The following is a 115,343-nucleotide window of genomic DNA, read 5'->3' as shown; positions in this document are numbered from 1 at the left end:
TTGTACTCATTAACATACACCCCATTTAATAGTCAGCTTTATTTAACTTTTTTGATATAAACGTCGCCGAAAGGTTGAGAACCAAAATGATAACAATTAATACGATTCCAACGGCAGCGGCAAGTTCAATATCTCCGGACTCTTGTGTAACCAAATATGAATGCACCGTTAACGTTCTTGCCGATGAGAAAATACTTTCTGGCATCGCAGCTACCGTTCCAGCAGTTAAAAATATCGCAGCCGATTCACCAACAATCCTTCCGATTGAGAGAATAATTCCAGATAATATCCCCGGCATCGCACTTGGTAAAATCACTTTATATAAAGTTTGCAGCTTCGTTGTTCCCAAAGCTAGAGACCCTTCCCGATACGAATGAGGAACCGTTTTTAAAGCCTCCTCTGTTGTACGGATGATGACAGGCAGTACGATAATAGTTAATGTTAATGAAGCAGCAATAATCGACATGCCTAACTTTAATGTGGTTACAAAGAATACGGCTCCGAATAATCCATAAATAATCGAAGGTATCCCTGTTAAGCTCTCTGTAGCAAAACGAATCATTTTTACTAATCGGCCCTGCTTAGCATACTCTTGCAAATATACAGCAGCCAAAATCCCAATTGGTGTTGCTATTAATAACGAAATAGCGATTGTGTATATGGTTGTAACAATCATCGGCCAAATCCCGCCATCTCCTGCCGGTGAATAATCGCCAAAGATAAAATCGAAGTTTATTAAACGATATCCTTTATAAAAAATATATCCAACAATCGTTACGAGGACGGCAACTGTTAAGAAAGCTGAAAACCACAGAAGTCCGCGCAACAAGTTATCCTTAAACTTTCTCAACTTAATTACCACCTTTCGAACTGATTTTTGCTAATACAAAGTTTAATAACAAGATAAAGGAGAATAAAACAATACCTGTTGCAAACAGCATTTCTTGATGCGTTCCGAACGCATATCCCATTTCTAATGCGATATTTGTAGTTAATGGACGAACACTGTCTGTTAAACTAGTAGGAATGATGAGACTGTTTCCCGCTACCAATATAACAGCCATCGTTTCTCCAATTGCTCTCCCTAAACCTAGTACAATTGCTGCCATAATTCCTGATTTAGCTGCGGGTACCACTACTTTAAAAATAGTTCCGATTTGAGATGCTCCGAGTGCCAATGACCCTTCACGATACGTTTTCGGAACAGCACGAATAGCTGTTTCAGCTACAGTCACAATCGTTGGCAGCATCATAATGGCTAAAACGAGAATGATAGCTAATAAACTTTGCCCTTTCGCTAAGCCTAAATTATTTTGTAAGAAAGGGACGATGATAGCAAGGCCGAATACACCATATAAAACAGATGGAATACCTGCCAGCAGCTGCACGGCCGGTGAAATGATTTTTGCTATGCTTTTTGGTGCAATTTCTGCTAAGAAAATGGCTGTAAACAGCCCGATAGGAACTCCGATAATTAATGCACCAAATGTGGCGAATATGGATGCAACAATCATTGGAAAGATCCCAAATTTATCTTCACTTGGCACCCAATCCACTCCAAAAACAAAGTCAATAAAGCTATATCCCTCTGCTACAAATGGATGTGAGCCTTTATAAAATACAAATCCAACGATTAACAATAAACTGAGTACTGAAAGAAGTGCACAAAACAGAAAAATTCTTGCTGATAACTTCTCGAGCATATACTTCCTTTTATTTGATTTTCCGATTTCTAACGTTTGTTTTTCAGTAAGTGGGCTTGGCATGCTTCATTCCTCCAAGATTGCTTTTACACATGATGGTTATTTCCAACGTGCGTTAACTAGTACATCCATGAATGTTCATTATTTTATTGGTATAGCTCCTGTTTCTGACACAATAGCTTGCCCCTCTTGACTCAAAATATAGTCAATAAATTGTTGTCCACCATCCGTTAAATTCTCTTTCTTATAGACAAACAAGAACGGTCGTGACAAGCTGTATTTTTGCTGCAGAACATTTTCCGCTGTAGCCTCTACTCCATTAATCTTTACAGTGGAAATAGAGTCATCAATATATTCAAATGAAATAAAGCCTACTGCATGCTTATTCGTCGCAACAGTTGTTTTTATATTACCGTTACCGCTCGCAACTATGGAACTTCTTACTAATTCCCCTGAAGTGTACCCTACGATTTCTTGAAATGCATCACGTGAACCTGAGCCATCTTCACGGGAAACAACCACAATTTCCATGTCATCTCCTCCAAGCTCCTTCCAGTTCGTAACCTCTCCGGTAAAAATTTGCTTCACTTGCTCCATAGTAAGATTTTTCACTTTATTGCTTGGGTGAGTGACCACCACGATTCCATCATAAGCAATGACTACTTCATTCAAACCATTAGCCTTTTCTTCTTCTTTTAAATCACGCGAAGACATCCCAATCTCTGATACACCACTTGTTGCGTTTGTTATGCCAGCAGAAGAACCTATTTGATTTACTTCTATATTCACTTTATTTTTTTCTTCATATTTAACTGCTAGTTTTTCAGCTAAAGGCCCTACAGATGTGGATCCTGAAATAGATAGGGTACCTTTACTATCATTGGACGATTCTGTTTCACTATCATTACTAATACCACATGCTGATAATACAGCAGCTAAGGATAGTACCAATAATCCTATCGTCGCTTCTCTTATAAACCTCATTTCTATACCTCCAAGATAATCTATTGGCCACTTCTCTTTGTCGTATTTTTTCTACCCTAAGAATAAACACACGATGTTAATGCTCTATGGATTCTTTGTAAAGGTTTTGTAAATTCTATTAATCGCGGGTTAAAACACAGTAAACATATAGTGAAATTATGTAAAGATATGGTAAAGATATTAGATTCTATAGCTAAATTTAAAAAAACTTAAACAGGTTAACTAATACAAGTAGTAGTTAACCTGTTTAAGTTTTTTAATCGTCTTAATGAATAAGGAAGAAACAAAACCTTACTCCATATGTGTTTACCGGCTTTTTTTGTCTGGGGAGCTTAACAGTGAATATATAGGAAATCCCCCCTTCAACAACTAATTACTAAACAAAGTACTCTCTTAGATATGTTGAACGATGGCCATTTCACTAAAGACGAATGGCGAACTCAAAATGAAATGATACGTTATGAATACCTAGCATTAAACGATTAGTTGATTGAAGCAAGTATAGGAAAAAAGAAACACAGGAACTTGCTGTTATGGTCGATACATTCAGACCGCTGTATTCGTGAAAAAGGCACATGAGTTAGTATGAGCAGCTGGCTATCAAAATAAATTCAATAATAGTTTAATTACTGTCACAATAATTAAACTACAAAACAAAAAGTCTTAATCCCTATAATTTGGAGGAATTAAGACTTTTATTTCATTATATACATAAGCAATAGTCTCTTAGACCATTTCTGATAGCTTTTCATTCGCCTGATCAACATATAATTCTTTGACCTTAACATGTGACGGCAGCAGCGGATGATTGCGTATGATGTTGACAGTTTTTTGTACGCTATCCGTTAAAGTTTCGCCTCCATGTAGCCATGAACTTACCGTACCCTCAGGAAATTCCGGCATGCAATTTTTAAAAAGATAATCTAATGTTTGAATCTTGTCCTGCAATTCTTTGTTTTTATATATTTTGTTCAGTATATCCTCAGTATTCTTTTGATCATCGTTTGTGGAGACCACAACGATTTCATCAACATTATCCTGGTACACAGCAATAATGATGTCCCTCATCAAATCGTCGAATGGGTATGAAACGACTGGCTGATATGTTTGTAAGATGATCATGTTTTCCGGATTGACATTGGTTTCTTCTTTAATGAATCGTTCTAATTTCTGCTCGGTTCCAATCACAAATAGTACTTTTTTCTCTTCATCTCTAGACATCCAATTCACCCCATAATTTTTCTGAATTTTGCTCTAAATACGTTTCCTGACTCTTTCTTATATGAAAAATGCGCGAGTCCGAATAGATCCTTTTGTTTTTAACCTAATTTGCTTTGCAGGTCACTGGAAAGCTTAAAGACCATTACTCGTTCTCCAGTTTGTGTACTAAGATCGGTGTGAAAACCTACTACTTCTTCCCCTGTTATCGTTAAGATAATTTCTTTTAAACCATCCAGACCAGATTCCACTAAACTGTTGCGATGTTCTTTTACCGATAACAATCCTTCCTTATCCAGACATACTGTATATTCAGCAGCAGTTAGTATACCGCGGAGTGTTACAATCACCATATCCCGTAAGATATCCGATTTAACAGATACGGAGCCTCGTCCAAGATAGGTTTTCTCCCAATGTGTTAAAGCTTTGCTTATTTCAGCTTCAATTGTTCCTTTTGTTTTTTCCATACCGATCCCTTTTCCTTTTTTCAAAGTTACATTCATAGATGACCAAATATTACCTATAATATTCTAAAAAACAATCTTTTCCACCCATGTGACGACTTTCTTTCAGAAAGCTTTATACCATTGCTGCAAAAGCGCCGGAAAGGAAAGCAGCCTCACACAAGGATATATATAAACCGGGAAAGAGGTTAAGACCAACTCTCCCAGTATCCTTCTGGATCAATGGACGCAAGCCGAATCCATCCATTTTTCACTTTTTGATGAAAGTCATGATTGTGGTCCAGCATCCGTTTCACATAGCCCCTCGGTGCTTGGATGACCACCAGCAAACGCAGTGGCTCATGATATGCCTCGTCATCCGATTTCATAACAGACTGCCAAGGAAGTCCGGATAATAAGTCACTGGCATTCCCCTGCATGACCCCAAGACCGGCTGTCACAGTTTGGGTTGTTTTATTCCCGCTTCCATAATAATGAGGGGCAACAGTAGATGCATAATATTGCAGGTTAATCCATTGAGTTACCGTTGCCGGCCCGGAAATAATGCTGGCGAGAATATCACCGTTTTTATCCTTCTTCCAGTTATAATTGTGGAGGAAAGTTCTTCCTTCCAGATTACAGCCTTGCGTCAGCCCGCGTTCCCCAATGATAAATGCAGCGTTACGTGCCAAGCCCCATTCCGGACGGACCTCACTCCAATCTTCTGAAAGGCGCTGCGCCTCAGCCTTCGGATCCTTAAGATAGGTTCCGATATTTGGTAACTGCGAAATCCGCTCGGCATTGGCTTCCTCACTCACCTTTGGCAACTCGGCTTGAACACGTTTAAACGCTTCCTTCGCTTTAGCTGATAGTCCCGGAACATAAAGCCAACGTAATTCATCAAGTGTGGTAATATGCTCGGCGGCTGTAAAAACAGTATCTTCTGGAATGATAATTCCCTCTGTTTCAAGACTCTTCCTTACGTCCGGAAGATTACACAGGGCTGCTAGCACCCGTGCATTGAATCCGCTTGATGCTCCTCCGCATGCACCGCAGTCGAGTGCGGAACGATATGGATTGTTCGTGCTATGACTTCCATGTCCGCAAATAACCACTAGTGGTGCAAATTGATCGGTGAGCCCCATCGTTTTTAGTGCTTGCCGTACATAGTGTACTTGTTCTTTCATGGAAAATCCAATTGGCAAATCTGTTTCCGATTGTTGCGTATAGTCAAGTGTAAGTTCCGTGGCTGGTTTATGCAGCCATGTTTCGAGTAATTTACTTAATGTCCGGCCTGCACTCCGAGGCATAAAGCTGCGGGCCAACGTTTGCAGGCTGAGCCAAGGACCGCTAATTTCCGGAAGCACCATGCTGGAAACCAAATTATGTTTCATCGTTTTAAATGTATAACCGAGTGAGTTGACTGCCTGAGTCCGTTGTTCAAAGGATTCAAGCTCTGTTGCAAACTCTTGTACTTTGTATTGCGGTTTAAACATGACCGGCAAAGAGTTATGCGTGTGGTTACTGCCAAGCTCGCAAGTTTCAATCGGCAATCCAAAAAAGCCTGCTGTTCCAAAGGTCTCAAAATCTCCTGCTTTTTCAAGTTTGCGGCGAAAAGGCTCTGAACGCACATCAATACAAAATACAAATTGAGCGAGTGCCGGCTTTACATTTTCTGCCGCTGCAGCAGGCTGTTGGGATGTAATCATCGTCTTCAATTGGTCTTCATATGTTTTTTCCCATGCTTCAAGCAAAAGCCGATTGCGCAGAACCTTATCAAAACGATACGCAAGGGCCAAACGTGCCTTTATTTCTGTAGAGGATAACTGTGACCAAGCATTGATTGGCAGGTTCCCCCATTCCGCCCAAGCTGCAATTAATGGTTCTAGATTTACTTTCTCATTTCTTTGTTCAGGCAAAGGAAGATAGGGTTTAACTAAAGCCCATTCCATCGAAATTCTTACAGCTAAATAGTCAAGCAGCAGTGAAGTTTCTTCGGCTGATTGCTGTGAGCGCCAAAGCATCATTCCCCCCCAGCCCGGCAAAGCAAGGAAATGCGCTTCTAAATAGTCTTGGATTTCTGAGAAAGGAATTTCCAGTAGAATCAAGACTTCCTTTAAAGCAGCTTCTGCTTCTACCGGCAACTCACTTAGTTGTTTACGTACCTTACGGCTAAGTGCCGAGTCATGCTGGGCTAGTTTCCGCCACGCATGATAGAAACCTTCTTCCCGATTAGGCATCGACCAGACAGCCTGGGACTTATCCAAAAACAATTTACACCACTTGATCATATGGCGGTTTAACTCGTGTGCTGTATTCACCCTTCCCAGTTGTTCCAAGCGCTGGCTATAGGTTTTGACCGAATGTTTTTCTGTCATGCGGGATGTAAAACGGCTTAGTTTTCTTGCCATGCTTTTTAACTCAGGTGATTCCAACGTACTTGAACATGGTTGGTTCTGTAAAAGTGCGGCCCGGCAAAACTGCTCTACAACCTCACACGGCAACTCCAAAGACTGTGAGTTTAGCCAATGCTGCAATTCCTTTTCTAAAAAATCCTGATGAATCTCCCCTCGATCCCGTGCAGACTGAAATACGGAATCATTGGGGTAGATATCTACATCACAAGTATCTTTGAGCCAGCGTGCCGTTTTTTCAAACGCTTGTCTCTCCAAGCCTACCCAGGGGTTTCGTGCTGCAAATGTGTTAATAGGCCCGAGCGGTACAATGACACTGCTGGCCGATTTCACCAAGTCATTAAGATCAAAATCGAGGGTATCAGGAATACTTTCCCAATGTAATGTTTTTTCTAATGGTATATTCATCGTAAATGACCTCCTCTAAAGAATGATTGTGTCAAATGCTTAGGGTGACTTTCGACCAAATCATTTTGGGGCTCACCTAATCGTACAAGCCAAAGATAAATGAGAGCATAGGCACTTGATGAACGATGACGAGCCAGCCATACACCTGCAGCACTTCCGGCCAATAAGATAATCAGCAGCAAAACGGCTGCTGGTGCCGGTGTTTGAATTCCTTTCGGGATTGTATCTTGTAACACACTATAAAACGCATCATGTACCAAACTGTATACAATAGCCGCTCCTGCAAGCAAAGAAAATCCTGCTATGCGCCCGATACGTCCGGATCCAAAAGCTACGAGCTGGGCCCAGGCAAATGAAACGGACCATCCTAAAGTAAGAGCGCTTATCAATTGATAACCCTCTCCAGGAGCAGACATCCAAAGACCAATTGCCACCAGGAGGCCTAAAATCCCGCCAGTAATTGTCCATACTAATGGTGTTGACTGGTTCTTCCTAGAGGTTGACTCCTCGTGGTGATGAAGCACAGAGCCAGCCTGTAAGAAAAGGGTTGATTTGAATAGACCATGTAAGACAGCGTGGATAATGGCTGCCAAATAAGCACCTAATGCACATTGGATTAACATGAACCCCATCTGCGCAATCGTAGAACCGACCAGCTGCCGTTTATAATCAACGTGAACCAGCATAATTCCCGTCCCAATCATGACTGAAACACTGGACAATAGAAGCAAAATAATTTGGGCTATATCTCCGCTAAAAAGCGGTGAAAATCGAGTCAAGATAATTCCTCCTGCATTCACTAATCCTGCATGCATGACCGCGGAGACAGGCGTTGGAGCAACTACCGAATCTAATAGCCAACGTTGGAAAGGCCATTGTGCTGCCGGAATTACGACAGCCAAGATTAGCAGCAGATTAATACACGTCTTTTCCCATGAATCAAGCTGTGCAAGACTGCTTTCGGTGAGAACGAGCGACAGCTGCCAATGCCCCGTAGCTTGGGTAATCCAGATGATAGCTCCCAACAGGATAAGCCAGCCTAGTGCAAACAGACGTCCGGATTGCTTAGCAGCGTTTCTAGCAACATTCCACTCTTTTTTTAATCTTATAAGCAAAGTCAGTCCTAGGAGTGTAACCCCCCAGCAAACTAGCAGCAGGCGGAGGTCATTACTTAGCCAGACACCTGAATCAGCAGTAGTAGTAATCGTCAGCAGAGCAAAATATTTTCGATAAGAACGATCACCGAGTAAGTAACGAACAGAATAGCGCTGCACGATAAAACCGATTGTAAGGACAAACAAAGCTAGCAGCCATGATAAGGAATCAAGCCGCCAAGGGCCATAAATCATGGTCTCATGGTTTGTAACAAGGGCCAGCAGAGCAGCGACCGGGGGCAGCAATGTGACACCGACGTGAAGCCGAACAAAAGACAGCGGAACCCTTGGGTGTAACAGGAATAGCCCGCTAAGCACCGATATGGCAAGCAATCCAAAAAATATTTCTGGCAGAGAACTTAACATTTCACTTCCCCCCATCGATGTATGGAAGAAACCATCATTCTAAAAATATGACTTTGACCGATTCCCTTCATTACGCTACATTCCTTTCTGTTTTATCTTTTTAAAAAAAAAAACCGACAATTTTTTAAGCATAATGGTTACATCCATTAAACTTTGAAAATTGTCGGTTTACTTTTAACGGGCCCATTCAGGCCTTTTAATAGTCTACCTAATTATATAATTTTCTTTCTTCCAATAAGGAAGAACAATTACGGTTATTCTCTTTGTTATAGATTTGCTTTTTCATATAGTCAATAGAATGTTATTAACCTCATGCTAAAGTAATCTATTTATTTAGAGAAATCAATTAAACAATTAATTTATGGTATATATATTACTATTTATTAAACATTCTGTCAAGTTAGAATTTAGTCCAAGTTTACTTATGGTGGATTTCCAGGAACGAGAACCTCATTTCCATTCAATCCCAGAACTGCGAGGATTCCTTTTAATTCAAAAAAATGGCCCTAAACATGAAGAAAGGGCACAAATCTTACTACAGAATTGCGCCCTATAATGGAATAACTAAGATGCTTATATTAGCTGGCATAGTTCTATAAGAACAGTAAAAATTTAAATCTGAAGAGCTTTTTGTAATGATTTTTTCATTGCTTCTACAAAGTTCTGACGTGTCTCTTCAGATAATTCTAATAAGGAAAGATAGGGATTTAAATCTTCTAATTCGACTAATAAAAGCTCCCCTTGTTCGCTTCGACAGGCATCAACTCGTTGAATCCCCCAGTTAAGATTATTCCAGTCGATGAAACGTTTAGCAAAAGCTAAATCTTCTTCCGTAGATACATACTCTTTCAATTCCCATCTTTTATCTTTATCTGGTGCATAAAGAGCATACTGAAATTCTTTGTCGATAAAATAAAATGAGACTTCATATTCAAAATTGATAAATGGTTGTACCAATGGATTTCTCGTTTCCGAATTAACTTTTTCACTCAATTCATCTTTTGTAACAAATTCCATTCCGATAGAGTCTGCTCCATCTTTCGGCTTTACGATATACGTGTCTACACTAGGAAGTTTATTTAGGGAATCAAGGTTATCAATCGTTGGAATAACAGGAAAATGAGCATTTGTTAGTTCAATTAAATATTCTTTTCCGTTCATATCAGCCTTTCCATTAAACGAATTATATGTGTTTAAATGTTTAGAAACAATTCGGTTGCGGAATGCTTCATATTTGTCTTTAAAATTTGCGACTGGACCTGCATTTCGGAAAACAATTAAATCAGCATTATCTTCAAATGCTTCAATATCTTCAGGATGACAGATGACCAAATTAAAGGCTTCTCTAAGTTTAGAAGTTAGAAATAAATCCTCTTCATAATAGTTTCTTCCTTTTGCTTCATAATATAAATCTGTTACAAATAGTAGTGTCTTCATTACGCCTTCACCTGCTTTTCTTAAACTTTTATTGTAAAACATCCTAAAAAATAAAAAATCCCGTCTCAGTAAGAGACGAGATTGAAACTCGCGGTACCACTCTTGTTTAATAAAATGTTTGAATAACACTTTACTACCCTTTACAAACGTACAATCATACGTTGTCCCTTATAACGGAGGAAACCGATAAAGCTTACTAAACATTCGGCTTTACTTCTCGAAAATGATTTTCGGTTATTATCTGAACACTGGTTTTCAGCAAAACACCAGCTCTCTTTGGAACAGAAACAATAACGTACTCTTTCTCTTCATAGAATTTAAATCCAATTGGATTAATTAGACATTATTATATATTAATCAGAAAATAAAACAAATGGATATTTAAGGAAGTCTATTGAATTTCTTTATACAATTATTTGCTTCAACACTTTAATATCCAATTCCCTTTAAAAGTGTTGCTCCACAAACTGGCCCTATTGTTGAACAGCACTTTTAAACTAACCTGTTCCATTCGTTTAAAATAGACCCTACCGGATGCCTAACCAATTTATGATGCCTCTCACAGAATATGTTGTCTCTGTAAGACCCGCGAGAAAAAAATTCAAATATACTAAGACATATAGCTACTTACAAACATATGCCCGATTTGAAATTTGATACCTTAACTTCAGAGATGTTACTGCGTTTCGTTGATAAAATTGAAGTAACTGAAACTAAAGATGTTAAGATTTACTATAAATTCACATAGGTTGAAGGGTTTTAATCCCCTCAACCATTTTTTAAAACTATCTGTGAAACAACTTCCACATGCGCCGTCTGCGGAAACATATCCACAGGCTGCATATATTCCACTTTGTACAGCTTGCTTAATTCATGTATGTCCTTCGCTAAGGTTGATGGATTACAGGATACATAGACAATTTTCTTCGGTTTGACTTTTAAAATCGTGTTCAGTAAGTTTTGGTCGCAGCCTGTTCTCGGCGGGTCGACGACTAAAACATCCGGCTTCCAACCTTCTTTAATCCAGCGCGGCATCACATTTTCCGCTTTGCCAACTTCATAACGAACGTTGTTTCGGTTATGACGTTTCGCATTTTTCTTAGCATCATCAATCGATTCTTTGATAACATCCATGCCGCGTACTTCTTTTGCTTCTTGAGATAGCCACAGTCCAATTGTTCCCACTCCACAATACGCATCGATCACTTTTTCTTCGCCTGTCAATGCGGCTGCTTTTTTGACTTCATCATAGAGCTTCACAGTTTGAATTGGGTTCAGTTGGAAGAACGTTCGTGCTGATAGTTCATAGGATAAATCGCCAAGTATTTCATTGATGACTTTTTCACCAGCTAAGTGGATCGTTTTATCTCCAAAAATGAGCGATGTTTTCTTATTGTTAATGTTTTGAACAATGGATTTCACTTCAGGAAGTTGGTCACGAATTTGTTTAATCAGCTTGTCTTTTTGCGGAATGTCTTCTGTTCCCGTTACAAGGACAACTTGGACCTCTCCTGTTTCAAAACCTACGCGAGTGATAACCGTTCTAATGACCCCTTTATTCTTTCGTTCGTTATAAATAGGGATGTTTAGGTTTTTTAAAATTTTCTTAACAGTACGCGTTACTTTATTTGTTGCTGAATGCTGCACGAGACAATTTGGAATGTCGATTAAAGAATGTGAGTTTACTCCATACAAGCCGGCAATGAGCTTGCCTTCTTTTAATCCAACTTGATATTGGCTTTTGTTGCGATAGTTCCACGGGTCTTCCATGCCAATTGTATCTTTAATATTTAAAGCAGAAATCGAATTTTTCGTATATCGTTCCATCGCCTGAACGACGATGTCACGTTTTTCAACGAGCTGTTGGCTATAGCTTAAATGTTGCAGCTGGCAGCCGCCGCACTCCGCATAAATCGGACATGGTGCTTGAATGCGATGTGGTGATGATTTACGAATCGTTTTAATTTTTGCTTCAGAGAATTTAGGTTGAACTTGCGTTGCAACCGCAACTATTTCTTCTCCTGGTAACGCACCTGGAACAAAGACGACTTTCTTTTTAAAATAACCGACTCCTTCTCCGTTAATGCCGAGTCGTTTGATTGTTAAGGGAAACGTTTGATTCACTTCTAATTGATCGTTTGTCATTTCTTTTCACTCCGTTTTTCCATGCTTCAAAAGCATATGCGTCTCTTTGACAGTTTGCAACGTATTATATCATGTTTTTATCTAGAATAGAAAAACAGAGCCCAAATGAGGGCTCCACTTTATTATTAATACAACATCCGATTCGGCAATTGCTGCTCAATCATTAAATCATCCAGACTTTTGAATACATACCCTTGTTTTTTCAAATCCGTTAAAATAGAATCAAGTGCATCAGCATTATCTTTTGAAACAGTATGGATAAGTAAGATGGCTCCTGGATGAATTTGTTTCATTACTTCACCGTGAGCATAAGCCGCTCCTTTTTGTTCATTAACAACCCAATCTTTATAAGCAAGCGACCAAAATATATGATAATAGCCTTCTTCTTTAGCTACTTTCATCGTTCTTTCACTAAACACTCCACGCGGCGGACGCAAATAATTCATTGTTTGCTGACCTGTTAACTCTGCTGTTTTTTCTTTGACTTGACGTAATTCTAATCGAATCTGTTCATCTGTCATAGCCGTCATATCCGGATGTGTCCATGAATGGTTTCCCACGATATGTCCTTCTTTTACCATTCTTTTCACAAGTTCGGGTACTGTTTTTAAATAATGACCCGTTACAAAAAAGGTAGCTGGTACGTTTTGTTTTTTAAGTACATCTAAAATTTGGCCTGTGTATCCATTTTCATAACCATTATCAAACGTTAAATAAATCTCTTTTTTCGAGGTATCCCCTAAATAAACCGCCTCATATTTTGGCAGCATTTCGTCAAATTTTTGGCCTGCTTCAGCTGGCTTTCCGTTGCTTCCTTTCTTCATTCCCCAATTATATGATTCGGCAAAAGCCGGAGTTGCTAATGCCCATAATACACTCCAAATGGTCAATAAACAGATTAGTTTCTTCATTTTTATTTAATCCCCCAAAATGCTTTTCTCTTATTGTTTGGCGTAAAAGCATTTATATGTAAGGAGAAGGAATTGGCAGGATTCCAATAAAAAACCACCCTTCCAATATAGAAGAAGGATGGTCCCAATCTATGTTGATTTATCGTTTAAACAATGATTCTAATGCTTTCCAAACAATAATGACAGCGAAAAGCAAGACAACAACAATGCCAATCACAGCCAAAATAGGTTCAAGCCCAGCAAAAATTGTACCAGCGACAGGAAGAAGGATAAAAGCAAAACCGGCTAATAGAGCAAAGAAGTATAACCAATAATTATTTTGCATACCATTCCCTCCTTTCTGCTACTATTATATGCTCGCCATTTTTAAATATTTGGACATTTTGGAAATAATTTTTTCTCTTGAGCATATATTTTTGCTAAAAGGAGGCGCTTTCATGGCTGAATGGTGGATCATTTCGATGGGGTTTATTTTTTGTCTCGGCTTAGTAGGCGGCGGCTTTGTCTATGTCCTCAAAAAAGCATTGAATTCGAAAGATGCCACAACCATTGATCCTTTGCCAAGTGAAGAAAATGAAAGCTAAGAAAAGAGCAAGGTTTCTGGAGCTAGATATCAAGACATATCTGAAGTTTTACACCTTCAATCATCTTATAAAAAACGGGTGCTCTCTCTATTGGAGAGGCACCCGCTTCTTTCTTATTTAAATACTGTTTCTTTAAACTTAGCTAATTTTTCTAATGATGTTTGTTGAACGTCTTTGTGTAAGCTGTTTCCGTGTGAGTCCATTGTAACAACCGCCGTGAAACCTTCAACACTTAAGTGCCACATTGCTTCAGGGATACCGAACTCTGTAAAGTTCACACCGTCAACAGATTTGATACAATCTGCATAGTATTGAGCCGCTCCACCGATTGCGTTTAAGTAAACGCCGCCGTGCTCTTCAAGCGCTGCCAATGTTTTTGGTCCCATTCCGCCTTTACCGATAACAGCACGGATTCCGAACCTCTTCATGATATCCCCTTGGTATGGTTCTTCACGAATACTTGTTGTTGGACCAGCTGCTTTTACATGCCATTTACCTTCGTCATCTTTCAGCATAACTGGACCACAGTGATAGATAATTTGACCATCTAAATCGATTGGTGAATCATTTTCAGATAAGTGCTTGTGGATTGCATCACGGCCTGTGTACATTCTACCGTTAATATGAACAACGTCACCGACTTTAAGTTCACGGATTTTCTCTTCTGTAATTGGTGCTTCTAGAACAACCTCACGAGGTCCTTCTACAGCTGCTTCAGATGCTGCTGCTGTTTCTTGCTCTGCTTGCTTATCTTCAAGTGCGAAGTCGATTTTTTCGCCTTCTTGATATAACCATTCGTTAATTTCGCCTGTTTCAGGGTTTACTTTCACACCTAAGCGACGGAATGCCCAACAGTTGTACGCAACAGAAACGAAGAAACTAGCTGGAAGACGGTGCATAACACCAACTTTACAACCTAATAATGTTGTTTCACCGCCAAAGCCCATTGTTCCGATGCCTAATTCATTTGCATGCTCCATTACGTATTCTTCTAATTTACGAAGATCTTCGTTTGGATTTACATCATCATTGCTGCGGAAAAGTTGCGCTTTTGCTAAATCGTATCCTGAAGAGCGATCTCCACCAATTCCAACACCGATGAATCCAGCACTACATCCTTGCCCTTGTGCTTGGTATACAGAGTGCATGATACATTTACGAATACCGTCTAGGTCACGACCTGCTTTACCTAGTCCTTCAAGCTCACATGGAAGGCTGTATTGAATATTTTTATTTTCACAACCGCCACCTTTAAGAATTAGGCGCGCATCGATATAATCTTTATCCCATTGTTCAAATTTGATAACCGGAAGACCTTCTCCTAAGTTATCACCGCTATTTTCCCCTGTTAAAGAGTCAACTGCATTTGGACGAAGCTTTCCTGCTTTTGTCGCAAGAACTAACGCATTGCGAACCGCTTCTGCAATTTCAAGTTGATTTACGCCAACTGGTGTTTTAATTTTGAATGTTGGCAGTCCTGTATCTTGACAGATTGGAGATACATTATCATCCGCCATTGTAATGTTATTTGTAATCGTTGCCAAACTCATTGCTGAACGTGTACCAGCATTTTCGCGTGCTTTTGCACCTTTAATTGCACGACGCACGTCTTTTGGTAAATTTGTAGATGTTTCTACAATTAGACTGTACATACTTTCTTGAAATTTAAACATATCCATCTTGCAGTCCCCCTCAATCCCCTATATTTAATTGCGATGTCTATGTTTCTCTGGACGTAGACATCACTAAATGAATTTAATACCTGTTTCATTATACATCTATCCCTATATTTCGAAAAGACAGACTTTTTATTTCATTAGAAAACTTGTCTCTGGCATGCTTATAGAAAAAGACATAGCGACCCTTATACAACAGTTTTAGACATTGCCATTACGTCAAAACCAATCGCCTTCAACCAATTTATCCCAATGTTATATTCCAAAATAAAACCTTGTTTTTTTAAAAAACAAGGTTTTATTGAATATTCAACGAAAAGGACTCATACTATCGTACAAATCCTACTCTTATCCGCGGCTCTTGAATTGTTCGACTTTCTCCTCTAATTCGTCAATCATATTAATTAAACGATCAATATCTTCTAACTCTGTATGTTCAGGTTCAATGCTATCTAGAACCTCCATAAATATCGTTAAACGTTCCTTCAAATACTTAACTTAATCATCTTTACTGTGAATGGTTTTTCCCATGAAAACATTCTCCTTCCGTCTTCGTCTATTTATCGTATCGAATCTATATATAAAGTGCAATTGAAATCTCGCCCGAAGCGTCCCATTATTGACATTAATTATTCGGTTTGTTCATAATGGGTTAGTGCATTAATACGTAAGGAGCCTTAGACTATGACAATGAAAGAAACGATACTAACACCAATCACTCCCGAGCATGATCCTTGGGAAGCCTATATGGATATTGAGCAATACGGAAAAATGACGCTAACCAACGTCGAGTTTACGACAACAACCCTTTGTAATATGCGTTGTGAGCATTGTGCTGTAGGCTATACATTACAGCCAAAAGACCCTGATGCCCTTCCATTAGAGCTACTGATTCAGCGCCTCGATGAGATTACAACATTACGTTCCCTTAGCATTACCGGCGGCGAGCCGATGCTATCTAAAAAATCCGTAAAAAATTATGTGTTGCCTTTATTGAAATATGCACATAGTCGTGGGGTACGCACACAAATCAATTCTAACTTAACCCTTGATTTAGAACGTTATGAAGACATTATTCCTTATTTAGATGTTCTACATATTTCCCACAATTGGGGGACGATTGATGAATTTATCGACACAGGTTTCGCAATGATGGATCGAAAACCAACACGTGAGCAACGTAAAAAATTATTCGATCAAATGATTACGAATTCCCGTGCTTTATCGAATGCTGGAGTACTGGTTTCTGCTGAAACAATGTTAAATAAACGAACCTTACCCTATTTAGATCATATTCATAAGCAAGTTGTGGAAGAAATGGGCTGTAAACGCCATGAAGTGCATCCTATGTATCCCAGCGATTTTGCTTCAGCATTAGAAACGCTTCCTTTAAATCAAATGCGTGAAGCTATTCATCACTTACTAGATATTCGAGATGAAAATGTATGGATGCTATTTGGGACCCTTCCTTTTTATCCATGCAGCAATAATAAAGAAGATTTAGAGCTGCTAAAACGTTTGTACAATTCGAAAAAAGTAACCGTCCGAAATGACCCAGACGGACGCTCCCGCTTAAATATAAATATTTTCACGGGCGAAGTAATTGTCACTGATTTTGGTGATGCACCGTCGCTTGGGAACATTGTCGATCAACCACTTACCAAATCCTATGAAACGTGGATGAACTCTAAGCTGGCCGCTCAACTCAACTGCCACTGTCCAGCTGTAAAGTGTCTCGGACCAAATGTGTTAGTGAAAAATGCTTATTATCCGAAAACAGACTTTCAAAGTTGTACGTCTCGTATTTAAGAAATATGTGAAAAATCAACTGTACCCTAATAATAAAGCCTTGTAAAAAACTCGCCGATTGCTGGCGAGTTTTTTATTTGAATGAATTCTGTCTTACCTCGGTTGTTGTGAAGCTGTAAAACTAAATGAGAGATGATCTTGAATAGGGATCCATGCTCCAATCCCTTGCGAAGTCACATTTTTAATCGTTAAAGTACGCTTGCTGCCTTTTAAATGTAAATACACTTCACCATATGTGACTTTCCCTTTTTCATTTACAGCGGAAGCATATCCGTATAAATAACCGAGTCGTTTAGCTGGAATATTATATACGTGATCTTTTTTCGTTCCTGCTCCGATAATTGTCTCGAAAGCAAGTGGTAGTTTCGTTTTCTCTGTTGCTTTTAACAGCATCATTTTTTGTACATCTTCCGCTTTAGGAATCTTTGCTGTTAATCCACCATGTACGGTTTTTTGTGCTTCTTGAACATAGTGAATGCTGTACGGGAGATTACCTCCGCGATTATCATAATAATTCGTATTCACCTTTTGATATTCCCAGTTAGGTGCTGTCTCAGTTGATTGATAATTTAATGCCCAATGCCCAAGATAAATCGTGGCACGATAGCCAAAGGCAAGAGGAGCTTTAGCAATAGTTGATTCATTTAACATACGAATCAATTCAGGGTTCTCAATGGGTACACCTGAAGAATCAAGTAATTGCTGAGCTAATTCACTAGGTTGTAAACGTGGTAAGTCTTGAGTTGGATTCGGATACGTATTTTCCTTCGTAATATTTAAAACAGCTGGAGGAATAGAAGTTTTCATAGAAGCTGCCTTTTTGACATCTGTTTTTTGCACAGCTCCTCCGATATCCGCTCCAATGAATGAACACATTAAAATGGCCAAAATCATTACTAATCTTCTCATGGTGTCGCGCTCCTTTTAAAGAGAATAAGTCAATTGTCTATAGATTTTGTTCGTAGACCGTATTCTATACACAAGGCCGCTTCTCCAAACTTTTCCTTTCCTGCATAAGAAAAGAACACAGCGCTGGAAGCTAGACACCCAAACTGTTTAGAAACTTATATTTTTTAACTTTTTAGCTTTGTTCTATAGTAAATAAAAGCCAATTCCCATAATGACGTAAGCTGCCATTAACGTTAATCCTTCAAACCAGTTTGTTTCACCATCATTTGAAATCATAATCATTAAAAATACCGCTGTTACCATCGAAATCAGCTCAGGCCAGGTGAACACAAGCGGCATATATGTCGGGAAAAACAAAGATAGCAAAACTAAAACAGGAGCGACGAACATAGCGATTTGCAGCGTAGATCCAACTGCAATTTCTACAGCAATATCCATTTTATTTTTATAAGCCATAATAATCGCTGAAGCATGTTCAGCAGCATTTCCGACAATCGCTACAATGATGACCCCAATAAACAGCTCTGTCCAACCAAATGTCTCCCCTACTTCACTAAACGTATGAACAAGGTTTTCTGAGACGTAAGCAACCGCAACAGTCGCAGCTGCCAGCACGCCCATAGCTGTCTTTTTCCCCCATTCAGGCTCTTCTTCCTCATGCGCTCCCATGGCTGCACCTTTTTCTGTCGGCTGATACACACCCCGATGTGTCACTAACTTAAAAAATAAAGCCGCTAAATAGAGCATAATTAAAATAATCGATATACCAACACTTAATGACATCGTTTCTACATCACTCATATTTTGACTAAACACTTCTGGAATAACAAACGCCACAATAACGGCAAAAATCAACAATCCTGCGTTATGTCTGGCATCATATACATTAAACGTCTGCCTTTTGTATCGCGTACCGCCCACAAAAAACGATAATCCGGCTACTAATAATAGGTTTCCTAAAACAGAACCGGTTAAAGAAGCTAACACGATACCGACCAAGCCTGCTTTTAATGAAAAAATCGAAATAATAAGTTCAACGGCGTTTCCAAAAGTAGCATTCAATAACCCGCCAATTCGCGGTCCCATTACGATAGCTAGACTCTCCGTTGCGCGCCCCATAAAGCTAGCTAAAGCGACAATCGTTAAACAATACACAACAAACATAACAACGCTTGGCCAGTGCAGTAATGATCCAATTACAGAAAGCGGAACACCCACTAACACAAGAACCATAAAGATTTTATTTGCCATTTTATCAAGCCACCTACTTTCTCATCAAAATGAACAGATTCTTTTTCAATGTATTACTCCACCAATCACTCTATGTTTCACTAATATCCCCATTTTCTTTCAAGATATAAGTGACAGTAGATTACAAATCATTCAATTTTATTCCATATAAGTATAGCTAGTTAACTAATTATATTTTTTACTAAATTAGAATTATTATAGTTTACTTTTTCGGGAAGTATGATATTATATAAATAATCAAACATAGACAAAAAGCCGATATTCATTGCTGCCATTGAATAAACAATGGCAGCTTTCATCTTTTTTTAACGGAATGCAGATGATTATCTTTCTCACTTAAATATCCTCTAATTGAGAAAAACTATCATCATAATTAAGAAATCGGAGGGAAGACAATGACTACAGATACAAAGCAATTGCGACAGCCTGCTACACTAGAATCACATGGGCTTGAAAAAATAAAACCGCATCTTGAACTGATTGCCGCTCTACTTAGTGGTGTTTTAATCTTAGTTGGATGGCTGCTGGATAAGAACGGACTTGGAACAAGTGCTGTTATCATCTATTTAATGGCTTTTATAATCGGTGGATTTGCCAAAGCAAAAGAAGGCATTGAAGATACGATTGAAGATAAAGAATTGAACGTTGAAATGTTAATGATTTTTGCTGCAATTGGTTCAGCGATTATCGGCTATTGGACAGAAGGTGCCATCTTAATTTTTATCTTTGCATTAAGCGGTGCACTTGAAACATACACAATGAACAAAAGTCATAAAGAAATTTCTGCGTTAATGGATTTGCAGCCAGAAGAAGCGTTACGCGTAACAAATGGCTATTCTGAAACTGTTGCTGTCTCTCAACTTGTTGTAGGTGACCTTATTTTAGTCAAACCAGGTGAACGAGTTCCATCTGATGGAACCATTACAGATGGACGTACAAATATCGATCAAGCAGCGATTACGGGGGAATCTGTTCCTGTTACAAAATCGGTTGGAGATGAAGTGTTCGCTGGAACAGTCAACTTACGTGGAACGATTACTATTGAAATTACAAAACCTAGCAATGAAACATTATTCCAAAAAATTATCACTTTAGTACAATCTGCTCAAAGTGAGAAATCTCCTTCTCAGCTCTTCATTGAGCGTTTTGAAGGAACTTATGTAAAAGTAGTATTAGCCGTGGTAGCACTAATGATGTTTGTCCCTCACTTTGCACTCGGCTGGAGTTGGACGGAAACTTTTTATCGTGCCATGATCTTACTTGTTGTCGCTTCACCATGTGCTCTAGTGGCTTCAATTATGCCTGCAACACTATCGGCCATTTCCAATGGTGCTCGACATGGTATTTTATTTAAAGGTGGCGTTCACCTTGAAAACTTGGGCAATTTACAAGCAATTGCCTTAGATAAAACAGGTACATTAACAAAAGGAAAACCGGAAGTAACTGATGTCGTGATTCGCGAAAACTTACAAGAAGAAGATTTTCTCCTTCGTGTCGCTTCTATCGAGAATTATTCAAACCATCCGCTTGCAACAGCCATTGTACGTTATGCAAAGTCTCGTATTACTAAAGAATTAGTGAAACCAACTGATATGGAAGATATATCTGGAAATGGTGTTCAAGCGTACTTTGGAAACGAATTTTGGCAAGTGGGCCGCGCAAGCTTTGTTGGTCGTGATGAAGCTGAGCAGTTCCAAAACGGAATCGCCCTTTCCCTTGCAAACGAAGGAAAAACAATTGTCTTCGCCAAAGATGAACATGGAATTGCCGGGATTATCACTTTAAAGGATGTCGTTCGTGAAGAAACGGTGAAAGCGATTGAAGCATTAAAGAAAGAAGGCATATACACAGTCATGCTAACAGGAGACGGTGAAAAAACAGCAAGAGCAATCGCAATTGAAAGTCATATTGATGCTTATATTGCTGAATGTCTTCCAGAAACAAAGGTTGATGAAATTAAAAAATTAAAAGAACAATTTGGCACAGTCGCTATGGTTGGAGACGGTATCAATGATGCTCCTGCTCTCGCAACAGCTTCTGTTGGGATTGCAATGGGAGAAGGTACAGATGTAGCCCTTGAAACAGCCGATGTTGTGTTGATGAAAAACAACCTGCCGCGAATTGCGGAAGCCGTAAAATTATCCAAGAAAATGAATCGAATTATTAAACAGAATGTAATTTTCTCAATTGTTGTGATCATGCTTTTAATCTCTTCTAACTTCCTTCAATTTTTAGATTTACCATACGGTGTAATTGGTCATGAAGGAAGCACAATTTTAGTTATTTTAAATAGCTTGAGGTTATTAAGAAGCTAAGAACAAAAGCGTAAGCATGTAAAATCCGCCACGACATAGATACTAAAATAAAGAGGGCCCCTTTACGAAGAAGGAGCCCTCTTTTATTAATGGTAACCGTTCTTTCCATTCGCTGAGCCTGATGTTTTATGCTTTGAACGCTTTTTCCCTTTTTGTTTTGTGTTGCCATCTTTTTTTGCGCTATTGCTCATAATCAAGTGCCTCCCTTTATAAAGATGTGTACAGATAAAGTATTTGACAAAAACCAAAGTCTCATGTTAGGCAAATTACGCGCAATCTGGCTTTTTTTTCTCACTGACTGAAGCATTTATTTCTCCACCAATAATAATGATAATTCCACTTAAATAAAACCAAATCATTAACACGATAATCCCGCCAAGACTTCCGTACGTTGTCGAATAATGCCCAAATTTCTCTACATAAAAGGAAAATGCCAAGGACATAAAAACCCAGCCTACTGTAGCAAATATCGCTCCAGGAAGTACACTTAAACACTTTAATTTCTTATTAGGAGCAATCCAATATAGCATAAAGAAAACAAAAAAAAGAACAACAGAGCTAATCAACCATCGTAGCGTATTCCAAACGTTAATAAATTCTTCTGAAAAACCAAACTTTGCGAATAAAAAGAAAACAATTTGTTTTCCAAACAGCGGAAGTAATAAAGCGGCAAGAAAAACAAAAACCATCGCTAATGTGAGAATAATCGACATTCCCCGGGCAATAAAAAAAGAACGGTTTTCTGTTACGTCGTATGCTCGATTAAAAGCACGAATGATGGCATTAAGTCCATTAGATGCTGACCAAAGAGTAACAAAAATCCCAAATGAAAGTAACTTCCCATTCCCTTTCATCATCTTATTTAAGTTTTCTTCAATTAACTCCATGGACTTCTCTGGAGCAAAAGTATGCACCGTTCGTAAAATTTCCTCTTCAGAGTATGGTAAATACGTGACTAACGTAAACAAAACAATAAGAAGTGGAAATAGTGATAGCAAGAAGAAGTAAGAAAGTTGAGCAGCAAGACCAGATACATCATCAGCTTTTATTTTTTCTAGAAGTGTTTTAAAGAAGCTCCATCTCAGCATCACTCTTTTTACCACCATGCCACCACCTCGATTGTCTACTTTACCTGTTGTTCGCTTAGTCCTGCCTTTTTCTTTTCAGCAACGAAAGCCTCTTTCGTTTCTTCAATCATTTGTGAGACTTCTGATGGAATATGACTCAATTCTTCTACAGTATCTACAAGAAGCGCAACCTCATCCGACACTTTCGTTACGGTTGTCCTCATTTGTGTTGTAGCTTCTCGTACTTGATCAATGACACGGTCTGGATTTTTTGCCAGATAGTTAATACGTTCGCACCATTGCTTCGTACTTGCTTTTACACTATGTCTCGTTGATTTATCAAGAAGGCTTAAACAGCCTCCAACAACGGCACCTATCACTACAGCTTGAACAAATTTACTCTTCGGTTCTTCTTTCCTATAGTGTCTGCTTTCCCTACTCATCTATACCCCTCCTTGTCGTATATTAAATCATCTGATATTCCAAGTATATCCAATAATTTAGTTGTTTGTATATTTTTTATTTCTTTCTAAAATAGTTGTGATTAGAACGTACTGTTTCCATTGACTTCTATTCGTAATCATGAAAAGATGGACATAATTGAAAAAGAACGAGAGGATGGTAAACATGGATTTAACAAAAAATAGCCCAGAAGCAGTAGAATTTATGGTAGAAGCAATTAAAGAAAAGCTAAGAATGATGAATATTGGTGCGATTAAATCTGATTCATTTAATGCCTCTATGTACGAAGAGTTACATGAATTATACGAAATGGTTATGCGTAAAACAAATTTCAGCCCAAGCGAAATGGAAGCCATTGCTGAAGAATTAGGCCGATTACGTAATGTGTAACAATAAAACAAAGGGACGGATTAATAAGCTCCGTCCCTTCTTCTTATTGTTCAGTTAAAATAATCGGACCGTTTTTAGTAATCGCTAATGTATGTTCATACTGTGCTGAATATTTTCCATCAGCCGTTGAAGCAGTCCAACCATTCGCATCTCTCACCGCTTCGTAAGTACCAACATTCACCATCGGTTCAATTGTAAAGACCATCCCTTCCTTCAAGCGCAGCCCTTTATGGGGTAATCCATAATGCGGCACTTGTGGATCTTCATGAATCACATTACCGATACCATGACCGATAAAGTCACGTACAACCGAAAAACCTTCCGCTTCCACATAAGACTGAATCGCATGACCAATATCTCCAATTCGATTGCCTGCAACCGCAACCTCAATCGCACGATATAGAGATTCTTTTGTTACAGCTAATAAATGTTCCGTTTCTTTAGACACTTTACCGACTGGATAAGTCCATGCTGAATCAGAAAGCGCCCCATTATAATTCACTACCATATCAATCGTCACAATATCCCCACTTTTCAGCGGTGTTTTCCGAGGGAAACCATGACAAATTTCTTCATTGATGCTCGCACATGTTGCATATTTATATCCTTTATATCCTTTTTGCTCTGGTTTTGCTCCATGCTGTTTTAAATAAGCTTCTACAAATTCTTCAATTTCCCAAGTTGTCACACCCGGTTGAATAAGCTTCGCAATTTCCCTGTGGCAAGCAGCTAAAATTTTCCCTGACTCATACATAGCCTGTATTTCACGTTCAGATTTTAATACGATCAACGATGACACTTCCTTTTTAAAGTAGGCTGTATTAAATACTATTGACTTTGAGCTTATTTTAACAATGCTGAAATGCACTAGAAACCAATAGCTCCATATAACCAAGCCTTAAATTATGCTACTCTCTTTATCTTACTGTAAATGTATTCATATGAAAACAATGAGGATACATTTTCTCATAACAAGAAAAAGGAATAAAAAAATCTGTCACTTTGGACAGATTTTTTATTCATCTACGTTTGTTCTTGGCACAATTAAAATTTCAACACGTCGGTTTTTAGCACGGCCTTCCGCCGCTTTGTTAGACGCAACAGGCTTAAATTCACCAAAACCTTTTGCGCTAAACCACTCTGGATCTAATTTATCGTTCTCTAATAAAATTTTCATAAAGTTAACCGCACGCATAACACTCAAATCCCAGTTCGAATCAAATTGATTTGTTTTAATTGGGAGATTATCCGTATGTCCACTAATAACAATACTCCGTGGTGGGTTCATCACAAGAAGCTTCGAAATATCTTTTGCAATCTGCTGATTCTCTTTCCCTACATCAGCAGCCCCTGATTCAAATAAAACATTATCACGAATTGTAACAAGTAAGCCTTCATCTGTAAGCGAAGTGTCTAACTTATCGTTCAACTCTTTATTTTCAATATATGTATTAACTTTACCTTGAATGTGTGAAAGCTCTTCTCGCTCCGTCTTTCCGCTTCCGCCTTGTTTTAAGGACTCTGCATTGTCCATCTGTGTTGTACTAGGAAAATCCATTACCCCCGATCCGCCTGTAAACACTTGATTAAAGTAATTAGACATCGAATTGAACTTCTTGGAGTCAATGGAACTGGAAGCAAAGAGAACAATAAAAAGAGCAAGCAAAAGCGTTAAAATATCCGCATAAGGCACTAACCAAGATTCATCGATATGCTCTTCATGATTTCTTTTCTTTTTCTTCCTAGCCATCTTGCTTCACTTCGCCTTCCAGCCACTTCTTCCGATCGTCAGCAGGTAAATATGAAGTTAGCTTCTGCTCAATTGTTCTTGGAGCTTCCCCTTCAATAATAGATAAAATTCCTTCAATCATCATTTCTTTAACTCTTACTTCTTGTTGAGACTTACGTTTTAACTTATTCGCAAATGGATGCCAAAGCACATATCCGGTGTAAATCCCTAGCATAGTTGCGATAAAGGCTGCCGAAATGGCATGTCCCAATGCATCAATATCGGACATACTTCCTAAAGCAGCAACTAAACCTAATACAGCACCTAGTACCCCAAGCGTTGGCGCATATGTCCCGGCTTGAGTAAAGATTGCCGCACCACCGCGATGTCTCTCTTCCATCGCTTCGATTTCTTCCGTCAAGATATCACGTATGTAATCCGCACTTTGTCCTTCAACAGCAAGATTTAAACCATTTTTCAAAAACTGATTGTCTATTTGATCTGCGATACTTTCAAGTGCTAACAAACCTTCTTTTCTAGCAATAACCGCCCACTCAGAAAAGGTTTTAATTAACTCCTCTGGTTTTGTTAACTGTTGTTCTGTAAATAAAATTTTAAATAGTTTTGGAACTTTCTTTAATTCAGACATAGGAAATGCTGTTACAACTGCTGCAACAGTCCCAACCATAATAATCATAATAGCTGCTGGATTAATTAATGCTGAAAAAGCAACCCCTTTAAAGAACATTCCCAAGGCTATTGCAATAACACCAAGCAAAACCCCTATTAATGATGCTTTATCCATAATACTCACCCATTCATTTAAAATCTTCTAGTATCTATTTCTTATATCGGAAGGTTGAGTAAAAAAATGAATATATTTTTGTTTTTTCCATACTTCGATTTCTAAAAACTCGTTCATTTATCGAACTCTGACACAAATAAGTCAAACATCCACAGCACCATATACGTAAGCCGTATATCAAACTTTATGATCGGACACTACTGATTTTTTTAGCGCTACCCACTTAATAAGCGGAGAAATCAAAAAAAGAATAAACAAAATTCTAAACAGATGAAAACTCGTTACCGTTGAAACATCGATATGAACCGATAAGGCCGTCACAGACATTTCTGCCACTCCGCCTGGAGCAAGGCTTAAAAATAGCTCATTTACAGGTATAGAAACATAATGGCCTAGAAAGACAGCCATTCCATAGCAAAAAGCAATTAATAGAACGTTACTTACAAAAATAATACCGAACATTTTCTTAAACAACTGTGGATTATCTACTTTTAACGTATATCCTAAGTGTGCTCCAATCATTAATTGCGATAGATTCAACCAAAAGCTAGGCACTTCCGGAGCACCAGGACCAACCAAATTGAACAAAGTAGCCGCCAATAAAGGACCTAATAGATGCGGAAGAGGAAAATGAATTTTCTTACCAAGACTAATAAACACAATAAGAACAAGCAATAATAATAGGGCAAACTTCCAATCATATTAAAGTAAAAAGAACTGCTCATGCGTAATAGGGCTAACCGCAACCGCATCATCAGACAATACATGTGTAACAAGCCACGGCACAATCGAAATGACGAGAATCACTCGAAGTGTTTGCATAAAGGCAACAACTGTTTCATCTACACCTTTTAATTCTTCACTTAATATGACCATTTGAGATAACCCGCCTGGAAAACTTCCTAACAATGACGTACCTGGACGAATGTTCATCCACTTTGCAATCAATAGCCCTGTTAGTACAGTAAATACGGTAATGACCGCCGTTGACAAAAGCATAATCGGTAAATGATGAAGCATCTCTGCCAACGCTTCTTTTGTAAAAGCACTTCCTAGTTGAACACCTAAAATAATTAACCCGAGGCTTCTTAAATTTTTTGACCAATAAAAATAATGGCCGAACTTCAACTTAGCAATTAAAATAACGAAAAGCGGACCTAGCATCCACGGTAAATACACACCTAAACGTTCGAAAAAATAACCTCCTATAAAAGCGAGAAGAGCCACAATAATCGTCTTTATCGTTTGATTTTCTCGTATACTCTCATTTATCTTCTTCACTACGATACCTTCTTTTTCACCATTTATTTCTCTATTCTAGCACAAAATATGAAATGAATATTTTTCTTAATTCATAACAAACATAGTTGTTTATGAAAAAGGTTTAAATTACCAGCTAGAAAAACCCCCACAAAATCCTATCTTTAGGTAGAATAATATTTCGGGGGTCAAAACTCTTAGAGGGGTGACTATATTGTTTAAAAACACAGAAATTGGCATTGATTTAGGAACAGCCAACACATTAGTTTATAGTAAAAATAAAGGGATTATCTTTAATGAACCATCTGTTGTGGCTATTGATTTAAATACGAATCAAGTGTTAGCCGTTGGATTGGATGCAAAAGAAATGATTGGAAAAACTCCAGACCATATTAGAACAGTCCGTCCATTGAAAGATGGGGTCATTGCAGATTTTGATATTACTGCACAGATGCTTAAACATATTATGAAGAAAGCTACGAATTCTGTAAAAGTAGCTATGCGTAAGCCTAACGTTGTCGTGTGTACACCGTTCGGTGCAACAACGGTTGAAAAAAAGGCTATTCAAGATGCAGTAAGCAGCTGCGGAGCCAAGCGTGTTCATCTTATTGAAGAACCAGTAGCCGCGGCCATCGGAGCGGATTTACCGGTAGAAGAACCAATTGCTAATGTCATTGTAGATATTGGAGGAGGAACAACTGAAGTAGCCATTATTTCATATGGCGGCATCGTTTCTTGTCACTCTATTCGAGTTGGCGGCGATCAATTAGACGAAGATATTATACAATACGTACGTAAAACCTATAATTTGTTAATTGGTGAACAAACAGCTGAACAAATAAAAATGGAGATTGGCTATGCACCAATTGATCATTCACCTGTCTCTTTAGATGTTCGCGGGCGTGACCTTGTCACAGGTCTTCCAAAAACGATGACCATTCAGTCTGGAGAAATTCAAGAAGCTATGACAGAATCCTTACTACGTATTTTAGAATCTATTCGTGCGACATTAGAAGAATCACCGCCTGAGTTAAGTGGAGATATCGTCGACCAAGGTGTCATACTGACTGGTGGAGGCGCACTCCTTAACGGGCTGCAAGAATGGTTGTCCCAAAGAATTATCGTCCCTGTTCACCTTACTGCTCAGCCGCTTGAAGCTGTTGTCATTGGTACAGGCCGCTCTCTTGATGTTATTAATCAATTGCAAAAAAAGATTAACTAATGAAAGGTTGCCCATACATGTTTGGGCAGCCTTTTTATATTGACCTTGCCCTTTCCTTCCTTTAAGGTTAAATTTAACACTTCTACTACCTTGCACATTTTCTAATGCAGGAGGGATCTTATAATGACATGGTTCACTTTTGGAAGACAGCTTATCCAAAAACTCAAGGTTGATCGTGTAACCGGACTCGCTGCTGAACAAGCCTATTATTATTTACTCTCTCTCTTTCCGATGCTTATTTTATTACTTTCTATTTTGCCTTATTTATCTATCAATCCCCAAGCTGCTTTAACATTTCTGCATGATTTTGTTCCTTCAGAAACGAATCAACTCATCGAAGAAACGATTATTACTATTTTAAGTGAACGTAATGGCCGTCTGCTAACAATCGGTATTATCGGCACCATCTGGTCTGCTTCAAATGGGATGAATGCTTTTATTCATTCGATGAATATTGCTTTTGAGGTACAAGAAACAAGGAGTTTTATCATGACTCGTTTGCTTTCTATTATTTTAACATTTGGAATCATATTAGCTTTTATTGTAGCCCTTGCTTTGCCTGTATTTGGTCAGGTTCTCCTTGATTTCGTCAATCAATTATTTCCAATTTCGGATTATGGCCAAAGACTTTTCCATCTGTTACGCTGGGTCATTGCCGTTGTTGTAATCTCGATTGTACTAGCTTTTTTATATCAAATTGCTCCAAGTAAGCCTCTTCCATTGCAGCATGTTTGGATTGGAGCTGTTACGGCCGCACTTCTTTGGCTTCTCATTTCATTTGGCTTTTCCTTTTATGTAAACAATTTTGGAAACTACTCTGCTACATACGGGAGTTTAGGCGGGGTCATCATCTTAATGCTTTGGTTATTTTTAACCGGATTAGCGCTCATTATCGGTGGAGAAATCAACGCTATTTTACAACGAAATCATACAGCACCACATTCTAAAACAACAAGGCATTTCTTTTTTTAAGAAGGCTATGTTAATGAATAGTGTTGGTTTATATGTTATTTAACAAAACACGAGGAGAAAGAGGATGCCCTGTAGACATCCTCTTTCTCCTTATGTTTATGCTTTTTTTATGTATTCCTCATACGGCTCATCATAAGCGAGCCAAGCACCGAATCTGCGTTTAATATACCTTTCCGCTTCTTGAAAAGTGGTAAACGTTTGACTTTGTTGTTTATGATTGATTTCTAAGCCCCACTCATTCTGTTCATTCGGTTTAAGAAAAAGGAGTTGTTTATCCTTTGTCGTATATAAGGAACCTGTTTGAGATTCTTTTAGATTGATTTGATTATTGTGTGCATCACGCTTAATCGGCTCTGAATAAAACGTTTGCTCAATAAATTGTTTAAAAGCTTGTTCTGTTAAATTGCAGCCTGCAGCTTTTTGATGGCCGCCTCCTTCATATTTACCTGCTACTGAAGAGACATCAATATCATCATGAATTGTACGTAGACTTAATCGTTTACTGCCGACCATTGCAATCGCAATATAATCCAAGTGATTATATTCTTTCGATAACTCATTTCCTAATTCGGAATGATAGGATTCAGCGTGAACAACACCTGCCACATGAGGTCCAACCGCTACTTGATATACTTCACGTTTCTTTCTCTTTATGTATCGATCGACCCGACTTTCTTCTACTTTTAATAAAGTCTCCTCTACTTCATCAAAATCAAAAGAATCAGCATTAGCTAGCTTATTCGTAATTTTTCCCTCAAACTCTTCGATAGAAAACATAAAAAAAAGATCATTTAGCCGTTTCGCTGTGAGATTCTGATTAGCTTCCCACTCCCACGTGTCATATTGACGAACTAATTCAACAAACTCCTCTACGTTTTGTGAACGAGAAAGCCAATTTTGTTGAACTGCGTATTCATAGAACAGAGAAGTAGCGGACGCTAACTTTCCATCTTCCCGTTCAACTGTCACATTCGCCCAAGGATGTGCATTTAAATGTAGAGCTGTTTTATGATGATCAATTAATGTAGCACTACCACCATTCGCAACGAACTGTGAGATTCTTTGTTCATTCTCTTCATTGACAGAAAGATCGGTTACTAGCAACCTTTGTTCTTTATCTGCTTGCTCCAAAAACGCTTCAACTTGGTAATTCAATCGACCAATTGAATTATAACTCACCTGCACATCTTCCCCAAAGGCAAGCTTAGCAACAATACCGCAGCCGACACCATCTAAATCATTATGTGTAAAGAGATGGTACACATAAACCCCTCCTCAAAATCCATATATATTACTTTTCCCCGAAAGAAAGGAATTATTGCTTCATTACGTATGTATTTTAACATGTTATTAGATTGCTGTAATACTTTGAATGACGGTACTTTCATTAAATCAAACTAATCCATACCAAATAAAAGAGGCTGTCCCCAGTTTATGGAACAACCTCTCCTAACCCTATGTTATCCGATTAATTTACCCAAGTTAGCCATTTCAATAGCCGAAATAGCAGAATCATATCCTTTGTTTCCAGCTTTTGTACCAGCACGCTCAATTGCTTGTTCAATATTTTCCGTTGTAACTACGCCAAAAATAACAGGAACTCCTGTATCTAACGTCACTCTCGCCATTCCTTTTGCTGATTCATTACATACATAATCGTAATGAGTTGTTGCACCGCGGATTACTGTTCCAAGCCCAATGATGGCATCATATTTTCCTGTTTCAACAAGCTTCTTTGCGATTAAAGGAATTTCAAAAGCTCCCGGTACCCAAGCTACATCGATGTCTGCTTCTTCTACACCGTGACGCTTCAAGCCGTCAAGCGCTCCGTCCAATAACTTACTCACAATAAATTCATTAAATCTTCCAACTACTATACCAATTTTTAATCCTGTTCCAATTAACTGTGCTTCAAAATGTTGTCCCATTTTCGTTCCCCCTAATATAATTCAGTATGATTTAGTTCACTTCAGCTGTTACACGTGAAGCTTGTTGTTTACGATAACGAATTAAATCTGCAATCGTGATAAATTTTAATTGAAATTCTTCTGCAACTTTGACTAAGTCAGGCACTCGTGCCATCGTACCGTCCTCTTTCATAATTTCACAAATCACTCCAGCTGGAGCTGCTCCACATAATTTAGCTAAGTCGACCGCAGCCTCTGTATGGCCTGCTCTTTGCAGCACACCGCCCGCCTTTGCTACAATTGGAAAAGTATGACCAGGGCGTTTAAAATCCTCGGCTACAGCCTCATCATCTAGAAGAGCATTTACTGTAATCGAACGATCAAAAGCACTAATGCCAGTTGAATTACTTCTATGATCAACACTTACTGTAAAAGCCGTACCATGTGGATCGGTATTTACCTCAACCATCGGATGTAAATTTAACTTTTGTGCGCGTTCTTCAGTAATCGCTGTGCAAACAAGACCTCTTCCATATGTAGCCATGAAATTAATCGCTTCCGGGGTTGCTTTTTCCGCTAGAACAATAAAATCCCCTTCGTTTTCACGATTTTCATCATCCACCACAATAATTGGTTTTCCTGCTTTTAAATCTGCTAATGCCTCTTCAATCGTATTAAACACTCTACTCACCTCTTAGTAAAATCCATTTTCAGCTAAAAAACTTTTGGTTAATGATTGTTTTGGTTTATTTGTCTGTAGGTGCTGCACGATATATTTACCAATCATATCATTTTCGATATTAACAATATCCCCTACACCTTTCTGTCCGATAATCGTGTCTTGAAACGTTAACGGAATTAATGAAACTGTTAATAGGTTGCCCTGAATATCAAAAATAGTTAAGCTCGTTCCATCAATAGCTACAGAACCTCTTGGGATACAATATTGACTCAAGCCTTCTTGAAGCTCGATTGTGAAGTACACGGCATTTTCTTTCGGTTGTTTTTTAATAATCGTCCCTGTCCCATCAATATGTCCTGAAACAAAATGACCACCGAATCTGCCTTGTGCACTCATTGCTCTTTCTAAATTGATAGGAGAACCAGGTTTTAATAATTGGATAGACGATGCTTTTACCGTTTCTGGCATTACATCAACAGTAAATGTATTAGTTGTAAAAGAAGTAACGGTTAAACAAACACCATTTACTGCAATACTGTCTCCAAGATGAACATCTTCCACAATTTTCTCTGAAGAAATCGTTATCTCCATGCTCTGCTTGCCTTTCTTTAACGATTGAACAACACCGATGTCTTCAATAATTCCAGTAAACATGTCTTCACCTCTTTTGCCGAAAAATAAAAACCCCATAGAGATACCTACAGGGTTTGCGGGAGTATATGGTGAAAAAAATGTATACTTAAATAAACCTTTAACTTCGAGTTCTCAAAATTTAAAGGATACACTCATACATTTTAAAAAATTCCACACGTCCTTCTCCCATCCAGACTTTACTGTCGGCTTTGGAATCTCACCAAATCCTGCCTTAAAAAGGCTCGCGGGCTTAGAATTGCTTCATCACCGCCGGTTGGGATTTACACCCGACCCCGAAGGACAAACTATTTATAACTTACAGTTAGTTTATCACGATAAAGTTATATTGTAAATTACTTACTCTCAATCTCATAACTGCTAAAAGCGGAAGAAGAATAAATTCGCCTTCCGCTTGTATGGTTCACTTATTTTGCATCTACAATCTGTCCAGCATAAAACTCTTTTTTTTGTAGAGAAAGCTCCAGTTCACGAGCAATCTTCTTTAATTCACGCTCTTCTCGTTCCGTAACAATTGACATCACTGTTCCATCTGCGCCCGCGCGGCCTGTTCGACCAGAGCGATGTACATACTGATCTATGCTATTTGCTAAATCAACATGAATGACCGTCGTTAATCCTTTAATATCTAAACCGCGGGCCGCTACATCTGTCGCTAAAAGCAGTGGATGTTTGCCTGATTTCAATTTACGTAAAGCTTTTTCACGATCTACTTTGTTAGATTCTCCATGAAGCAGCCCCACTTCAACCTCTTTATATTTTAGCTTTTCTCCAATAACATTGAGCTCTCCGATATCATTGATAAAGGCTAGCCCTTTCATACCCTCTAAGCGAGAAATTTTCTCTAAAATTTTGAACTTATCACGTTTTTCTACAACAAAGTACATGTGATCTACTTTCGATTGCATTTTCTCACTTTTATCGACTTTAATCGTAACAGGCTCATTCATAAAGGCACGGGCTGCTTGTTCTATTTCTTGTGGTAATGTTGCCGAAAACATCATCACTTGGCGATCTTTTAACGTTGTCTTCACAATATTACGGATTGTTGTAAGATGCTCTGGAACAAGCAATTGATCTCCTTCGTCTAACACGATCGTTTTCACTTCATGCATTTTTAACTTCTTTTGAGTAATAAGTTCCTGTATACGTCCTGGTGTCCCAGCAATAATTTGAGGGCGTTTTTTTAGTTTTTCTAATTGACGCTTCACATTTGCGCCTCCAATAAATGCCGCACCATTAATACTGCTGCCTTGTGACCAAATACGAACCTCTTCATTAATCTGCATCACAAGCTCACGAGAGGAAGCCAGAATAAGAGCTTGTGGGGATGATTGATCAGGGTCTATTTTTTCAAGTAACGGAAGTAAATAAGCAAGTGTCTTTCCTGTTCCCGTTGGTGATTCAGCGATTACATCTTTTCCTTCCATAATTTGCGGAATAGCTTTCAGTTGAATGGGAGTTGCTTGGGCAAAGCCCGATTTATTCCAAGCTTGCTGGATAAATGGTTTCATCTTTTCAAGTAATGCAGGTGTATTGCTCATTTTCTTCTCCTTTTATCTAAAAAAATCAATTACCTAGTTTATAGTACCACTTGTTCCTTTGCTAGTGGAATCCGAATCGTTACTAACGTTCCCTTGTTTTTTTCACTTTTAAAGAAAATCTCTCCATGGTGCCTATGAATAATCTTTTGACATACAGCCAGCCCAATACCTGTACCTTTTTCTTTTGTTGAATAAAAAAGCTGACCAATCCGTTGTAATCGTTCAGGCTCCATCCCAATCCCATTATCCTGAACCGTTAAAACAGCTGTATCTTTTTCTATTCTTAACACAACGTTAATCTTCCCATGTTCTGTAATTGCTTCAATGCTATTTTTAATAATATTAATTAATACCTGCTTCATCTGCGATTCATCAGCCATAATAAGAACAGGCCGTGGAACTTCTTCATAGCACAACTCAACATTATCAAGATTTGTTTGTGCTGTCATCAGTGTAAATACTTGTCGAATACTTTCTCTTACATCAATTTTTTTATAAGTGACTTCTTGCGTTTTCCCTAAAATCAATAGTTCACTTGAAATGGTATTAATACGTTCGACCTCTTGCAAAATAATATCTAGATGCTCATCATTCAATTCTCTCGTATATTGCATCAACTGAATAAAGCCTTTTAAAGAGGTAAGCGGGTTACGGATTTCATGAGCAACCGCTGCAGCTAAATGACCTATTACAGATGTTCTTTCTGACATAATCAATAGCTCTTCTTCTCTGCGAAGACCCGTAACATCTCTGGCAATTGCATAAACGCCAATAACATCTCCTTGGATAATAATAGGGACAAAAGAACAACGCGTAAATTTAATCTCTCCCTTTGCATCTCGAATCGCTGTTTCAAAATCCAAAGCCTCTTTATTAGTTGCTCGTCTATAACAATGAATCACTTTACCAAGGTCCTCACTATTGATGAGCATACTCGCTGAATGTTTATTTAATCCTTCTAGATCATATCCAAATAAAGCCTTTGCTTGCGGATTCATTGAAATAACTTTCCCTTTAAGATTCAACTCTAGAACAGCATCAATATTATACATGAACAAAGATTGGTATTGCTCGTCTCTTACCTGTAGTTCCTTTTGCGAATTCAATAGTTTCTTTGTCCAATACACTATCGTACTATATAAAACAGCTCCAGTTATTATGATATATAACCAACCTTTTGAATTTTGAAAAGTAATAAATAATTGATAATTATTCTGAGCAAGCTTGATCGAAATATGATCGGTAACAACAAGCCATAAAATACCTAAAATTATATATATAGCAGAAACTTTTAATGCAATTTTCCGTGAGTGATCCATACATCCCCCTGTATATATTAATACATCTATTATCTCCTGCTCTCCAACCTATATATTCACTGACAGCCTGTAATATATGCACATATGAAAAGGCCTTCAACAATTTGAAGACCTTTTCATAAAGAACACCAATAAAAAAGCGATTAAATAACAAATAGATATCATTTGTTATGTTAATTTGTCTACTGCTTGATCGAACTCTTCTTTCATTTCTTTCGAAGGTTCAACTGATAATAAGCTGAAGATAACTACTGCAATCATCCCAACAATAAAACCTGGAATAATTTCGTATACTTCGGCAAATCGATCAATTTGATCCCAGACAATAACCGTAATCGTACCTGCAATCATCCCCGCAAGCGCACCCCATTTTGTCATTCGCTTCCAATATAGGCTAAGTAAAATAACCGGACCAAACGCAGCACCGAATCCTGCCCATGCATATCCAACAAGATTTAAAATGGTATCGCTTGGATTGAATGCAAGCACTAAAGCAATAATGGCAATTGCTAATACCCCAAGTCGCCCAACAAGAACTAATTCTTTCTCTGATGCATTCGGACGAATAAATTGCTTATAGAAATCATCCGTTAAAGCACTTGCCGATACAAGAAGCTGAGATGCAACCGTACTCATCACCGCAGCTAAAATAGCCGCTAGTAGGAACCCCGTAATAAGCGCTGGAAACAACTCTTTAGAAAGAACAATAAAAACGGTTTCCGCATTTTTCTCGCCAAGTGGATTGCCATTTAAACTAAAATACGCAATCCCTACTAAACCAGTAAACATCGCCCCGACAGTAGAGAAAATCATCCAGCTCATACCAATTCGACGAGCTGTCTTCATTTCTTTAACCGAAGAAATTGCCATAAAACGAACAATAATATGCGGTTGCCCAAAATAGCCAAGTCCCCACGCTAATAAAGAAATAATCCCAATAACAGAAGTTCCTTGAAAAACATGTAAAAGGTTCGGATCAATCGAACGAATCTCACCAAATGTTTCAGATACGCCACCGATATTCACAATCGTCACAGTCGGTACTAAAATCAAAGCAATAAACATGATTGTTCCTTGAACAAAGTCTGTCCAACTTACAGCCAAGAAACCGCCAAACAACGTATAAAGAATAACAACACTCGCTGTTAACCAAATTCCCCATCGATAATCCATGTTAAATGCAACACGGAACAGCTCTCCCCCGCTACCATTCCTGAAGAAGTATAGAAGGTAAAGAAAATTAAAATAACAAACGCTGACGTTACCTTTAGTATACGTGAATCATCACGAAAACGGTTGCCCAAGAAATCTGGAATCGTGATTGAATTGTTTGCGACCTCCGTGTATGTTCGTAACCTTGGAGCTACATATACCCAGTTCAAATAAGCTCCCATACATAACCCTACTACAATCCACCCGGCACTAATTCCACTCAGGTACATTGCACCAGGTAAGCCCATCAATAGCCAACCACTCATATCAGAAGCTCCGGCACTTAATGCCGTTACAGCTGGACCTAGGTTTCTTCCACCCAGCATATAATCTGTTAAGTTTGCCGTCTTTTTATAAGCATAAAAGCCAATTAAAAGCATGGCAGCCATATAAATCACAATTGATATTATTACTCCATAATCCAAAATAGCTCCTCCCTCAATCTGCCACAAACACTTTTGTACAATAAAGTCTTTTCCATTAGATAAGCTTATCAGAAATAAAATCAAATGTTAAGAAATTTCTTAAAGCATCCAGTTATTTCATTTCTTATAATCAGCGGCACATGAGGGAGGAACTCGAACTACCTAGTCTTTACTCTGAAGGACCCGTTCAACCGCAGCTACGGCTTTATCTAACCGCCCAATTAACTTGGCTATTTCTTGCTTTGTAATAATCAGTGGAGGGGCAAAGACAACAGTATCCTGGTCAAATGTTACAGCACGGCAAATAAGCCCTTGTTTCATAGCTTCGGCAACAATAAGCGGGGCCACCGGTGTCTGAAATCTTTCTCCTGTTTGTCGATTCTTAACTATTTGAATAGCACCGATTAGTCCAAGTGCTCGCACATGCCCAATGATGTTTCGTTTGCTTTGAATTTCTTGAAAACCACTTAGTAAATCTACTCCCCGAAGCTTGGCATTTTCCACTAGTTTTTCTGTTTCAATGATTTCAATATTTTTCAAAGCAACAGCACAAGCCATCGGATGGCCGCTATACGTATAACCATGAAACAATGTCTCTCGTGAAAGTGAAATCAACTCTTGATGCAATGTTTCTGAAAGCACAACGCCGCCTAATTGTGCATAGCCGCTTGTCACTCCTTTAGCAAAGCACATCATATCTGGTATTACCCCATCATGCTCAACACCGAAAAATGTACCTGTTCGACCAAATCCGGTAATCACTTCATCCGTAATGAATAAAATACCATACTGATCACAAATTCTCCTCACTTCTTGCATATATCCTGAAGGGGCAAAGTTCACTCCCCCTGCTCCTTGAACCGGCTCAATAATAAAAGCCGCAATCGTCTCCGCACCTTCCTGTTCAATCAAATTACGTAACTCTTCAATCGAAGAGCCGTCTACATAATAAAAATCAGGCGCAAGTGAATTCGTAAAATCACGAAATGGCTTCAACCCAGTCGCACTAGTCGCTCCCATCGCCACACCATGATACGACTTCGTTCGAGAAATGATTTTTTGACGATTTGGCTTTCCTTTTAATAACCAATAATGACGAGCCAGCTTAAAAGCTGTATCATTCGCCTCAGAACCTCCTGAGGTAAAAAAAACGGCATTTAACGCCCCTGGGGCAAGCGAGGCAATCTTCGTTGCTAATCGAATCGCTGGTTCATGACTAAAAGTAGAAAAACACGAACTAAATGCAAGCTTCTCCATTTGCTGCTTCGCGACTTCCGCTAACTCTTTTCTACCATGCCCTACATTTACGTTCCAAAGTGAGCTCATTCCATCTATATAAGAATGCCCCTGTATATCTTTTAAATAAATCCCCTCTCCCTCTGTAAAAATCACACTTGGGCCATTTGCTTGCTGCTGGGCAATAGAAGACGTCGGATGAATAAAATGTTTTTTATCTAAATGAATTAATTCTTGTATATCGTTTTTTTCATTCAATCAGAAACACCCATCCCTTCTGTAACGTGCTCAAATAATATCAGTCACTTCTACCTGTAAATATATGTTCATAATTCTCGAACATGCGAACGTACACGTTTTCCCAGCCATGCAAAAAAGCTGATTCAAACTAGTCTTTATACGATGACTAGCTGAATCAGCTTTTTTTGGACTATCCACTATATTTATCAACAATTTAGTACATTCATAGTTGTTTCTTTTATTTCATATTCACTTTTAATGTATACGGCTTAATACTCGCTTGACCGTTAGCATCACTGATTCTAATTTGGTACTTCCCTTTTTTCAAACTAAGGTTCAGCACTTCCGTATCACCTTGGAGATATAGATCAGATTGTTTAATACGCTTGCCATTTTGGTAAAGGCTAATTACACCATCTGTTTCTTTACCTGCAATTAACTGAATGCTTCCTGATGCATTCTTACTTAATTCAAAGTTATAATAGTCGGTATCTCCACCTGTGACTCCCGCATTAAAATACCCTTTAGAAGAATGAGATAGCGTGCTTTGTTTCTTTATGTTAATTGGCTTTTTCAGCGTAGATCCATCTTTTTTAGTCATGGAAACTAAATTAAATGTGTAAGGTACAATAGAGGAAACAAGGTTTGTATCATTTATCCCCGCTATCTCAATAAGATAACTTTTGCCCTTAACCATCTTAAATGAACCGCTCGAAAATCCTTGAGTTCCTTTTTGGATAACAGATATTACATGATCTTTATCTGGATCAAATGTACGGTTTTTATTTGTATCTTCAATAACCGCTGCTACTCCTTTATATTCATTGAGAAATGCCTTCTGATATTTTGCTTTCATGTTGGCTGTTACTTTAGAAGGCTCCACAGAAATGGCTTTGATTCCTGTTTCGTTTGCTGTGTAATAAAAGACGTCCGTATCATTTGGCATCGCAAAGTTCCCTTTAAAGGATGTTCCAGGCAGCTTTTTCACATTTTTATAATCGCTTGGTTCATATTGATCTTCTACATTTGTATTCAATTTCTTAGATGATAGGTGGTAAGGATCAAATGAAACAGCACTTGAAACCAACAGCGTATCACTATACATTTTTACAATATATCGCTTCCCGCGTTGCAGTCCTGTATACATTTGTTTATTCGCTTTCACACTAAATCCTTCTAATGCCACGTTCGTCACAACAGGAGCGGTGTAAAGAATTGGTTCTCCTTTTTCATCTTCCTCTTCTACAATTTCAAGAATTTCTGTTACAGGAATGGTGCCGCTTTTATTGCTCAATTCAAATTGATATAGAGCGGATTCAGTTGGCTCAATCAAAAAGTAATCCTCATCCATATCGTTTTGAATATAACCTGAGGCTTGTTTCCCAAGTGCATATGGACGAGCATTTTCAAGAATCGTCTGAATCATATCCGTTTGTTCATCAATAATAGATTCACCTGCTTCTTTCTCCACATCCACTAAATCTAATTCAGGTAATAAAGCGTTGCCGCTTCCCCCCATAAGCATATCTTTACTTAAGTAATCTTCATCTTCAATCGTCTCTTTACCTACTATTTCTAATTGATAAGGTAATAAAGAAGATTGTTTTTCTTGTACTTCAAGCGCAGTATCCAATCCTAGTAACATATTTAACAGCATTTCTATTAGATTAGAACTAACCGCATCTCCAGCCACTTTAATGACATATTCCTGTTCAGGCTCTGCCACAAATGTTAATGTTTCTCCTTGGCTTATCCCGTTACTATTTGCATAGAATTCTCCCTTAATAGCGCCTTCCCCTTCTAGTAACTCTTTTAATAAAACTTGTTTGTCTTCCTCACTCATCTGCTCTTCTTCCGTGCTTTCTTCAGGAAAGAAATTAGCCAGATTATAAACGCCAATATCAGTGTTTAAACCAGGAATAGCAGAAAGGTTGATTTGAACGAGCTGTTGTTTATCTACTTTTAGCTTAAAATAATCATAATCACCTTGTTCTCCTGCTAAAGTAAAAGGTTGAGGTAACTTATAAGGCAGACGATCAACCTGTATCATATTTTCAATCGTTGTTTCGTCTTCCGGCAACTTAGCAGCTTTATTGACTGTTAACTTATAAGTAGACCGCTTGCTTCCGCTGTCATCAAAACTTGCATTGACATCTTTTACACCAATAACTACAGTCGCATCAAAAGGGGCTTGTATTAATTTCGCTTCTGAGCTTCCATCTTGTGTTTGATTAACTTCAAACGATTCTATCTTATTTTGTTTGCCATAGAAATGGCCAATAATCTTATAATCATATTGCTTAGAGCCTTCTACTAGCGTTTGAATAGACTCTCCTTTTTTGACCTCAAATTTAACCCACTTTTGCTCAAAAGGCTTTGTAATAGCGCCCTCTCTAACTACTTGTTTAGTCGCATCAACCGCTTCTGCCTTAGCTAGAATTTCTGTCTTCGTCCATTCTTCCTTTACATATGTAGGTAATTTCTTCATATCAAAAGATAATGCTCGAACGGGATTCACTAACCCATTAGCATATGTCGTATCAAAACCTGAAGCTCCAAGGTTATCCGCTGTTTTCTCCAAAACATATTCTACTTGAGCCGGTGTCAGCTTTGGATATTTCGTCAATAAAAGCCCTGCGACTCCTGCCACTACAGGGGATGCCATTGATGTGCCGCTTGCGCTCATAAAAGTAGATTTCTTGCCCTTGTCATACAGCGTACTATAAACGTTTTCACCCGGTGCTACAACATCTACAGATGGACCATAATTTGAATACGAAGATAATTGCTTGTCCTCATTAATACTTCCTACACTAATAACTCCTTCATATGCGGCAGGATAACTAAGTGCATCCGTGCTTTCATTTCCAGCTGCCGCTACAATAATGACACCTTTCCTAATAGCTGTTTGAACCGCTTTTTCCATTAATGGTGTCGTCCCGGGTCCTCCTAAACTCATATTAATGACTTTAGCCCCCTTTTCTACAGCATAAAGAATACCTTCTGCTATACTTGCATCTGTTGCTCCTTCTTGCCCATCAAACACATCTACAGGCAAAATCTTCACATTTGGACTAATCCCATATCCACCAATACCATTATTTTTTGCAGCCGCTATAATCCCTGAAACATGCGTGCCATGTTCCATCGGAATTGGTTGATTAGCCGGATTAGCTGCATTGTAACCTGGTAATAGAGCATTTTTTAAATCAGGATGCTTTGAGTCCGTTCCCGTATCCACAACAGCGACGGTAATTTTATTTTTACCGGCTAATTTTTGAGCTTTTTCTATTTGCAACATCGTGTGTTGATATTGTTGACTCGCTTTTGGATCAACAGAAGCAGTACTTTTATACAAAAAGCTAGGACTCACACTTTCTACTTTTCCAAGCTTTTGATATTTTCGCATCACTTCCCCTAAATTCGCTTTGTTTTTCACTTTGATTTCGGCATAGTTTAGATGAGAAAATTGACGAACAACAGTCCCGCCTAACGCGCGATGCTCTGCTGCTGAAATCGGCTTACTATACTTAATCGTAAACGTCTCGTTGCTCATAGGTATTTTCTGTTCTAGCTGTTTCTTTTGGCTTGTCTCCTTCTCTGATAACAATGAGGATATAGCACTCTTAGATTGTTCATTATACGCATTGGCAGGCATAGCTGTAGATACTAGAAGCAATGAACTTAATCCACTAGCAGCCAAAACTTTTTTTATCCTTTTCACCTTTAAAACCTCCCGCTAACATCCAAGTTTATAAATCTATTATACTATACAACTCGATATTTTCAGGAAATAAAACAAAACTTTGCCATTTGATTAAAAATTTGGATTATTAACTATTTCCATTTTCCAAACAAAATAAGCTCTCTACTCAATAGGCAGAGAGCTTATTTTCATTAAATTTGTATGAAGCTATCCCTATTTCTGTATTTCTTCTTCATACACTTTATGCAGCCTTAAGTTACTTACCTCATTAACAATTGCATGCTGTCTCTCAGATAAAATAGTTGGAGAAAAATTGAATAAATGAGTCATATTCTTTGGAAGGGCCTCATGCGGCACAGATATCTCCGGAATTTCTTCTGAAAGTTCTTTCTTTGTCGCCAAATGGAACCCCCATACACCAAATGAAGGAACAAGGATTTTATATCCACGTGTATAGAAACCAGCTGCTTCAATCGTTTTGCCAATACTCCAAAATAAGCGCGGTGCTTCTTCAGGTGAGTTCGATTGACACACTAATACACCGTCTTCTGCTAAAAGAAGCGCTACCTTAGAAAATAACTCCTTTGTATATAAAGAACTAATAATCGAATCACTAGGATCGGGGAAATCAATAATGATGACATCATACGGCTCTAGCTGTCCTGAGATATAGCCTTTAGCATCCTCGATATGAACGGTTACTTTCTCATCTAAAAAAGAACGCTCATTTTGAACTAACAGGGCTGGATGCGTTTTAGCAAGCTGAACCATTTTGGGATCGATATCAACAAGATCTACATGCTCAACGTTTGGATATTTAAGAATTTCACGTACAGCTAGTCCATCTCCTCCACCTAAAACAAGAACCCGTTTTGGAGAGGCTGCTAATTCCATAGCCGGGAATACTAGCGCTTCATGATAATATCTTTCATCTAAAGAAGAAAACTGTAACTCCTGATTTAAATATAGTCGAATATCCATCGTTTCAATGAGAAGAAGTTCTTGAAATGGGCTCGATCCATTATAAAGGATATTATGATTGCCTTTCAGCGTTGCCTTTAAGTAAGCCCGATCCCACCCATTTCCTATATCGTTCTTTACACGGATATCACTTTTTTCTTTCACTAAAGTATCCAAAAGAATATCCAGCTCCTTCATACTAGAAGGTCTATGAACAATGTCATGCCCACGTACAATTTCATGAACAGAAGCACGTTTCGCTTCCAATTTCAACAAAAGCTCTCTTAATACCGGCCAAAGTTTTTGATCTCCACACGTATATAAATCCAAAGCAGCGTACCCGTGTTCCGGCCAAGTATGGATAGAGAGATGAGACGTTGAAAGCACAATGACACCTGTTACTCCTTGGGGTGAAAAGGAATGAAAATAAGTAGATAAAATCTCCATCCCTAAATCTTCGACTGCTTTTATAAGAAATTCCTTTAATACATCTTCCTGATTCAAAATATCCGCCTGGCACTGGAACGCATCAATAACAAAATGTTGTCCTTTTGTGTCCACTGAATCACTTCCTTCTTCACTTTCCATACTGTATGCTTATACCGGTTGTCCAGCTTGTACTATCCCCTATTTTTATTAAATAATATTTTTAAGCATATTCATCCATACCCTTTTGATTATTCATACATATTCATATAAAGGCTATGTTTATAAAACTATTGACTATAACAAAGCCTACGAAAAAAAACAAAGATTGGATGAATGTTAAATGAATAACACCTCTACAGTTATCACTCTTCTAGGAAGTTCAGGCGGGGTTGCCAAATCTATACTTTCTATCTTAAATAAATCAGCGGTCGACAAAAAAGATCCGCTGCATCCCTTAATTCAGAACTCTACTCTCCATTTAATAGATAATAAGCAAAAAGATATCAGCTACTACCACACTTTATTCCCTAACCTCTCTACTAAATGTGTCATTCATCAATTTGATTTACAAGATACAGATCACTTCACCCAACATCTCTCACGCACCCAAACCTCCATTGTTATTGATGTATCATGGGCAGATACAGTCGCGATGCTTGCTTGCTGTAATCAACTTGGAGTTAAGTATGTCAATTCCGCTTTAGAATGCGCTATGGTTGATGAAAATGAAGAATTATATGAAGGATTTCCTTTGATTGAGAGAATTCGATATTTTGAAGCATATAAGAATCAATTCTTAAATACGACCGCGATTATTGGCTCAGGCATGAATCCAGGTGTTGTACAATGGATGGCCATCGAATTGTTAACTAAAAGCTCAGAGCCCCCGCTCGGCTGCTATATTGTTGAGCACGACACTTCCTTCTATAAGAATCCTCAATACGCTAAACCAGGTGTAATCTATACAACTTGGGCACCTGAATGCTTCCTAGATGAAGCAATCCTCAGTTACCCGATGTTCATGCAGCATCATACTCCCCTCTTTTTATATGAAAAAGTATACAATCTTGAATTTCAGGTTACTTTAGGGGACAAGCAGTTTGATGGATGCTTAATGCCCCATGAAGAAGTATATACGTTAGGTCAGCTGTATAATATGGAAAGTGGTTTTTTGTATAAAGTCAATGATCATACGACAGAACTCATTCGCTCTAAGCTTGATCATGTTCAGCAATTATGGGACCATGAAATGAAAGTTCTCGATCCCCTTGAGGCGCCGCTCGAAGGAGAAGATTTAGTGGGCGTCCTGCTCGTCTATCCCGATAAAGAACGCTATATGTATAATGTTACGGATAATCACTCCATTTATAGTAAATACAAAACAAACGCTACTTATTTTCAAGTAGCTTGTGGCATCTATTCTGCTTTAACCGTTCTCTTATTAGATTCCATCCCAAAAGGGGTTTATTATGTGGATGAGCTGCTATTAAAAACCAACAATCAATATGGGCAATATTTACAATATTACATGCCAACATTTATTACAGGAGAAAATAACCAAACAGACGGTTTGCTATTACAAAGAATGAAAAAAATAAATAAACCGCAGCCATAATATAAGACAAGCTCTCTGGCCTTTCTTGCAGAGAGCTTTTTTTCTATTGATGTCCCATTAAAAAATATAAAAACCAAACAGCGTGATTTTGTTCATCTGCTGCTGCTCTTTTAAAAGCCGATTGAATCGTCGAATCACTTGTACCACTAGCGATGTCATAATAAAAATCAACCGTTTCTTGCTCATCTATAAAAGCTGCTTTAATTGCATCTACATACGAATGCGGGCACGAAGGTTGTTTTTCAATTTGGGGTTGAGTGCCTGTTAGTTGTTGATACACCTGTGAAAACGTCTCAAAATGCCGAATCTCATCTTGCCGAATTTCTGTTACTACTTCCCTTACTTTCTGTGATGGAGCCATCTGAATAATCTCTCCATAGCAATGTATAGCCGTGTATTCCCCATTAATTGCTTTTAAAATCTGATTAGACAAAACGGACTGCTGGCCCCTATTGTTAATGGCGTAATAATGCATCATAGTCTCCCTTTTCTTTACTTTTTCATACGATATGCACTTCCAATAAATACGTGATTACCCAATGTGAGTAAAATTTGTTATATATATCATTGTTTCATTTATTACAAAATGACGTTATTCGACATCTTTTTGTAATAAAAATAGTATTCCAGTGAAACACCGCTGTTACATTAAGCTGTTATTCTAAGACTACGATTTAAAACAAAGGAGATTATTTATGAAAAAAACACTAATTACGATGATAACAGCTTGTTTTCTAGTATTTGGGTTTTCCGGAGTTTCATCGGCCGCTAGTACATACACTGTAAAAAAAGGCGACACATTATGGCTTATTGCTAATAAACATAACGTAACCGTGAAACAGCTTCAAAGCTGGAATGGTCTTAAAAATAATACAATTAAACCTAAACAAGTTTTAAAAGTTACAAAAACAACAAAAAAAGTGACAGTAAAAAAAGCATCTACATCAAAAAGCTACAAAACATATACTGTGAAAGCAACAGCTTACACAGCGAACTGTAAAAATTGCAGCGGTATTACTGCAACAGGATTGAACTTAAAGAAAAATCCAAACGTGAAAGCAATTTCCGTTGATCCAAAGTTGATTCCACTTGGATCAAAAGTATATGTGGAAGGCTATGGAACAGCAATTGCAGCTGACACAGGTGGAGCTATCAAAGGAAAGAAGATTGATGTTTTCATCTCTTCTAAATCTAAAGCTCTTAATTGGGGCGTAAAAACTGTTAAAATCAAAGTATATCAATAATTATACAGAACCGAATTGTGAACAATGTCGTTCCAATTCGGTTTTTTGTTACATTAAAGAGCAATATTCGACTAGTACAGTCTCCCTTCTCTATTATCCACTTCTCCTCATCTCGAAGTAGAAATCTTACGTTCCGTTACCCCTCTATAAAATCTAAACATTAGGAAAATTATGTTATCTCTTTCTGAATATGTGATATGATTTACATAATACTAGTAGGAGAGGTGTTTATTTTGAAGATTGTTATTGTAGGAGCAGGAGCAGTTGGAGCCTATTTTGGAGCTCGTCTTGAAGAAACTGGCCAGCATGTTACATTTCTCGTTCGTAAAAATCGCGCTCGCCAATTAGAAGAAGAAGGTTTACATATTACAAGCCCACATGGGAATTATCTATTTAATCAGCTAAATCTTGTTGAAGATGTTAATCAAATTGAACATGCCGATTTAGTTATTCTCTCTGTAAAAGGCTACCATCTAGAAGGTACCCTGCCCGCTTTACGAACACTTGTCGAACGTGGATCTAAAATCCTGCCGCTTTTAAATGGATTAGAGCATATTCCTATTCTTCAAGAGCAATTTGGAGAAGAAGCTGTACTTGGAGGCTTCGCTTATATTATCACAACCTTAAACGAAAAAGGTCATGTGATTCATTCCAGCCAAAATCATGACTTAATATTTGGCCCTTTACACCCTTCACAAACAGGCTTTTGTGAAGAGCTGGAACAAGTGATGAGCACAGCTGTAATCGATGCTCGTCAGTCTAAACAAATCCTGATGAGAATGTGGAATAAATATATGTTCATTACAGCTTTTTCAGGCGTAACAACCGCCGCGAATCTACCAATCGGTACAATCCGGCAATCTCCTTCCACTTTCAACTTATTGCATAAAGTGCTGATTGAGATGAAAAATCTAGCTAATGCGTATCACGTTTCAATTAGTGAAGAGCAACTAAATCAAGCTGTCACTAATTTACAAACGTTACCACACGAATCTACTTCTTCCATGCACCAAGATCGTCGAAAAGGTTTAACATTAGAAGTCGAACATTTACAAGGCGGTGCCTTACGATTAGCCAATAAAGCTGGGATTCAATTGCCTGTTATTGAAACTCTTTATGGACTTATTAAACCTTTTGAACATTAGAATTCAAGCTATCCTTATATATAGGGATAGCTTTTCCGTACGCTAAAATAACCATTTACATCCAGAACAAAAAGACCAAAAAGAACAATATCACCAAAAAAAATATCATTCTCCTTCACCTGTTACAATGTAGACAGTTGTAATGAACCTATTATATAACAAAGGAGAATGCATCTTGAAAATTCTAAAAAATTTAACAGTTCAAGTTGTACTTGGTATCGTTCTCGGTATTGCAGTTGGATACTTCTTCCCGGCTTTTGGTGCTGAGTTAAAAGTATTAGCTGACTGGTTTATTAAATTAATTAAAATGGTAATCGCTCCAATCATCTTCTTTACCGTTGTAATCGGAATCGGCGGCATGGGTGATATGAAGAAGATTGGTCGAATCGGCGGGAAAGCTTTATTGTATTTTGAAATCGTTTCCACGATTGCTCTTGCTATTGGAATTATCGTTGTAAACGTGTGGGGCCCTGGTAAAGGATTTAATATGAGCGCTGTAGAAGACGCCGGTGCTGATGTTTCTCAATATACAACAGCGGCTGCAGAATCAGAGCATGGCGCTATCGCCTTTATTTCAAGCATTATTCCAGATAACGCAGTTGCAGCAATGGCTGGCGGTCAATTGCTACCAATATTATTGTTTGCGATTCTATTTGGTCTTTCACTTGCAGCTATGGGTGAAAAAGGAAAACCAGTTGTCACACTATTCCAACAATTAGCGGATGTTTTCTTCGGAATTGTAGGTATGGTAATGAAAATTTCACCACTTGCAGCATTTGGTGCAATGGCATACACAATCGGGAAATTCGGTCTTGGTTCACTTAGTTCGTTAGCTCAATTAATGGGTGCCGTTTATCTAACAATGTTCCTATTTATCGTCTTTGTTCTAGGTAGTATTGCAAAAGCATATGGCTTTAACATTTTCAAATTTATCGCTTACATCAAACACGAAATTATGCTTGTAGTCGGAACATCTTCATCTGAGTCGGCTCTTCCTAGTATGATGAACAAGCTTGAAAAATACGGTTGTTCAAAACCAGTTGTTGGGTTAGTTGTACCAACTGGGTACTCTTTCAATCTTGATGGTACATCCATCTACTTATCAATGGCTGCTATCTTTATTGCACAAGCCTACGGAGTTGATTTAACAATCTGGCAAGAAATCACTCTACTTGGGATTTTAATGCTAACATCTAAAGGTGCGGCTGGTGTAACTGGTTCTGGTTTCATCACGCTTGCCGCTACATTAGCAGCATTCCCAATGATTCCTGTTGAAGGTATGGCTCTTCTATTAGGTGTGGACCGTTTCATGTCAGAAGCACGTGCGGTTACAAACTTAATTGGTAACGGTGTTGCAACAGTTGTTATCTCTAAATCAGAAAAAGAATTTGATCCTAATAAAGCAAGCGTAGAGGCAGACACTGCTGCCTAAATATCTTCTCAAAACAGCTGTCCTTTTTAAAGGGCAGCTGTTTATTTATTCTGACAAGCCTTCTTTATTTAATAGATTCTTCATTATATATATAATAGATAATAACTAGCATGTTTTACTATACATAATCATATATAAAGGGAGGTTTTTCATATGAAGCAATATGATTTATACATCAATGGAGAATGGTCTGATTTTGGACTCGAACGCATGGATGTAACGAACCCAGCGACGAATGAAGGCATTGCTACTATACCTATTGGCGGGGCCAATGAAGCTAAAAAAGCTACCGATGCGGCTTATGAAGCACTTAAAAGCTGGTCTGCTCTCTCAGTCTATGAACGTGCTGATTTGATTTGGAAATGGTATCACTTAATTGATGCTAATAAAGAAGAAATTGCAAAGATTATGACAGAAGAACAAGGGAAACCATTAAAAGAAGCTATCGGCGAAATGACCTATGCAAACGGCTTTCTTTCTTGGTTTGCAGAAGAAGGAAAACGCGTATATGGAGAAATGATTCCAGCGACACAATCGAATAAACGTCTATTCGTCTCCAAGCAGCCTGTAGGTGTAGTTGCTGTCATCACGCCATGGAATTTCCCAGCAGCTATGATTACACGTAAAGTGGCACCAGCACTCGTCGTTGGCTGTACAGTTGTCATCAAACCAGCAAACCTAACACCCATTACAGCTCTAAAAATTGTCGAACTTGCAGAGCAAGCTGGGATTCCAAAAGGAGTCATCAACCTTGTCACTGGCAAGTCATCCGAAATTGGCGACACATGGCTTCAAGACCCTCGCGTTCGCAAATTGACGTTTACTGGCTCTACCGAAGTAGGAAAAACATTAATGAAGGGCTCTGCCGAAACTGTTAAAAAAATTTCTTTGGAACTGGGTGGACACGCCCCTTCTATCGTCTTAGAAGATGCAGATTTAGAAAAGGCTGTGAATGGTGTAATTAGCTCTAAATTCCGGAACGCTGGTCAAACATGCGTCTGCTCGAACCGAATATACGTACATGAATCGATTTACAATCAGTTCATCGAAACATTTGTTGCTAAAGTAAAAGAGTTAAAAGTAGGAAATGGTCTTGATCAAGGGGTCGATATTGGCCCACTCATCGACCAGCACGCAGTTGATAAAGTATTAGCTCATATTGAAGATGCTGTTCGTCGTGGCGCTAAGCTTGAAACAGGCGGAAAAGTAGTGAATGGTCTATTTTTAGAACCGACTGTTCTTTCAAATATCGATGACAGCATGCTCTGTATGACAGAAGAAACATTTGGTCCGCTTGCACCGATTACTTCCTTTAAAACGGAAGAAGAAGTCATTGAACGAGCGAACAGCTCCATCTATGGGTTAGCGGCCTACGTATTTACTGAAAATATTAGCCGCGGCATCCGTGTTGTTGAAGCGCTGGAATTCGGTATTGTCGGTTTAAATGATGGTCTACCGTCCACTCCTCAAGCTCCATTTGGCGGGTTTAAACAAAGTGGACTAGGTCGCGAAGGCGGACACCAAGGCATTGAAGAGTTTTTAGAAACAAAATATATTTCACTCGGATTATAAATACAAGAACATTCAGCTTATATCCAAAGTAACAGCCTATCAACTAGTTAGGCTGTTATTTTTTATGCTTAATAACGTTTGTTTAATTCCTTCTTCATATGGCGTTTTTGGTACTGGACCAATTGCTCGTTCATATTTATCACCATTTAACACAACAGGCTCTTCGTTTAAGTAATACATTTCTACATACTCTCTCATAAAAGAATCAAATACCCCTATGAAGCAAATCATATTTTTACTGACAGTAGAGACCTTTTTGTTATACCCTGTAACCTGCTTAGCAATCCTAATAATATCTGTTCCTGTAATTGTCCCTGCCCCCGGGATATTCCAATTCTCCCCATCAAAGCGATTTTGAAACGCTAATTCAACAATTGCTTTTGCTCCATCTGGTGTATAAATAAATTCTCTGGCTAACATTTGATTGCCTATATACCTCGCTTTTTTATTCTGAATCATTGCTTGAAATGTATAATTGAGCAATGTACTTCCAGCGTTCGGTCCATAAAAATCTGGAAGATGCGTAATCAAAAGTGGTACACGTGACTGCTTCGCCATCTGCTCTAACTGTAAACGAATATTCCCTTTTTTCGTATGTGGTTTTTTCTTTACTTCCTCTGTAACAGGAACGCCATAACTTCTTCCATATGCATAAATATTATCTATCATCACAAGCTTCGTTCCTGTTTTCTTTACTGCCTCTAAAATATTGGTCAGTAATATCGATTGCTTTTCCTGCCATTCTGGATAAGGGATATTAATAGCATGGAATACAACATCTATACCTTCTGCAGCCTTCTCCACATCATCTTGTTGAAATACATCGCCGATTGTTACCTTCACTGGCTGATTTCCGAATAGCTTATTTAACTGATCCCCACTTCGGGCAAAGGCAGTTACTTCGACTCCTCTATTCACTAATTCGTAAACAAGTGCACTTCCCATGCTTCCCGTTGCGCCCAATACAAGTGCTTTTCTCAAGTGATTCACTCCCTTTATTAATTAACCACTGGTCAATTAATTGCTGAAAAAATTCGCCCTTAGGCGATTTTTTCAGCAATTATCCCTCTTCTTCTATACCAAGACCTTTTAGCATAAATCTGACATGAGTCTTTGCTAACCCTTCCACTTCCTCATATGTTTGCTCGTTACGACAATGAACGCTGACAAAGCCATGAACCGCTAAAAAAACAGACCAAATTGCTTGAGCGGTTACTCGCGAGTCACATAATGTTGACAAAGCCTGTGCAAATTGCTCATAGCTTTCCGCTGGAGCCAGTTGTAAATGCTGCTGGATATCACGGTTTCTTGTTAAAAACATCAGTTCATAATGATTCGGATAATCTAAACCAAATTGAATAAATCGCAACAGGATTTTCTTTACCTTCTCCGTGTTCGTCAGCTGTTCATTCATAATTTCGATTAATAAATGATTTAATAAAGAGAAATCCTTAGCAACAATTGCATAAAATAGTTCCGCTTTATTTTGAAAATGATAATAAAGCGCACCATGGGAATACCCTAATGCCTGCGCGATTTTTCTCATAGATACGTGCTGATAGCCAGATTGCGCAAATAAAGTTCTTGCAGTATCAATAATCATATCTCTTGTTAATTCTTGTTCAACGGATTTTCTAGGTGACATTCTTTACTCCTTTTATTGACCATTGGTTAATAATTATTATATGCATTTATTCCATATTTGTAAATAAAAAGGATGATGAAAACAAGCCCATTTCTTTATAAATGAAGAAGCACTATAAAAGCGCGTATCGGAATGACCATCCGACACGCGCTTTATGTTGTAAACCAAGCTTTTACGATTAGTTTTCTTCTATTTCTTTACGGTTTTTCTTAAATAGTTTAGATAATACTTCATATACAATCGGTACGATAATTAACGTCAGTAAAGTAGAACTTGCTAAACCGCCGATTACTGTAATACCTAGTCCTTTTGAAATTAAACCGCCGCCACCAGAGCCAATTGCTAGTGGAATTAATGCACCGATTGTTGCAATAGCTGTCATTAAGATTGGGCGTAGACGCGTTGCTCCTGCTTCAAGGATAGCCTCACGCATCGGCATACCTTCACGTTCCATATGAATGATTCGATCTACAAGTACGATTGCGTTTGTTACAACGATACCGATTAACATGAGTAGACCCATCATTACTGATACAGAGATTGTTTCTCCTGCAATTAATAAGCCTACAAATGAACCGATTACTGCAAATGGTAATGAGAAAAGAATCACAAATGGCGCTAAACCTTCACCGAATGTGACAACTAGGATAAAGTATACAATTGCAATCGCTGCAACCATTGCAAGACCTAGTTGTGTGAATGTTTCATTAATGTCAGCTGTTACACCAGCAACACCTAGTTCAACCCCATTTGGTAAGTCTAATTTATCAATCTCTTTATCCACTTCAGCCGATACTTTTGAAATATCATCACCTAAAATCGTACCAGATACTGTCGCATAGTATTCACCTTTACTACGAGAAAGCGTATTTAAAGCGAACCCTTCTTCTACTTTTACGATTTCTGAAAGCTCCACTGTTTTTCCTGAAGCGGTTGGCACTTCTTTTTCAAGCATATCATCAATGGATTTAGGTGCTGCTTCAGCTTCTTGTTGTACAATGACTTCTAACGTGTTTCCGTCTTTTTCAACTGTTGTTAATACATTTTGTTGCGTTTGCGGGCTTAACATCTGCACAATTTGTCCTGTTGTTAAACCATATTGTAATAGTTCATCTTGTTCTACTTTGAATGTGAATTCTTCATAGCTTTCTTCTGTGCTAGATGACACATCTTTTAAGCCGTCATTATCTGCTAATACTTTTTCTACCATTCCTACAGCTTCATTTAAGTCATCTAAATCTTCACTGTAGAATGTGTAGCTAATTTCATTGCTCGAAACAGAACCTGCTGAGAAGTTTTGACTCTTCCATTCGCCTGTTTGACCGATATTAAATACATAGTCTTCAATTTCTGCTTTTACATCGGCAAAGTTTTCTGTGTCTGGGTCAAAGATTAAATACATTAACCCACCGCCAGATCCTCCGCCCATCATAATCGCTGTTGGATCAGTACTATTTGTAATAGAAACTTGAACAATATCAATTTCATCACGCTTAAGCATTTTTTCTTCAACGGCTGCCATATTGGCTAACGTCTCTTCTTCGAGTTCACCAGCTTTTGGTGTGTATGTTAAATACATCACTTTCTCTTCTTCACTACCTAAGAAGCTAAAGCCAATAAGTGGTGTTAACATTAAACTTCCTACTAACATCGCTACAGCAACTACAGAAGTGACAATTTTATGGTTCAATGTCCATTTAAGAATTCCTTTATACCACTTTGACAGTTTCCCTTGTTCTTTATGATGTCCTTCTGCTTTCTCACTATATAATTTTTTCTTAAACAAGAAATGAGAAAGAGCTGGAACGATTGTAATAGCGACAATTAACGATGCCCCAAGCGCAAACGTCATTGTCAATGCAAATGGCATAAATAGCTCTCCAACCATACCACCTACAAAAATGAGTGGTGCGAATACCGCAACCGTTACTAATGTAGATGACAAGATTGGTTTAAACATTTCAATCGTGGCTTCACGAACTAACGCGCGCCCTGACAGCTTCTCTCCCTTTAAATGCAAACGACGATAAATGTTTTCTACTACTACGATCGAGTCATCAATAACACGACCAATCGCAACCGTAATCGCACCGAGCGTCATAATATTTAACGTAATATCCATCCAGTTTAATAATAATAATGCCATGAAAATTGAAACTGGAATGGAGACAATCGAAATGATTGTTGATTTGAAGTCACGTAAGAATAGCAAAATGATTAAAACAGCAATTAAACCGCCAAATACTGCTTTCTCAATCATTGTTGTAACGGATTCCTCGATTGGGGCACCTTGGTCAAGTGTCATATCAACAACAAGTCCGTCAATGCTCTTCTCTTCTTCTTCCATTAACTCTTTTACCTCATTAACAACTGTTACGGTGTTTGCATCTTGTGCTTTTACGATTTGAATTGCAATGGCTTCTTCACCATTCGTACGAGATACAGACTCCACTTTCCCAACTACTTCAATTTTTGCAATGTCACCAAGTTCTACAACTGGTGATGGATTTGCAGCTGATGGTGTTACCGGAATTAACATTTTCTTTAACTCATTTGCTGTCATGAACTTCCCGTCAACGGAAACGGCTTTTTCTGATTCTTCAAACTCAAATAGACCTAGCGATACGGCCATATCACTTGCTTGAATCATCTTTTCAACGTCTTCTTCTGTCACGCCTAAAGAAGCCATTTTTTCTTCATCATATGTTAATTCAACTTCTTCAATATGTTGACCGGTAATTGTTGCAGAAGCAACACCGTCAATTTTCTCAATCTTTGGCAATAAACTTTCTTCGACTGTCTTTGTTAGCCCGACAATGTCTTCTTCCGTGCTGCTTACACTTAATGCAACAACAGGCATCATATTCATACTAATCTTAGAAATTGATGGTTCTTCGACAGTTTCAGGCAGTGACACTGTATCAAGCACAGCTTGGATTTCACGCTTTGCTTCATCCATATCTTTTTCATAATTGTACTCTACCTGCAAACTTGCCATGTTAGAATATGAATTTGAGTAAATAGCTTTTACTCCTTCTAAGCTTTCAAGTGTTTTCTCTAATGGTATAGACACATCATCCATTACTTTTTCAGGAGTTGCACCCGGATACACTGCTGTTACCATTAAATATGGAATTGAGATATCTGGTATCGTCTCCATTTTCATTCGTGTACCGGAATAAATTCCTGAGACAGTGATGATAATTGTCAGTAACCAAACTGCTAGTTTATTTTTCAAGACAAAATTAACTAAACTTTTCACCTTTGCACCTGCCTTTAATTGACTTGTTCAATTCAATTATTTATACTAATGACTAATCGGTCAATTGTCAATAAATTATGTAGGAGCGATTTTAATAGATGGTCAAAAAACAATTAATAATGGATAAAGCATTAGAGCTATTTTCAGAACAAGGCTTCGAAGCAACTTCTGTTCAACAAATTACGGAGCGCTGCGGTATCTCAAAAGGGGCTTTTTACCTTTCATTTAAATCAAAAGACGAGTTAATTCTGGCATTAATCGATTACTTTATGATGCAAATCACAGCTGATATTGACTACTCAGTCAGAAATTGTTCAAACAAGGAAGAACTTCTTTATGTATTCTACTTCACAACATTCCGTTCTTTCAGTAAACATTCAGCTTTCGCTAAAATGTTCCTTAAAGAACAAACACAAACCTTTAATAATGAGGAACTAATCTCTAAACATGATTACTATGACAGTCATATTAATGAAAGCATACTGTATATGTTAGATCAATTATATGGTGAACAGATCGAAGAAACGAAATACGATTTATTAATTTGTATTAAAGGGTTTATACAAATTTACTCAGGCTTGTATCTTCGCTTTAATTTACCGTTAGATATAGATTCATTAACTAAATCACTCGTCGAAAAAACAGCTTTACTAGCTCAACATTCAACAATCCCTTTCATTTCAGGAGATATTATACGTATTATTAAGGGACCTATACATGAACAGGTAACAACAGAACATATTGCTGCACTAATTGAACAAAAAATCGGTGATATCGAAAATCCAATTGAGCAAGAATCGCTACAAATTCTAAAAGATGATCTATTCAAAACAAACACAAGCCTAGCTATTACAAAGGGCTTGTTAGAAAACATTAAAAACAACCCACAGTGCAAGTGGATTTCGTATTTAATTCGCGAATATTATCAATTATAAAGAACGTTTTTCATTATATCCTGTTTATTTGCAGATGGCTTTGTTAATAAATATTGTTTATTTATACAATTTTGGGATCATGCGTGTGAAACCGCGGTTTCACACACCTTTCAGATAAAAAAATAAAAGCGAGTTCCTATAAGAACTCGCTTTTATTCACTCTAATATTTCTTCATCCTGCTCTTTTTTACGCAGTTTTATAAACTTCACGATATTTAAAACGATAGTTTTGACTACCGAATATGTCGGAACAGCCAAAATCATCCCTAAAATACCAGCCAGATTGCCAGCAACAAGTAAAAGAATAATAATTGTTAATGGATGTGTGTTCAACTTCTTCCCAATCACAAGTGGTGAAATTAAATTTCCATCAAGCTGCTGTACAATTGTAATGACGACAATCACCAAAACAGCCTGTGTTGGAGAATGAATTAACGCGATAACAAAAGCTGGTGCTCCGCCTAAGAACGGACCAACATACGGGATAATATTTGTAATGGCACATATTAAAGCAAACAAAATCGCGTATGGTAAATCAATAATTAAATACCCAATAAACGTCCCGACACCAACAAAGAAACAGACTAGCAGTTGACCTTGTATGTATGTTGCCAATGTTTCCATTGTCTCTCTTAAGATGACTAACCCAGACTTTCGATATCCTTTCGGTACAAAGCGTAATAAAGCACGGGAGAATTTATGCCCATCCTTTAACATATAAAATAAAATAAATGGAACTGTCACAATGACTAATGTAATGTTCGTCGCTACGCTAAAAATGGATGAAAGACTATTCGTTATATTACTTGGCAGTGTCGTTAAATAGTTTTGAAGTGTATTCCCAATCTCCTCTAATGAAACATAATCCTGCTCCATCGTCCACTTAAACCACATTGTTTCGGACATATCCTCAATGAATTTCCTAGACTCATTGAAATAACCTGGAATATCATTGATCAATTCTGTAACCTGTTTCGATAGAGATGGACCTAATAAACCAATTAACAGACCAATTAAACTAAGGGAGACAACATAAATGAGGAGAATCGCCAACCCTTTCGGTACTTTCCCTTTCGTTAAAAATGTCACAATCGGATTAAAGAGAAAAAATAGAAACCCTGCAATCAGAATAGGAAAAAACAAAGTTGTGATGAAAATACCAATTGGTTCGAATAGAAATGAAATTTTTGTGCTTACAAAAATAAGCACAGCAATCATCAACAGCTCAAAGGTCCAAAAATGCAGTTTTGATTTAAACAACAGTTCCCCTCCTCCACATTTTTCTCAATTCAATAAGATGGAGAAATATATCATTTCTTTTTTCTATTACTGATTGCAGTGTAACACACTTTCTCAACGGACAACATTTTTTATTATTATTTTTCCATATTAGCCTTACCGAATCACCTTATGACGTGTTAACGAATTCTCATTCTTTGTATAAATCTACATAATCTGTTTATACTATCTAGTAATTCAGAATGTATAACTTGCTTGTCCAAAAAAAATCCGCTACAGCAAATGCCATAGCGAATTGTTTATCTATTATTTTTGCTCTTGAAGAGAAGCTTCTTTCATTGTACCGTTCTTAGCAAGGTTAACGTGCCAAGATAATGCTTTTTCAAGAACGTGTGGAGTCTGATGACCACCAGTTTTCTCAACAGCTTCGTTGAAGTAAGCCCAAAGCTGTTCACGATAATCTGGGTGTGCACAGTTGTTAATGATCAATTCAACGCGTTCTTTTGGAGCTAGTCCACGTAAGTCAGCGATACCTTGCTCAGTTACGATTACATCCACATCATGCTCAGTATGGTCTACATGTGAAACCATAGGCACGATACTTGAGATGTTTCCACCTTTTGCGTAAGATTTCGTTACGAAAATACCTAAACGAGCGTTACGAGCGAAATCTCCAGACCCACCGATACCGTTCATCATTCTTGTACCTGAAACGTGTGTAGAGTTAACGTTTCCATAGATATCAAGTTCTAACGCTGTATTGATAGAAATTAGACCGAGTCGACGGATAACTTCTGGGTGGTTAGAAATTTCTTGTGGACGTAAGCAAATTTTATCAGCATAAGCTTCTAAGTTGCCATATACTTTTTTCTGTAATTCTTCAGTCAGTGTAATTGAAGTAGCAGCTGCGAATTTAACTTTACCTGCATCGATTAAGTTGAATACAGCATCTTGAAGTACTTCTGAAGACACTTCAAGATCTTCAAATTCAGAATTAGCAAAGCCATCTAATACCGCGTTTGCTACAGAACCTACACCTGATTGAAGTGGAGCTAATTTATTTGTTAAGCGACCAGCTTTAATTTCTCCACGGAAGAAATCTAATAAAAGGTTTGCCATTGTTTGCGTTTCCTCATCTGGAGGAACGATTAATGAAGGAGCATCCGGCTCTTCAGAAATTACAATACCTTTAACTTTTGCTGGATCTAACGGAATACCAATTGTTCCGATACGATCTGAAGCTTTCGTCATTGGAATTGGTTCACGCTCACCTTGTGGAGCAGGTACATAGATATCATGAATACCCTCTAATGAATCAGGATGAGTAACGTTCAACTCAATGATAATGTTTTTCGCTTCTTGAACGAAGATTGGTGAGTTACCTACAGATGTTGTTGGAATTAACAAACCATCTTCAGTAATTGCAGCAGCTTCGATAATTGCATAATCGATTGGTCCCATAATTCCTTGACGAACTAATTCAGCATTATGAGATAAATGTGCGTCAACATAAGTAACTTCGCCAGTATTAATTTTGTTACGAATTCCAGCATCACCTTGGAACGGTCCGCGCTTACGGATAACTCCAGCTTCTGCCATAAATTTATCAACTTCTGGCCCTAATGAAGCACCAGTATATACGTCTACTTTAAATTGTTCAGTTTTTGCTCTTTCAACAAGTGCCATTGGAACAACTTTAGCATCACCAGCACGAGTGAATCCACTCATACCAAGTACCATGCCATCTTCAATCCATGAAGCAGCTTCCTTGGCAGTTACAATTTTATCTTGAAATTGCTTATTGCGAATTTTCTTGAAAACGCTTTCGTTCATACAAAAGTCCCCCATTTCCGCTTTTCTATACTTGTTCATTTTAACAATCTAACGTTAGAGTCACATTCATTTTGGAATGAAAGGCCTTAAAAATAAATCAAGCCAGAATTTTCAAGGCACAAAGAAGAAAAAAGCCAATAAATCAGAAACCTAACGCTCGTCTAAATTGACTTGCATATGTTTGACTCACCTGAATTTTCGACTTATCCTTCATCACAAGTAAAAAAGTTGAATGGAAATCTGGCAAGATTTCCTCAATAAAGTGGATATTCACAATATAAGAACGATGCACTCTAATGAAGTTATCCGTTGGTAACACAAGTTCAAGCTCACTTAAATTCAGTTTATGAAAGCCATTAACACGACTCGACTGAATACGTGTTTTTCGATTTTGTGCTTCCAAATACATAATTTCATCATTCGGAATAGGCATCCAACGATCATTCGTTTTCACAGTTAAGAATGATGTAGAAAGTAAAAGCGGCTTGGAAGGCAGAATAGCTGTAACGACTCCCTTTGGTTTATCTCCGTCCATAATTGGCACAGCAATTCCGAAATATGGAATACCAAAGCTATTATTATCAACGTACTCAGAAACCTTTCTTTGATCACTTAACGCTTTGTACGTTATAGTGTCGCTATTTATTATGTCCCCTGGTTGAATCTTTAAGTCAATTTGTTTACTCGGTTGATAATAAATAAATTGCTTTTCATCAGACACAGCAATTGATGCATTCTCCATTGGTAAAAAATCATTTACAATATTTAATACAGATTGAATTGAAAATCGATCCATTTTTTCATCCCACCAACCTACTCTTTTGTTTCTCGTTTAGTCTATTTAAAAAGGTTCTTTTTTGTTTTATATCTAAAGATTTGATTAACACCATCGTCTTTTTTATTTACCAAACAAAAAATGGTGTTAAAAAAGCGAAAAACGTGAAAAAACCAGAAAAAATGCGCAATAATTATTTCTTCACTCATTATAGTCGGAATGCAAAAAAATTTCTATGGGTAAAACAAGAAAACCGTCCTTCCATCTAAAGAGGAAGAAGAACGGCTCCTTCTACGTTTGATCGTTTTCTTGATCAATCATCGATTCCCTTTGAATTAATAAAAGGTCTTCTAAATTCTTTAATGGTAAGTCTAATAAAAAGGAACGGTCCGTAGGTTCATACACCTTCTCTGCTATAAGCGTATTAACAATCTTCTGTTTCTTCGCCGCAACAATGCGAACTAACCTTCCCATTATGACCGCTCCTTTTTCAAAAGATGCTTACTTCTCATCTTTCAGTGCATCATAACCTTCTGCACCTGTGCTAATTTTCACTACATTCGCTAATTCATAAATGAATATTTTCCCATCCCCTGGTTTCCCTGTACTTAAAAACTTTCTTGTCACATCTACCACATCTTGAACAGGAACTTCACAAACGACAATTTCAATTTTAATTCGATCATGTAATGAATTTTCCCGATTGACTCCACGATATGTTTCAATATAGCCTTTTTGAAGACTGGTACCCTTCACATCCGATACGGTAATCCCACTTACCCCAATTTTTGCAAGCTCCGCTTTAAATTTCTCGAAATTAATCGGCCGGGTAATAATATCAATTTTCGTTAATATCTCACTCATATATAATCACCTTTCTTTAAATTGATTCGTGGTATGCTTTTTCACCATGTAAAGAAATATCAAGACCAACCGACTCATCTTCCTCATTCACACGAAGCGGTACAAAAATACTAGTAACTTTCGCAATAATGAATGTGACAACTGCAACGAATATATAAGTAGCGATAATAGCAACTAAGCTTTTCCATAATAAGCTAGCATCACCATAGAATAAACCATCTGCTCCACCGGCGTTTACAGAAGTTGTTGCAAATAATCCTGTTGCAACACCGCCCCACGTTCCGCCAATTCCATGTAATCCAAAAGCATCCAAGGCATCATCATAGCCTAATTTCGATTTCAATGAGAAGATAGCCCAGAAGCACAATGCCCCGCCAATAAGACCAATAATAATAGAAGCTGAAGGAGTGACAAATCCACAAGCTGGTGTGATTGCTACAAGACCTGCAAGAGCCCCTGATACCGCTCCAAGCATCGTTGGCTTTTTATTAATCATGTTTTCGACAACTAACCAACCAATAATCCCAGCTGCTGCCGCAACCGCTGTGTTTACAAATACATTCATAGCTACTTCATCAAGTGTAAGAGCACTTCCTACATTAAATCCGTACCAACCAAACCAAATTAGTGAGGCACCAAGAAATGTTAACGGAAGATTGTGCGGAGAACTATTTGCGGATTCTTTACGTTTCCCTAACATAATTGCTAATACTAAACCAGCTACACCAGATGAAATGTGTACAACGTTGCCGCCAGCAAAATCGATTGTACCAATTGCGTGTAACCAGCCGCCGCCCCATACCCAGTGTGCAACCGGAGCGTATACAAACAACGACCATAAAATTGAAAAAATTAAGAAGGCTGAAAATTTCATACGCTCAGCAACGCCGCCGGCGATGATCGAAACGGTTAAAACCGCGAAGGTCATTTGAAATAACATAAATAAGCTGTGAGGAATTGTGTCGCTATACGGTCCAGGTTCAAAACCTACCCCTTTTAATCCGACCCAATCTAGTCCACCGATGAAAGTATTTCCTGGAGAAAATGCAAGCGAGTATCCAATAACTACCCAAAGAAGAGAAATAACAGCCATTGGCATATAACTATGCATTGCTGTACTTAGCACATTTTTACTTCGTACCATCCCTCCATAGAATAAGGCAATTCCTGGAGTCATTAACCAAACTAACATTGTAGCAACAAACATAAATACCGAATCTGCTAATTGCATAATTCCCTCTCCCCTTTATGTTAATACTCCTTACATCTTGTGTTATATTATATATCATATGATTAATTTTCTAAAAATTCAATACATTTATTTAATTTTTTTCGTAAATGTTATTTTTTATTACATGTATTATATTAAACCATCTATAATGCCATACCACTTAGATTCCTCCGCTGCTAAATTTCGCATTATCATGCACGAAAATATATTTCAAAGAATGTCAGGCCTATCTCAACGCCAAAAATAGGCCAAAAAAAGAATCCTCACAACGGAGGACCCTTCCACATACTTTTATTAACAGCAACGAGATACTTTGCCACCCTTTGCGTTATATCGTTCTTCTTGTACTTCACAGAAAAATACTTTACGACTTTTAATCGGTTCGTGCGGATGATGTTCTTTCATATGTTCCACATATGTTTCATAACTCGGAACACCGACAAGCAAACTAATAAACTGCTTACGATAACGTAACATATTGACTATTTTCTTTACCATTCTTCATTCCCCCACTCATGTTCGTGAGACGTAAGGCGTTTCATGTGAATCAATTTTTTGATTCTTTAATATTTTAATCCATAATCTAATCGCCGAAATTAAAACTGTAATTACTACAATCATAAAAATTGCACATAATGCTGCATCGACATAATCATTAATAATGACTTGCTTCATTTGAGCCAAATCTTTTGCTGGTGCAAGCACTTCCCCATTATCATAAGCGTCTTTAAATTTATTCGCATGTGCTAAGAAACCGATCGCAGGATTTTCATGGAATAACTTTTGCCAACCGGCTGTCATCGTAATCACTAATAAGAAAGTTGTCGGTACAAGCGTAACCCATGTGTACGCTTTCTTTCCCATTTTAAACAATACCGTTGTCCCCAGTAAGAGAGCAATGGCAGCCAACATTTGATTGGCAATCCCAAATAACGGCCAAAGAGTATTAATCCCTCCAAGAGGATCGATAACGCCTTGATAGAGGAAATATCCCCACAAAGATACACATAAGAAGGTCGCTATTACGTTTGGAAGCCACTTTTCTGTTTTCTTAAACGGCTTATAAACCGTTCCGATAATATCTTGAATCATAAAGCGGCCCACTCTCGTCCCCGCATCTACCGTGGTCAAAATAAACAAGGCTTCAAAGAGAATCGCAAAATGATACCAAAAAGCCATCAAGGCCTTCCCGCCAATGATTTCTGAAAAAATATAAGCCATTCCAATCGCAAACGTCGGTGCCCCGCCCGTACGCGATAGAATTGTTTCTTCCCCTACATCATCGGCAAGCGTGGTAATATCATCCGGGGTAATGACAAACCCCCATTCAGAAATGGTCGTTGCCGCTGACACTGCATCCGTTCCAATGACGGCAGCTGGACTATTCAGAGAAAAGTAGATACCTGGCGTTATTACACAAGCTGCAATGATGGCCATAATTGCAACAAACGACTCCGTTAACATCGCACCATAACCAATTGGACGAGCATGCGATTCACGTTCAATCATTTTCGGTGTTGTTCCAGAAGCAATAAGAGAGTGAAAACCCGATACGGCTCCACAAGCGATTGTAATAAATAAGAACGGGAACAAGTTACCGGAGAATACAGGACCCGTACCATCGATAAACTGAGTTACAGCTGGCATTTCAAGCACCGGTAATACAAATAAAATCCCTAATGCTAAACCGATAATCGTCCCAATTTTTAAAAATGTACTTAAATAATCACGCGGAGCAAGCAGCAGCCAAACCGGGAGAACAGATGCTACAAATCCATATATAATCATCATGATTGCAATCGTTTCACCACTAAATGTGAATAATGGCGCTAGCGTTTCACTTTCTGACACGTATTGACCAAAGTATAAAGCGAGTATTAATAGAATAATACCGATAATCGAACCTTCTCCGACTCGTCCCGGCCGAATATAACGCATATAGATTCCCATAAAAACCGCAATCGGAATCGTTGCCGCAATCGTGAACATCCCCCATGGACTACCAATTAAAGCTTTTACCACTACGAGGGCAAGGACCGCTAATAAAATAATCATAATGCCTAAAATGCCTACCATTGCGATTAAACCCGTAATTGGCCCCATTTCCTCTTTAATCATCTCTCCAAGCGACTTACCATTACGACGCATCGATCCGAATAGAATAATAAAATCCTGTACAGCTCCCGCCAAAACAACCCCAACAATAAGCCAAATCGTTCCAGGTAAATACCCCATTTGTGCTGCCAAAACGGGGCCGACAAGCGGACCTGCACCAGCAATCGCAGCAAAGTGATGGCCGAATAACACCCATTTATTCGTCGGTACATAATCTTTCCCATCATTATGGATTTCTGCAGGCGTTTTCCTATTATCATCTAATTCAAAAACTTTTCTAGCAATAAACTTACTATAAAAACGATAGGCAACTGCATATACACTAAGAGCTGCTATTATAAGCCAAATAGCATTAATACTTTCTCCTCGGTTTAAGGCGATTGCTGCAAAACTCCACGCCCCTATAGCCGATACAATCCCCCAAATAATCAACGATTTAAGCGCTTTCATTCTTCTTCAACCCCTCTTCATCATTTTTGAAAAAATTAGATGCTTAAGAAAGAAAGGTCGCGTGAACCATCCGCCCACCTCCTTTGATGATTAGCTATGTAACATACAAGAATCCACCGTATAATTATCTTTCTATTCTGAATTATAAGTAACCGCTTTCTTTTATATGCAACAAATTGGATTTGTTCATAAAAAAACATGCTATTCAGCCTTTTCCCTGAATAGCATGCAAAAGTTAACCAATCTTATCTCCTTTTAATTGACTATGATACAACTCATAATAAAACCCTTTTACTTCTAACAATTCTCTATGCGAGCCTTTTTCAATAATACGCCCTTTTTCTAACACCAGAATTTGATCAGCTTGTTGAATAGTATTTAAGCGATGAGCAATGACAAAGCTCGTTCTTCCTTCCATTAAGTGTTCCAACGCTTCCTGAATCTTCACTTCTGTTATTGTATCGATGTTACTTGTTGCTTCATCTAAAATTAAAATCGTTGGATTTGCTAGAATCGCTCGTGCAATCGATAACAACTGTCGCTGCCCTTGGCTAATTCCACTATCATCCTGTTTCAGCACTGTGTCATATTGATTGGGCAATTTCATAATAAAAGAGTGTGCGTTAGCTAGTTTAGCAGCCTCAACGACCTCTGTGTCACTTGCTTCTAGACGTCCGAATCGAATATTTTCACGAATCGTTCCTTGAAATAAAAACGAATCTTGCAGAACAAAGCCCATATGAGAGCGCAAGCTAGCTCTTGTTATATTACTAATATCCTGTCCATCTACCATAATACGTCCACTTTGCACCTCATAAAAACGAGATAGTAAATTAATAATCGTCGTTTTTCCCGCTCCTGTCGGTCCAACAAGTGCGATTGTTTCCCCTGGATTAACATGAAAACTTACATCTTTAATCGTATTATTTCCTTCTTTTTCATAGGAAAAAGAGACTTGTTCAAACTCTACTTTCCCTGTCACATGTCGGAGGACACTAGCTTCCTTCTCATCTTGTGCCTCTTCTCGTTCGTCTAACACTTCAAATACTCGCTCAGCACCTGCAATCGCCGATAACAATGTATTAAACTGATTGGCTAATTCGTTCAACGGACGAGTAAACTGTCTGGAGTATTCCGTGAAAATTACAATAACCCCAATTGAAACAACACCCTTTAACGCCAGATATCCACCAATTGCTGCAATAATCGTAAAGCTAAGGTTATTTAGCAAGTTCATCAACTTAGGAATTAACCCCGAGTAAGATTGTGCCCAAAAGGAAGAACGTTTGTATCTTTCGCTTCTTTCTAAAAATTCTCCCATAACCTTCTCTTCTTGGGAAAACGTTTTGACAATCCGCTGTCCAGAAATGGTTTCCTCAATAAATCCATTTAATTCACCAATGCTGCTCTGCTGCTCTTTAAATAGCTTCCCTGTTCGATTGGTAATCCACTTCATGCCATAGAACATAAGCGGCACAATCGTCAATGTTAGCAATGTTAATAACGGACTTAACCATAGCATTACTCCAATCGTTCCAACCAGCGTCAACACACTAGAAAAAATCTGAATAACGGAGCTATTTAACGTAGAACTAACATTTTCCATATCATTCGTAACACGACTCATCAATTCGCCATGCTTTCGTTTATCGAAAAAGGAAATCGGCAGTAATTGAAATTGATAAAATAAATCACTTCGCATCCGGTAAACTGTATGTTGAGCTATCCCAATCATCCAATAATTTTGCAGCCAGGTTGAAAGAGAATAGAATACATAAACACCAAGCAAGCTGCACAATAAAAGCAAAAGCCCGCTCCCATCTCTCGTTACAATATATTCATCAATCGCAACCCCTACGAGATAAGGTCCTAATAAACCGAGCATAGAGCTCACAATAACCATAAGTAAGACAAATACAATGCCTTTTTTCCTTTCACGCAAATAACCCCAAATACGCTTTACTGTCGGAAACCAGTTTTCCGGCTTTTTCACCTTAGCTTTTGGCCTCAAATCGCAATCCCTCCTTTCCAAACTGCGATTGGATAATTTTTTGATAAAGAGCATTCGTCTCGGCTAATTGCGTATGTGTCCCTATAGCAATCAGCTCCCCTTCGTCTAATAATAAGATTTTATCCGCTTCCATCGCTGTGCTAATCTTTTGAGTAATAATAAGCGTCGTACAGCTATACCCTTTTAATGCATGAAGCAACTTTCCCTCTGTTTTTAAATCCAGAGCACTTGTACTATCATCTAACAAAAGAATTTTAGGATTTCGAACAAGGGCACGAGCAATTGAAAGACGCTGTTTTTGTCCACCAGAAAGGTTGATGCCTTTCTGGCCTAAAGTTGTTTCATATTGCTTAGGTAATTGCATAATGGTTTCATGAATTTGTGCATGTTTGGCTGCCAACATAATTTCTTCAATAGAAGCTTCTTCCTTGCCCCACGCAATATTCTCTCGGATAGATCCTGAAAAAAGGACAGCCTCCTGCGGCACATAGCCAATTTGCTTTCGAAGCGTATGAAGCGGTATATGTGTAAGCTCTTCATCATCCAAATAAATATACCCAGACTCAATATCAAAAAGCCGAGGAATCAATTGAAACAATGAGGTTTTCCCAGATCCTGTCGCCCCCATAATCGCTACCGTTTCTCTCGCGTCAGCGGTAAACGAAAGATTTTTTAATACAAGTGCTTCACTTCCTGGGTAACGAAAAGAGACCGAATCAAATTGTATCTTTCCTTCATATTTCCCCTCTATATAACCCGTTTCCTTCGTATCAAGAAGATCGATTTCTGTATCTACTATGTCATTCACACGGTCTGCCGATGCCTTCGCTCGTGCAACTACTGTCATTAACCAAGATAAGATGGAGAGGGAAGCTGTAATTCTCATTGCATAATTGACAATAGCAACTACCTCTCCGACTTGAATATCGCCAGTCGAAATATACTCACTGCCCAGCCAAATAATAAAGAGAATTCCGCCATTCATGACGAGCATTAATACTGGTATCGTCGTTTCAATGAATCGTAGAGATACAGTTGTTTTCTCTTTTAATTCATCACTTGCTGTAGCAAAACGCTTCACCTCATGATTTTTTCGTAGAAACACTTTAATGACTCTCATTCCCATCAAGTTCTCACGTATTACACTATTTACTTGATCTAATCTCTCCTGTACACCTTTAAATAAACGCATCGCTCGCTTCATCATCCATACTAAAAAGAACACAAGAACGGGAATCATAATGACTAAAATAAGCGCTAACTGAACATGGACGAAAAGCGCCATTACACCCCCGCCGATGACCATTAGCGGGGCACGCAGCATAATGCGAAGACCCATAAATACCGTACTTTGAATCATTGTTACATCATTCGTTAATCTCGTAATTAACGAAGAGGCAGCAAATTTATTCAAATTAGAAAATGAAAAGGCTTGCACTTTTTCAAACAAACGTTTTCGAACATCGTAACCAAAGCTTTGAGCAACATGTGAAGCAGCAAAAGAATTAACAATTCCTCCGAAAAAGGAAAACAGCGCCATCCCCATCATGATAGAGCCCCAAAAAACAACGACCGATAAATCTTTCTGCATAATTCCTTCATCAATAATTTTCGCCATTAACAACGGCTGTACGAGCTCTACTCCAAGTTCAACGAATAGAAAAAACAGAGCAAGCCCGATGAATAGTTGATATGGTTTCAAATATTTAAATAGTTTTATCATCGATTCACCCTTTTTGAACATCCATTATGTATTTTATTTTCCAAAAGTCTCAAAACCTTTTGTTAATTGTTCCAATTATACAATTTGCATTAAAATTTTAACACGATTTAGCTGCTCTTCTATTTTATAAAAAAATTTTCCAACACACCTGTTGACAAAAAAAGAAAAACGAGATAAAATTCTAATTGATAATGATTTTCATTATTATTTTATGAATTTTGATAAGTACGTACGATCTTTAAAATCGTACACCTTTTAGACATTGTACAAGCATACAATGTCACCCCGACTTTCTCTGTACCCATTAGAAATGATTGATGCTTTGTGTAAATATGAGTCACTAGAATATTGCCCCCTCTTTATTCAGTTATCTTCATTTACTACAATCAAACCTAGGGTAGTCGGGGACTATTTTTTCACATAACAACGCCTCCAGCTTTTTTGCTAGAGGCGTTTTTTATCACCATTTAAACAATTGTTTAGGAGAAAATTCCTATATTCAAAAATTCAAATTAGTACCCCCCTATCAAAACGAGAGGAAATTCCTATCTACTTTTACTAGTGGTTCCATTGAAATATATTCGAGATAAGCTATAATTATATTTAAATAGCTTCGAAACAATACTGGCTCTGTATGTTGACTTAAGACTTTTCCAAGTCTTTTTTTTGTTGATTAAAATTACCATTGCGAGCTAAGAGTGTAAATATATAAAAATTAAGGGGATGTTAACGATTAGTATTGTCAAGGAACGTGACCCTTTTTTGGATAACGCTAGATTTATTCTCGTATTTCTAGTTGTATTTGGTCACTTTATCGTGCAAGTAAAACACCATCATTGGTTTATCTTCGAATTAAACAATTTTCTTTCTCTGCTTAGAATGCCTGCCCTCATCATTATTACAGGCTTTTTATCCAAAGGCTTTAATCGGCCTGGTTACATTGAAAAAACGGCGAAAACAATCCTTGTACCTTATTTACTATTTCAAGTAATTTTTGCATATTACTATTACTTATTATATGACAAAAGTATATTCACTTATGACTTCTTCCAGCCACAATTTACTTTATGGTTTATATTCAGTTTATTTATGTGGAAAATGCTTTTATTTATTTTCTCTAATTTAAAGCATCCACTCCTTTTCGCTTTTATTTTTGGAATTGGAATCGGGTATATCGAAGGTGCTGGACATTATTTTAATATTCAAAGAACCTTTACTTACTTTCCTTTCTTTATGCTAGGGTTTTATTTGAAGAAAGAACATTTTGAAATCGTGAAAAAGAAGTCTTCTAAATTACTAGGTATTGTTTTTATTGTAGTAGTTTGGTTTATTGTATCTCAATTTCCACCAGCCGAAGTTCAATCTTGGTTAGGAGCAAACCGTTCCTATATTGCAAATGGACATGAAGAATGGTATATCGGCTTAAAACGGGCCATGTTTTATTCATTTTCACTTTTAGTAGGCTTTGCGTTTTTATCCTTTGTACCAACCAAAAAGACATTCTTTACAAACTTAGGACGAAAAACAGCCTATATTTATATCCTTCACGGAGCAATCGTTCGAACACTATACGTATATGTCATCAATCCAGAAGAGTTTACAACAATCTGGCATTATTTACAGCTGCCGATGTATGCGATTTTACTTGTGCTCATACTAAGCTCTAAATCTGTCACTGTGCTAATGAAACCATTAATCGAAGGAAAAATAGTCGATTATTGTGCATTTCCATTCAAATGGCTATCTAATAAGCGTAAACTTGAGCAGGAACTGCCTATACAAAAAAGTGCGTAAGCTTAATTTAGATACAAAACAATCCCCTATAAGTGAAACGGAATATGGATCACCATATACCGTTTACTTATAGGGGTTTTTTATACCAAAGTCGATATGTAAAAATTTACAACCCATTGATGTTATTTACAAAATGTAGTAAAATCAACATATTCAAATATTTGAATATGTTGATTTTATATTCATAAAGAAATGGAGAATCATATGCAGCAATTTAAAACAGAATTTTTTAAAGCGTTAGCACATCCGTTACGCATTCAAATCCTTGAATTATTAACTGAAGGAGATAAAAGTGTTAATGAAATTCAAAGTAGTTTGGGAAGCGAAGGCTCAGCTGTTTCACAACAGTTAAGTGTTCTTCGAGCCAAAAATATTGTTGTAGGTACGAAGGATGGAAAAAAGGTCATTTATTCGCTTCGTGATCCAAAAATTGCTGACTTACTAGCTATCGCTAAAGAAATTTATAATAATCATTTAATTGATACCATTTCCATATTGGAAGAAGAACTGGATGAGACAGAAAAGAGTGAACAATAAAACTATTGAACAGAAAAGAAGGGGCATACTGTGAGAACTAAATTTACAGGGAGATTTCAAGGCTATTCATCAGTCGATTTTCAAAAAGATATCCTCTCAGGTATAACTGTTGGCGTTATTGCTATTCCACTCGCTATGGCTTTTGCCATTGCTTCCGGAGTGAATCCAGAGTATGGAATTTATACAACCATTATTGCTGGGATTCTCATTTCTCTACTCGGTGGTTCCAAATACCAAATTGGCGGACCAACCGGAGCTTTTGTCCCTATTTTATTAGGCATTGTTCTTGCCTATGGTTATGCAGACTTGCTATTAGCTGGATTATTAGCGGGGATCATGCTATGTCTCATGGGTATGTTTAAGCTCGGTACATTAATCAAATATATCCCGCTCCCCGTTACAATTGGTTTTACTGCAGGAATTGCAGTGATTATTTTCACTGGGCAAATCGCCAACTTTTTAGGACTAACAGGCATTGAAAAGCATGAGCAGTTTATAACAAATATGAAAGAAATTATCCTTCATGTAGATACTATAAATGTCTATAGCATTATAACAGCACTCATCTGTCTATTTGTGATTCTAGGCACAGCCAAATTTCTACCAAAAGTACCAAACTCTTTAGCCGGATTAATTGTTTCAAGTATCGTTGCGTCTATCTTCTTTGCTGAACAAGTTCCAACGATCGGAACCGTTTATGGAGGCATTCCTAATGCACTTCCACAATTTGAAATGCTCGATATAACTTGGGAAAGAATTGAACGATTGCTTGCTCCCGCTTTTGTCATTGCTGCCTTAGGAGCTATTGAATCTCTACTGTCAGCGGTTGTCGCTGATGGCATGACAAACAGTAAGCATAATAGTAATCGTGAACTAATCGGGCAAGGAGTTGCCAATATCGTCACGCCTTTTTTCGGGGGTATTCCGGCTACCGGGGCCATTGCCCGAACAGCTACGAATATTAAAAGCGGTGCCGTCTCTCCGATGTCTGGTATCATTCATGGCGTCTTTGTTTTATTGACTTTGTTATTGCTCGCTCCGTATGCTTCGGCGATTCCTCTGGCAAGCATGGCTCCTGTTTTAATGATTGTCGCTTGGAATATGAGTGAACGAAAACATTTCGCCCACTTACTTAAACAGAAAACCGGAGATTCTCTTGTTCTGCTTTTAACTTTTCTCTTAACTGTATTTACAAGCTTAACTATAGCTGTTGAAGTAGGCCTTATTTTAGCCATCCTATTATTTGTCAACCAAATGAGCAAGCAGCTCATAACAGAAAAAGTACTGCCAGATCATCATAATAAGCAAAGTAAAGTGTTGCCCCATGTTGTAAATGATCAGCATGATTGTCCACAAGTGAGTATTTATACAATCGAGGGACCTCTCTTTTTTGGAGCAGCGCAAACGTTTGAAAAAAACATACTGAACACACTGCAAGGGAAACCACGAGTGTTAATTTTACGGCTTAGTAAAGTACCGTTTATGGATACAACTGGAGAAGCTACATTCCGAAACATCGTAAAAGAGATTCATAATTCTGGAGGAACTGTACTAGTTTCAGGGGCTACATCAACGTTAAAAGAAACGTTACAAAAAAATAAATTACTAGAGGAAATTGGAGAAGAGTATTTCTTCAAACATACCGGAGAAGCTATTAACTATGCACTAACCCAATTAAACACGAACCAATGCATAGGCTGCCATCATTTCGCATTCCGAGAATGCAAGCAGCTTTCTCAACCTTCATGTTTAAACAATAAAACATATAACTAAAGAGAAGGTGAATTCGCTCACCTTCTCTTTCTACATCTAACGAAGTCTAAAATAGAAGAATCTAACCAAATGCTTTCAGTGAAATTATTAGATTATATATCATATGAAATTAGCAAAAGTAATTAGAAGAATTCATGATAAAGAGCGTGAACCGCTTTGTCCTCTGACTCCCCTTTAACCGCAAACATCATGCTTACTTCTGATGAACCTTGGTTAATCATTTCAATATTAACCCTTGCATCAGCAAGTGCTTTAGCTGCTCTTGCTGTTGTCCCTACATTATGACGCATACCTTCCCCAACAACCATAATAAGAGCAAGATTATGTTCAACAATCACTTCGTCTGCATGAAGTTCTTCTGTTAAGCGCTGTACAATTTTCTCTTCCGTTTCTGCGTTCATTTGGTCTTGGCGCAAGATTAATGTTACATCATCAATCCCAGATGGAGTATGTTCATACGCTACACCGTACTCTTCTAAAATAGACAGCATTTTACGACCAAAACCAACTTCACGGTTCATTAAATATTTGCTGATATAAATGCTGCAAAATCCTTTGTCACTCGCAATTCCAATAACAGGCCCATTTGTATTGTTTCGTTTATTCACAATAAGTGTTCCTGGTGCTGTAGGATTATTCGTATTGCGAATGTTTACCGGAATACCTGCACGAAATGCTGGAATTAATGCTTCATCATGTAAAACAGTAAAACCTGCATAAGACAACTCACGCATTTCGCGATATGTAATCTCGCGGATTTCCTTAGGATTAGACACTACATTTGGATTCACGGAATAAACCGCATCAACATCTGTAAAATTCTCATAGAAATCTGCTTTAACAGCTGCAGCTAAGATTGAACCGGTAATATCTGAACCACTGCGTGAGAACGTTAATACATCTCCATCCTCTGTGTATCCAAAAAATCCAGGGAACACAACAATTCCTTTTCTATCACGCAAAGCACTCAATCTTTCATAAGATTCAGGTAATACACTTGTATATCCCTCTTCATCCGTTACAATTAACCCAGCCTGCTTTGGACATACATATTCCGCTTCTACACCTTGGCTTTGGAAAAACGCGGCTACAAGCTTCGCATTATTATCTTCACCGCTTGCTTTCAGCGCATCAATATAACGCTTCTCATCGCTTTGATCCGCGTATACTAAAGCTAAAAGATCCTCACGAATTGTCGCGATAATATCTGCAGGAATACTTAATTCCTCAGCAATACTTGCATAACGTGCGATGATTTCTTCAATCAATTCTTCACTTTTTTCATTGCGTAATTGACGCTCTGCAGTAGCGATTAATAAATCGGTTACTTTTATATCATCAGAATTTCTTTTACCAGGAGCTGAAACAACAACAATTTTCCGTTCAGAATCAGAGATTACTATATTAAACACTTTTTTTAATTGCTCACCAGAAGCTAATGAACTGCCACCAAATTTAATAACTTTCATCACGACATCCCCTATTGTTAGAAATATTCAGTAAAAATTCTTCTATTATTATCACTTGTTTTCCTCAAACAATCAAGCACAAATTCTATTTATAGCGAACATTTGTATTTTCAGAGTGGACTCTTGGCGAAAAAACTAAAAATATATACGTTCTTACTTTACATTTCAAATATAAATCACCCTAAAAATTTCCTAAAGTATTTGGACACAGACCATGATATGAAATGTGTCATCCTAGAAATCCATTTCAATTTTCAGCTCATACATCTGAAGCTAAACTGAAAAAGACAACTGCCTAAGCAATTGTCTTTTTCATTCTATTAACTCTTTAGCGATTATCCACTTTCTCTGGATATAAATCGTGGTTCATCAAGCGATGCTCCGCCATTTTTTCATATTTTGTACCAGGTTTTCCATAGTTCGTATATGGATCAATCGAAATCCCGCCACGGGGCGTGAATTTCCCCCATACTTCAATATAACGCGGATCCATTAATTCAATTAAATCATTCATAATAATATTCATGCAGTCTTCATGGAAATCTCCATGATTACGAAAACTGAATAAATACAGCTTTAACGATTTACTTTCCACCATTTTCACATCAGGAATATAGCTAATATAAATGGTTGCAAAGTCTGGTTGTCCCGTCATTGGACATAGGCTCGTAAATTCTGGACAATTAAATTTAACGAAATAATCTCGACTTATATGCTTATTATCAAATGTCTCCAGCACATCTGGAGTATATTCAAATAAATACTTTGTTCCTTGATTCCCAAGTAACGTAATATCCTGCAGCTCACTTTCTGATCTTCCAGCCATTCAACAAATCCTCCTCAGTATTTATGCTCTTACAACGATGCCCATAAAGGCTATAAACGGGTCTGTGTTAAACGGTATTATCAATTAACCCTATCGTTTAACACAGCCATAAACAAAAAACCATATCCCCTCTAAGATATGGTTGATTAGTGTCCTCATTCAAACCATAGTTTTTTATAGAGGGTTGTTACTATGAACCTCTTCCGTTATAACGGAATGTGTCTATGGAAATGTAATCCCTATTAAGAATAGGGAAATTAAATAAATATGTCAATATAACTTTTCAACCCTTACAAATTTTTATTGCTGTAGCGTTTTTTTGAGCGTAAAATTAAAAACATCTTCATCCTTATATGAAAGAAGCGATCTCATTATGTGGATTTTTGCCGCACTCGTCACGAGTTTATGTTTTGGAATTAACAACAGTATTTTTAAGTGGAGCAATGGAAAAGGCCTTTCCAAAATCCATATCCAATTTTTCTTCTACTTAGTTGCCTTTATATGCACATTTAGTTATAGTATGGCTACCGGCAGTTCAAATTTCCATATACTAACTCTTTTAATTGGTGCTTTAATTGGCATTCTAAATACGAACGGAAATATTCAATTATCACGGGCTTTCGAAAAAGGACCAGCCAGTTTAACAGCACCATTAGTAGCAGCAAATGCTATATTTCCAATCATCTGTTCTGCTCTTATCTTCCATGAGCATATTTCATCTACTCAATGGATTGGTATATTTTTCATGATGATAGCAGTAGTCGTAATTCAATATACGCCTAACGCAAAAGGACAGCATCACTATTTCGTTTGGATTATGCACGTGTGCTTTGCTATTTTTTCATTTGGAACACTAGGCATTCTAATGCAAACGTCTACACACTTACAGTTTCAACCACTGGACGTACTCATCGCCATGTATGGAGGCGGCAGCATTTATTTATTGATTACGCTTATTTTCAAACGTGAGAAAGTACAAGCATCTGAACTTCGAATCGGAACAGCTGTTGGTTTATTAAGCATTGTCGGATATGGGTGTTACTTCTATGCATTAAGTACAGGGATTGCAAGTATTATCTTTCCAATTGTTAGTCTAAATTGTTTATTTGTTGTTTTTGCTGGCTGTTATTTGTTTCAAGAAAAATTAAAAGTCTATCAAATGAGTGGTATTCTCATTGCAATCATTGGAATTATTTTAACAAAAATTTAAGAAATACATAATCCGAAAGCAAATAAGCAGCAGATGCTTTCGGATTTCCCTCTTAAAATCCACGTTTTTTACATTTTTTACAAAATATTTTATTGACAAATTATCTAAAATATCAGATAATTAAAAAATAATTAATACCCCCAATATTAAAACCACTCGAAAATTGCGAGAAAAAAGGAGTATACCTCTCTTACATCCAAACTAATTCTAGAAAGGAAGATGACAATGATTAAAGTTACAGTTACAGTTGATTTCCAAGGAAGAACTTACCAAACAAATGTATTAGCAACAAGAGATACAGCTCCGGAAGAAATCCATCAATTAGCTCTTTCTCAAGTAAAAAAACAATGGAAAAACTAAGAAGCAGGAAGCTCCAAATCCTGCTTCTTTTTTATAGATATATATCTTCTCTATAACACTAACATTGCACTAATTTCACAACTTTAAACAACCTAAAAATACGTCTGTTTTATTGGAATCAAATGGTGTTGATTGGTACGACACAAACCCCTGCTGAAAATTAGTTTCGCCTTTTTAAAGTCTTAAATTCAAAAGAGAATGTACAAGATTACACTGGACAATTGAGCTGTTTAGGGAATGTTACGGGCTATATCAAAGGACTGACCTATAACACGTTTTCATTTTTCAACTTCTGTAACGCAATTAAGAATTGAGTTCCTTGTTCAATCTGACTTTGCACCTTAATTTTGCCACCTTCCTGGGCATCAACTAATTCCTTAACGATTTCCAATCCTAATCCGGCCATCCAAAAATTCAGCCGATTTTATGCAGCGACTTCAAGCTATTGACCGTATGATTCGTCAACACGGCTTGCTACCGCATGAAAGAGGCTGAGGGCCCTTGAGCAAATTGTTACTCATTGCAGCCCTCTAAAACATAAGAAAAAGACTCAGAATAAGATTATGAGCCAGAAATAAAAAGAAGAGTATCAAATTTGATACTCTTCTTTTATATATTATTACATATCCCAAATGAACAGTAATAGTGTACCTAATATCGTTACTATAGCAAAGAATACCATATAGATAACGTTAGTGTAAATTGTAGCCTTATCTTCAGATTCTCCAGCATGCATAAACATTACTAATTGAACGCCAGCTTGCATGAAAGCAGTTATTAGCAGAATAGCCATTGCTGTTGTATAAGAAAGCTCATAAACAACAACAGAAAGAGCAACTACTGTAAGGACCAACGAGAAAATAAATCCCATTACATGGTGCTTAGGAAATAACTGTGCCATATTACATCATTCCTTTCAAGTAGACGAAGCTGAAGATGAAGATCCAAACTACGTCTAAGAAGTGCCAGTACAATGAAAAGATGAACGCTTTATTAGCTGTGTGTGGAGTTAATCCATGTTTCGCCACTTGGATAATGATGAATAATCCCCAGAAGAAACCAAGTGATACGTGAGCACCATGTGTTCCTAATGTTGAAAATAGGATTGATAAGTACCCACTTGTTTGGATTGTTGCTCCTTCATGAACGAATGTGAAAAACTCTTTAATTTCTACTCCTAAGAATACAAGTCCAAGAGCTAATGTGATACCAAGGAATGTTAACATTGCTTTTTTATTGCCAAGTCGCATAGCATTAACTGCCAATCCAATGGTAAAACTACTTGTTAACAGAGCGAATGTGTTAATTAATACTGGTGTCATCTCGAAAATTTCCGTACCAGGACCGTTACCTGTACGGCCCTGATATGCAAAGTAAGTCGCGAAAAGTGTTGCAAAAAGCGCAATTTCGGCAGCTAAGAAAATCCAAAAACCTAAAATCTTCAAACGATTTTCTTCTGTACTATATTCAAGTGGAAGCGAGTTATCTATTTTCATTTGTTAGCACCTCGCAATCTTTCTTCTGTTTCTTCAATTTCTTTTACGTGAATATGATATCCGTGATCATGGTTAGCTTCAAATGAACGGTAAGCCATACAAGCAAAGACTCCGATTAGGGCAATAATTGCTAAAGGAACCATATCAAATATTAAAGAGAACGCACCAATAAAGAAGATGACACTCATGATAAACGGTAAACCGCTGTTATTTGGCATATGAATCTCTTCCACTTTATCTGGGAATAAGTTATGACCCTTTTTCTTAGCATCCCAGAATGCTTCTGACGATTTAACACGTGGTAGTGTTGCAAAGTTATATACAGGTACTGGACTAGGAAGTGACCATTCAAGAGAACGTGCATTCCATGGATCTGAACCAATATTTCTTGGCATATAACGAGTACTCCAATAGATGTTGTATGCAAGCACAATGAAACCAAGAGCTAATCCAATTGCTCCAATAGAGGCAATCAAGTTTAATGGACCGAAACCAGTTTCTTCAGAGTATGTGTACATACGGCGTGCTTGACCATCTAACCCTGTAATAAACATCGGGAAGAATGTTACGTTAAAGAAGATGGCTACCAACCAGAATGAAACTTTCCCGATTTTTTCGTTTAGCATAAAACCAAACATTTTTGGCCACCAGTAAATTAAACCAGCAATAAACGCATATACTACACCAGGAATAATTGTGTAATGGAAGTGAGCAACTAAGAACATCGTATTATGATATTGGAAGTCGGCACTTGCCATCGCAAGCATAACCCCTGTAACCCCACCAATTAAGAAGGTTGGGATAAATGCTAAAGACCAAAGCATTGGCGTTGTAAACTCGATTTTACCTTTTCGAAGTGTCGCCAACCAGTTAAAGATTTTAATACCTGTTGGAACGGCAATTGCCATTGTTGCAATAGAGAAAATACTATTTGCTAATACTCCTTGCCCCATTGTATAGAAATGGTGAGCCCATACAACTAGAGAAAGAATAGTGATAGCGACCATTGAAGCAACCATTGATTTATAACCATATAGGTTACGACGTGCAAATGTTGAAATAATTTCACTATAGATACCAAATGCAGGCAGGATTAGGATATATACTTCAGGATGTCCCCAAACCCAGAACAAGTTTGCCCACATCATATCCATACCGCCATTACCAATTGTAAAGAATTGAGTGCCGAACATACGGTCCATTGCCCCAAATGCAAGTGCTACTGCAAATAAAGGGAACACCGCTATGATTAGCACGTTAGTAACTAACATAGCCCATGTGAACATTGGCAGTTGCATTAATTTCAAGCCAGGAGCTCTCATTCTAAAAATGGTAGTCAAAAAGTTAATACCTGTCATTAATGTACCGAGACCTGAAAGTTGAAGCGACATCATATAATAATTCGTACCCACTGATGGACTAAACTCTTCACTAGCTAGCGGGAAGTAAGATGTCCAACCAGCATCAGGCGCACCACCTACTACGAAAGCGATGTTGAATAACATAGCACCCATGAAGAACAACCAAAAGCTGATTGCATTCAAACGTGGGAACGCAACGTCACGTGCACCAATTTGTAGTGGAGTAACGATATTCATTAAACCAAATAAGAACGGCATCGCCATAAACATGATCATAATAACACCATGTGCTGAGAATACCTCATTGTAGTGCTGAGAATCTAAGATTGTGTTATCAGGAATGGCAAGCTGAGCACGTAACATAACCGCATCAACAAGACCACGTAAAAGCATAATCAAAGCAGCTAGGATATACATAATCCCGATACGCTTATGATCGACGGTTGTAATCCATTCACGCCATAAGTAACCCCATTTTTTAAAATAGGTTAAGCCGACAACAATAGCGAGACTAGTAAGAGCAATCCCTACCATCGATGCATAGATGGCAAAACTTGGATGCGGCACGGCGAATCTTTCAAAGAATTCCATACTTTGTGACTCCTTTCGTCATGTTTAAAATTGGAAATTCATATGTTTCATTTATTAAAGTTGACTATTATTTATGATCCATGTCATGATCCATGTCATGATCCATGTCGTGGTCCATGTCTTCCATATCTTCCTTGTTCTCCATGTCGTCCATGTTATGAGAACCTTCTGGAGCTGGACTAAATTCTAAATGCGTTCCAGTGAACGTTTGTCGACCAACATGCTCTGTTTTTAATAATTCGTCGAATTTTTCTTCAGTAAGTGGCTCTGATTTAGCTTTAGCCTCTTCTACCCATTCTTCAAATTCAGCAGGAGAAACTGCTTGCACATCAAATAGTTGGTGAGCAGAACCTTTACCACTAAAGTTTGAATTTCGTCCCCACATTTCTCCTGGTTCATCTGCTAACAAGTGAAGCGTAGTTACCATGTCAGCCATTGCATACTTTTGCCCACCAAGCTGCGGAATCCAGAAGCTTGAGATTGGTCCATAAGAATAAAGTTTAAACTCAAGCGGACGGTCTGTCGGAACATACACGTAGTTTACTGTTTCAATATTTTCTTCCGGATAACTAAAATGCCACTTCCAGTTAGATGATGAAGCATAAATAACTAGAGGTTCTTTGTTTTCATATCCTTTCGGCGTTGCCTCAACGTCTTTTAGTGAAGTTACAGTAACAACGGATAGGAAAGCAACAATGATTATTGGAATTGCTGTCCAAATTGTTTCAACAACTGCACTTCCTTCAATGTGAGGAGGTTCATAATCTTTGCTTTGTTTAGACGCACGATATTTTACTAACATATAAATAAAGGCAACAGTTACAACAACACAGATAGCAAGCATTATCCAAATTGTAAGAATAATAGTATCTGAGAGTGTTGCCGCTTGAGGACCTTTTGGATCGAAGACAGCCAATGGATTTTCGCAGCCAGTAAGCACAGTGGCAATAGCGAAAATAAGAGCTAATAAAGTCCATTTCATTTTCATAAAGATTCCCCTTTCTTTTTTTTTAGAAGTTGTGTTGAAAATAATTGATAACGCTATCATGTTTACAATTACATTCTTATATTAGTATCATTAAGAAAAAAAAACAATGGAAAGTGATATATGTCACAAAATGTTCATGAAGAATTATACAATAAATGGAATCTCGGATATTTAATAACATATTTTGAAAAAGGGAATATAATAATTTATTAATCTGTTTTCGTTTTCCTCTAAAATAAAAGGGATATCAATTGCTTATCAAAAACAATTGATGGGGAAATCTTCGCAAAAAAAATACATTGATATAATAATATTTAAAAGAGGCATAGCAAAAAAGAGTTATATTATACTAAAAAAACAGGAATCGATTTCGATTCCTGTTTTTTTAGTATAATTTTATTTTGAATTTTTATAAATAAAAAGTGCCTGGGTCGACTTTCTAATGAACGGACCCAGGCACTTTTGTCTCCCTTAAAAAGCGGAATAGGTTGGATTATCAACTCTGTTTTAATGATGTTAAACGTGGATTCAGCTATGGCATTGTCATACAAGCCACGGTTCATGCTCAAAGATTGATTAATGAAAATAATTTTTTATGGTGCTCCTTAAAACTCCCTCTATGATGAACGTCCCCTTCTGACCACTTCCATGGCTAAAGCCAAGGGGTTCTTTCTCACAAACATCCCACTTACCATCTTCTATAAGAAGAGGCAGAGGTGAAACTTAGGTGAGCAACGCTTGAGAGATCTTCTCTCCCAAGTGGGCAAGGTCTGTGCCGACTCCGCCGTTCGACCGGCGATACTTTTTCCTGTTGGAGGCTTGTCCTTAAGAGAGGAATCTCCTTGTTTTTTGGACAAAAAACGTCGATACCAAACAGGCTGTTTAAATACAACAGAAACCAGTGGTTGGACGGCCATGTGATGTTGTTTACGCGCGCAATATTTTGGGCGCCGTTTACATCACGATGGATTTCTGTTTTGTGAACAGAACAAATCAACGTTCTTCCCTTTGTTCGATGTCTGCCTCCGCAAAACGGATAGTCTTGAGACGTATAGCTTTCCTCCGTTTCTGTCACGATGATGCCTTTTAGTTTCACTTACAGTTGCAATAATCGTTCTACTAGCAACAGCGTTTGTCCAATCTGGTGTCCAAGTAGTCATGTTCATGCATGCTAGAGAATCTGAAGATAAAGCATCCATTTATGCACATATTTGGTATTCCGTATTCCTTGCAGTCATTAATATACTAGAGTCCTTACTTTGTATGGTATGGGCTTATGAAATCCCGAGAATATAAGTTAGAGGTAGAAAGAAGAGTATCAATTTGATACTCTTCTTTTTCTTTTGAACATAACGACATTGGATACGTTAGATTTAATTGGGATGACCTTCTCCCCTTTGTCCGTATTTGAAACCAGCTCTTCCGTTAAAATGAAAAATAAACCAACCATAAATATGAGTGTCGCGCTAATAGTAATTGTTAGTCCTATGAACGATAACATGTAGTTCCATTTGTAACCGTTTACAATAAAACTTACAATCAGGATACCTAAACCAATGACATTAGCAGTTCCACATGCCCATTTTAAAGGGTTCAATATTTCTAAATTGGTTTTCATTTAGCTCAGCTCCTTTGCTTTTATTTTAATATATTTCACAAAATTGTCAAATATTTCTATAAAATTTCAACAAAAAAACTTGACAAAAATATTTTGTCATTATTTTATTAAAATATTCTATGCACTATAGATTAAAAATTCCACTAAACGAAAAGATCAATAATAGAGTAAAACCTCATTCATTAATGGTCTTTACTCCTTATTAATTCGCGATACACGAAAAAGAGTGCCCCAAAGATTGTTATTACAACATCTTTTTAAGGCACTCTTTTCCTTCATCATCTTTATCATCTTTATAATCTTTATAAATTTTTTAAGGCAGCAGAAAATCTTTTAATCCCTTCATGAATGCATAGTTCATTCTCTCTAGCAAAAGTAAATCGCACATATCCTTTTTTCGACCCTAAAGTAGAACCTGGAACATGGATGACCCCTCTTTTTATCGCTTCCTCCAGCAGCTTTTTCTCATTCAACGTTTCATTTATCTTGCACCATAAATGAATGCCGCCTTGTGGAATATGAAACTCAACCTGCTTATTCAAGTATTGCTGAAGACTTGAAACCATTTGATTTCTTCTTTTTTCTAACTGCTCCCTTAAATAAACAATATGAGAATGAAAATAAGGAGAACTAAGAAAGTCATTTGCTACCCACTGATTAAAAATTCCATGTCCAAAATCAATTTGTTGTTTAGCATCCGATAGTCTTTCGATGACAGACTTCGGGCCAATAATCCAACCAATTCGCAAACCAGAAGCAACGATTTTGGATAATGAACTAATATATAAAACATTTCCATATTCATCCATTGATTTTAGCGTAGCGATTTCTTCTCCATTAAATGCTGTTAAACTATAAGGATCATCTTCAATAACAGGGATTCCATGCTCAGACGAAATCTCTAATATCCTTCTACGTCGCTCAATAGAAAGCAGCGTTCCTGTAGGATTCTGAAAAGCAGGATTTAAAAAAATCATACGAATTTTTCGCTTTTTAAGAAGAGATAACAAATCATCCGGATCGATTCCTTCCTGATTCACAGGCAACGGATACGTTCGTATGCCAGCTGATTGAAAAATAGGAAGACTATATGAATAAGAAGGGTCCTCAAGGGCAACAGCATCCCCTGGTTTCAGTAAACATTGCACGACGAGATGCAGAGCTTGTTGAGCACCAGAAGTAATCATAATAGAAGATGGATCTGTATGAATTCTTCTATATTGTTTTACATGAGAGACAATCGTTTCCCTTAAATATGCGTTTCCTTGTGGGTGGTCATAACCAAGGCTCCCAACAAATGATCTGCCGGAAAGGATTTCTCTTAGAGAATCAACGGGAAACAAATCTTCTGATAATTCTCCACTAGATAAATTAATTAAGTTATGCTCGACCATTTCTTTACGAATTCTTTGTATGAGCGGTAAGTTTGGCAAAAATGAACCAGATTCAATATAGGTGTTCCAACTGGGAATACGCCTTCTAGTCATTCCCCAAATATCCTTACTAATAGTCGTTCCACTTCCTTTTTTCCGTTCAATTAATCCATTAGCCTCCAGTTCATCATAAGCCGCTACTACTGTACTTCGGTTTACTTTTAATTCACTGGCTAAAGAGCGTTCTGAAGGTAATGGAGTATCTGCCGAAAAGGTTCCATCAGCGATTCCATGTTCAATATATTCGGCAATTTGTTTATAGAGAGCTTTTTTAGAATTTCGATTCAGCTTCCAATCCACAATCTACATTCCTTTAGTTTCCATTATGATTTTCAACATCCTTTTCCTTCTTTTTATTAGATCTCCATTCAAGGTTTTGAGCTACCCCGCCTAGAGATACAATTGAAATAATGACAACTAAAGTGTTATTTAACCAATTTGGCATATTTTTTTTCATCAAAGTTCCTCCTCCAATACATCTATATCACCTTTTTTATAAAGGCTTGTTAACCTTGTACATCTATTCTATCTTTATTTATAATATATATTTTAATAAATGAGACCATCCAATCATAGCATGTTTCCCCCATCCACTTAAACAAACTGATAATATTCACTAAATTGTCATTTTACCTCCCCATTTATGCCTCATAACCAAACAAAAAAAAGCCCCCAAATCAAGGGACTAAGTCATGTTCATTGTTCCTTTCTAATCTATTTTCTTCAAAATATTTCTTCTCAAACCAAGGGCTTATGTTACCTCTCTCTATACCCACCCCATGAAACGAACGATTTGAGTAATTAAAAACGTAACTAAAAGCGCAATCCCTGTTGGAATCATAAAAGACCAAAATGTCCATTTTATACTTTTTGTTTCTTTATAAATATTAACCAATGTCGTTCCACATGGGTAATGTAACAATGAAAACAACATCATATTAAGAGCTGTTAACCAAGTCCAACCGTTATTCAAAAAAATCTGCTTTAGATCTTCAATACCATCTACATCAATTAATGCACCTGTTGATAAGTACCCCATCAATAATATGGGTAATACAATTTCATTTGCTGGAAGCCCAATTAAAAATGCCATTAGTATATAGCCATCTAATCCAATTATTTGTCCTAATGGATCTAAAAAGTTCACAATATGCAATAAGATACTCGTATCTCCTACCTGAATATTAGCTAAAACCCAAGTCAAAATTCCTGCAGGAGCTGCAACTTTTATTGCACGATTAAGGACAGCTAAAGATTTAGTTAAAGAGGATCTAATGACCGTATCAAAAAATTTTGGTTTTCTATAAGGCGGCAGTTCTAGCGTATAATGAGTAGGAACACCCTTTAGCGCTGTTTTAGAAAGTACCCACGAAACAAGAAACGTTATTATAATCCCAAACATTACAATGCCAACGATGACTGACGTTGTAACCAAAGACTTCATTCCGCCTGTAAAGCCTGCGGCCATAAATAGAGAAGCTAAAACAATTAGTGTGCCCCACCGACCATTACAAGGGACAAAATTATTGGTCAGAATAGCTAACATTCGTTCACGAGGGGACTCAATAATTCGTGAAGACATAACTGCAGCTGCATTACATCCGAACCCCATAGCCATTGTTAATGATTGCTTTCCATGCGCCCCAACAGTTTTAAATAATCGGTCCATGTTAAAAGCAACTCGAGGCAGATAGCCATAATTCTCAAGAAGTGCAAAAGTAGGGAAAAATATGGCCATCGGCGGAAGCATCACACTAATCACCCAGCTCGTTCCTCGATATAACCCTAAAACAAGAACTCCATGAAGCCAATCTGGAGCATGTAAAGTCGTAAACATTAGAGTTAAATATCCTTCAATCCAACTAAAGAATTCAGCTAACATAGCAGAAGGAATATTTGCTCCTGCAATCGTTAAATAAAAAACAACTCCCAACATAATGAGCATAATTGGAAATCCCCAAATGGGAGATGTAAAAATAGCATCTAATTTTTCTGTTCTTTGATCATGTCTTGTTTTTGTAAAACTAACTCCTTCTTTAATCAATTCATTGCTTTTTTTATAAAGTTGTTCAACAATTTATAAAATAAAAAAACTGCTAAATGATGTTAGCAGTTTCATTCACGCTAATTCTGCAAAGTTACATTAAAATTTGCGGTTAAAACACTACGTATACTCTTCGTAAATTTTATGAGACTGAAAAGGTAAATTGTTTTCTATGAACGAAATTTGATAACAAAAAAATTTCATATAAAAATAATTGACAAAATTTGCTTTCAATCATATGTTATATATGAACATATGCTCATATAGTTTATTGTAGTGTTAAGCATAATTTATGACGTTATGGTTATAGGTGCTGGGCAATCTGATTTATCTATAGGAGATTCCCTAAAGAAGCCCCTCTTTTCTTTTCTAATCCTTTATCAACATATCACTAACAAGAATAAATGAGGTGTATATTTTATGAACCAACATGACCATTCCTTTTTATCGCCTAATACGGTAGACGAAGCCTCCCGAATTTTTAAAGCATTAGCTGACCCGACTAGAATAAAGATTTTATATTTACTTTCTCAAGAGGAATGCTCTGTCAATCACATTACTGAAGTATTAGATATGACACAATCAGCTGTTTCCCACCAATTAAGTTTCTTAAGAAATCTACGACTTGTTAAGTATAGACGTGAAGGCAACACGTTTTATTATACCTATGACGATGAACACGTTATTACCATTTTAAATCAAGTTTTATCACACATTCAATGTGAGTAAGGGAGGAATGAACATGGGCCATCACCATGATCACGGACATCATCACCACGGTCACTCTCATAGTCATAATCATTTTGAAGAAACAAGAGAAGGAAATAAAAAAGGGTTAATTACAGCTTTACTAATTACTACTGGAATTATGTTCTTAGAATTCTTTGGAGGTTTACTCACCAATAGTCTAGCCTTATTATCTGATTCCGGACATATGCTTAGTGACGCTAGTTCCTTATTTCTAAGTTTAATTGCGATATGGTTCGCAGCGAGACCGCCATCACCTAATAAAAGCTATGGATATTATCGCTTTGAAATATTAGCGGCATTATTTAATGGTGTTACCCTATTTGTAATCGCAGGGTTTATCGTTTGGGAAGCATACGGACGCTTTTTCGAACCGCCAACTATTGCAAGTGGAACAATGATGCTGATTGCTTCAATAGGATTGTTTGCCAATTTAATTAGTGCTTGGTCGTTAATGCGCAAAGGCGACGTGAAGAATAATGTTAATTTACGAAGTGCTTATCTACACGTACTTGGGGATGCATTAGGTTCTGTTGGAGCAATTGCAGCTGGTATATTAATGCTCTTATTTAATTGGTATATAGCAGACCCTATCATTTCAGTTTTAGTCGCATTATTAATTTTAAAAAGTGCTTGGGGAGTCATAAAGCACTCGGTTCATATTTTAATGGAGGGCACCCCTCTTACTATTAATCAAGAAGAAGTAAAAGCAGCTCTAAAAGAAATTGATGGAGTCATCGATGTACATGACCTCCATATATGGACCATTACTTCTGGATTAGATTCTTTAAGCTGTCATGTACTAATTGAAGATGATAAAAACAGTCAAGAAATATTACAAGAAGCCATTAATAAAATAAAGGATACATTTAAAATAGAACACACAACGATTCAAATTGAAACTTCACTCATTGCTCACAATGAATTAAAAATATAAACGTGCCATTAAGGTACGTTTTTCTTTTAGTTTGGCTTTGTTAAACAATATTGTTGATTATTTGAGGGCTCTAGTGTTTGCTCCTTTATTCCCCATGAATAATTTCTATATTTTGTCCATATATACTTATAGGCAGAATATAGGGGTGTAAAATGTTTTATATTGGCGTACTAGGTTTCGTTGCAACAGCAATAGGAATTAGTATCGGCGGATTGCTCACAATGCTTTTAAGAAGGTTTCAACAAGGAATCGCAACTATATACGCATTATGCACAGGCTTGATTCTTGGATTAGTTTTTCTAGAGATTGTACCTGAAAGCATTAATCTCGGCGGATGGACCATATTTATTTTAGGAATTGTCACAGGTAGCTTAATTTTCTTGCTTATACACCAAACATATAATAGGGTTACCACCATTACTCATAATTCAAGTAAAGATTTATTTATGCATACGGGTTGCTTATTGGCACTCAGTATCTCAATCCATAACTTTCCTATGGGGATTGCTTTTGGTTCAAGTCAGCATACGGAGATAAGCGATTCCATTCTTCAAACACTTATTCTTCATAATATCCCTGAAGGAATAGCAATGTTTACGCCCTTACTTTTAGCTGGGCTTGGTATTTATGAACTCCTTCTCTTTACTTGTATTGTTTCTTTACCTGTTGGAATAGGAGCCGTTCTAGGAAGTATAGTTGGCATGGACTACCCTGCTTTATGGGCTTTTATTATTAGCCTTGCTGTAGGAATTATGATAATGGTTACACTTAAGGAAATTTTCTATGAAGCTTTAAGGCACTCATCAATGGTATATAGTTTACTAATATCAGGAGTCGGAGCGCTCATTATTGGTATGTATTTAAAAACAATATAGTTACCTAAACCATGCCTTTCGACTCTTTTTTTAGTTTGCGTTGCCGTTCACCAAAAAAAGCCCCAAACGAGGGACTTTCTATGTTTCGATATGTCTTACTGCTTACTTTGTAAGGTAACAGTCATTGTTTTCTTATCGTTACCGCGATATATCGTAAATGATACTTTATCCCCAATCTTTTTTTCTGTATACAATTGTTTTCTAAATTCCGTAGCTGTACCGACTTCTACACCATTAACTGCGACAATAATGTCTTCTTGTTGAAAGCCTGCTTCAGCTGCTGCTGAATTAGCTTCAATTCCAGTTATAATCACACCTGACTGAACAGAGTTCTGCACATTTTGTCTATAGTATTGTGGAATGTCGGAAACATTCATTAGACTTACGCCTAAATATGGACGAGTAATTTTCCCGCTTTTAACCAACTGCTCCGCGATGGGAATTACATCATTACTTGGAATCGCAAACCCTAATCCCTCTACTCCACTTTCTGAAATTTTCATACTGTTAATCCCGACGACCTCTCCACTCGTATTAATTAACGCTCCCCCACTGTTACCAGGATTAATCGCTGCATCCGTTTGAAGTACATTCAATTCCCATTCTCCCGCAGAAGTATCGACAGACATTGTGCGATTTATAGCACTTACGATCCCTTGTGTAACAGACCTAGAAAAATCAAGGCCGAGTGGATTCCCAATCGCTAATACGCTTTCTCCTGGACGAACACTGTCCGAATCACCAAAAGTAAGCCCTTCTGGCGCATCAGAAGCATCAATTGTTAAAACAGCTAAATCCGTTAATGCATCGGCCCCTACTACATCAGCTTTTGTTTTCGTCCCATCATATAAAGAAATCTCAACTTTAGCTGCTCCTTCAATGACATGGTTATTGGTAATAATATAAGCTTTTCCATTCTCCTTTTTCCAAATCACGCCTGAACCTGTACCGCTTTCAACCGTTTCACTTTCTCCATTAGCCGCTTGAGCGTTCGGTTCTCCAAACCAATTTTTCGTTTGGGATTCTTGATAATTTACGACACCTACAATTGATTTTGAGGCGTTTTCGACTATATCAGCAATGGAATCGCTATCCACATTACTTGTAGATACCTTTTGAACATTTGCATTTGATGTTTGGGTTGTTACAGTATCCGTTTCTTGCTTTTGATCGTTATTAATATAATCACCAGCAAACAGAAAGACAGAAGAAGTGATTAAAGCAGCAACTGTACTAGATATAATAGATGTCACTAATGGTGATTTTTCTTTTTTCACTTTTATTTGTTGTTTTACTTGCTCTTCATTGAATGGTTCCATATCCCGCTTCCTCCTATATGCAATACTTCTTTCAATGTCGTTATCATACAGGAGAAAGCTTAAGAAATTCTTAACGAAAGCAGAAAAAAAAGACGAATATTAATGTAACGTTCGTCTTTTTCTTTTAAAAGCTACTACGTTCGATCCCGTAGGAATAACTCTCTCCCCCTTTTCTGTATTCATCACCATTTCCTCCATCACAATAAAAAACATACCAACTAAAAAGATAGCTAGTGAAGTAATTAAAAGCATTAATCCGATAATAGAAAACAAATAATCTTTATTATATTCGCTGGCAAAGAGACTTAAAATGAAGATACCTAGACCAATTACACCAGCCGTACCGCACATCCATTTTAAAGGATTTAATATTCTCAAATGCTCCTCCATTCATCTCCCTCCTCTTTTTACCATTCTAAACCAATTAACAAATTCATCCAACACCATTTTACTTATTTTACCAACAAAAAAACCTACACCTATTAAAAAATTAAGTAGGTGTAGGTTTTCATTTAACATATCTATCAAAATCTAAAACTTGACTTCTAATTTTCTTATAGAGACTTTTTATATCTTCAACAGAGGTCGTTTTTCCATCATTGCATTATATCATATACTTCTTTTGTTTTCGGATTTACCCCGTACCAGCCCCATGTAGCTGTATGGCCGTATTCATTATCCTCTACGCTTTCAAATACTTGAAAAATATAATCGCCTTTTTCATCATCATGATCATACTGAACACGTAGATATGGATAATCCTCAATTTCGATAAAGTCTTTAACTAATTGCTCTGCTTCTTGAACAGTTAGTTTTTTAGAATCTTCCTTATTCTGATCCTGATCCTTTGGAACATCAGCACTTGACGAATTTGATGAATTTGATGAATTTGATGAATCTGATGAATTCGAATCATTCTCCGCTTTTTTTGGCTCTGTGTTGACTTCGTTCTTCTCTGGTTCTTTTACGTCTGCTGGCACTTCAATATTTTGCTCCTCAAGCGCCGCCTCTTCTTCAGGGCTCAATGTTTCTTCTTCTACTGCATCAGATGAATCTTCATTCATATGATCAATCTTTGTTACCCATTCATCCGCAATCTTAACCATTTTTTTGCCTAACTTTGTTTTAGCTTCGTATCCCGCTCCTTTTTCAAAAGCTGTTAAAGCGGCTTCAAAGTCTTTCTCTTCGTAATGACTGATTCCATCAGCAAGGTATTTAGAAAGCTCCATCAATTCCTTTGCTTCATCCGTTTCTTGATCCTTGTACGCTAATGTAAACGCATCATACGCTTCCAAATAATTTTCTTCTTGCACTTGCTCTTTTCCTAAATCCATATTGGCATCATATTCCCTTGATGTACAACCCGCAACCATTAATAAAAATGTCAGTACAACCAATGCTGTTACTCTCTTTCTCACCTTGGCACCTCTCGTGTAATTAATCAGTTTCATATTCTTTTATTGTATCACGAATGACATAACAGATAATACTAAACACTGAATAACAGGAAATAAGGACGTGAATTTGGATGGATTTTTTTCAAAGCCAGGAATCCCTTACTTCAATAGAGTGGATTTTAAGGGCTGTCGTTGCTTTTCTTTTCTTATTCTTTATGGCAAAAATAATGGGACAACGATCGATTTCTCAGTTACAACTACTTGATTTCATTATAGCCTTATCAATTGGAAACATTATTGCCCATCCATTGTCTGATGAAGGGTTAGGTTTGAAAGGCTCGATGATTACCATGACCGTTTTAGTTACTTTATACTTAATTGGGGTATTTGCGAGTCTGAAATGGAAGAAACTTCGACATTTTATCGATACTCCGTCCTTCTCACTTATTGAAAATGGGAAGATTATATCTAAAAACTTAAAAAGAGCGAGAATATCTATTGATTTTTTATTATCAGAATTGAGGAAGGAAAAAATCGAAGACGTTCAAAAGATAGCACTTGCTTTGTGGGAACCGGATGGTACGATTTCATTTTTCTTGCATTCACAATATCAAGCGATGACCCCAGCGGATATGAATATAGTGACTAAACCATTTGCTTTTCCTAGTACAATTATTAAAGAGGGAAAAATTGAATTCAAAGAATTACATCGTATTGGTAAGAACGAAAACTGGCTAAAACACAAAGTTAAAAGCCTATACGATACAGACATACATGATATTTTATTAGGAACCATTGATCAAAACGATCAATTAAAAATCTTTTTATATCATTAAGCACAGCTAAAAAAACAGAGAACTTCAAACTAAATCCGTTTGAAGTCTCTGTTAAAACGCATGGCTATCACAAATTATCTTACTATACTCTATGAATGGTTAATTATGCATTACATAGGCGGTTATTACTTATTCCCTGGAGCAGGCTGATCCACACCTCTTACTCGATGTCGATGCCCATCGTTTTCTGTTGTATAAAAATCATAATGATGGACGTGCATTCCATTTCCTACAGGGATAGCAGGACCTGAATATGCCTGATAATGATGGGTATGCCCATCTTCAAAGAGCACATATCCTTCCGTGTAATGAATATGATTCCCATCTTGAGTTTGAATAGGAGGAGAAGTAACATCTAAACATTGATGAACATGACCGTCATTTACAGATGTATAGTCAACGGAACCATGATTATGGCTTGGTACAAATCCCGGTACAAAATCATCTTTACCTACACGATTCATTTTGGCCCCCCCATACAATATAATAAAATGTTATTGCTGTTCACTCATTTTCTTCTAAAGAACGTTCAATAAAGAGTTGTTCGGTTAATGACTCCGGTTTGGCCGCAAATGATTCAGGTGGAAGTAACATACGATTAAACTCATCTGCGCTTACATGACCAGGTATTTGAGGCTGATTTTGCATGCCTCTCCCCTTTCTTATTCTGACTTTACCATTAGTTTATTGGGTTCATAATTGAATTATGTTATAAACTAAAAAACTCTTACATACGCTTCTTTACTCCTTCGCTATCTTTCTTTTAAAACAACAAAAAGAAAATCTAGCATATAACAAAAAAACACCCATCAAAACGGGTGTTTTTTGTTAATGATTTTGCTTATAATACGTAAAACCTTTGACGATATCCATTACATAAATAAGGTATTCTAACCTACTAAATATTACGCTGTAGTTTACCTAAACGTCTTTTCTCTACTTTTTCAAGGCGCTCAGCTTGATTCAGCTTCACTTCAAACAACGTAATTGGATCACGATACACTTCTGGATTTTCTCTCATATGCAGAAGCGTCTCTTGATACTCTTTCGTTTCCATCTGTGTTGTATCAATTGTTTTTTGCAGCATAGAAAATGCGCTTCTAAAGAACAAAGTAATATCACGTTCAATTGACTGCTCGAATAGTTCAAACTGAGCTAAGAAACGATCACTAATCATAAGTGCGACATCAAGGAAATCTTCATTTTCCAAATATTTTTTATAACGATTATACATCGATGCCTTGTTTTGAGGAATTGCTCCTAACAGTTTCCCAGCTCCTTTGAGCAATAATTGCGCTGGCGTGCGTCGAAGCAAAATATTGACATTTTCTATTCGAATGCCACTTGTCATTCTATCTGCATCTCTTCGCCAATCATCGAGCACTTTAAAATCACCAAGTAAGCCAATCCGTTCCTCCTGATATAACTCATTAAAGCCACTGCTTACATCATCCATAAACTGCTGACTTTGAGTAAATTCCATTTCGGACTCTGAAATCCATTTTTGCAAAGAATGATAGTAATCTGGCATTAAAGTCTGCTTAACATATTCTTGAATTTTTTCATTCATTTCTTGATTTAATTGCACATGAACTTGACTAAAATCACTATTTTCCGTTATTAAATTAGAGCAGTTATGCAAGATTTCAGGAATTTTTGTAAATATTTCATTTTTGACTTCTTCCTTAAACGAACGATACGATTTAGTAATCGTTTTAATTTTTTCCTTTTCCAAATCAGCTAATTGATTCATCGCTCCGTTGAGCTTCTCTACCATTTGTTCATTCCAAGCAATCGAATGTTCCCATCTTCTTTCCGTAGACGCCCGCTTTTCTAACAAATAAGTTAACGTCTGATGAATAAAAGTCAGTACCTTCTCTGTCCGCTTTTCTTTCCAATCATGTTGACGATAATTACTATTCATAAATAGTGCAAAATCATTCAGTTGCTTGCTATCTTCATACTTATTCGAAAAAGCAAACACTTTCGCCTTTGGAAAGTACATATTTACTTTATTCCATGTTTCATCTTCCATCTGCATAGCCACTTGATCGCTATAAACGGTATCCATTTTATTTAATAAAAAATGAATCGGAATTTGCGGTGCTGCTGCTTGAATGTCTAATAATAAATCACGCTCCACTCCTGTAAAAGGAGCCCGTGCATCTAACACAAATAATAGTCCATCGCTTCCTGCTAAATGATGTTGAAAATCGGAAGAAATCGTTTTTTCTCCATTAAACCCTGGCGTATCAACTACACGCAACGTTTGCTTTTGCAAATAATCACTTGAAAGGTGGATATCCATAATGGACCCTTTTTGACCATTTGTCTCACCTAACTCCGTTACAATATTTTGTTCATCCCCCGTAATTTCGATGATGGCTGATTCCGAGCTATCTTGAACACTAATCGTACCAGAATAATCATGCGCTGCTAATGTTTGACCAACAAGTGCTTCCACAAAGGATGTTTTCCCGCTGCCAGCACTTCCCGCAAGAAGAAGACGATAAGAATTGGTATTGATTAACTCACGAATCATCCACTTTAATTTATAGCCAACGGCTAATTCATTCTCCTGCGCCCAAGCCACAATCGACTCGAATAACGTTTCGCTTGCCGCTAGGCCACCCTTCACTTTACTTGATTGATTTAATACCCCCTCTGCCTCGTGAACAATTAACATATTCATTGATTCAGGGAATACCTTGCTCCATGAAGCTACAGCTGCCGCTGCATGAATAATCTGCTCTCCATTTGAAATCTTCAACCAGTTTTCTAATAGACTTGGAATAACGGGCTTCAAATCACGAATCAAGTACTTTCCTTCCAATAAACGAGAAAATGCTTCTTGATATTGATCGGATAAATCATTCCATCCATGCTCTTTACTATGTTCGCCTTTACCAATTAATTCTGTAATAACCTCTAACCAATTAAAATACGAATCCGTATACTTATAATTTTTCCATAGAGCTACAGCCATCTTTTCAAATCGAACTGGTTCAAGCTGATATAATGATTCCAACATACGAGCAAAATAATCTGGAGCACTGGATTGAGCAACTCCTTGCTTAATATAAGCATGCAATACATCAAACCATGCCATAGATTCTGTCCGAATACTTTCATTAACAGCTAATTCAATAGCATTCGGCCAATCCTTTTGCTCTTCAAAAAAAGCACGAGCCATCTTCGTTACATTCGGATAATCTGGATCAAATGCAACCGCTTCTTTAATGACATCACGTGCTAATGGATGTTTCATCCCAACGATATAAAGAGAAAACAATTGCAAAAACACTTCCATCTTCAACACTGGGTTATCAGTCGAAACATCTTTATAAATCGATTCTGCTGTATCATATAATTCCAACTCAAAATACGCATCTGCAATATTCTTCTTTGCCCATGGACCGAGTTTGCCCTCAATGTTTTCCCATTTAAAAACGGCTGCTTCATAATCAAGATGTTGAAAATATACTTCCCCTTGTGCAAAACGAATATCTGTTAAATTAGCAATCTCCTTCTTGTTTTCTTCTATAAAAAGTTCTCCTAAAGATTCAATTGGATGCTTTTCTTTACCTTCTATAAGTATTTCGTAAAACTTTTTTTGAATTAATTGCTCGTCCATTCTCACGCCTCCACCCTTATATTTTTACAATATGTTTATTTAAAAGGCTTCCGTAAATACGATTGTTGATAAATGATTTTTTGGCTTATATGTGAAACCGTGGTTTTGCCCATCCTGCAGTATAGCCATGTAAAAATCCACTTTTAAATCATTATTTTAACAAAATAGGTTTGTTATACGATGTCACAACCTTTACATTTTCAACACAGAAATTGCACTTCTGTAAAGATTTTAATAAAAATGATACGTAATTTCCAAAATACACACTATAAAATTAACAGATTTTTACACAGGTAACCAGCTACAAACATCCTAAACTTAAATCTCAAAAACTGGGATAATCCGTAGTCTAATGATACAAAAAATCCCCATTGACTGTCTTCTCAATGAGGTTTTTCTTCGGTCAAACCCCCATACGTTTTCGTTGGTTGTTTGGTTTTTTAGTTAATTGATTTTTTAGTGGCTTAGCGGTCTTTACAACTCCTGTTTCTTTTGTTCCTGCTGTTGTCTGAGCTTGCTTTTGTGCCAACTTCTGCTTAATGGCATCCGCCAAACTCATCTTTTTAGTTTCAGACATGCTATTGTCTCCTTTTAACTTTCATCTGACCTATCTTCATTATAAGCGAAAACACCAAACAAAGATACTGATCCCTGCATCTCATAATCTCAATTGAAAACTTTTTCCTATTTTGCTATATTGTTTGAATAGATGCAAAACTACTTACTTTTTTAGAAAGGTCGCGTTTGCGAATGAACAAATCATTAGTTATTTTATTTTTAGTTTTGGCCAACTTGTTTTGGGCTGGCAATTATGTATTTGGTAAATATGTCATAAACGAAATGTCGCCTATACAATTAACCTTCTCACGTTGGCTACTTGCAACGTTCTTATTAATTCCGATTGCCCACTGGATTGAACGCCCTCATTGGAAACAAGTGTGGAAGCAGTGGAAAATTCTCTGGATTATGGGTGTACTCGGAATTATTAGCTACAACCTTCTCCTTTATTGGGCACTGAAATACACAACTCCACTGAACGCAGCACTCGTTAATTCTATTAATCCAGCTGTTATCGTATTTTTTTCTGCGTTTTTATTACGAGAGCGAATTTCTCTAAAAAACGGAATTGGCCTGCTCATTTCCTTATTAGGTGTTTTACTCGTGTTAACGAAAGGGCAGCTTCAAGAAGTTCTTCACCTTACCTATAACAAAGGTGATGTATTAATGATTGCGGCCATTCTCGTCTGGACATTTTATTCAATTATCGGAAAAAAACTTAAAAATATTCCCCCCATTTCCGGGACATCTATATCTGTTATTCTAGGACTTATCACTTTATTGCCATTTGTTCTTTTTTCCGAGTTTAATTATCAGCTTAGTAACCAAGCCATTATTGGTATTTTGTATATTGCTCTCTTTCCATCTGTTGGTTCCTTTATTTTTTGGAATAGCTCGTTACGCCATATTAATGCTAGCCAAGCCGGGATTTATCTTAACTTAATTGCTGTTTTTACCGCTATTTTAAGTTTAATTTTAGGACAAACGATTACACTTGTACAAATTGTCGGCGGCCTGCTTGTCTTTATTGGAGTTTACCTATCTAGTCAGAAAGCCAAACTACAGAGTACGAATTCTTAATAATAACGGAACGCCCCTTGAATAAAGAGGGGCGTTTACGTTATCTTTTGTAATGTAACAAAATTTAATGAAAAAAGGTGTGCTGTTTTTGCGGATTAATAAATATATTAGTGAGTCAGGAATTACCTCCAGACGTGGAGCAGATAAATGGATTGCAGAAGGTCGCGTAACCATTAACGGAGTTGTTGCGGAGCTAGGAAGTCAAGCTGAACCTGGCGATGATGTACGTGTAGATGGAAAACCGATTATAATTGAGCAGCAATATGTCTATATTGCTCTTAATAAACCTGTTGGCATTACAAGTACAACAGAAAGGCATATTAAAGGCAATATTGTGGACTTTGTTAACCATCCGCTTCGAATTTTTCATATCGGTCGACTCGATAAAGATTCAGATGGCTTAATTTTACTAACAAATGACGGTGACATCGTAAATGAAATTTTGCGAAGTGAAGGTAAGCATGAAAAAGAATATATCGTAACGGTCGACCAGCCTATTACCCCTGCGTTTCTCAAAAAAATGGCTGCAGGCGTAGAAATTTTGGACACGGTAACCTTGCCTTGTAAAGTCACCCAATTGTCTAAATATGTGTTCAAAATTATTTTAACGCAAGGGCTAAACCGTCAAATTCGGCGCATGTGCTCAGCTTTAGGTTATCAGGTACGAAGCTTACAGAGAACACGTATTATGAATATTCGCTTAGATGGTCTCGCTGTCGGTCAATGGCGTGATTTAACGAAAGAAGAGCTGAGTGATTTATTTAAACAATTGAATTATACTCCTAGACAACGTTGAATAACGATATACTCCCCTTTTCAAGAGATCAGCATCGCTTCTGATCTCTTTTTATGTACACTTTTTTCTGAAAATTCAATAAATTTTATGTAATGTTGCAGGATATAACGATTCAACTAAAGAATCAACAAATATACCTATAAAGTGGTTAAAAAAAGGGGGATAGTTATGTCAGTCTGTAATGAAAAGAGAGTAGAACTTTTAGCTATACAAAAGGAAAGCGGTCAATTTTTTTTACACATCCGATTACTATTGGACCAAGAAATCGAACTAGTTTGGGAAGTTGATGAAACAACAGCTAACAGTTTACAAGCTAGAGCTAAGTTTGAAACCGGCGCTAAATATTACCTATCCTTTTATCACTCTTGGGATGCTCTAAAAAAGAAAAAGGTGAGCTGCATCACTCGAACCTATCTTGGCAAAAGTAATAAAAAATTTTTTTCATGTTCAAAAGAATATAGTCAAAACTTGAACTTACTGAAACCTATTCAGCAAATCAAACAGCTTCATGCCCTACCCTTCTTATCTAGTCCACATTCACTTAAGCAAGACAAAGAGATAACCAGCAAACAAAAGACTACATATATACCCTTTCTTTCTCCTAAGCTGGCCTGGATGGCAGTCTTTATTATGAGTCTCTTCGCATTTCTAGGATTGAATGAAACTAAACCTGTGAAAGCCGAAGCATTAAATAATAAGATAGTCGTAACAGCAGCCTCTGTAATACCTGAAGAAAAAGAGAGCATTCAACAGCCTGCTATAAAGCTAAAAAAATCGATGAACTATACCGTCCCTAGAGGTTACGTAGCTCTTACTTTCGATGATGGCCCTTCTAAATATTCTAAGAAAATAGTAAACATTTTAAAAAAATATAAAGTAGGCGGTACGTTTTTCTATATTGGAACAAACGTGAAAAACCGGCCTGAAGATGTAAAATACACGAAAAGGAATGGTTTTTCAATCGGCAGCCATTCTATGAATCACCCAAAATTCACAAGTCTTTCTTATCAAAAACAAGAAAAAGAACTAACACAAGCCAATACCATCATTGAAAAAATCACGAAGGAACCTGTCACTCTGTTTCGGCCACCTTATGGTGCTAAAAATCTAAATACAAGTAAACTAACTAAAAAATACAGTCAGAAGATGGTTATTTGGAGTATTGATACTAGAGATTGGGAAAGCCGCAATGCAAAAAAAATTCTTACAGTAGTGAAAAGTTCTAAAACATCCGGATCGATTATTCTTCTGCATGAATCATCAGCCGTTGTTGAGGCCTTACCTGACATTATTAAACATTTACAAAAAGAAGATTTAAAGATTGTAAATCTACAATAACTAACTAGGCAGATGCAACACTATAAACATGCATAACAGACTGCAGCTCAAGCTGCAGTCTGTTATTTTATCACTTAACGATTACTTCCAATAAGCTAGGGAACGTTTTCTCAAAGATTGTCTGAATTGTTCTGTTGATTTTAGTAAAACTGTATTAGTTGCATAATCCATAATGACTCCAAAACGGCGAATAACATCTAATTTATCAATCTCTCCATTTTGGAATTGTTTTTCTACTATAAGTGGATTGAGCTCTAGCCAACTTTTACGATTATTTCTTATAAACTCTCGCTCTCTTTTTGTTGCTTCATAGTCAATTTCAAACAAATCAAGATCTCGATCAATCTCTTTAATGACAACTCCATAATCTTTTTTTGCTCTTTCAACCGAAACATATTCATCAATCACATCTTCTAAGACGGCTTCTACATCTCTTTCAAGAGCATCCCCCAATCCACCTCCACCTGCAGAAGGTCTGACAAAGGAGTCACCGCTTTTTACTTCTACATTTGAAAAAATGGTTCCTAAAAATTGTTCATCCTCTCTTCCAGGATTTAACCATGCTCCATGTGGATAAGAAGGAAGCCCTCCAAAAATCCCCCATGTCAGGGAACGAGACCTGTCACAACAATAGGACATAACCGTATTTTTTATTTCTGTTAAAACGCCGCCTTTTTCAACCCCACAACCACCACGATATTTACCAGGGCCTGCTGAATCAGTAATAATTTCATGTTTAGTCGTAATGACCGGAGATAATCGTTCTTGGCCTTCACACGGCTGAACACTTAAACCTACTCCAAACACTGGCGAAGTTGCATTTGCTCCATCTCGATCATAACGACCGCCATGTCCGCCGGCCATCCAGTCGTACCACATAAAATATTGATTTTGTTCATTTCTTAAATCATTGCCGCCAATCAATAAATATTCTAGATTGAAAGAACAGGCAAGAGCTCTTTCTGGCATAATGTTCGACCAAAGTTCAAAGCAAGCATTCATAATCTTCTCAAATGTTCCTGAACAAAAACCGGTTACAGCGATAGGGCTTGGAGCATTTACAACAGAATTCTCCGGTAAAATTACTTTAACAACTCGATAAAATCCTGAATTTAGAGGAATTTCTGGAAAGAATGTTTTTGTCCCTGCATAGGCGGCTGATAAAGAGGCACCGAATCCTGAATTCAGAAAACAGCCGATATAAGGATGAGAACCTGTTAAATCGTATAAAATTTCCTCATCTGAAATAGTCATCTTTACTTGAATTGGAATAAGACCATCGCCTACTTCCGGGTCCATATCAATGTAATCTACCGTTTCCCATGTTCCTTTTGGCAAAGATTTTATTTTTGTTTTAGCTAAACGCTCAACATAGTCTTGAACTTCTTCAAAAGCAATTAATGTTGTTTCTAAACCATATTTCCTAATGATTTCAAGAAGCTGAGCCTGCCCTACTTTTGCTGCCTCAACTTGTGAGCGAAGATCTCCAATTCTTTCTTCCGGAACACGCATATTCAACGCTATAAGATTTACAATATCCGCTAAGTATCTACCTTTGCTATAAATGCGAACAGGTGGAATTCTAACGCCCTCTCCATAATGCTCCTTTGCGGTAACATCAAAAGAACCTGGAGTTGTCCCTCCCATATCTGCCCAGTGACCATTTGTTTGCATGAATGCAATTAAGCGATCATCATGAAAGACCGGTAATACTACACGCGTATCATTAAAATGGGTACCTCCCCGGTATGGATCATTAACTAAAAAAGCGTCCCCAGGATGAATATCCTCACCAAAATCCTCTAAGACAGCTTTGGCGGTTAAATGCAGGGTCCCAACGTGTACAGAAATATCTTGTGTTCCTTGCATTACTGTGTTTCCCTCAGCATCACAAAGAGCACAACTGAAATCGCGGTTATAAATAACAAATGAATAACAGGTCCTTAGTATTTGTTCGGCCATTTGATCTACAAGATTGATAAAACCGTTTTTTAATACCTCGAATGTAACAGGATCCAAGCGATTAGTCGTTTCCTTTTGAATCAGTTCAGGTCTATTCATAGCTATTTCACCCCTCGTCTTATTTGTTTACCGATATAATTAAGTTTCTATACACATCTACTTTCGCAGTAAAGCCTGGCGGGATTACCGTCGTTGTATCCAACTGATCAATAATAGCCGGTCCTTGAATTTCAGAAAGAACAGGAATATCCTCACGGTTATAGACATTTGCAGGGACAAACTTTCCATCGAAATAAACATCTCTCACTTCTTTTAAAGCACTCTCCAGTGTGCCCGCTGGTCCATACTTCGGAAACTCTGGTTTCGGTACCGTTCCGATGACAGTGACTCGCAAACCATAAATTTCAACTAATTGTTTATCATCTGAAAAGGCAAATTCACGTTGATGTTCTTGGTGAAAAGCCTCTAATACGCTGTCTAATGATTGAAGTTTATCACTGACTGGTATAGCTAATGAGCGCCATTGCCCCTTGTATCTCATATCCACATAACGCATAAGTGTGGACTGATCACTTCCAACGCCTTCCTCTTCTAATAATTTTTCAGCCTCTTGTTCCATACCGCTGAATTCATTCTCTAATTCTTCAAGTGAAACATGATGAATATTCTTCACATATGTTTTTGAAATGTCATGACGAACATCTACTAATAAGCAGCCCATGGCAGCGGCAACACCAGGATGAGGCGGAACAATGATAGTTGGAATATCCATATCTTTTGCTAACTGAGCACCATGTAACGGCCCAGCCCCTCCAAAAGCAACAAGAGCAAAGTCACGTGGATCATAGCCACGTCTTACCGAGATTAATCTCAATGCATCACACATGTTAGCATTAGCCACTTGAATAATCGCATTAGCAGCCTCTTCAACTGTATAATTAAACTGCTTGGCAATCTTTTCAACAGCTTGTCTTGCTTTTTCCTTATCCAACTTCATAGTTCCATCTAATAAATCGACTCCAAGACGGCCAAGAACTAAATTGGCATCGGAGTTGGTTGCTTCCGTTCCTCCTCTTTGATAACAAGCAGGCCCGGGAACTGCACCAGCACTTTGTGGTCCGTTTCTGAGAGAACCGCCTTCATCCACCCACGCTAAACTTCCTCCACCAGCTCCAATTGTCAAAATTTCGATACTCGGAAACCCAATTGGATACCCATATTCAATGTACCAATCTTTTGTAATCCTAATATCGCCATCATACATAAGAGAAATATCTGTACTCGTCCCTCCCATATCAAGTCCAATCGCATGATTAAAACCACAAAGTTTGGCAATATGCTTACTGGCGATTGCACCGGCAGCAATACCCGAGCTTGCAAGCCTTGCAGCATAACGTGGAACTGTACTAGACGTCATGACACCGCCACCAGAGTGTAGAACTAGAATATCTCCTTCATACCCTTTCTTCTCCATTTCCCCCTCTAAATTATGAATATATTTACTAATAATCGGCCCTAACACTGCATTAATAATCGTTGTACTCATGCGCTCATGCTCAAAAATCTCTGGCAATACTTCACTCGATGTACAAATGTAAACATTCGGTAATTCTTCTTGGATAATTTCTTTTACTCGTGCCTCGTTCGCGCCATTCACATAAGCATTTATAAAACAAACCGCAATGGACTCCGTACCGCGCTTATCTAGTTTTCTAGCAAGCTGACGAACTTCTTCTTCATCAATTTCAGTAAGCACGTTACCGTCATAATCCGTTCTTTCTGTTACTTCAAACCGATCTCTTCTTGGAATATAAGGTTTTGAAGTATCTTGATACATATCCCATATGTCAAGCTTTGTTCCGCGTCGAATCTCTGGAACATCCCGAAAACCTTTTGTCGTAATAAGTGCCGTTTTAGGCAGCTTTCTTTCAATTAATGCATTCGTACCAACGGTTGTACCATGGGAAAAGATTTTAATATCTTGACCATTTAACTGAGCTTTTTCAATTCCATCTAAAATTCCACGCTCTGGATTCGAAGGTGTTGATGATGTTTTCGTTACAAAAACCTTTCCTGTCTGCTCATCAAAAACAAATACATCTGTAAATGTGCCACCTACATCAATTGCTAGTCGAGTTTGAGTCATATTAGCTTCCCACCTTTTTATTTTTAGGTTCTGTTAAATAACGTTGTTGATAGTCTATTTTTAGAATGATCAGTCGATAGGACCTATACTAAGTGATTGATATTTTTGTAGTCATCTTATTGAAATGATTCATGTAAGTAGTATAAATTTTGTGTGTAGAGGTATAAATGTGGATGTAATCTCCTTCTTGTCCAACATTATTGAAGAAAGAGATTTGTTAAAGTGCATGATAAGTTTGATCGTTTTTCATAAGAGTCTTCGATAACATATAACCTATTACTGAACTTTTTCACTAGGCTCATTCACTGCCTCTGTGTATGTCATTGTGTCACGGTTATAGTTCGCTCTCATGATAAACATAAGGAAGAATCCAATTCCCCACCAGCCTGCAAAGATTAGCCACTCATATGGCCAAATGAGCGCTGCCGGCATTCCAGGTAAGTATAAGGAAATGAAACCTATACTTAATATAAAAGCAATCCAGCCTACCGCATTTGATTTCCCAGCACGGAAAGGACGCACCATATCAGGCTCATTCTTGCGTAATTTTACAAAGGCAAGTGCCACACAGAAGTAAGCAATAACGATGGCAAGGCCCCCTGCATCAACCAACCATACTAACATCGGTCTGCCCAGCAATGGAGCAATCGTCGATAAAGCACCTATAAATAAAATAGCATTAGTCGGAGTATTATTTTTAGGGTGTAACTTACCGAACCAAGCTGGAATCATCTTCTTTTCTGCCATCGAATAAAGCACGCGACTGCCTCCAATAATAAAGGCGTTCCAACTTGTCAAAATTCCAGCTACACCGCCCAGAATTAAAATAGTAGCAAAAAGACTGGAACCATAAACTGCAGCCATAGCATCTGCTGTCGGTAAAACCGAACTGCTAAGTACGCCCTTATCCAAAGAAATTCCGACTGCAAAAATCACGGCTACATAGAAGAATACAGCAAAACCAACAGATGTAATGAGGATCTTTCCGATTGATTTAGGAGGTACATTCATTTCTTCCGCCGTTTGAGGAATGACATCAAAGCCAACAAACATGAACGGTGTCATAACGAGAACAGCGATGACTCCTGCGGTTCCACCAACAAACAGTGGTTCTGCATTTGAAAAATCACTCGTAATAGTCGCTCCAAAAATTAACATTAACCCAATAAGCGCTATTACAATCGTTAAAACCATTTGAAGGATAGCCGCTGATTTCATCCCAAAGTAATTAATAATCGTAACGAATATAGAACCGGCTACTCCAACAAGTACCCAAGATAAATAGACATCATATCCAGTTATAGTATACATATATCCAACCTTATAATTAGGAAAGATATATTCGACAACAGTTGGCAAAGCCACAGCCTCAAAAGCCACAACCGAAATATAACCGAGTGCTAAGGCCCAAGATGCCACGAACGCAGCTTTAGGGCCTACTCCTCTCAGTACGTAAATAAGCGCTCCACCTGTTGTCGGCATAGCCGAGGCTAGTTCCGCATATGTCAGACCAACGAATATTACTAATACTCCACCAATGACAAAGGCGATCATCGCCCCAAGTGTTCCTGCTGATCCTATCCAATTACCAGATAAGACGACCCATCCCCAACCAATCATCGCTCCAAAAGCAAGAAATAAAATATCCATCCTCGAAAGGACTTTATTGAGATTTTTTTGCTCCCTAATAGTAATCCCTCCCCAAAAGATTTCCTATTAATCAATAATGTCTTCTACAAAGAAGAAGTAATCGAAACAGTTTTATAAGCCGTAAAGAATTCAACAGCAGCTTGTCCTTGTTCTCTCGTACCAGAGCTTGATTCTTTCATTCCTCCAAATGGAGCTTGTGGTTCTGCCCCACCTGTTTCCCCATTAATTTGGACCATTCCGACTTCACTATTTTTAATAAAATGGAAGGCTTTGTCCAAGCTTGTTGTAAACAACGAAGCACTTAATCCATACATCGTATCATTCGCTTTAGCGAGTGCTTCCGAATAATCTGCTACTTTTACTACAGCTAAAACAGGTCCAAAAATCTCCTCCCTTGCAATAGCCATCTCATTTGTTACTTGTCCGAAAATCGTCGGTTCAATAAAATAACCTTCGTTAAATGTTGGTCCCTCTAAACATTTGCCACCGAAAAGCAATTGGGCTCCTTCTTCAACTCCTTTCGCTATATAAGAAGAAACTGTATCAAATTGATTTTTAGAGGCTACCGGTCCCATATTTACTGTTTCGTCTAGTCCATCTCCCACTTTAATTTGCTTTACTTCAGTCAATAGCTTGTCTACAAATGTATCGTAAATAGACTGCTCTACATACACTCGGCTTGTTGCTGTACAGCGCTGACCTGTTTGCTTCATAGCTCCTTCAATCGTCAGCTTAGCCGCCAAATCTAAATCAGCATCCGCTAGAACAACAGCAGGATTTTTCCCTCCAAGCTCTAGTTGGAATTTTTTGTTTTGTGCCACTGCTTTAGAAGCAATCTCTTGCCCAACTTGATTAGAGCCGGTAAAGGTAACCGCTGCTGTATCCGGATGCTCAACAAGTGCATTCCCCACTTTCGCTCCGCTTCCCATGACCAAATTCAAAACTCCTTCAGGTAAACCCACTTTTTCAAATACTTCCGCAATTTTTACCGCTGTAATCCCTGATTCCCGAGCAGGCTTCCAGACAACCGTATTTCCGTAAACGAGAGCCGGTGCTATTTTCCATATCGGAATCGCCACAGGGAAATTCCATGGTGTAATGACAGAAACAACGCCTAAAGGAACCCTGAGCGAATACAGCGTATTTTGAGGATTAATAGAGGGAAGAAGTTCCCCCGTCTTCCTCATCCCTTCCTGTGCAAAATAACGTAAAATCATCGCAGCTCTAGCAACTTCACCTTTCATTTCTACGAATCTCTTGCCCATCTCTTTTGTAGCTATTTCTGCTATTTCTTCAGTCTGCTGCTCTAAAAGGTCAGCTGCTTTTCGCAAAAACTCTCCCCGTGTCACGGGAGAGAGCTGCTTCCATTGAAGAAAGGCTTGTTTAGCATGTATAACAGCACTGTCTACTTCCTCAACTGTAGAAACAGTTGTCGTTCCTAAACATTCAGATGGATTCGCTGGATTATAATGCTTATATGTCTCTCTGCTCTTCGATTCAGTCCACTTTCCTCCAATGTAATTTAAATAATCCATCATCCTTCTCCCTTCCTCTCCTGTTTCCTCGTCCTCTTAAAAAAGCTCCTTTTCAACTGCTAACATCGTTTCATCTAAAATATCAATCATTCTTTCAATCTCTGCTTTATTAATGACTAAAGGAGGAGCAAAGACGAGCGTATCTTGATCAAAAGTAACAGTACGGATAATTAATCCACGTTTCGCAGCTTCCTCTGCAAGTTTAGGAGAGAGTGGTGTTTCAAAGCTTGCCCCAGTCAATTTATCTTTGACAATTTCAATGCCGCCAATTAATCCAAGCGCTCGAACCTCGCCAACAATTCGATGATTGCTTTGTAAATATTTAAAGCCCTTCAGTAATTCCTCACCCATAAGTTTTGCATTTTCCACTAAATTTTCCCGTTCAATAATTTCAATATTTTTTAAAGCAACGCTACAAGCCGTCGGATGGCCACTGTACGTATAACCATGTAGAAGCGTCCCTTTCGACAGTTCCTTCAAATCATCAAACATCTTTTCGGAGAATAGAACGCCTCCTAACTGGGCATATCCGCTCGAAACTCCTTTTGCAAAGCACATCATATCCGGTACCACTCCATAATGATTAACGCCAAACATCGTTCCAGTTCTTCCAAATCCTGTAATAACTTCATCTACAATCATTAGGATACCATATTCATCACAGATTTTTCTTACTTCTTGTAGATATCCCTCTGGCGCGATATTTACACCGCCTGCACCTTGCACAGGTTCTGTAATAAAAGCTGCAATTGTTTCAGGACCTTCTTGTTCAATGGCTTCACGTAACGCTTCACTAGAGGTACCATCTACATGATAAAAGTCTGGTGTAATCGAGTTTGTGAAATCACGGAACGGCTTTAAGCCTGTTGCACTTGTCGCTCCCATAGCTACCCCATGATAGGACTGTGTACGAGATATAATTTTTTGGCGATTCGGCTGCCCTTTTAAAATCCAATAATGGCGAGCTAATTTAAATGCAGTATCATTAGACTCAGATCCACCAGAAGTAAAGAAAACAGCATTTAAATCTCCTGGAGCAATCGATGCAAGTTTCGAAGCTAATCGAATGGCCGGCTCATTACTAATTGTTCCGAAACATGAACTAAATGCTAGTTTTGACATTTGCTCTTGAGCCACTTGTGCCAGCTCCTCTCGCCCATGTCCAATATTCACATTCCAAAGTGAGCTCATCCCATCAATCACTTGTTTTCCAGTAATATCAGTTAAATAGATTCCTTTGCCCTCTGTAAAAATAAAACTCGGTCCATTTGCTTGCTGCTGGGCAATCGATGATGTTGGATGAATAAAATGTTTTTTATCTAACTCCATCAATTCTTTGTCTACCTTTACGTCTTTTAACATTTACAACACCCTCTCTAAAAAATATGTGGATATATAAAATATTTAAGCAAGATTCATGCCAAAAGGAATTTATGTAAAAATTATGTAAAAACAAGGCGATTCAGTCTCTCATTCTATGAAAACAATCCATTTTCGAATCAAAAATGGGAATTTATGATTCATTTCTTGATTGTTACCGCCTTTATAATTTATATTTGAATCATAACCATAAATTGGATTGTAAATTTCTTAATAAAGGCTTAACAAAAAAAGACGAAAGAGAGGGGAAATTATGAATTATGCTACCGTTAACACCATTTTAGATACAATTATCCATACTTCGAATAACAATATTACTGTCACCGATGAGAAAGGATATATTTTGTATACAAACCCCCAACACTGGGCTGTTTATGGAATCGAGCTCGATCAATATGTCGGAAAATCTGTTTATGAGCTTGAAGCAGAAGGAATTCTTTCTCCATCTATTACCGCGATGGTACTTAACGAAAAAAAATCAATTGAAGTGATGCAGCATACGATAACAGGAAAAGTAGTGATGGCCACTGCCTACCCGATTTTTAACGATGATGGAAAGATTATTTTAGTGATTAGCTATGCCCAAGATCAAACAGAGATTAATAACCTTCAACATCAATATGAGCAATTAAAGAGAAAAATAGAAAGCTATCAAACAGAAGTTAAGGAGCTGCGTGGGAAAGCAGGGGTTATTTACCGCAGCAAAAAAATGGAGCACATTGAAAAAACGCTTCATCGGGTTGCTGAGTCAGATGCAACTGTGTTGTTTTTAGGAGAGTCAGGTGTCGGAAAAAGTATGTTTGCTCGCAAACTGCATAACCAAAGCTATCGCAAAAAGGAACCTTTTATTGAAGTGAATTGTAGTACCATACCCGAAAGTTTATTCGAAGCAGAAATGTTTGGCTATGAACCAGGATCTTTTACTGGTGCCCTAAAGCAAGGGAAACAAGGATTAATTGAACAAGCCCATAATGGGACTTTGTTTTTAGATGAAATTGGAGAGCTGCCTTTGGCCATTCAAGTAAAATTATTAAAGGTGTTGCAGGAAAAAAAATTCACAAGAATTGGAGGAACGAAGGAGTACCATATTGATTTCCGCCTTGCAGCGGCTACTAATCAACATTTAGAAGAAATGGTTCAAAAGGGGACATTCCGGCTTGATTTATATTATCGATTAAGCGTCATTCCACTTTATATTCCTTCTTTACGTGACCGAAAAGAGGATATTGCTTTATTAATTAATCACTATCTCGAATTAATTAATAAGAAGTATAAGACAAATAAAAAATTACATTCCTCGACATATGAAGCTTTAATTCAGTATACATGGCCTGGGAATGTACGCGAATTAGAAAATCTTATTGAACGACTTATTTTAACTACTGATGAAACAATGATTTTCCCAAGTGCTCTTCCTTCTTCTATCATAGATCAAAGCTCGACTTCACAAAAAGAACCCTCTCTTATTATTGAACAAACAATGATTGAAAGTTATGATCTTAAAACTATTTTAGAAAAAGTAGAAAAATGGACCATTTCCAAAGCGTATCAACAATGCAAATCAACATATAAAATGGCTGCCTTTCTTGGCATCAGCCAACCGTCCGTCATTCGTAAACTCAAAAAGTATAAAAATCAGCTCCTTCCTTAAACACAGAACAAAAGCGAAAGCGCCTTGTTCTGCGACAGCTGCTTACAAGCTAGAAGATGAAGTCGCTCTTGGACTTCATCGGCTGGGCAGGCCGCAACCTTGAGAAACTAGAGGCTGAAAGCGCTTATCCACAATTTAAGCATTTTATAACTTCCTAAACAACGAAAGAACCACCTCTCAAAAATATTCGAAGGTGGTTGTTAATTGATTCCTTTATCAATCAAAGAAGCATACTAAATAGCAACTCTTTTACAGATATATAGCCATAGCAATTTCATCACAAGTTGGGAACTTGCTGCAATTCAAACAGTCCTTCCACACTTTTTGAGGCATCTCATCTTTCTGAATCACCTGAAATCCGCATTTTTCAAAAAATGTAACTTGATAAGTAAGAGAAATGAGCTTTTTAATTTCAATTTTTCTTGTTTCTTCTACAATCTGTTCAACAAGTAATTTGCCTATCCCTCTTCCCTTTGCCTCTTCAGCTACGACAAGCGAGCGAATCTCTGATAAATCTTTTCCTAATATATGAAGACTCGCTGCCCCTACAACCTGATCATCAATAGTTGCCACGCAGATAGCCTGAAGATTTTCATACAATGACTCGCGGGTACGCGGGAGCAAAAGACCTTGTTGAGCATACATATTAATCAAGCTATAAATAGCCTCTACATCACTTGCTTTAGCCTTCCGAATGTTCACCATATTAATCTCACCTTTTTTTTAGAAACTATGATTAAAATCATACTTTAGATTTCAGAAAAGTCAATAAAGCAATCATGGAAATCATAATTTTCTATTAATATACAATGAAATGACTCAGAATTATTTCCTTTATCATTGCTCTATCTATGGAAATAAACACTAGTCCCTTATTCTATTGACGAAATAAGCTTACATCCTATACTATTAATCATTGAGCGTTCACTCAAAAACGTGGTTCGAAACCATCCCACGATAAAAAACTAGGGAGAGAGTCAACAATGAATAGCAGAACATTAATAGTCAATGGAATTTTAGCAGCCCTGTATGTGGCTGTCTCACTTGTGATTAACCCAATTGCTTTTTCCGCAATTCAGTTTCGGATTCCTGAACTGTTTAATCATTTGATTGTATTCAACAAAAAGTATATTTACGGAATTGTAGCTGGGGTGTTTATTACCAATTTATTTTCCCCAATGGCTGCTTACGATTTAATTTTTGGCGTTGGACAGTCCTTACTAGCACTACTCATTGTGATTTTTGCTTCACGTTATATTAAGAATATTAAAGTGTTGATGATCATTAATATTCTCGTATTCACATTCACGATGTTTATGATTGCGCTTGAACTTCATCTTGCACTAGGATTTCCGTTCTGGCTTAGCTGGTTCACAACAGCGGTTGGAGAGTTTACCGTCATGCTAATCGGAGCTCCTATTATATATGCCATGAATAAACGCATTCAATTTTCAAAATGGATTTCCTAAATAGAAAAAGGCTGTCAATACTTCGTCCGTTCGAAGATGACAGCTTTTTTTCATACCTGCCCTTCAATAAATATGTAAATTTTTAATATCTTCACATTTTCTTAATTTACTAAAATGTGTACTTTTTTCAAATTCCTACTCAATATATTAACACGTAATCACATTACTCTAACTATTTCAAAACAGTTCTAAAATATTTATAAAGACGGTGAAATAGTCAACAACCCGCTACTTAACGACCTTACGGTCTGTTTGAAGTGGGGGCTTGCGTCTGTCAGAGTTTGACAGTGCTTCTACCCTCATAGAGAGCAACTACGCTTGTTCCTCCCCAGTAGTACGAACGAGCAATCTCTCCTACCTTAGCCTGGTGGAACATAAGGACGGTTGACTTCGCCCCTACCGCAAGAGCTGTACTCTTGCGGTAACTACACCAATATGTTCAATGCCTTTACGGTGTAGATTCATAGCGCCAATACGATCATCATTTGATTGGTATTGGCAATTTTTACACTTAAAAGTGTGTAGTGTTTTATTGCGATTCGCTTTCTCAACGTGTCCACATTTAGGGCAAGTTTGAGAAGTATATTTTGGGTCTACCGCAATCACCTTATGTCCATTCAATTCAGCTTTATACTCAAGCATTTGACGGAACTGGTAGAAAGCCCAAGACACCGAAACATAGCGGTTTTTCACTCGTACTTTTTCAGTCTCGGTACGAACACCTGTCAAATCTTCTAAAACAAACATAGTACCTCTAGGGTATTTATCAACGAGTGCCTTTGTAATTTGATGGTTTACATCCGTTACATAACCGTTTTCTCTTGAACCAATTTGTTTTAGTTTCTTACGAGCAGATGGTGTTTGTCGCATTTGGAGTTGTTTGCGAGTAGCTTTAAACTTACCACGCTTATGCTTAACAATGTTGCCATTATAGAAAGTGGTTTTACCTTGACTATCATAAGTAGTAGCAAGAAAGTTAATTCCTAAGTCAATACCGACAATACTATTTACATCTGCTAGGCCTAATACTGGGTACTCTTTTGTCATCGGGATATGCAAGAACCACTTCTTGTACTTATGCACTAATTTAGCAGTGCCAAATTTCCAAGTACCATTGAAGTATTTCTTCATAGCCTTACGCTCATAATTTAGCTTTAGACGACCATCCAATGTATTTACGCTAAATTGATTTTTAGTTAGTGAGTAATCACGATTCCATACAAGGTCATATTCAGGAAGTTTAAATTCAATCAAAGACCATTCATGTCCATTCGATTTAGCCGACTTGTAACGAGCGATTACGGTTTTCATCACGGATTGAGCCATTTGACTTTTTAGTCCAAATTGATTTCGCAAATCAGAATAATACAAGTTATTAAGACTTGTTTGGTTTAGGTTTTTTGTTTCAAATATGTGTTTCGATAACCAATTACAAGCTTTGCGATAAGCACTAGTCGTTATCCTTAAACTTTGAGTTTGATTATCGGAAACATAGATTTGTATCTTTGCAGTAATGGTAGACATTATTTTCACACCACCTTTCACTAACTAAATTATACCAATTTTTAGTGAAAGTAAATAACTTAAACAGAGGAAGGAGGAGGCAAGGCGGAAGTTTCAGATACTTGATATGGCACAAAATCTTACGATTTTCACCGTACCATACCGTATCTGACGGCAATTCCTCCCCAACTTATCGTTGGGCTAACGCCCTTCACACGATTGAAGTAGGGGTATCCTTGCCGATTTTGGATGAAAAAAGGAATTATTGATCGATTTGAGGAAGATTTTGCAGTCGTTGAATTTAACGATACAATGGAGGATATTCAAAAGGCTAAATTGCCAAAAGAAGCCGCTGTTGGCGATGTTCTTGTATTCGATGGCGATAAAATCACTATCGATACAAAGGAAACAGCAAAGTTGAAGCAGGAAATTGAAGATTTAATGGATGAGCTATTTGACGATTGACGGCTAGCCCTGCTTTAAAGCCGGGGTTTATAATTTCCCTTTCCTATGCACAAAAAAGGAAAATAAAAGAGGGATTAACTTCGTCCTAAAAAACTATGCACTGAATGGTTATTTTCCCAAAATCAAAAGGATGGGCTAAGTTTTTCACAACCAAACAAATGGGTATTAAAAAAGACTAATCACGAAGATTAGTCCATTACGCGCCTTAGAGGATTCGAACCTCTGACCGACGGCTTAGAAGGCCGTTGCTCTATCCTGCTGAGCTAAAGGCGCATGATTCTATGTATGGCGGAGAAGGAGGGATTTGAACCCTCGCGCCGGTTACCCGACCTACACCCTTAGCAGGGGCGCCTCTTCAGCCTCTTGAGTACTTCCCCACATAAAAAAATGGCTCCGCAGGTAGGATTCGAACCTACGACCGTTCGGTTAACAGCCGAATGCTCTACCACTGAGCTACTGCGGAACAATAAAAAATATAAATGGTGGGCCTAAGTGGACTCGAACCACCGACCTCACGCTTATCAGGCGTGCGCTCTAACCAGCTGAGCTATAGGCCCATTTTGGAGCGGGTGAAGGGAATCGAACCCTCATCATCAGCTTGGAAGGCTGAGGTTTTACCACTAAACTACACCCGCATATAAAATTGGAGGCAACACCCGGATTTGAACCGGGGATAAAGGTTTTGCAGACCTCTGCCTTACCACTTGGCTATGCTGCCATTGACTGGGCTAGAAGGATTCGAACCTTCGCATGACGGAATCAAAATCCGCTGCCTTACCGCTTGGCTATAGCCCAACAATAAAAAATGAAACAAATGGCGGTCCGGACGGGACTCGAACCCGCGACCTCCTGCGTGACAGGCAGGCATTCTAACCAGCTGAACTACCGGACCATATGAAGAAAAAAATGGAGGAGGTAGAGGGATTCGAACCCCCGCGGGGTTTGACCCCCCTGTCGGTTTTCAAGACCGATCCCTTCAGCCGGACTTGGGTATACCTCCGTTATAATCATGGTGGAGCCTAGCGGGATCGAACCGCTGACCTCCTGCGTGCAAGGCAGGCGCTCTCCCAGCTGAGCTAAGGCCCCATATCATTTAATAAGTAGCATGGTCGGGAAGACAGGATTCGAACCTGCGACCCCTTGGTCCCAAACCAAGTGCTCTACCAAGCTGAGCTACTTCCCGCATATAATATGGCGCGCCCGAAAGGAGTCGAACCCATAACCTTCTGATCCGTAGTCAGACGCTCTATCCAATTGAGCTACGGGCGCATATTAAAATGGTGCCGAGGACCGGAATCGAACCGGTACGGTAGTCACCTACCGCAGGATTTTAAGTCCTGTGCGTCTGCCAGTTCCGCCACCCCGGCACTTTGCGAAAAGTGGAGTGGAAGACGGGATTCAAACCCGAGATCCCAACCTTGGCAAGGTTGTATTCTACCACTGAACTACTTCCGCATAATAATGCGGGTGAAGGGAGTCGAACCCCCACGCCTTACGGCGCCAGATCCTAAGTCTGGTGCGTCTGCCAA

95 protein-coding genes, 15 tRNA genes, 5 pseudogenes, 2 riboswitches and 1 other annotated feature (1 of these 118 running past the window's edge) are annotated in these 115,343 nt (G+C 37.8%); of the genes and pseudogenes, 29 read left to right on the top strand and 86 right to left on the bottom strand.

From position 1 onward, the window contains the following. Positions 1–25: 25 nt before the first annotated feature. The 8 genes from pstA to BAOM_RS03140 all read right to left on the bottom strand — a co-directional run bounded on the left by pstA (position 26) and on the right by BAOM_RS03140 (position 10,127). Positions 26–850, bottom strand: coding sequence for a phosphate ABC transporter permease PstA (pstA, locus tag BAOM_RS03175; protein ID WP_127759019.1), 825 nt, complete (start codon positions 848–850; stop codon positions 26–28). 1 nt (position 851) lies between these two features. Then, complete coding sequence (gene pstC / locus BAOM_RS03170; RefSeq protein WP_127759018.1) at positions 852–1,766, bottom strand: phosphate ABC transporter permease subunit PstC; 915 nt, start codon at positions 1,764–1,766, stop codon at positions 852–854. A gap of 78 nt (positions 1,767–1,844) precedes the next feature. Further along, positions 1,845–2,687 carry a phosphate ABC transporter substrate-binding protein gene (locus BAOM_RS03165; RefSeq protein WP_127759017.1) on the bottom strand — a complete coding sequence of 281 codons (843 nt, stop codon included), beginning with the start codon at positions 2,685–2,687 and terminating at the stop codon, positions 1,845–1,847. A 726-nt stretch (positions 2,688–3,413) separates the two neighbouring features. After that, complete coding sequence (locus BAOM_RS03160) at positions 3,414–3,908, bottom strand: carbonic anhydrase (protein WP_127759016.1); 495 nt, start codon at positions 3,906–3,908, stop codon at positions 3,414–3,416. Between the two features lie 98 nt (positions 3,909–4,006). After that, positions 4,007–4,372 (bottom strand): Na-translocating system protein MpsC family protein, encoded by a 366-nt coding sequence (locus BAOM_RS03155; protein WP_127759015.1) that lies wholly within the window; start codon positions 4,370–4,372, stop codon positions 4,007–4,009. A 185-nt stretch (positions 4,373–4,557) separates the two neighbouring features. Continuing rightward, a complete protein-coding gene (locus BAOM_RS03150; protein WP_127759014.1) occupies positions 4,558–7,170 on the bottom strand; it encodes a DUF2309 domain-containing protein in 2,613 nt (870 codons plus the stop codon). Further along, positions 7,167–8,690, bottom strand: a complete 1,524-nt coding sequence (locus tag BAOM_RS03145; protein ID WP_252282954.1) for an NADH dehydrogenase subunit 5 — start codon at positions 8,688–8,690, stop codon at positions 7,167–7,169. Before BAOM_RS03145 ends, BAOM_RS03150 begins: the two co-directional genes overlap by 4 nt. Positions 8,691–9,302: 612 nt before the next feature. Then, positions 9,303–10,127 (bottom strand): ATP-grasp domain-containing protein, encoded by an 825-nt coding sequence (locus BAOM_RS03140; RefSeq protein ID WP_127759012.1) that lies wholly within the window; start codon positions 10,125–10,127, stop codon positions 9,303–9,305. A 68-nt stretch (positions 10,128–10,195) separates the two neighbouring features. Continuing rightward, positions 10,196–10,448, bottom strand: a binding site (T-box leader). Positions 10,449–10,731: 283 nt separating this feature from the next. Between BAOM_RS03140 and BAOM_RS25440 the strand changes: the two are divergent. Next, positions 10,732–10,875 (top strand): annotated as a pseudogene (locus tag BAOM_RS25440) (DUF4368 domain-containing protein); the annotation flags it as partial. A gap of 20 nt (positions 10,876–10,895) precedes the next feature. Here the strand turns inward: BAOM_RS25440 and rlmD are convergent. The 3 genes from rlmD to BAOM_RS03120 form a co-directional block, all read right to left on the bottom strand. Further along, a complete protein-coding gene (gene rlmD, locus BAOM_RS03130) occupies positions 10,896–12,272 on the bottom strand; it encodes a 23S rRNA (uracil(1939)-C(5))-methyltransferase RlmD (protein WP_127759010.1) in 1,377 nt (458 codons plus the stop codon). Positions 12,273–12,397: 125 nt separating this feature from the next. Continuing rightward, entirely contained in the window at positions 12,398–13,183 is a 786-nt protein-coding gene (gene pdaA, locus BAOM_RS03125) for a delta-lactam-biosynthetic de-N-acetylase (protein WP_127759009.1), read from the bottom strand. A gap of 139 nt (positions 13,184–13,322) precedes the next feature. Beyond that, complete coding sequence (locus BAOM_RS03120) at positions 13,323–13,508, bottom strand: hypothetical protein (RefSeq protein ID WP_127759008.1); 186 nt, start codon at positions 13,506–13,508, stop codon at positions 13,323–13,325. Between the two features lie 112 nt (positions 13,509–13,620). Here BAOM_RS03120 and BAOM_RS24145 point away from each other — a divergent pair, with 112 nt between their 5' ends. Next, entirely contained in the window at positions 13,621–13,767 is a 147-nt protein-coding gene (locus BAOM_RS24145; RefSeq protein WP_164853118.1) for a hypothetical protein, read from the top strand. A gap of 113 nt (positions 13,768–13,880) precedes the next feature. On the opposite strand, the gene BAOM_RS03115 is transcribed toward BAOM_RS24145, so the two are convergent. Both BAOM_RS03115 and BAOM_RS03110 read right to left on the bottom strand, forming a co-directional pair. Further along, entirely contained in the window at positions 13,881–15,446 is a 1,566-nt protein-coding gene (locus BAOM_RS03115; RefSeq protein ID WP_127759007.1) for a fumarate hydratase, read from the bottom strand. A 345-nt stretch (positions 15,447–15,791) separates the two neighbouring features. Continuing rightward, positions 15,792–15,932, bottom strand: coding sequence for an SE1561 family protein (locus BAOM_RS03110; protein ID WP_257467583.1), 141 nt, complete (start codon positions 15,930–15,932; stop codon positions 15,792–15,794). 201 nt (positions 15,933–16,133) lie between these two features. Between BAOM_RS03110 and yfkAB the strand changes: the two genes are divergently transcribed. Further along, positions 16,134–17,252: a radical SAM/CxCxxxxC motif protein YfkAB gene (yfkAB, locus tag BAOM_RS03105; RefSeq protein WP_373995329.1), complete on the top strand. Its 1,119-nt coding sequence runs from the start codon at positions 16,134–16,136 to the stop codon at positions 17,250–17,252. A 93-nt stretch (positions 17,253–17,345) separates the two neighbouring features. On the opposite strand, the gene BAOM_RS03100 is transcribed toward yfkAB, so the two are convergent. Beyond that, complete coding sequence (locus BAOM_RS03100; protein ID WP_127759005.1) at positions 17,346–18,161, bottom strand: YfkD famly protein; 816 nt, start codon at positions 18,159–18,161, stop codon at positions 17,346–17,348. Positions 18,162–18,344: 183 nt separating this feature from the next. Continuing rightward, positions 18,345–19,412 (bottom strand): calcium/proton exchanger, encoded by a 1,068-nt coding sequence (cax, locus tag BAOM_RS03095; RefSeq protein WP_127759004.1) that lies wholly within the window; start codon positions 19,410–19,412, stop codon positions 18,345–18,347. A 395-nt stretch (positions 19,413–19,807) separates the two neighbouring features. Between cax and BAOM_RS03090 the strand changes: the two genes are divergently transcribed. Beyond that, positions 19,808–21,727: a heavy metal translocating P-type ATPase gene (locus tag BAOM_RS03090; protein ID WP_127759003.1), complete on the top strand. Its 1,920-nt coding sequence runs from the start codon at positions 19,808–19,810 to the stop codon at positions 21,725–21,727. Between the two features lie 266 nt (positions 21,728–21,993). Here the strand turns inward: BAOM_RS03090 and BAOM_RS03085 are convergent, their stop codons facing one another. Continuing rightward, a complete protein-coding gene (locus BAOM_RS03085) occupies positions 21,994–22,833 on the bottom strand; it encodes a YihY/virulence factor BrkB family protein (protein WP_252282949.1) in 840 nt (279 codons plus the stop codon). A gap of 17 nt (positions 22,834–22,850) precedes the next feature. Next, entirely contained in the window at positions 22,851–23,237 is a 387-nt protein-coding gene (locus tag BAOM_RS03080) for a YtxH domain-containing protein (RefSeq protein ID WP_127759002.1), read from the bottom strand. 184 nt (positions 23,238–23,421) lie between these two features. Here BAOM_RS03080 and BAOM_RS03075 point away from each other — a divergent pair, with 184 nt between their 5' ends. After that, complete coding sequence (locus BAOM_RS03075) at positions 23,422–23,646, top strand: DUF1128 domain-containing protein (protein ID WP_119115680.1); 225 nt, start codon at positions 23,422–23,424, stop codon at positions 23,644–23,646. A 43-nt stretch (positions 23,647–23,689) separates the two neighbouring features. Here BAOM_RS03075 and map read toward each other — a convergent pair whose 3' ends face one another. The 4 genes and pseudogenes from map to BAOM_RS24820 all read right to left on the bottom strand — a co-directional run bounded on the left by map (position 23,690) and on the right by BAOM_RS24820 (position 27,407). Further along, positions 23,690–24,436, bottom strand: a complete 747-nt coding sequence (map, locus tag BAOM_RS03070) for a type I methionyl aminopeptidase (RefSeq protein WP_127759001.1) — start codon at positions 24,434–24,436, stop codon at positions 23,690–23,692. A gap of 225 nt (positions 24,437–24,661) precedes the next feature. Beyond that, a complete protein-coding gene (gene motB, locus BAOM_RS03065; protein ID WP_127759000.1) occupies positions 24,662–25,396 on the bottom strand; it encodes a flagellar motor protein MotB in 735 nt (244 codons plus the stop codon). Then, positions 25,389–26,180, bottom strand: coding sequence for a flagellar motor stator protein MotA (gene motA / locus BAOM_RS03060; protein ID WP_127758999.1), 792 nt, complete (start codon positions 26,178–26,180; stop codon positions 25,389–25,391). The genes motB and motA overlap by 8 nt, the downstream gene beginning before the upstream one ends. 177 nt (positions 26,181–26,357) lie before the next feature. Further along, positions 26,358–27,407: pseudogene (locus BAOM_RS24820) on the bottom strand (AbrB family transcriptional regulator). 247 nt (positions 27,408–27,654) lie between these two features. Between BAOM_RS24820 and mreBH the strand changes: the two are divergent. Together mreBH and BAOM_RS03040 are read left to right on the top strand one after the other, a co-directional pair. Then, entirely contained in the window at positions 27,655–28,662 is a 1,008-nt protein-coding gene (mreBH, locus tag BAOM_RS03045; RefSeq protein WP_127758996.1) for a rod-share determining protein MreBH, read from the top strand. Between the two features lie 123 nt (positions 28,663–28,785). After that, a complete protein-coding gene (locus BAOM_RS03040) occupies positions 28,786–29,634 on the top strand; it encodes a YihY/virulence factor BrkB family protein (RefSeq protein ID WP_127758995.1) in 849 nt (282 codons plus the stop codon). A gap of 96 nt (positions 29,635–29,730) precedes the next feature. On the opposite strand, the gene BAOM_RS03035 is transcribed toward BAOM_RS03040, so the two are convergent. The 10 genes and pseudogenes from BAOM_RS03035 to speD all read right to left on the bottom strand — a co-directional run bounded on the left by BAOM_RS03035 (position 29,731) and on the right by speD (position 44,077). Continuing rightward, positions 29,731–30,897: a DHH family phosphoesterase gene (locus BAOM_RS03035; protein ID WP_127758994.1), complete on the bottom strand. Its 1,167-nt coding sequence runs from the start codon at positions 30,895–30,897 to the stop codon at positions 29,731–29,733. Between the two features lie 197 nt (positions 30,898–31,094). Continuing rightward, complete coding sequence (ribH, locus tag BAOM_RS03030) at positions 31,095–31,562, bottom strand: 6,7-dimethyl-8-ribityllumazine synthase (RefSeq protein ID WP_127758993.1); 468 nt, start codon at positions 31,560–31,562, stop codon at positions 31,095–31,097. Between the two features lie 37 nt (positions 31,563–31,599). After that, positions 31,600–32,223 (bottom strand): annotated as a pseudogene (gene ribB / locus BAOM_RS03025) (3,4-dihydroxy-2-butanone-4-phosphate synthase); the annotation flags it as partial. A gap of 12 nt (positions 32,224–32,235) precedes the next feature. Next, positions 32,236–32,877, bottom strand: a complete 642-nt coding sequence (ribE, locus tag BAOM_RS03020; protein WP_127758991.1) for a riboflavin synthase — start codon at positions 32,875–32,877, stop codon at positions 32,236–32,238. Positions 32,878–33,030: 153 nt separating this feature from the next. Beyond that, a riboswitch (FMN riboswitch) is annotated at positions 33,031–33,161 on the bottom strand. 120 nt (positions 33,162–33,281) lie between these two features. Continuing rightward, positions 33,282–34,418, bottom strand: coding sequence for a DEAD/DEAH box helicase (locus tag BAOM_RS03015; RefSeq protein WP_127758990.1), 1,137 nt, complete (start codon positions 34,416–34,418; stop codon positions 33,282–33,284). Positions 34,419–34,456: 38 nt separating this feature from the next. Beyond that, the gene (locus tag BAOM_RS03010) at positions 34,457–35,737 is read right to left on the bottom strand and encodes an ATP-binding protein (protein ID WP_127758989.1); all 1,281 of its coding nucleotides are present in this window, start codon (positions 35,735–35,737) and stop codon (positions 34,457–34,459) included. 168 nt (positions 35,738–35,905) lie between these two features. Continuing rightward, positions 35,906–37,338 (bottom strand): annotated as a pseudogene (putP, locus tag BAOM_RS03005) (sodium/proline symporter PutP). 198 nt (positions 37,339–37,536) lie between these two features. After that, positions 37,537–38,868 carry an aminotransferase family protein gene (locus BAOM_RS03000; RefSeq protein ID WP_127758988.1) on the bottom strand — a complete coding sequence of 444 codons (1,332 nt, stop codon included), beginning with the start codon at positions 38,866–38,868 and terminating at the stop codon, positions 37,537–37,539. Between the two features lie 220 nt (positions 38,869–39,088). Then, positions 39,089–42,574, bottom strand: coding sequence for a S8 family peptidase (locus tag BAOM_RS02995; RefSeq protein ID WP_127758987.1), 3,486 nt, complete (start codon positions 42,572–42,574; stop codon positions 39,089–39,091). Positions 42,575–42,769: 195 nt separating this feature from the next. Next, the gene (gene speD / locus BAOM_RS25305; RefSeq protein ID WP_306821289.1) at positions 42,770–44,077 is read right to left on the bottom strand and encodes an adenosylmethionine decarboxylase; all 1,308 of its coding nucleotides are present in this window, start codon (positions 44,075–44,077) and stop codon (positions 42,770–42,772) included. A 208-nt stretch (positions 44,078–44,285) separates the two neighbouring features. Between speD and BAOM_RS02985 the strand changes: the two genes are divergently transcribed. After that, positions 44,286–45,560 carry an S-adenosylmethionine decarboxylase related protein gene (locus BAOM_RS02985; protein ID WP_127758985.1) on the top strand — a complete coding sequence of 425 codons (1,275 nt, stop codon included), beginning with the start codon at positions 44,286–44,288 and terminating at the stop codon, positions 45,558–45,560. Between the two features lie 43 nt (positions 45,561–45,603). On the opposite strand, the gene BAOM_RS02980 is transcribed toward BAOM_RS02985, so the two are convergent. Continuing rightward, positions 45,604–46,035 carry a ferritin-like domain-containing protein gene (locus BAOM_RS02980; protein ID WP_127762423.1) on the bottom strand — a complete coding sequence of 144 codons (432 nt, stop codon included), beginning with the start codon at positions 46,033–46,035 and terminating at the stop codon, positions 45,604–45,606. Positions 46,036–46,255: 220 nt separating this feature from the next. On the opposite strand from BAOM_RS02980, the gene BAOM_RS02975 reads away from it, so the two are divergent. The 4 genes from BAOM_RS02975 to BAOM_RS02960 all read left to right on the top strand — a co-directional run bounded on the left by BAOM_RS02975 (position 46,256) and on the right by BAOM_RS02960 (position 50,953). Next, entirely contained in the window at positions 46,256–46,804 is a 549-nt protein-coding gene (locus BAOM_RS02975; RefSeq protein ID WP_127758984.1) for a 3D domain-containing protein, read from the top strand. A 224-nt stretch (positions 46,805–47,028) separates the two neighbouring features. Continuing rightward, positions 47,029–47,949, top strand: coding sequence for a ketopantoate reductase family protein (locus tag BAOM_RS02970; RefSeq protein ID WP_306821288.1), 921 nt, complete (start codon positions 47,029–47,031; stop codon positions 47,947–47,949). A gap of 142 nt (positions 47,950–48,091) precedes the next feature. Continuing rightward, on the top strand, positions 48,092–49,381 hold the full coding sequence (locus BAOM_RS02965; RefSeq protein ID WP_164853116.1) for a dicarboxylate/amino acid:cation symporter: 1,290 nt from the start codon (positions 48,092–48,094) through the stop codon (positions 49,379–49,381). A gap of 153 nt (positions 49,382–49,534) precedes the next feature. Further along, the gene (locus BAOM_RS02960; protein WP_127758982.1) at positions 49,535–50,953 is read left to right on the top strand and encodes an NAD-dependent succinate-semialdehyde dehydrogenase; all 1,419 of its coding nucleotides are present in this window, start codon (positions 49,535–49,537) and stop codon (positions 50,951–50,953) included. 39 nt (positions 50,954–50,992) lie between these two features. On the opposite strand, the gene BAOM_RS02955 is transcribed toward BAOM_RS02960, so the two are convergent. From BAOM_RS02955 to BAOM_RS02945, 3 genes are all read right to left on the bottom strand, one after another. After that, complete coding sequence (locus BAOM_RS02955) at positions 50,993–51,934, bottom strand: NAD-dependent epimerase/dehydratase family protein (protein ID WP_127758981.1); 942 nt, start codon at positions 51,932–51,934, stop codon at positions 50,993–50,995. Between the two features lie 79 nt (positions 51,935–52,013). Further along, positions 52,014–52,598 carry a TetR/AcrR family transcriptional regulator gene (locus BAOM_RS02950; RefSeq protein WP_127758980.1) on the bottom strand — a complete coding sequence of 195 codons (585 nt, stop codon included), beginning with the start codon at positions 52,596–52,598 and terminating at the stop codon, positions 52,014–52,016. Positions 52,599–52,776: 178 nt separating this feature from the next. Further along, positions 52,777–55,860, bottom strand: coding sequence for an efflux RND transporter permease subunit (locus tag BAOM_RS02945; RefSeq protein WP_127758979.1), 3,084 nt, complete (start codon positions 55,858–55,860; stop codon positions 52,777–52,779). Positions 55,861–55,958: 98 nt separating this feature from the next. On the opposite strand from BAOM_RS02945, the gene BAOM_RS02940 reads away from it, so the two are divergent. Beyond that, on the top strand, positions 55,959–56,795 hold the full coding sequence (locus BAOM_RS02940; protein WP_127758978.1) for a TetR/AcrR family transcriptional regulator: 837 nt from the start codon (positions 55,959–55,961) through the stop codon (positions 56,793–56,795). 156 nt (positions 56,796–56,951) lie between these two features. Here the strand turns inward: BAOM_RS02940 and BAOM_RS02935 are convergent, their stop codons facing one another. The 10 genes from BAOM_RS02935 to BAOM_RS02890 form a co-directional block, all read right to left on the bottom strand. Then, positions 56,952–58,055: an AI-2E family transporter gene (locus BAOM_RS02935; RefSeq protein WP_127758977.1), complete on the bottom strand. Its 1,104-nt coding sequence runs from the start codon at positions 58,053–58,055 to the stop codon at positions 56,952–56,954. Positions 58,056–58,340: 285 nt separating this feature from the next. After that, positions 58,341–59,867 carry a succinyl-CoA:acetate CoA-transferase ScpC gene (locus BAOM_RS02930; RefSeq protein ID WP_127758976.1) on the bottom strand — a complete coding sequence of 509 codons (1,527 nt, stop codon included), beginning with the start codon at positions 59,865–59,867 and terminating at the stop codon, positions 58,341–58,343. A gap of 142 nt (positions 59,868–60,009) precedes the next feature. Next, positions 60,010–60,663, bottom strand: a complete 654-nt coding sequence (locus BAOM_RS02925; RefSeq protein WP_127758975.1) for a LytTR family DNA-binding domain-containing protein — start codon at positions 60,661–60,663, stop codon at positions 60,010–60,012. Between the two features lie 270 nt (positions 60,664–60,933). After that, complete coding sequence (locus BAOM_RS02920) at positions 60,934–61,116, bottom strand: hypothetical protein (RefSeq protein ID WP_127758974.1); 183 nt, start codon at positions 61,114–61,116, stop codon at positions 60,934–60,936. Positions 61,117–61,143: 27 nt separating this feature from the next. After that, positions 61,144–61,506 carry a P-II family nitrogen regulator gene (locus BAOM_RS02915; RefSeq protein ID WP_119115709.1) on the bottom strand — a complete coding sequence of 121 codons (363 nt, stop codon included), beginning with the start codon at positions 61,504–61,506 and terminating at the stop codon, positions 61,144–61,146. A gap of 16 nt (positions 61,507–61,522) precedes the next feature. After that, positions 61,523–62,737 carry an ammonium transporter gene (locus BAOM_RS02910; protein ID WP_127758973.1) on the bottom strand — a complete coding sequence of 405 codons (1,215 nt, stop codon included), beginning with the start codon at positions 62,735–62,737 and terminating at the stop codon, positions 61,523–61,525. A gap of 294 nt (positions 62,738–63,031) precedes the next feature. Next, positions 63,032–63,235, bottom strand: coding sequence for a YbdD/YjiX family protein (locus BAOM_RS02905; protein ID WP_119115711.1), 204 nt, complete (start codon positions 63,233–63,235; stop codon positions 63,032–63,034). Positions 63,236–63,250: 15 nt separating this feature from the next. Then, a complete protein-coding gene (locus BAOM_RS02900) occupies positions 63,251–65,302 on the bottom strand; it encodes a carbon starvation CstA family protein (protein ID WP_127758972.1) in 2,052 nt (683 codons plus the stop codon). A 235-nt stretch (positions 65,303–65,537) separates the two neighbouring features. Beyond that, positions 65,538–67,313 carry an ABC transporter ATP-binding protein gene (locus BAOM_RS02895; RefSeq protein WP_373995315.1) on the bottom strand — a complete coding sequence of 592 codons (1,776 nt, stop codon included), beginning with the start codon at positions 67,311–67,313 and terminating at the stop codon, positions 65,538–65,540. Then, positions 67,297–69,036: an ABC transporter ATP-binding protein gene (locus tag BAOM_RS02890; protein WP_127758970.1), complete on the bottom strand. Its 1,740-nt coding sequence runs from the start codon at positions 69,034–69,036 to the stop codon at positions 67,297–67,299. Before BAOM_RS02890 ends, BAOM_RS02895 begins: the two co-directional genes overlap by 17 nt. 723 nt (positions 69,037–69,759) lie before the next feature. On the opposite strand from BAOM_RS02890, the gene BAOM_RS02885 reads away from it, so the two are divergent. The 3 genes from BAOM_RS02885 (at position 69,760) to BAOM_RS02875 (ending at position 73,140) form a co-directional block, all read left to right on the top strand. Continuing rightward, positions 69,760–70,830, top strand: a complete 1,071-nt coding sequence (locus BAOM_RS02885) for an acyltransferase family protein (RefSeq protein ID WP_127758969.1) — start codon at positions 69,760–69,762, stop codon at positions 70,828–70,830. Between the two features lie 192 nt (positions 70,831–71,022). After that, positions 71,023–71,367 (top strand): ArsR/SmtB family transcription factor, encoded by a 345-nt coding sequence (locus tag BAOM_RS02880; protein WP_127758968.1) that lies wholly within the window; start codon positions 71,023–71,025, stop codon positions 71,365–71,367. A 30-nt stretch (positions 71,368–71,397) separates the two neighbouring features. Then, positions 71,398–73,140: a SulP family inorganic anion transporter gene (locus tag BAOM_RS02875; RefSeq protein WP_127758967.1), complete on the top strand. Its 1,743-nt coding sequence runs from the start codon at positions 71,398–71,400 to the stop codon at positions 73,138–73,140. 122 nt (positions 73,141–73,262) lie between these two features. Here BAOM_RS02875 and BAOM_RS02870 read toward each other — a convergent pair whose 3' ends face one another. Both BAOM_RS02870 and queF read right to left on the bottom strand, forming a co-directional pair. Then, on the bottom strand, positions 73,263–74,609 hold the full coding sequence (locus tag BAOM_RS02870; protein WP_127758966.1) for an aspartate kinase: 1,347 nt from the start codon (positions 74,607–74,609) through the stop codon (positions 73,263–73,265). 328 nt (positions 74,610–74,937) lie between these two features. After that, positions 74,938–75,435, bottom strand: coding sequence for a preQ(1) synthase (gene queF / locus BAOM_RS02865; RefSeq protein WP_127758965.1), 498 nt, complete (start codon positions 75,433–75,435; stop codon positions 74,938–74,940). A gap of 319 nt (positions 75,436–75,754) precedes the next feature. On the opposite strand from queF, the gene BAOM_RS02860 reads away from it, so the two are divergent. After that, positions 75,755–76,645, top strand: a complete 891-nt coding sequence (locus BAOM_RS02860; RefSeq protein ID WP_257467579.1) for a DMT family transporter — start codon at positions 75,755–75,757, stop codon at positions 76,643–76,645. A 225-nt stretch (positions 76,646–76,870) separates the two neighbouring features. Then, positions 76,871–77,005 carry a BA3454 family stress response protein gene (locus BAOM_RS02855; RefSeq protein WP_127758963.1) on the top strand — a complete coding sequence of 45 codons (135 nt, stop codon included), beginning with the start codon at positions 76,871–76,873 and terminating at the stop codon, positions 77,003–77,005. A 265-nt stretch (positions 77,006–77,270) separates the two neighbouring features. On the opposite strand, the gene BAOM_RS02850 is transcribed toward BAOM_RS02855, so the two are convergent. From BAOM_RS02850 to BAOM_RS24805, 6 genes are all read right to left on the bottom strand, one after another. Then, positions 77,271–77,411, bottom strand: a complete 141-nt coding sequence (locus BAOM_RS02850) for an ATP-binding protein (RefSeq protein WP_127758962.1) — start codon at positions 77,409–77,411, stop codon at positions 77,271–77,273. 213 nt (positions 77,412–77,624) lie between these two features. Then, positions 77,625–77,906 carry a cytochrome aa3 quinol oxidase subunit IV gene (gene qoxD, locus BAOM_RS02845; protein ID WP_127758961.1) on the bottom strand — a complete coding sequence of 94 codons (282 nt, stop codon included), beginning with the start codon at positions 77,904–77,906 and terminating at the stop codon, positions 77,625–77,627. Position 77,907: 1 nt separating this feature from the next. Beyond that, positions 77,908–78,501 (bottom strand): cytochrome aa3 quinol oxidase subunit III, encoded by a 594-nt coding sequence (gene qoxC / locus BAOM_RS02840; protein ID WP_127758960.1) that lies wholly within the window; start codon positions 78,499–78,501, stop codon positions 77,908–77,910. Continuing rightward, complete coding sequence (gene qoxB, locus BAOM_RS02835; RefSeq protein ID WP_127758959.1) at positions 78,498–80,453, bottom strand: cytochrome aa3 quinol oxidase subunit I; 1,956 nt, start codon at positions 80,451–80,453, stop codon at positions 78,498–78,500. Before qoxB ends, qoxC begins: the two co-directional genes overlap by 4 nt. Positions 80,454–80,520: 67 nt before the next feature. After that, a complete protein-coding gene (gene qoxA, locus BAOM_RS02830; protein WP_127758958.1) occupies positions 80,521–81,441 on the bottom strand; it encodes a cytochrome aa3 quinol oxidase subunit II in 921 nt (306 codons plus the stop codon). A gap of 688 nt (positions 81,442–82,129) precedes the next feature. Beyond that, complete coding sequence (locus BAOM_RS24805; protein ID WP_252282938.1) at positions 82,130–82,516, bottom strand: transposase; 387 nt, start codon at positions 82,514–82,516, stop codon at positions 82,130–82,132. A gap of 83 nt (positions 82,517–82,599) precedes the next feature. Here BAOM_RS24805 and BAOM_RS25435 point away from each other — a divergent pair, with 83 nt between their 5' ends. Then, positions 82,600–82,737, top strand: coding sequence for a cytochrome C oxidase subunit IV family protein (locus tag BAOM_RS25435; RefSeq protein WP_353737937.1), 138 nt, complete (start codon positions 82,600–82,602; stop codon positions 82,735–82,737). Between the two features lie 22 nt (positions 82,738–82,759). On the opposite strand, the gene BAOM_RS02815 is transcribed toward BAOM_RS25435, so the two are convergent. The 4 genes from BAOM_RS02815 to BAOM_RS02805 form a co-directional block, all read right to left on the bottom strand. Then, positions 82,760–83,059 carry a hypothetical protein gene (locus BAOM_RS02815; protein ID WP_127758957.1) on the bottom strand — a complete coding sequence of 100 codons (300 nt, stop codon included), beginning with the start codon at positions 83,057–83,059 and terminating at the stop codon, positions 82,760–82,762. Positions 83,060–83,361: 302 nt separating this feature from the next. After that, positions 83,362–84,792 (bottom strand): MocR-like pyridoxine biosynthesis transcription factor PdxR, encoded by a 1,431-nt coding sequence (gene pdxR / locus BAOM_RS02810; RefSeq protein ID WP_127758956.1) that lies wholly within the window; start codon positions 84,790–84,792, stop codon positions 83,362–83,364. Between the two features lie 13 nt (positions 84,793–84,805). Further along, positions 84,806–84,949 (bottom strand): hypothetical protein, encoded by a 144-nt coding sequence (locus BAOM_RS24140; RefSeq protein ID WP_164853115.1) that lies wholly within the window; start codon positions 84,947–84,949, stop codon positions 84,806–84,808. Between the two features lie 309 nt (positions 84,950–85,258). After that, entirely contained in the window at positions 85,259–86,569 is a 1,311-nt protein-coding gene (locus tag BAOM_RS02805) for a nucleoside recognition domain-containing protein (RefSeq protein WP_127758955.1), read from the bottom strand. Between the two features lie 387 nt (positions 86,570–86,956). On the opposite strand from BAOM_RS02805, the gene BAOM_RS02800 reads away from it, so the two are divergent. The 3 genes from BAOM_RS02800 (at position 86,957) to BAOM_RS02790 (ending at position 89,095) form a co-directional block, all read left to right on the top strand. After that, a complete protein-coding gene (locus tag BAOM_RS02800) occupies positions 86,957–87,265 on the top strand; it encodes an ArsR/SmtB family transcription factor (protein ID WP_119115731.1) in 309 nt (102 codons plus the stop codon). Positions 87,266–87,278: 13 nt separating this feature from the next. Beyond that, positions 87,279–88,220: a cation diffusion facilitator family transporter gene (locus BAOM_RS02795; RefSeq protein WP_127758954.1), complete on the top strand. Its 942-nt coding sequence runs from the start codon at positions 87,279–87,281 to the stop codon at positions 88,218–88,220. A gap of 152 nt (positions 88,221–88,372) precedes the next feature. Beyond that, complete coding sequence (locus tag BAOM_RS02790; RefSeq protein WP_127758953.1) at positions 88,373–89,095, top strand: ZIP family metal transporter; 723 nt, start codon at positions 88,373–88,375, stop codon at positions 89,093–89,095. Between the two features lie 95 nt (positions 89,096–89,190). Here the strand turns inward: BAOM_RS02790 and BAOM_RS02785 are convergent, their stop codons facing one another. The 3 genes from BAOM_RS02785 to BAOM_RS02775 all read right to left on the bottom strand — a co-directional run bounded on the left by BAOM_RS02785 (position 89,191) and on the right by BAOM_RS02775 (position 91,832). Further along, complete coding sequence (locus BAOM_RS02785; protein WP_127758952.1) at positions 89,191–90,414, bottom strand: S1C family serine protease; 1,224 nt, start codon at positions 90,412–90,414, stop codon at positions 89,191–89,193. Positions 90,415–90,513: 99 nt separating this feature from the next. Continuing rightward, positions 90,514–90,804 carry a hypothetical protein gene (locus BAOM_RS02780; RefSeq protein WP_127758951.1) on the bottom strand — a complete coding sequence of 97 codons (291 nt, stop codon included), beginning with the start codon at positions 90,802–90,804 and terminating at the stop codon, positions 90,514–90,516. A 206-nt stretch (positions 90,805–91,010) separates the two neighbouring features. Next, entirely contained in the window at positions 91,011–91,832 is an 822-nt protein-coding gene (locus tag BAOM_RS02775; RefSeq protein WP_127758950.1) for an outer membrane protein assembly factor BamD, read from the bottom strand. A 110-nt stretch (positions 91,833–91,942) separates the two neighbouring features. On the opposite strand from BAOM_RS02775, the gene BAOM_RS02770 reads away from it, so the two are divergent. Next, entirely contained in the window at positions 91,943–92,647 is a 705-nt protein-coding gene (locus tag BAOM_RS02770; protein WP_127758949.1) for a DUF421 domain-containing protein, read from the top strand. A 125-nt stretch (positions 92,648–92,772) separates the two neighbouring features. Here BAOM_RS02770 and BAOM_RS02765 read toward each other — a convergent pair whose 3' ends face one another. The 4 genes and pseudogenes from BAOM_RS02765 to BAOM_RS24130 form a co-directional block, all read right to left on the bottom strand. Continuing rightward, complete coding sequence (locus tag BAOM_RS02765) at positions 92,773–93,111, bottom strand: YmaF family protein (RefSeq protein ID WP_127758948.1); 339 nt, start codon at positions 93,109–93,111, stop codon at positions 92,773–92,775. Between the two features lie 46 nt (positions 93,112–93,157). Further along, positions 93,158–93,295, bottom strand: a pseudogene (locus tag BAOM_RS24135) (DUF2935 domain-containing protein); the annotation flags it as partial. A 250-nt stretch (positions 93,296–93,545) separates the two neighbouring features. Next, a complete protein-coding gene (locus BAOM_RS02760; protein ID WP_127758947.1) occupies positions 93,546–96,281 on the bottom strand; it encodes a GTPase domain-containing protein in 2,736 nt (911 codons plus the stop codon). Between the two features lie 403 nt (positions 96,282–96,684). Further along, complete coding sequence (locus BAOM_RS24130; protein ID WP_164853114.1) at positions 96,685–96,858, bottom strand: hypothetical protein; 174 nt, start codon at positions 96,856–96,858, stop codon at positions 96,685–96,687. A 173-nt stretch (positions 96,859–97,031) separates the two neighbouring features. Between BAOM_RS24130 and BAOM_RS02755 the strand changes: the two genes are divergently transcribed. The 3 genes from BAOM_RS02755 (at position 97,032) to BAOM_RS02745 (ending at position 100,053) form a co-directional block, all read left to right on the top strand. Next, positions 97,032–97,919: a DMT family transporter gene (locus BAOM_RS02755; RefSeq protein WP_127758946.1), complete on the top strand. Its 888-nt coding sequence runs from the start codon at positions 97,032–97,034 to the stop codon at positions 97,917–97,919. Positions 97,920–98,007: 88 nt separating this feature from the next. Continuing rightward, the gene (gene rluF, locus BAOM_RS02750) at positions 98,008–98,715 is read left to right on the top strand and encodes a 23S rRNA pseudouridine(2604) synthase RluF (RefSeq protein ID WP_127758945.1); all 708 of its coding nucleotides are present in this window, start codon (positions 98,008–98,010) and stop codon (positions 98,713–98,715) included. A gap of 168 nt (positions 98,716–98,883) precedes the next feature. After that, positions 98,884–100,053, top strand: coding sequence for a polysaccharide deacetylase family protein (locus BAOM_RS02745; protein ID WP_127758944.1), 1,170 nt, complete (start codon positions 98,884–98,886; stop codon positions 100,051–100,053). 81 nt (positions 100,054–100,134) lie between these two features. On the opposite strand, the gene BAOM_RS02740 is transcribed toward BAOM_RS02745, so the two are convergent. The 5 genes from BAOM_RS02740 to BAOM_RS02720 form a co-directional block, all read right to left on the bottom strand. Beyond that, on the bottom strand, positions 100,135–102,114 hold the full coding sequence (locus BAOM_RS02740) for a hydantoinase B/oxoprolinase family protein (protein WP_127758943.1): 1,980 nt from the start codon (positions 102,112–102,114) through the stop codon (positions 100,135–100,137). A gap of 19 nt (positions 102,115–102,133) precedes the next feature. Continuing rightward, positions 102,134–104,161 (bottom strand): hydantoinase/oxoprolinase family protein, encoded by a 2,028-nt coding sequence (locus BAOM_RS02735; protein ID WP_127758942.1) that lies wholly within the window; start codon positions 104,159–104,161, stop codon positions 102,134–102,136. Between the two features lie 276 nt (positions 104,162–104,437). After that, positions 104,438–105,811 carry an APC family permease gene (locus tag BAOM_RS02730; RefSeq protein ID WP_180319816.1) on the bottom strand — a complete coding sequence of 458 codons (1,374 nt, stop codon included), beginning with the start codon at positions 105,809–105,811 and terminating at the stop codon, positions 104,438–104,440. A gap of 83 nt (positions 105,812–105,894) precedes the next feature. Continuing rightward, positions 105,895–107,349, bottom strand: a complete 1,455-nt coding sequence (locus BAOM_RS02725; protein ID WP_127758940.1) for an aldehyde dehydrogenase family protein — start codon at positions 107,347–107,349, stop codon at positions 105,895–105,897. A gap of 33 nt (positions 107,350–107,382) precedes the next feature. After that, positions 107,383–108,708: an aminotransferase family protein gene (locus BAOM_RS02720; RefSeq protein ID WP_127758939.1), complete on the bottom strand. Its 1,326-nt coding sequence runs from the start codon at positions 108,706–108,708 to the stop codon at positions 107,383–107,385. Between the two features lie 271 nt (positions 108,709–108,979). On the opposite strand from BAOM_RS02720, the gene BAOM_RS02715 reads away from it, so the two are divergent. Next, positions 108,980–110,377 carry a sigma-54 interaction domain-containing protein gene (locus tag BAOM_RS02715; RefSeq protein WP_127758938.1) on the top strand — a complete coding sequence of 466 codons (1,398 nt, stop codon included), beginning with the start codon at positions 108,980–108,982 and terminating at the stop codon, positions 110,375–110,377. Between the two features lie 249 nt (positions 110,378–110,626). On the opposite strand, the gene BAOM_RS02710 is transcribed toward BAOM_RS02715, so the two are convergent. After that, positions 110,627–111,082 (bottom strand): N-acetyltransferase, encoded by a 456-nt coding sequence (locus BAOM_RS02710; protein WP_127758937.1) that lies wholly within the window; start codon positions 111,080–111,082, stop codon positions 110,627–110,629. A 225-nt stretch (positions 111,083–111,307) separates the two neighbouring features. Further along, positions 111,308–111,352: riboswitch (PreQ1 riboswitch) on the top strand. Between the two features lie 8 nt (positions 111,353–111,360). Between BAOM_RS02710 and BAOM_RS02705 the strand changes: the two genes are divergently transcribed. Beyond that, positions 111,361–111,846: a QueT transporter family protein gene (locus BAOM_RS02705; protein WP_127758936.1), complete on the top strand. Its 486-nt coding sequence runs from the start codon at positions 111,361–111,363 to the stop codon at positions 111,844–111,846. A gap of 396 nt (positions 111,847–112,242) precedes the next feature. Here the strand turns inward: BAOM_RS02705 and BAOM_RS02700 are convergent, their stop codons facing one another. Continuing rightward, positions 112,243–113,370, bottom strand: coding sequence for an RNA-guided endonuclease InsQ/TnpB family protein (locus BAOM_RS02700; protein WP_127758935.1), 1,128 nt, complete (start codon positions 113,368–113,370; stop codon positions 112,243–112,245). Between the two features lie 228 nt (positions 113,371–113,598). Between BAOM_RS02700 and BAOM_RS02695 the strand changes: the two genes are divergently transcribed. After that, positions 113,599–113,814, top strand: coding sequence for a DUF3006 domain-containing protein (locus tag BAOM_RS02695; RefSeq protein ID WP_127758934.1), 216 nt, complete (start codon positions 113,599–113,601; stop codon positions 113,812–113,814). Positions 113,815–114,013: 199 nt separating this feature from the next. Here BAOM_RS02695 and BAOM_RS02690 read toward each other — a convergent pair. The 15 genes from BAOM_RS02690 to BAOM_RS02620 all read right to left on the bottom strand — a co-directional run. Then, a tRNA-Arg gene (locus tag BAOM_RS02690) sits at positions 114,014–114,087 on the bottom strand. A 13-nt stretch (positions 114,088–114,100) separates the two neighbouring features. Then, positions 114,101–114,191: transfer RNA gene (locus BAOM_RS02685), tRNA-Ser, on the bottom strand. An 11-nt stretch (positions 114,192–114,202) separates the two neighbouring features. Beyond that, positions 114,203–114,277 (bottom strand) — tRNA-Asn (locus tag BAOM_RS02680). A 17-nt stretch (positions 114,278–114,294) separates the two neighbouring features. Continuing rightward, positions 114,295–114,371, bottom strand: a tRNA-Ile gene (locus tag BAOM_RS02675). A 4-nt stretch (positions 114,372–114,375) separates the two neighbouring features. Further along, positions 114,376–114,449 (bottom strand) — tRNA-Gly (locus BAOM_RS02670). Positions 114,450–114,458: 9 nt separating this feature from the next. Next, positions 114,459–114,532: transfer RNA gene (locus tag BAOM_RS02665), tRNA-Cys, on the bottom strand. Between the two features lie 5 nt (positions 114,533–114,537). Further along, positions 114,538–114,609 (bottom strand) — tRNA-Gln (locus BAOM_RS02660). 20 nt (positions 114,610–114,629) lie between these two features. After that, a tRNA-Asp gene (locus tag BAOM_RS02655) sits at positions 114,630–114,706 on the bottom strand. A 15-nt stretch (positions 114,707–114,721) separates the two neighbouring features. Further along, positions 114,722–114,814: transfer RNA gene (locus BAOM_RS02650), tRNA-Ser, on the bottom strand. 10 nt (positions 114,815–114,824) lie between these two features. Next, positions 114,825–114,900 (bottom strand) — tRNA-Ala (locus BAOM_RS02645). Between the two features lie 20 nt (positions 114,901–114,920). Then, positions 114,921–114,997: transfer RNA gene (locus BAOM_RS02640), tRNA-Pro, on the bottom strand. A gap of 9 nt (positions 114,998–115,006) precedes the next feature. After that, positions 115,007–115,083 (bottom strand) — tRNA-Arg (locus tag BAOM_RS02635). 9 nt (positions 115,084–115,092) lie between these two features. Further along, positions 115,093–115,181 (bottom strand) — tRNA-Leu (locus tag BAOM_RS02630). Positions 115,182–115,194: 13 nt separating this feature from the next. After that, a tRNA-Gly gene (locus BAOM_RS02625) sits at positions 115,195–115,269 on the bottom strand. Between the two features lie 7 nt (positions 115,270–115,276). Further along, positions 115,277–115,343 (bottom strand) — tRNA-Leu (locus BAOM_RS02620) (it continues 15 nt past the right edge of the window).

Origin of the sequence: Peribacillus asahii (assembly GCF_004006295.1) — a bacterium.
GTDB classification, from domain to species: domain Bacteria; phylum Bacillota; class Bacilli; order Bacillales; family DSM-1321; genus Peribacillus; species Peribacillus asahii_A.
Note: the sequence above shows the minus strand (reverse complement) of the source record. Positions and strands in the feature narration are given on the sequence as shown.

Coding starts and splice junctions, on each gene's coding strand:
- pstC (WP_127759018.1), bottom strand. CDS start 1,766: ATGCCAAGCCCACTTACTGAAAAACAAACGTTAGAAATCGGAAAATCA.
- BAOM_RS03165 (WP_127759017.1), bottom strand. CDS start 2,687: ATGAGGTTTATAAGAGAAGCGACGATAGGATTATTGGTACTATCCTTA.
- BAOM_RS03160 (WP_127759016.1), bottom strand. CDS start 3,908: ATGTCTAGAGATGAAGAGAAAAAAGTACTATTTGTGATTGGAACCGAG.
- BAOM_RS03155 (WP_127759015.1), bottom strand. CDS start 4,372: ATGGAAAAAACAAAAGGAACAATTGAAGCTGAAATAAGCAAAGCTTTA.
- BAOM_RS03150 (WP_127759014.1), bottom strand. CDS start 7,170: ATGAATATACCATTAGAAAAAACATTACATTGGGAAAGTATTCCTGAT.
- BAOM_RS03145 (WP_252282954.1), bottom strand. CDS start 8,690: ATGTTAAGTTCTCTGCCAGAAATATTTTTTGGATTGCTTGCCATATCG.
- BAOM_RS03140 (WP_127759012.1), bottom strand. CDS start 10,127: ATGAAGACACTACTATTTGTAACAGATTTATATTATGAAGCAAAAGGA.
- rlmD (WP_127759010.1), bottom strand. CDS start 12,272: ATGACAAACGATCAATTAGAAGTGAATCAAACGTTTCCCTTAACAATC.
- pdaA (WP_127759009.1), bottom strand. CDS start 13,183: ATGAAGAAACTAATCTGTTTATTGACCATTTGGAGTGTATTATGGGCA.
- BAOM_RS03120 (WP_127759008.1), bottom strand. CDS start 13,508: ATGCAAAATAATTATTGGTTATACTTCTTTGCTCTATTAGCCGGTTTT.
- BAOM_RS24145 (WP_164853118.1), top strand. CDS start 13,621: ATGGCTGAATGGTGGATCATTTCGATGGGGTTTATTTTTTGTCTCGGC.
- BAOM_RS03115 (WP_127759007.1), bottom strand. CDS start 15,446: ATGGATATGTTTAAATTTCAAGAAAGTATGTACAGTCTAATTGTAGAA.
- yfkAB (WP_373995329.1), top strand. CDS start 16,134: ATGAAAGAAACGATACTAACACCAATCACTCCCGAGCATGATCCTTGG.
- BAOM_RS03100 (WP_127759005.1), bottom strand. CDS start 18,161: ATGAGAAGATTAGTAATGATTTTGGCCATTTTAATGTGTTCATTCATT.
- cax (WP_127759004.1), bottom strand. CDS start 19,412: ATGGCAAATAAAATCTTTATGGTTCTTGTGTTAGTGGGTGTTCCGCTT.
- BAOM_RS03090 (WP_127759003.1), top strand. CDS start 19,808: ATGACTACAGATACAAAGCAATTGCGACAGCCTGCTACACTAGAATCA.
- BAOM_RS03085 (WP_252282949.1), bottom strand. CDS start 22,833: ATGGTGGTAAAAAGAGTGATGCTGAGATGGAGCTTCTTTAAAACACTT.
- BAOM_RS03080 (WP_127759002.1), bottom strand. CDS start 23,237: ATGAGTAGGGAAAGCAGACACTATAGGAAAGAAGAACCGAAGAGTAAA.
- BAOM_RS03075 (WP_119115680.1), top strand. CDS start 23,422: ATGGATTTAACAAAAAATAGCCCAGAAGCAGTAGAATTTATGGTAGAA.
- motB (WP_127759000.1), bottom strand. CDS start 25,396: ATGGCTAGGAAGAAAAAGAAAAGAAATCATGAAGAGCATATCGATGAA.
- motA (WP_127758999.1), bottom strand. CDS start 26,180: ATGGATAAAGCATCATTAATAGGGGTTTTGCTTGGTGTTATTGCAATA.
- BAOM_RS03040 (WP_127758995.1), top strand. CDS start 28,786: ATGACATGGTTCACTTTTGGAAGACAGCTTATCCAAAAACTCAAGGTT.
- ribH (WP_127758993.1), bottom strand. CDS start 31,562: ATGGGACAACATTTTGAAGCACAGTTAATTGGAACAGGATTAAAAATT.
- ribE (WP_127758991.1), bottom strand. CDS start 32,877: ATGTTTACTGGAATTATTGAAGACATCGGTGTTGTTCAATCGTTAAAG.
- BAOM_RS03015 (WP_127758990.1), bottom strand. CDS start 34,418: ATGAGCAATACACCTGCATTACTTGAAAAGATGAAACCATTTATCCAG.
- BAOM_RS03010 (WP_127758989.1), bottom strand. CDS start 35,737: ATGGATCACTCACGGAAAATTGCATTAAAAGTTTCTGCTATATATATA.
- BAOM_RS02985 (WP_127758985.1), top strand. CDS start 44,286: ATGAATAACACCTCTACAGTTATCACTCTTCTAGGAAGTTCAGGCGGG.
- BAOM_RS02980 (WP_127762423.1), bottom strand. CDS start 46,035: ATGCATTATTACGCCATTAACAATAGGGGCCAGCAGTCCGTTTTGTCT.
- BAOM_RS02975 (WP_127758984.1), top strand. CDS start 46,256: ATGAAAAAAACACTAATTACGATGATAACAGCTTGTTTTCTAGTATTT.
- BAOM_RS02965 (WP_164853116.1), top strand. CDS start 48,092: ATGAACCTATTATATAACAAAGGAGAATGCATCTTGAAAATTCTAAAA.
- BAOM_RS02960 (WP_127758982.1), top strand. CDS start 49,535: ATGAAGCAATATGATTTATACATCAATGGAGAATGGTCTGATTTTGGA.
- BAOM_RS02950 (WP_127758980.1), bottom strand. CDS start 52,598: ATGTCACCTAGAAAATCCGTTGAACAAGAATTAACAAGAGATATGATT.
- BAOM_RS02940 (WP_127758978.1), top strand. CDS start 55,959: ATGGTCAAAAAACAATTAATAATGGATAAAGCATTAGAGCTATTTTCA.
- BAOM_RS02930 (WP_127758976.1), bottom strand. CDS start 59,867: ATGAACGAAAGCGTTTTCAAGAAAATTCGCAATAAGCAATTTCAAGAT.
- BAOM_RS02925 (WP_127758975.1), bottom strand. CDS start 60,663: ATGGATCGATTTTCAATTCAATCTGTATTAAATATTGTAAATGATTTT.
- BAOM_RS02920 (WP_127758974.1), bottom strand. CDS start 61,116: ATGGGAAGGTTAGTTCGCATTGTTGCGGCGAAGAAACAGAAGATTGTT.
- BAOM_RS02915 (WP_119115709.1), bottom strand. CDS start 61,506: ATGAGTGAGATATTAACGAAAATTGATATTATTACCCGGCCGATTAAT.
- BAOM_RS02910 (WP_127758973.1), bottom strand. CDS start 62,737: ATGCAATTAGCAGATTCGGTATTTATGTTTGTTGCTACAATGTTAGTT.
- BAOM_RS02905 (WP_119115711.1), bottom strand. CDS start 63,235: ATGGTAAAGAAAATAGTCAATATGTTACGTTATCGTAAGCAGTTTATT.
- BAOM_RS02900 (WP_127758972.1), bottom strand. CDS start 65,302: ATGAAAGCGCTTAAATCGTTGATTATTTGGGGGATTGTATCGGCTATA.
- BAOM_RS02890 (WP_127758970.1), bottom strand. CDS start 69,036: ATGATAAAACTATTTAAATATTTGAAACCATATCAACTATTCATCGGG.
- BAOM_RS02885 (WP_127758969.1), top strand. CDS start 69,760: ATGTTAACGATTAGTATTGTCAAGGAACGTGACCCTTTTTTGGATAAC.
- BAOM_RS02880 (WP_127758968.1), top strand. CDS start 71,023: ATGGAGAATCATATGCAGCAATTTAAAACAGAATTTTTTAAAGCGTTA.
- BAOM_RS02870 (WP_127758966.1), bottom strand. CDS start 74,609: ATGAAAGTTATTAAATTTGGTGGCAGTTCATTAGCTTCTGGTGAGCAA.
- queF (WP_127758965.1), bottom strand. CDS start 75,435: ATGGCTGGAAGATCAGAAAGTGAGCTGCAGGATATTACGTTACTTGGG.
- BAOM_RS02855 (WP_127758963.1), top strand. CDS start 76,871: ATGATTAAAGTTACAGTTACAGTTGATTTCCAAGGAAGAACTTACCAA.
- BAOM_RS02850 (WP_127758962.1), bottom strand. CDS start 77,411: ATGGCCGGATTAGGATTGGAAATCGTTAAGGAATTAGTTGATGCCCAG.
- qoxD (WP_127758961.1), bottom strand. CDS start 77,906: ATGGCACAGTTATTTCCTAAGCACCATGTAATGGGATTTATTTTCTCG.
- qoxC (WP_127758960.1), bottom strand. CDS start 78,501: ATGAAAATAGATAACTCGCTTCCACTTGAATATAGTACAGAAGAAAAT.
- qoxB (WP_127758959.1), bottom strand. CDS start 80,453: ATGGAATTCTTTGAAAGATTCGCCGTGCCGCATCCAAGTTTTGCCATC.
- qoxA (WP_127758958.1), bottom strand. CDS start 81,441: ATGAAAATGAAATGGACTTTATTAGCTCTTATTTTCGCTATTGCCACT.
- BAOM_RS25435 (WP_353737937.1), top strand. CDS start 82,600: ATGTTCATGCATGCTAGAGAATCTGAAGATAAAGCATCCATTTATGCA.
- BAOM_RS02815 (WP_127758957.1), bottom strand. CDS start 83,059: ATGAAAACCAATTTAGAAATATTGAACCCTTTAAAATGGGCATGTGGA.
- BAOM_RS24140 (WP_164853115.1), bottom strand. CDS start 84,949: ATGAAAAAAAATATGCCAAATTGGTTAAATAACACTTTAGTTGTCATT.
- BAOM_RS02800 (WP_119115731.1), top strand. CDS start 86,957: ATGAACCAACATGACCATTCCTTTTTATCGCCTAATACGGTAGACGAA.
- BAOM_RS02795 (WP_127758954.1), top strand. CDS start 87,279: ATGGGCCATCACCATGATCACGGACATCATCACCACGGTCACTCTCAT.
- BAOM_RS02790 (WP_127758953.1), top strand. CDS start 88,373: ATGTTTTATATTGGCGTACTAGGTTTCGTTGCAACAGCAATAGGAATT.
- BAOM_RS02785 (WP_127758952.1), bottom strand. CDS start 90,414: ATGGAACCATTCAATGAAGAGCAAGTAAAACAACAAATAAAAGTGAAA.
- BAOM_RS02780 (WP_127758951.1), bottom strand. CDS start 90,804: ATGGAGGAGCATTTGAGAATATTAAATCCTTTAAAATGGATGTGCGGT.
- BAOM_RS02770 (WP_127758949.1), top strand. CDS start 91,943: ATGGATTTTTTTCAAAGCCAGGAATCCCTTACTTCAATAGAGTGGATT.
- BAOM_RS02765 (WP_127758948.1), bottom strand. CDS start 93,111: ATGAATCGTGTAGGTAAAGATGATTTTGTACCGGGATTTGTACCAAGC.
- BAOM_RS02760 (WP_127758947.1), bottom strand. CDS start 96,281: ATGGACGAGCAATTAATTCAAAAAAAGTTTTACGAAATACTTATAGAA.
- BAOM_RS24130 (WP_164853114.1), bottom strand. CDS start 96,858: ATGTCTGAAACTAAAAAGATGAGTTTGGCGGATGCCATTAAGCAGAAG.
- BAOM_RS02755 (WP_127758946.1), top strand. CDS start 97,032: ATGAACAAATCATTAGTTATTTTATTTTTAGTTTTGGCCAACTTGTTT.
- BAOM_RS02745 (WP_127758944.1), top strand. CDS start 98,884: ATGTCAGTCTGTAATGAAAAGAGAGTAGAACTTTTAGCTATACAAAAG.
- BAOM_RS02740 (WP_127758943.1), bottom strand. CDS start 102,114: ATGAATAGACCTGAACTGATTCAAAAGGAAACGACTAATCGCTTGGAT.
- BAOM_RS02735 (WP_127758942.1), bottom strand. CDS start 104,161: ATGACTCAAACTCGACTAGCAATTGATGTAGGTGGCACATTTACAGAT.
- BAOM_RS02730 (WP_180319816.1), bottom strand. CDS start 105,811: ATGGATATTTTATTTCTTGCTTTTGGAGCGATGATTGGTTGGGGATGG.
- BAOM_RS02725 (WP_127758940.1), bottom strand. CDS start 107,349: ATGATGGATTATTTAAATTACATTGGAGGAAAGTGGACTGAATCGAAG.
- BAOM_RS02720 (WP_127758939.1), bottom strand. CDS start 108,708: ATGTTAAAAGACGTAAAGGTAGACAAAGAATTGATGGAGTTAGATAAA.
- BAOM_RS02715 (WP_127758938.1), top strand. CDS start 108,980: ATGAATTATGCTACCGTTAACACCATTTTAGATACAATTATCCATACT.
- BAOM_RS02710 (WP_127758937.1), bottom strand. CDS start 111,082: ATGGTGAACATTCGGAAGGCTAAAGCAAGTGATGTAGAGGCTATTTAT.
- BAOM_RS02705 (WP_127758936.1), top strand. CDS start 111,361: ATGAATAGCAGAACATTAATAGTCAATGGAATTTTAGCAGCCCTGTAT.
- BAOM_RS02700 (WP_127758935.1), bottom strand. CDS start 113,370: ATGTCTACCATTACTGCAAAGATACAAATCTATGTTTCCGATAATCAA.
- BAOM_RS02695 (WP_127758934.1), top strand. CDS start 113,599: ATGAAAAAAGGAATTATTGATCGATTTGAGGAAGATTTTGCAGTCGTT.